Annotated in this window: 80 protein-coding genes and 4 pseudogenes; 50 read left to right on the top strand and 34 right to left on the bottom strand. The window is 67.6% G+C overall.

Annotated features, from left to right (window positions below):
- Together FPV16_RS12455 and FPV16_RS12450 are read left to right on the top strand one after the other, a co-directional pair.
- Positions 1-469: pseudogene (locus FPV16_RS12455) on the top strand (glycosyl transferase); the annotation flags it as partial.
- Between the two features lie 43 nt (positions 470-512).
- Positions 513-1,580 carry a hypothetical protein gene (locus FPV16_RS12450; protein ID WP_227438490.1) on the top strand — a complete coding sequence of 356 codons (1,068 nt, stop codon included), beginning with the start codon at positions 513-515 and terminating at the stop codon, positions 1,578-1,580.
- Between the two features lie 10 nt (positions 1,581-1,590).
- Here FPV16_RS12450 and FPV16_RS12445 read toward each other — a convergent pair whose 3' ends face one another.
- On the bottom strand, positions 1,591-1,797 hold the full coding sequence (locus tag FPV16_RS12445; RefSeq protein ID WP_018043129.1) for a hypothetical protein: 207 nt from the start codon (positions 1,795-1,797) through the stop codon (positions 1,591-1,593).
- Positions 1,798-2,035: 238 nt separating this feature from the next.
- Between FPV16_RS12445 and FPV16_RS12440 the strand changes: the two genes are divergently transcribed.
- The 6 genes from FPV16_RS12440 (at position 2,036) to FPV16_RS12415 (ending at position 11,087) form a co-directional block, all read left to right on the top strand.
- Positions 2,036-2,284 carry a hypothetical protein gene (locus tag FPV16_RS12440; protein ID WP_026175816.1) on the top strand — a complete coding sequence of 83 codons (249 nt, stop codon included), beginning with the start codon at positions 2,036-2,038 and terminating at the stop codon, positions 2,282-2,284.
- Positions 2,285-2,594: 310 nt separating this feature from the next.
- Positions 2,595-3,398, top strand: a complete 804-nt coding sequence (locus FPV16_RS12435) for a Crp/Fnr family transcriptional regulator (protein ID WP_227438489.1) — start codon at positions 2,595-2,597, stop codon at positions 3,396-3,398.
- A gap of 265 nt (positions 3,399-3,663) precedes the next feature.
- Complete coding sequence (locus tag FPV16_RS12430) at positions 3,664-5,571, top strand: PAS domain S-box protein (RefSeq protein ID WP_227438488.1); 1,908 nt, start codon at positions 3,664-3,666, stop codon at positions 5,569-5,571.
- A gap of 286 nt (positions 5,572-5,857) precedes the next feature.
- The gene (gene uvrA, locus FPV16_RS12425) at positions 5,858-8,848 is read left to right on the top strand and encodes an excinuclease ABC subunit UvrA (RefSeq protein ID WP_227438487.1); all 2,991 of its coding nucleotides are present in this window, start codon (positions 5,858-5,860) and stop codon (positions 8,846-8,848) included.
- A gap of 495 nt (positions 8,849-9,343) precedes the next feature.
- Positions 9,344-10,297: a transporter gene (locus FPV16_RS12420; protein ID WP_227438486.1), complete on the top strand. Its 954-nt coding sequence runs from the start codon at positions 9,344-9,346 to the stop codon at positions 10,295-10,297.
- Between the two features lie 217 nt (positions 10,298-10,514).
- Positions 10,515-11,087: a fasciclin domain-containing protein gene (locus tag FPV16_RS12415; protein WP_227438485.1), complete on the top strand. Its 573-nt coding sequence runs from the start codon at positions 10,515-10,517 to the stop codon at positions 11,085-11,087.
- A 133-nt stretch (positions 11,088-11,220) separates the two neighbouring features.
- Here FPV16_RS12415 and hflX read toward each other — a convergent pair whose 3' ends face one another.
- Entirely contained in the window at positions 11,221-12,630 is a 1,410-nt protein-coding gene (gene hflX / locus FPV16_RS12410) for a GTPase HflX (RefSeq protein ID WP_227438484.1), read from the bottom strand.
- Between the two features lie 403 nt (positions 12,631-13,033).
- On the opposite strand from hflX, the gene FPV16_RS12405 reads away from it, so the two are divergent.
- Positions 13,034-13,618 (top strand): hypothetical protein, encoded by a 585-nt coding sequence (locus tag FPV16_RS12405; protein WP_227438483.1) that lies wholly within the window; start codon positions 13,034-13,036, stop codon positions 13,616-13,618.
- An 88-nt stretch (positions 13,619-13,706) separates the two neighbouring features.
- Here FPV16_RS12405 and hfq read toward each other — a convergent pair whose 3' ends face one another.
- The 3 genes from hfq to FPV16_RS12390 form a co-directional block, all read right to left on the bottom strand.
- Positions 13,707-13,961 carry an RNA chaperone Hfq gene (hfq, locus tag FPV16_RS12400; RefSeq protein ID WP_003600267.1) on the bottom strand — a complete coding sequence of 85 codons (255 nt, stop codon included), beginning with the start codon at positions 13,959-13,961 and terminating at the stop codon, positions 13,707-13,709.
- A gap of 149 nt (positions 13,962-14,110) precedes the next feature.
- Positions 14,111-15,481 carry a sigma-54-dependent transcriptional regulator gene (locus FPV16_RS12395; RefSeq protein WP_227438482.1) on the bottom strand — a complete coding sequence of 457 codons (1,371 nt, stop codon included), beginning with the start codon at positions 15,479-15,481 and terminating at the stop codon, positions 14,111-14,113.
- Positions 15,478-17,799 (bottom strand): sensor histidine kinase NtrY-like, encoded by a 2,322-nt coding sequence (locus tag FPV16_RS12390; RefSeq protein ID WP_227438481.1) that lies wholly within the window; start codon positions 17,797-17,799, stop codon positions 15,478-15,480. Before FPV16_RS12390 ends, FPV16_RS12395 begins: the two co-directional genes overlap by 4 nt.
- A gap of 216 nt (positions 17,800-18,015) precedes the next feature.
- On the opposite strand from FPV16_RS12390, the gene FPV16_RS12385 reads away from it, so the two are divergent.
- From FPV16_RS12385 to FPV16_RS12360, 6 genes and pseudogenes are all read left to right on the top strand, one after another.
- Positions 18,016-19,614 carry a gamma-glutamyltransferase family protein gene (locus tag FPV16_RS12385; RefSeq protein WP_227438480.1) on the top strand — a complete coding sequence of 533 codons (1,599 nt, stop codon included), beginning with the start codon at positions 18,016-18,018 and terminating at the stop codon, positions 19,612-19,614.
- 52 nt (positions 19,615-19,666) lie between these two features.
- On the top strand, positions 19,667-20,542 hold the full coding sequence (locus FPV16_RS12380; RefSeq protein WP_227438479.1) for a class I SAM-dependent methyltransferase: 876 nt from the start codon (positions 19,667-19,669) through the stop codon (positions 20,540-20,542).
- 62 nt (positions 20,543-20,604) lie between these two features.
- Positions 20,605-21,879: an oxalate/formate MFS antiporter gene (gene oxlT / locus FPV16_RS12375; protein WP_227438478.1), complete on the top strand. Its 1,275-nt coding sequence runs from the start codon at positions 20,605-20,607 to the stop codon at positions 21,877-21,879.
- A gap of 381 nt (positions 21,880-22,260) precedes the next feature.
- Positions 22,261-24,471, top strand: a complete 2,211-nt coding sequence (locus FPV16_RS12370) for a TonB-dependent siderophore receptor (RefSeq protein WP_227438477.1) — start codon at positions 22,261-22,263, stop codon at positions 24,469-24,471.
- Positions 24,472-24,514: 43 nt separating this feature from the next.
- Positions 24,515-25,456, top strand: a complete 942-nt coding sequence (locus FPV16_RS12365; RefSeq protein ID WP_319802239.1) for an alpha/beta hydrolase — start codon at positions 24,515-24,517, stop codon at positions 25,454-25,456.
- Between the two features lie 6 nt (positions 25,457-25,462).
- A pseudogene (locus FPV16_RS12360) lies at positions 25,463-25,599 on the top strand (oxalate/formate MFS antiporter); the annotation flags it as partial.
- Between the two features lie 110 nt (positions 25,600-25,709).
- Here FPV16_RS12360 and FPV16_RS12355 read toward each other — a convergent pair.
- The 5 genes from FPV16_RS12355 to dusB all read right to left on the bottom strand — a co-directional run bounded on the left by FPV16_RS12355 (position 25,710) and on the right by dusB (position 31,941).
- On the bottom strand, positions 25,710-27,593 hold the full coding sequence (locus FPV16_RS12355) for a diguanylate cyclase (protein WP_227438476.1): 1,884 nt from the start codon (positions 27,591-27,593) through the stop codon (positions 25,710-25,712).
- Positions 27,594-27,677: 84 nt separating this feature from the next.
- Positions 27,678-28,289, bottom strand: coding sequence for a DUF6886 family protein (locus FPV16_RS12350; protein WP_227438475.1), 612 nt, complete (start codon positions 28,287-28,289; stop codon positions 27,678-27,680).
- Positions 28,286-29,749, bottom strand: coding sequence for a nitrogen regulation protein NR(I) (ntrC, locus tag FPV16_RS12345; RefSeq protein WP_227438474.1), 1,464 nt, complete (start codon positions 29,747-29,749; stop codon positions 28,286-28,288). Before ntrC ends, FPV16_RS12350 begins: the two co-directional genes overlap by 4 nt.
- 9 nt (positions 29,750-29,758) lie before the next feature.
- On the bottom strand, positions 29,759-30,898 hold the full coding sequence (locus tag FPV16_RS12340; protein WP_227438473.1) for a two-component system sensor histidine kinase NtrB: 1,140 nt from the start codon (positions 30,896-30,898) through the stop codon (positions 29,759-29,761).
- The gene (gene dusB, locus FPV16_RS12335) at positions 30,895-31,941 is read right to left on the bottom strand and encodes a tRNA dihydrouridine synthase DusB (protein WP_227438472.1); all 1,047 of its coding nucleotides are present in this window, start codon (positions 31,939-31,941) and stop codon (positions 30,895-30,897) included. Before dusB ends, FPV16_RS12340 begins: the two co-directional genes overlap by 4 nt.
- A gap of 134 nt (positions 31,942-32,075) precedes the next feature.
- On the opposite strand from dusB, the gene FPV16_RS12330 reads away from it, so the two are divergent.
- Entirely contained in the window at positions 32,076-33,365 is a 1,290-nt protein-coding gene (locus FPV16_RS12330) for a bifunctional 2-C-methyl-D-erythritol 4-phosphate cytidylyltransferase/2-C-methyl-D-erythritol 2,4-cyclodiphosphate synthase (protein WP_227438471.1), read from the top strand.
- Positions 33,362-33,871 carry a CinA family protein gene (locus FPV16_RS12325; RefSeq protein ID WP_227438470.1) on the top strand — a complete coding sequence of 170 codons (510 nt, stop codon included), beginning with the start codon at positions 33,362-33,364 and terminating at the stop codon, positions 33,869-33,871. Before FPV16_RS12330 ends, FPV16_RS12325 begins: the two co-directional genes overlap by 4 nt.
- Positions 33,872-34,073: 202 nt before the next feature.
- Here the strand turns inward: FPV16_RS12325 and FPV16_RS12320 are convergent, their stop codons facing one another.
- From FPV16_RS12320 to FPV16_RS12305, 4 genes are all read right to left on the bottom strand, one after another.
- Complete coding sequence (locus FPV16_RS12320) at positions 34,074-34,334, bottom strand: PepSY domain-containing protein (RefSeq protein WP_227438469.1); 261 nt, start codon at positions 34,332-34,334, stop codon at positions 34,074-34,076.
- A gap of 91 nt (positions 34,335-34,425) precedes the next feature.
- Positions 34,426-34,881 (bottom strand): type II toxin-antitoxin system RatA family toxin, encoded by a 456-nt coding sequence (locus FPV16_RS12315; protein WP_227438468.1) that lies wholly within the window; start codon positions 34,879-34,881, stop codon positions 34,426-34,428.
- 6 nt (positions 34,882-34,887) lie between these two features.
- Positions 34,888-35,856 carry a lipoyl synthase gene (gene lipA / locus FPV16_RS12310; RefSeq protein WP_227438467.1) on the bottom strand — a complete coding sequence of 323 codons (969 nt, stop codon included), beginning with the start codon at positions 35,854-35,856 and terminating at the stop codon, positions 34,888-34,890.
- 104 nt (positions 35,857-35,960) lie between these two features.
- Complete coding sequence (locus FPV16_RS12305; RefSeq protein WP_018043105.1) at positions 35,961-36,251, bottom strand: GlsB/YeaQ/YmgE family stress response membrane protein; 291 nt, start codon at positions 36,249-36,251, stop codon at positions 35,961-35,963.
- 401 nt (positions 36,252-36,652) lie between these two features.
- Here FPV16_RS12305 and FPV16_RS12300 point away from each other — a divergent pair, with 401 nt between their 5' ends.
- The 4 genes from FPV16_RS12300 to FPV16_RS12285 all read left to right on the top strand — a co-directional run bounded on the left by FPV16_RS12300 (position 36,653) and on the right by FPV16_RS12285 (position 42,434).
- Positions 36,653-37,867 (top strand): SDR family oxidoreductase, encoded by a 1,215-nt coding sequence (locus FPV16_RS12300; protein ID WP_227438466.1) that lies wholly within the window; start codon positions 36,653-36,655, stop codon positions 37,865-37,867.
- A gap of 169 nt (positions 37,868-38,036) precedes the next feature.
- Positions 38,037-39,176 (top strand): GSCFA domain-containing protein, encoded by a 1,140-nt coding sequence (locus FPV16_RS12295; protein WP_227438465.1) that lies wholly within the window; start codon positions 38,037-38,039, stop codon positions 39,174-39,176.
- A gap of 177 nt (positions 39,177-39,353) precedes the next feature.
- Positions 39,354-40,700: a PQQ-dependent sugar dehydrogenase gene (locus FPV16_RS12290; RefSeq protein WP_227438464.1), complete on the top strand. Its 1,347-nt coding sequence runs from the start codon at positions 39,354-39,356 to the stop codon at positions 40,698-40,700.
- Positions 40,701-40,958: 258 nt separating this feature from the next.
- Positions 40,959-42,434, top strand: a complete 1,476-nt coding sequence (locus FPV16_RS12285) for a glycosyltransferase family 61 protein (protein ID WP_227438463.1) — start codon at positions 40,959-40,961, stop codon at positions 42,432-42,434.
- 111 nt (positions 42,435-42,545) lie between these two features.
- Here the strand turns inward: FPV16_RS12285 and FPV16_RS12280 are convergent, their stop codons facing one another.
- The 9 genes from FPV16_RS12280 to FPV16_RS12240 form a co-directional block, all read right to left on the bottom strand.
- Complete coding sequence (locus FPV16_RS12280) at positions 42,546-43,184, bottom strand: L,D-transpeptidase (protein ID WP_227438462.1); 639 nt, start codon at positions 43,182-43,184, stop codon at positions 42,546-42,548.
- 79 nt (positions 43,185-43,263) lie between these two features.
- Positions 43,264-43,497 carry a hypothetical protein gene (locus FPV16_RS12275; protein ID WP_227438461.1) on the bottom strand — a complete coding sequence of 78 codons (234 nt, stop codon included), beginning with the start codon at positions 43,495-43,497 and terminating at the stop codon, positions 43,264-43,266.
- Between the two features lie 212 nt (positions 43,498-43,709).
- Complete coding sequence (gene lpdA, locus FPV16_RS12270) at positions 43,710-45,149, bottom strand: dihydrolipoyl dehydrogenase (RefSeq protein ID WP_227438460.1); 1,440 nt, start codon at positions 45,147-45,149, stop codon at positions 43,710-43,712.
- 77 nt (positions 45,150-45,226) lie between these two features.
- Positions 45,227-45,799: a hypothetical protein gene (locus FPV16_RS12265; protein ID WP_227438459.1), complete on the bottom strand. Its 573-nt coding sequence runs from the start codon at positions 45,797-45,799 to the stop codon at positions 45,227-45,229.
- Positions 45,796-47,235: a pyruvate dehydrogenase complex dihydrolipoamide acetyltransferase gene (locus FPV16_RS12260; protein WP_227438458.1), complete on the bottom strand. Its 1,440-nt coding sequence runs from the start codon at positions 47,233-47,235 to the stop codon at positions 45,796-45,798. The genes FPV16_RS12265 and FPV16_RS12260 overlap by 4 nt, the downstream gene beginning before the upstream one ends.
- Before the next feature lie 44 nt (positions 47,236-47,279).
- Positions 47,280-47,570, bottom strand: coding sequence for a DUF5076 domain-containing protein (locus tag FPV16_RS12255; RefSeq protein ID WP_227438457.1), 291 nt, complete (start codon positions 47,568-47,570; stop codon positions 47,280-47,282).
- Positions 47,571-47,762: 192 nt separating this feature from the next.
- The gene (locus FPV16_RS12250) at positions 47,763-49,208 is read right to left on the bottom strand and encodes a pyruvate dehydrogenase complex E1 component subunit beta (protein WP_227438456.1); all 1,446 of its coding nucleotides are present in this window, start codon (positions 49,206-49,208) and stop codon (positions 47,763-47,765) included.
- Positions 49,209-49,344: 136 nt separating this feature from the next.
- Positions 49,345-50,430, bottom strand: a complete 1,086-nt coding sequence (pdhA, locus tag FPV16_RS12245) for a pyruvate dehydrogenase (acetyl-transferring) E1 component subunit alpha (RefSeq protein ID WP_227438455.1) — start codon at positions 50,428-50,430, stop codon at positions 49,345-49,347.
- A 134-nt stretch (positions 50,431-50,564) separates the two neighbouring features.
- The gene (locus tag FPV16_RS12240; RefSeq protein ID WP_027173998.1) at positions 50,565-50,876 is read right to left on the bottom strand and encodes an FtsB family cell division protein; all 312 of its coding nucleotides are present in this window, start codon (positions 50,874-50,876) and stop codon (positions 50,565-50,567) included.
- A 69-nt stretch (positions 50,877-50,945) separates the two neighbouring features.
- Here FPV16_RS12240 and FPV16_RS12235 point away from each other — a divergent pair, with 69 nt between their 5' ends.
- Together FPV16_RS12235 and mntR are read left to right on the top strand one after the other, a co-directional pair.
- Positions 50,946-51,881, top strand: a complete 936-nt coding sequence (locus FPV16_RS12235) for a LysR family transcriptional regulator (RefSeq protein WP_227438454.1) — start codon at positions 50,946-50,948, stop codon at positions 51,879-51,881.
- Between the two features lie 66 nt (positions 51,882-51,947).
- Entirely contained in the window at positions 51,948-52,400 is a 453-nt protein-coding gene (gene mntR / locus FPV16_RS12230; RefSeq protein ID WP_026175811.1) for a manganese-binding transcriptional regulator MntR, read from the top strand.
- A gap of 120 nt (positions 52,401-52,520) precedes the next feature.
- On the opposite strand, the gene FPV16_RS12225 is transcribed toward mntR, so the two are convergent.
- The 4 genes from FPV16_RS12225 to FPV16_RS12210 all read right to left on the bottom strand — a co-directional run bounded on the left by FPV16_RS12225 (position 52,521) and on the right by FPV16_RS12210 (position 56,357).
- Positions 52,521-53,120 carry a hypothetical protein gene (locus FPV16_RS12225; RefSeq protein ID WP_227438453.1) on the bottom strand — a complete coding sequence of 200 codons (600 nt, stop codon included), beginning with the start codon at positions 53,118-53,120 and terminating at the stop codon, positions 52,521-52,523.
- A gap of 122 nt (positions 53,121-53,242) precedes the next feature.
- A complete protein-coding gene (locus FPV16_RS12220; RefSeq protein ID WP_227438452.1) occupies positions 53,243-54,544 on the bottom strand; it encodes a type III PLP-dependent enzyme in 1,302 nt (433 codons plus the stop codon).
- Positions 54,537-56,033, bottom strand: coding sequence for an AMP-binding protein (locus FPV16_RS12215; protein ID WP_227438491.1), 1,497 nt, complete (start codon positions 56,031-56,033; stop codon positions 54,537-54,539). The genes FPV16_RS12220 and FPV16_RS12215 overlap by 8 nt, the downstream gene beginning before the upstream one ends.
- A gap of 54 nt (positions 56,034-56,087) precedes the next feature.
- Positions 56,088-56,357, bottom strand: coding sequence for an acyl carrier protein (locus tag FPV16_RS12210; protein WP_227438451.1), 270 nt, complete (start codon positions 56,355-56,357; stop codon positions 56,088-56,090).
- A gap of 275 nt (positions 56,358-56,632) precedes the next feature.
- Between FPV16_RS12210 and aqpZ the strand changes: the two genes are divergently transcribed.
- Positions 56,633-57,373 carry an aquaporin Z gene (aqpZ, locus tag FPV16_RS12205; RefSeq protein ID WP_227438450.1) on the top strand — a complete coding sequence of 247 codons (741 nt, stop codon included), beginning with the start codon at positions 56,633-56,635 and terminating at the stop codon, positions 57,371-57,373.
- Between the two features lie 183 nt (positions 57,374-57,556).
- On the opposite strand, the gene FPV16_RS12200 is transcribed toward aqpZ, so the two are convergent.
- Positions 57,557-58,402, bottom strand: a complete 846-nt coding sequence (locus tag FPV16_RS12200; protein ID WP_227438449.1) for an urease accessory protein UreD — start codon at positions 58,400-58,402, stop codon at positions 57,557-57,559.
- Positions 58,403-58,445: 43 nt separating this feature from the next.
- Positions 58,446-59,294 carry a 3-mercaptopyruvate sulfurtransferase gene (gene sseA / locus FPV16_RS12195; protein ID WP_227438448.1) on the bottom strand — a complete coding sequence of 283 codons (849 nt, stop codon included), beginning with the start codon at positions 59,292-59,294 and terminating at the stop codon, positions 58,446-58,448.
- Between the two features lie 152 nt (positions 59,295-59,446).
- On the opposite strand from sseA, the gene FPV16_RS12190 reads away from it, so the two are divergent.
- The 6 genes from FPV16_RS12190 to yciA all read left to right on the top strand — a co-directional run bounded on the left by FPV16_RS12190 (position 59,447) and on the right by yciA (position 63,247).
- A complete protein-coding gene (locus FPV16_RS12190; RefSeq protein WP_027174009.1) occupies positions 59,447-59,689 on the top strand; it encodes a hypothetical protein in 243 nt (80 codons plus the stop codon).
- Between the two features lie 2 nt (positions 59,690-59,691).
- The gene (locus FPV16_RS12185) at positions 59,692-60,045 is read left to right on the top strand and encodes a hypothetical protein (RefSeq protein ID WP_227438447.1); all 354 of its coding nucleotides are present in this window, start codon (positions 59,692-59,694) and stop codon (positions 60,043-60,045) included.
- Positions 60,046-60,335: 290 nt separating this feature from the next.
- Positions 60,336-61,826, top strand: a complete 1,491-nt coding sequence (locus tag FPV16_RS12180; protein ID WP_227438446.1) for a DEAD/DEAH box helicase — start codon at positions 60,336-60,338, stop codon at positions 61,824-61,826.
- Positions 61,827-61,990: 164 nt separating this feature from the next.
- On the top strand, positions 61,991-62,176 hold the full coding sequence (locus FPV16_RS12175; protein ID WP_018043081.1) for a YegP family protein: 186 nt from the start codon (positions 61,991-61,993) through the stop codon (positions 62,174-62,176).
- A gap of 209 nt (positions 62,177-62,385) precedes the next feature.
- A complete protein-coding gene (locus tag FPV16_RS12170; protein WP_227438445.1) occupies positions 62,386-62,685 on the top strand; it encodes a hypothetical protein in 300 nt (99 codons plus the stop codon).
- A 151-nt stretch (positions 62,686-62,836) separates the two neighbouring features.
- The gene (gene yciA, locus FPV16_RS12165) at positions 62,837-63,247 is read left to right on the top strand and encodes an acyl-CoA thioester hydrolase YciA (protein ID WP_227438444.1); all 411 of its coding nucleotides are present in this window, start codon (positions 62,837-62,839) and stop codon (positions 63,245-63,247) included.
- Positions 63,248-63,371: 124 nt separating this feature from the next.
- On the opposite strand, the gene FPV16_RS12160 is transcribed toward yciA, so the two are convergent.
- Entirely contained in the window at positions 63,372-64,520 is a 1,149-nt protein-coding gene (locus FPV16_RS12160; protein WP_227438443.1) for a putative zinc-binding metallopeptidase, read from the bottom strand.
- Between the two features lie 372 nt (positions 64,521-64,892).
- On the opposite strand from FPV16_RS12160, the gene FPV16_RS12155 reads away from it, so the two are divergent.
- Genes FPV16_RS12155 through FPV16_RS12145 form a run of 3 tightly spaced genes read left to right on the top strand, consistent with a single transcriptional unit; the run spans position 64,893 to position 71,604 of the window.
- Positions 64,893-68,162 (top strand): DUF2126 domain-containing protein, encoded by a 3,270-nt coding sequence (locus tag FPV16_RS12155; protein WP_227438442.1) that lies wholly within the window; start codon positions 64,893-64,895, stop codon positions 68,160-68,162.
- Positions 68,159-70,690 carry a circularly permuted type 2 ATP-grasp protein gene (locus FPV16_RS12150; protein WP_227438441.1) on the top strand — a complete coding sequence of 844 codons (2,532 nt, stop codon included), beginning with the start codon at positions 68,159-68,161 and terminating at the stop codon, positions 70,688-70,690. The genes FPV16_RS12155 and FPV16_RS12150 overlap by 4 nt, the downstream gene beginning before the upstream one ends.
- Positions 70,687-71,604 carry a transglutaminase family protein gene (locus FPV16_RS12145; protein WP_227438440.1) on the top strand — a complete coding sequence of 306 codons (918 nt, stop codon included), beginning with the start codon at positions 70,687-70,689 and terminating at the stop codon, positions 71,602-71,604. The genes FPV16_RS12150 and FPV16_RS12145 overlap by 4 nt, the downstream gene beginning before the upstream one ends.
- 49 nt (positions 71,605-71,653) lie before the next feature.
- On the opposite strand, the gene nikR is transcribed toward FPV16_RS12145, so the two are convergent.
- Positions 71,654-72,172, bottom strand: a complete 519-nt coding sequence (gene nikR, locus FPV16_RS12140) for a nickel-responsive transcriptional regulator NikR (protein ID WP_227438439.1) — start codon at positions 72,170-72,172, stop codon at positions 71,654-71,656.
- Positions 72,173-72,274: 102 nt separating this feature from the next.
- On the opposite strand from nikR, the gene FPV16_RS12135 reads away from it, so the two are divergent.
- The 10 genes from FPV16_RS12135 to atzF all read left to right on the top strand — a co-directional run bounded on the left by FPV16_RS12135 (position 72,275) and on the right by atzF (position 85,973).
- The gene (locus FPV16_RS12135) at positions 72,275-73,291 is read left to right on the top strand and encodes an ABC transporter substrate-binding protein (protein WP_319802238.1); all 1,017 of its coding nucleotides are present in this window, start codon (positions 72,275-72,277) and stop codon (positions 73,289-73,291) included.
- A gap of 68 nt (positions 73,292-73,359) precedes the next feature.
- The gene (locus FPV16_RS12130; protein ID WP_227438437.1) at positions 73,360-74,421 is read left to right on the top strand and encodes an ABC transporter permease; all 1,062 of its coding nucleotides are present in this window, start codon (positions 73,360-73,362) and stop codon (positions 74,419-74,421) included.
- A complete protein-coding gene (locus FPV16_RS12125; RefSeq protein ID WP_227438436.1) occupies positions 74,418-75,359 on the top strand; it encodes an ABC transporter ATP-binding protein in 942 nt (313 codons plus the stop codon). Before FPV16_RS12130 ends, FPV16_RS12125 begins: the two co-directional genes overlap by 4 nt.
- A 499-nt stretch (positions 75,360-75,858) precedes the next feature.
- Positions 75,859-76,635 carry a creatininase family protein gene (locus FPV16_RS12120; RefSeq protein WP_227438435.1) on the top strand — a complete coding sequence of 259 codons (777 nt, stop codon included), beginning with the start codon at positions 75,859-75,861 and terminating at the stop codon, positions 76,633-76,635.
- Between the two features lie 17 nt (positions 76,636-76,652).
- Positions 76,653-78,026, top strand: coding sequence for a type III glutamate--ammonia ligase (glnT, locus tag FPV16_RS12115; RefSeq protein ID WP_227438434.1), 1,374 nt, complete (start codon positions 76,653-76,655; stop codon positions 78,024-78,026).
- 229 nt (positions 78,027-78,255) lie between these two features.
- A complete protein-coding gene (locus tag FPV16_RS12110; RefSeq protein ID WP_227438433.1) occupies positions 78,256-78,717 on the top strand; it encodes a cupin domain-containing protein in 462 nt (153 codons plus the stop codon).
- Between the two features lie 96 nt (positions 78,718-78,813).
- Entirely contained in the window at positions 78,814-79,623 is an 810-nt protein-coding gene (locus FPV16_RS12105) for an urea amidolyase associated protein UAAP1 (protein ID WP_227438432.1), read from the top strand.
- A 15-nt stretch (positions 79,624-79,638) separates the two neighbouring features.
- The gene (locus FPV16_RS12100) at positions 79,639-80,292 is read left to right on the top strand and encodes an urea amidolyase associated protein UAAP2 (RefSeq protein WP_227438431.1); all 654 of its coding nucleotides are present in this window, start codon (positions 79,639-79,641) and stop codon (positions 80,290-80,292) included.
- The gene (locus tag FPV16_RS12095) at positions 80,292-84,047 is read left to right on the top strand and encodes a 5-oxoprolinase/urea amidolyase family protein (protein ID WP_227438430.1); all 3,756 of its coding nucleotides are present in this window, start codon (positions 80,292-80,294) and stop codon (positions 84,045-84,047) included. The genes FPV16_RS12100 and FPV16_RS12095 overlap by 1 nt, the downstream gene beginning before the upstream one ends.
- A 126-nt stretch (positions 84,048-84,173) precedes the next feature.
- Complete coding sequence (gene atzF, locus FPV16_RS12090) at positions 84,174-85,973, top strand: allophanate hydrolase (RefSeq protein ID WP_227438429.1); 1,800 nt, start codon at positions 84,174-84,176, stop codon at positions 85,971-85,973.
- A 9-nt stretch (positions 85,974-85,982) separates the two neighbouring features.
- Here atzF and FPV16_RS12085 read toward each other — a convergent pair whose 3' ends face one another.
- On the bottom strand, positions 85,983-87,038 hold the full coding sequence (locus FPV16_RS12085; protein ID WP_227438428.1) for a GNAT family N-acetyltransferase: 1,056 nt from the start codon (positions 87,036-87,038) through the stop codon (positions 85,983-85,985).
- Positions 87,039-87,576: 538 nt separating this feature from the next.
- Here FPV16_RS12085 and FPV16_RS12080 point away from each other — a divergent pair.
- The 5 genes and pseudogenes from FPV16_RS12080 to terL all read left to right on the top strand — a co-directional run bounded on the left by FPV16_RS12080 (position 87,577) and on the right by terL (position 92,228).
- Positions 87,577-88,119 (top strand): sigma-70 family RNA polymerase sigma factor, encoded by a 543-nt coding sequence (locus FPV16_RS12080; protein ID WP_227438427.1) that lies wholly within the window; start codon positions 87,577-87,579, stop codon positions 88,117-88,119.
- A 695-nt stretch (positions 88,120-88,814) separates the two neighbouring features.
- Positions 88,815-89,093, top strand: a pseudogene (locus FPV16_RS26410) (hypothetical protein); the annotation flags it as partial.
- A gap of 15 nt (positions 89,094-89,108) precedes the next feature.
- Complete coding sequence (locus FPV16_RS12075) at positions 89,109-90,278, top strand: DNA modification methylase (protein ID WP_413629279.1); 1,170 nt, start codon at positions 89,109-89,111, stop codon at positions 90,276-90,278.
- Between the two features lie 10 nt (positions 90,279-90,288).
- Positions 90,289-90,786, top strand: coding sequence for a DUF5681 domain-containing protein (locus FPV16_RS12070; protein ID WP_227438425.1), 498 nt, complete (start codon positions 90,289-90,291; stop codon positions 90,784-90,786).
- Positions 90,783-92,228 carry a phage terminase large subunit gene (terL, locus tag FPV16_RS12065; protein WP_227438424.1) on the top strand — a complete coding sequence of 482 codons (1,446 nt, stop codon included), beginning with the start codon at positions 90,783-90,785 and terminating at the stop codon, positions 92,226-92,228. Before FPV16_RS12070 ends, terL begins: the two co-directional genes overlap by 4 nt.
- A 148-nt stretch (positions 92,229-92,376) precedes the next feature.
- On the opposite strand, the gene FPV16_RS12060 is transcribed toward terL, so the two are convergent.
- Positions 92,377-93,159: a hypothetical protein gene (locus FPV16_RS12060; RefSeq protein WP_227438423.1), complete on the bottom strand. Its 783-nt coding sequence runs from the start codon at positions 93,157-93,159 to the stop codon at positions 92,377-92,379.
- 2 nt (positions 93,160-93,161) lie between these two features.
- Positions 93,162-94,325 (bottom strand): hypothetical protein, encoded by a 1,164-nt coding sequence (locus FPV16_RS12055; protein ID WP_227438422.1) that lies wholly within the window; start codon positions 94,323-94,325, stop codon positions 93,162-93,164.
- 132 nt (positions 94,326-94,457) lie between these two features.
- Between FPV16_RS12055 and FPV16_RS12050 the strand changes: the two genes are divergently transcribed.
- Both FPV16_RS12050 and FPV16_RS12045 read left to right on the top strand, forming a co-directional pair.
- Positions 94,458-94,712 (top strand): helix-turn-helix domain-containing protein, encoded by a 255-nt coding sequence (locus FPV16_RS12050; RefSeq protein WP_227438421.1) that lies wholly within the window; start codon positions 94,458-94,460, stop codon positions 94,710-94,712.
- Between the two features lie 586 nt (positions 94,713-95,298).
- Positions 95,299-95,949, top strand: a pseudogene (locus FPV16_RS12045) (integrase core domain-containing protein); the annotation flags it as partial.
- Positions 95,950-96,071 lie beyond the last annotated feature (122 nt).

Here is a 96,071-nt window from a genome sequence, read left to right as displayed (position 1 = left end):
CTCCCCGGAGGCGAAACGCCTGCTCGCCGACCTGCCCATCGACCCCCGCAGCGGCGAGCGCGTCGCGGGCGGCGGCTTCCTCGAGCATTTCCGCCTGAGCGACGGCCGCGTGGCCGACACGCAGTACCGGTTGCTGCCGCGCGAGGTTCAGACCGCCATGCGGCCGGATGCCGAGGACGGCGACAATGGCGGCCTCGACGACGGCGCCGATGCGACGGGCGACCTGTACGGCAATCTCACCACCCGGCGCGGGGCCGAGCCGGACCTCCTCGATCCCTTCGGCGAGCGGCAGCCGCAGCCGCGCGGCCGCCGGGCGCAAGGGGGTGGCCAAGGGGATGGCTATGGCTACGAGGGGTCGCGGAGCCCGTCATGGCCCGGCACCCAGCGCTCGCCCTTCGGCGAGGACGAGCCCCTCCGCGCCCGCCGCCGCGATCCCGACTACCTGTTCGGCGACGACCCGCGCTACTGAAGGCGCGGATCCCCTCCCCCCATCAGCAAACCGAGGCCCCGACGTGAAGACGCAGCTTCCGGCGACACGTGTGCTTGCCCAGATTCTCAGCTTCCTGCCCGTCCTGGCGCTCGGCGTTCCCGCCTCCGCGCAGGAGGGGATGAAGGTCCAGGTGCCCGCCGACCGGATCAAGGAGGTGGCCGCCATCGAGCCGTCGGGCCTCGCCGCTCTCAAGCCCGGCACGATCCTGTTCACCGATCACCGGGACAATCCGGCCAACCCCGAGAGCGGCCTCACGCCCTATCTCGAATGGCGAAAGCTGCGCCCGGCCGAGCAGGCGGCTCTGGCGCCCTACCCCGCCTATGCCGAGCCCGATTATACGGTGACGCTCAACGGGGTGGCCAAGCAACGGCACGAGACCCTGAAGGTCTATGTGGCGCAGGGGCGGTTCGTGGTGGCCAAGCCTGCCGAAGCCCTCGACCTCTCGGCTTTTACCAATCTCGGCTTCGTCTCCAAGATGGACCCCGTCATCAAGCACAAGGCCCTGAGCCCCGCCGAGGTGACGCCGACCAAGGACCCGGCCGCCGCCTTCGCCCGCCGCCCGGACCGGGCCTGGTGCGAAGGTGCGGCCGCCTGCATCGAATCCCGCTATGATCTCGAGGGCAAGCTGCCCCTGGGCGTAAAACTCGCCAACAAGCTGGAGGACGGCGCCTCGAAGAAGGTCGCCGAGTTCGTCTCGTTCCAGAGCGAGTTGCGGACCCTGCCGGCGGCCGAGGCGGCCTCGCTCGCGGCGCTCACGCGGGTCGACACGCCGGTGGCCGGCGGCCTCGAACAGACGATCTTCTGGGTCAACCAGATCCTGCGCTTCGGCAAGTTCCTCGCCGTGTTCCAGCCGATGCCGAACGATCCCGGCAAGACGGTGGTGACCACCTACATGGCGCTGGCGATCAAGGCGGACGTCCTCGACCGCAAGCAGGAATATGCCCGCGTGCCGGTGCTGAAGAACCTGCTTCCGGCGCAGGTGCTGATGGGCAACTCGTCCTTCAACACCGGCACGTCGATCAGTGCCGGCCTGCCGACCTACGCCCGCAACCGCATGATCGCCTTCGCGGACGCCCTGGCGAAGAACTAAAGGAGGAGTTTCAGTTGCCGCGGCTGACGATGGAGGGCATCGACGGGGCGGTGTAGGCGCGGTTCACGTCGCGGCGGGTTTGGGTGCCGTTGGTGTCGTTGGAGCGGCGGTAATTCTCGGTGCTGAAGCTGTCCGAGAAGCCGCTGCGGTCGGCGCTGTTGCAGGCCCCGAGGGCGCAGAACAGGCCGGCGGCGACGAGGAAGGCGGTGGGACGCATCGGAGGTTCCTGATGTACTGGTCCTCATGGACCGATCGCCCCTGTCGTGGTGCCGGGGAGGTCGCCGCGTCAAGCACAAGGATAACGAAACGTCACGGCTTACCGGCAGAGTGATGTTCCCGCGCCACGAAAACGCTCACTACGCTTGACGACACTCGGGCATTGGAGGCGCAATCCTGCGGAATCGCCGCCCCTGGATCTGGTGCTCCGGCCCACCTTGGGCGACACATTGTCCGACATGAGCAACGTTGTCCCCTTCTCCCGCCCCCGCGCCGTTCCGGCGCCACAGATCAGCGACGTGGTTGCGGTCGCAGACGATCTGTTCGCCGCCCTGGAACTGCTTCAGGGCGTCACCCATCGCGCCGCCGCCATGGGCCGTCCCCGCAGGGAGATGGAACTCACCGTCCGCAACCTGCGCGAGGCCGTCAGTGCCGTGGAGCGGGCCCTCGATTGCATCGGCGAGGGCGACGAGGCCGGCCAGGGCTGAGCCCGGACCGCGCCGGAGCGTGACGCGTCCGGGTGCCTCCTTGCTCGCTTAGCAACAATGTGACGGAGGTCGTCTACGGGTGGGCGTGAGGCGCATCGGAACTCCCTCTCCTTTCAGGAGAGGGGACCCGCGCATCCCGCGAGATAGACGACGGCAAGATGTGTGAATGCCGTAGCACCCGTCGGGCGGGAGGCGCCCGGCGAATCCCGCCGGGACGAACATATTTCTCCTCGCCTTCGTCCACTTGTGGACAGACGCTCCAGTGATGATACGCTATGGCGCGAGACAGAAGGTGAACACAGCGTGTCCCATGCTCTCGTCGACTGAGTCCTTCCTCGAAGGCAATCTCCTGCTGAAGGCTCTGTCCCCGGAGGATCGGGGACTGCTCGCGCCCGATTTCGAGCGTGCCGACGTTCGGCGTGGCGAGACCCTGTTCACCGTCGGGGCCAAAGTCTCGTTCATCTCGTTTCCCTGCGAGCAGACGGTCATCAACCTGATCGTCTCCATGCGCGACGGACGGAGCGCGGAAACCGCCACGATCGGGCGGGAGGGCGCCGTGGGCGGCGTCGTCAGCCACGGCAGCCTCCCGGCCTTCAGCACGGCCCTGGTGCAGATCGGCGGGCCGGTCCTGAGGCTCGATGCGGCCAAGCTGCAGGACGCCAAGCTCCGCTCGACCACCCTGCGCAACCTCTTCACCCGCTACGCGGACTGCCTTCTGGGCCAGGTGCTGCAATCCGTGGCCTGCAACGCCCTCCACCCGATCGAGGAGCGCTGCCTGCGCTGGCTGCTGACGCTGCAGGACCGGATCGGCACGGAAACGCTTCCCGTCACCCACGAACTCCTGGCCAACATGCTGGGCGTCCAGCGCACCTATCTCACCCGGATCCTGCGGACGCTGCAGATCCAGGGGCTGATCGAGGTCGGGCGCGGCCGCATCACCATCCTCGACCGGGCCAAAATCCAGGAGGCGGCCTGCGAGTGCCATGGCGCCGTGGTGAGCCATTTCGAGACCGTGCTCGGGGCCGTCTACGATGCCGAGGGGCGGATGCTTTCCGTCGATCCTCCGACCCAGCCGCGCCAGGACGATCCCGTCCGTGCGGCGGAAGCCGTCTGAACCGGGGGCGGTCGCGCGTCGCGGGAATGGACGAGGCGTTCTCCTCCGACGGGAACTTGCCGGGCCCAGTCACCCATCTCATCGTCGTGCCGGAAAGCGTGGGGGCAACTTGCGAAATCTGACGGCGAGACTTGTTCACCGCAAGGTCTGACGGCATCTGATGGGACGACGACCGCCCGATCCAGATCCGCATCCGATGACCATTGCGAAAGCACCGTCACCCCGCCGGGGGAGCCGTCGCGATCCTTCGTCGCCAGTGCCGGCCATGGCCGTCGGCGCCGGCGACAGGCGGGACGACGTCGCTGCGAACACCGGCGGCGAAACGCCCTCCCGCGACCGGAACGCCACCGACGAGCGCTATCGGCTGGTGGCCAAGGCGACCAACGACGTCGTCTGGGACTGGGATCTGAGGCACGACACCATCGTGTGGAACGAAGCGCTCGAGACGTCCTATGGCTGGCCGCCCGACCATGTCGGTCCGGGCTCCGCCTGGTGGCTCGGCAACATCCATCCCGACGACCGGGCCGCGGTCTCCGCCGGCCTGAACGCCGTCTTCGAAGGGCACTCGGACCTGTGGAGCCATCAATACCGCTTCCTGAAGGGGGGCGGTGGCTACGCGGATGTGCTGGATCGCGGGTATCTCGTCCGCGACGCTTCGGGTGTGCCGCTGCGGATGGTCGGTGCGATGCTCGACATCACCGTGCGGAGCCAGCTGGAGGCACAGTTCCGCGCGGTGTTCGAGGGCGCGAATATCGGGATCGTCCAGTTCGATCCCCGCAGTGTCCTCGCACTGAGGGTCAACGCCAAACTCTGCGAGATCTGGGGTGCGCCGGAATCCGAGATCGTCGGGTGCTCCCTCGCCCAATGGACGCCCGCCGAGGATGCGGGCGAGCGCGAGGCCCTGCACCGGCGGCTGGCCACCGGCGAGACCCTGCAGGACCGCTTCGAAAAGCGCTACCGCAGGCGGGACGGGCGGCTCATATGGGCGAGGGTCAACCTGGTCTCGCAGACCCTGGGCGATGAAGTCCACGCCATGGCGATGATCGAGGACATCACCGAAGAGAGGCGCGCGGATGCACGCCGTGACGCGCTCCTCAGCCTGGGCGACCGCCTGCGCGAGCTGCGCTCGAATGCGGACGTCGTGGCGATGACGGCGGAGATCCTGGGCCGGACCCTGGCCACGACACGGGCCGGCTACGGCATGGTCGACCTGCCGGCCGGCCTGATGACCGTCGCGCATTCATGGTCGTCCGACGGACAGACCTTTCCGAGCCAGACCCTGCCGCTGGACGAGTATCCCGCCAGCATCGCCAGCCTGCGGCGCGGGGAGGTGCTCGCGGTGGCCGATCTCGCCTCCGCGCCCGAACTCGACACGGACGCGGCGCTCTACATCGCCCAAGGCGTCCAGGCGGTGATCTCCGTCCCCCTGCTCCAACGCGGCCGCCTCGTCGGCGTGCTCTACGCGACAGAGGCGTCGCCCCGCGCCTGGACCCAGAACGAGATCGATTTCGTCCGTGACGTGGCGGAGCGGGCCTGGAGCGGGCTGACCCGGATCGAGGCGGACGAGCAGCAGCGCATCCTCAACCGCGAACTCAGTCATCGCATGAAGAACACCCTGGCGATGGTTCAGGCGATCGCCTCGCAGAGCTTGCGCAACGTCACCGACATCGAGGCCGCCAAGCATGCGCTCGCCGCGCGCCTGATCGCCCTGGGCAAGGCCCACGACATCCTGCTGACCGGGCAGCGGGAGAGCGCGGAGATCGCGGCGGTGCTGACGAGCGCCCTGTCCCTGCATGACGACCAGCAGCCCGGCCGGTTCCACCTGTCGGGCCCCGACATCGTCATCGGCTCCAAGGCGGCTTTGTCTCTCGCCCTGATGATGCACGAACTCGCCACCAATGCCGCCAAGTACGGCGCCCTCTCCCGGCCGGACGGCCGCGTCTCCGTGGCGTGGAGCGTGGTCGCGGCGGACGAGGACGATACGGTTCACCTCACATGGTCCGAGCGCGGCGGCCCGCTTGTGCACCCCCCGACCCGCAGGGGCTTCGGCTCGCGCCTCATCGAGCGCGGCCTCGCCGGCGCGGTGGGCGGCGAGGTCTCCCTCGCCTACGAACCGGACGGCCTGGTCTGCCGGGTCATGGCGCCTCTGTCGGGGTTCCAGGGGAGCCATTAGCGGCGGAACACGTCCTGCCCGCATGGACCGTCCGCTCGCAAACGCTTCGCCGAGGCTTGGCCAGGGCCGGATTCCAGCGCCGATATTGTAGCTGTACGCTTTTTGTTCTAGCTGGGTGACGGATATGCGTGGCGTGCGTCTTGCCCGCCCGCCCCGTGCGCCCGACATGGCGACCGGTGGCGGGACGGTTGTCGTCGACCTCGCCGTATGACGTCTCGGAGACGATCTCCGCCGAGCGTCAACCCCGATTGCCCATTCCTGCAAGCCTTGCTGCCGAAGAGACCCAATGGCCAAAGCAAACGCCGCCGCCAAGAATCCAAGGGGTCCGAAGACCCGAGCCGCGCAGGCGCAGGAGGAGAGCGTCGAGGCGCGGATCGAGAAGCTGTTCGAGGGGAGCCCCGACCGTCGCGTCATCGCCGTGCGCGGCGCCCGCGAGCACAATCTCAAGAACATCGATCTCACGATCCCGCGCGACAAGCTCGTCGTCTTCACCGGCCTGTCGGGGTCGGGCAAGTCGTCGCTCGCCTTCGACACGATCTATGCGGAAGGCCAGCGCCGCTACGTCGAATCGCTGTCGGCCTATGCCCGCCAGTTCCTCGAGATGATGTCGAAGCCCGATGTCGATCAGATCGACGGGCTCTCCCCGGCCATCTCCATCGAGCAGAAGACGACGTCGAAGAACCCACGCTCCACCGTGGGGACGGTGACCGAGATCTACGATTACATGCGCCTGCTCTGGGCGCGGGTCGGCATCCCCTACTCGCCCGCCACCGGCCTGCCGATCGAGAGCCAGACGGTGAGCCAGATGGTCGACCGGGTGCTGGCCCTGCCGGAGAAGAGCCGGCTCTATTTGCTGGCGCCGGTCGTGCGCGGCCGCAAGGGCGAGTACCGCAAGGAGATCGCCGAGTTCCAGAAGAAGGGCTTCCAGCGCCTTCGGATCGACGGCGAGTATTACCCGATCGACGACGCGCCCAAGCTCGACAAGAAGCTCAAGCACGACATCGACGTGGTGGTGGACCGCCTCGTGGTCCGCGCCGACATCGCCGCGCGGCTGGCCGATTCCTTCGAGACCGCCCTCGAACTCGCCGACGGCATCGCCCTGATCGAGTTCGCCGACCCCGCCGAGGGCGAGACGATCACCTTCTCGTCGCGCTTCGCCTGCCCGGTCTCCGGCTTCACCATCGCCGAGATCGAGCCGCGCCTGTTCTCGTTCAACAACCCGTTCGGCGCCTGCCCGACCTGCGGCGGCATCGGCCACGAGATGCGGATCGATCCCGAACTGGTGATCTCCGACGCCAAGCTCAGCCTCAAGCGTGGCGCGGTCGGCCCCTGGGCGAAATCGACCTCGCCCTATTACGGCCAGACCCTCGATGCCCTGGCCAAGCATTACGGCTTCAAGACCAGCGTGCCCTGGTCGGACCTGCCCGAGACCGCGCACAAGGTGATCCTCTACGGCTCCGGCCGCGAGTCGATCCGGTTTGCCTATAACGACGGCATGCGCGCCTACGAGGTGAACAAGCCGTTCGAGGGCGTGATCCCGAACCTGGAGCGGCGCTACAAGGAGACCGAGAGCGATGCGTCCCGCGACGACATCGCCCGTTTCATGAGCGAGACACCGTGCGCCTCCTGCGGCGGCAAGCGCCTCAAGATCGAGGCCCTGGCGGTGAAGGTCGCCATGCAGGATATCGGCGACGTCACGGCGCTCTCCGTGCGCGAGGCGCACCGCTGGTTCTCCGAGCTGGCGGAGAAGCTGACGCCGAAGCAGAACGAGATCGCCTTCCGCATCTTGAAGGAGATCCGCGACCGGCTCACCTTCCTCGTCGATGTCGGCCTCGACTATCTCACCCTCGCGCGCGGCTCGGGCTCGCTCTCCGGCGGCGAGAGCCAGCGCATCCGCCTCGCCTCGCAGATCGGCTCCGGCCTCACGGGGGTGCTCTACGTCCTCGACGAGCCCTCGATCGGCCTGCACCAGCGCGACAACGAGCGCCTGCTCGGCACGCTGAAGCGCCTGCGCGACCTCGGCAATTCGGTGATCGTGGTGGAGCACGACGAGGACGCCATCCTCCAGGCCGATTACGTCGTCGATGTCGGTCCGGGGGCGGGCATCCATGGCGGCCGGATCATCGCCCAGGGCACGCCCGAGGAGGTGCTGAAGAACCCCGACTCCCTCACCGCCAAGTACCTCACCGGCGAGATGAGCGTGCGGGTGCCCACCGCCCGGCGGAAGGGACGGAAGGGCAAGCTCACCCTCGTTGGCGCGCGCGGCAACAACCTCAAGGACGTGAGCGTCGAGATCCCCCTCGGGACCTTCACCTGCGTCTCCGGCGTCTCGGGGGGCGGCAAGTCCACCCTCATCATCGACACGCTCTACAAGGCGGTGGCCAAATCCCTCAACGGCGCCATGGAGCACCCTGCTCCGTTCGAGCGGCTGGAGGGGCTGGAGAACCTCGACAAGGTCATCGACATCGACCAGTCACCCATCGGGCGCACGCCGCGTTCCAACCCGGCGACCTATACCGGCGCCTTCACCCCGATCCGCGACTGGTTCGCCGGCCTGCCGGAGGCCAAGGCGCGCGGCTACCAGGCCGGGCGCTTCTCGTTCAACGTGAAGGGTGGGCGCTGCGAGGCCTGCTCGGGCGACGGCGTCATCAAGATCGAGATGCACTTCCTGCCGGACGTCTACGTCACCTGCGACGTCTGCAAGGGCCGCCGCTACGATCGCGAGACCCTGGAGGTGAAGTACCGCAACCATTCCATCGCCGACGTCCTCGACATGACCGTCGAGGAGGCCGCCGACCTGTTCAAGGCGGTGCCCACCATCCGCGAGAAGATGGAGACCCTGGCGCGGGTCGGCCTCGGCTACGTCAAGGTCGGGCAGCAGGCCACCACCCTGTCGGGGGGCGAGGCGCAGCGGGTGAAGCTGTCGAAGGAGCTCTCCAAGCGGGCCACCGGCCGCACCCTCTACATTCTCGACGAGCCGACCACGGGCCTCCACTTCCACGACGTCGCCAAGCTCATGGAGGTGCTCCACGAACTGGTCGATCAGGGCAACACCGTCGTGGTGATCGAGCACAACCTCGAAGTCATCAAGACCGCCGACTGGGTCATCGACATGGGCCCCGAGGGCGGCGATGGAGGTGGAATCGTGGTGGCCGAGGGCACGCCGGAGCAGATCGCCAAGTCGAAGGCGAGCCATACCGGCCGGTTCCTGCGCGACGTACTGGCCCGCCGCCCCCTCGCCGAGGTCGCCGTCAAGGGCCGGGACGCGGCGGAATAGGCGTCCGCCCCGCTAAGGCCAAGCTTGATTCGGCGGTCTCGGGCAGCGAGGCCCTGCTGCGGCGCACAGACTCCGGACGGGCGGAGATCGCAACCCGCGGGCGATGCGCAAACTCCCGCCGCCGGTTGCGCAATCGTCCTGTCGCGCGGATCGATCGCAACGGTTTGACCTTTCAGCGTTATTTTGCCGGTGCGTTGCTCAATGCGGCGTCATGCCTCGCGCAATTCTGCTGAGAAAGTTAACAAAACCTTGCGCTGCACCGCGTCGAAATTGCGGCTTTTCCGCAACGGTGGGTTTGGAACTGCCTCGATCCGAAGCATTGGACTGTCAATCCGATCCGACCTGTAGAATAGTTCTCAGCGTTGAGACACGAATTCGGGCCGCAAGGGGGGCCCTACGCACTGGATGTCAGCAAGCCGCGAGAACGCGGCACTCGGCACGATGGTTCGTAGGTCTGCGCGGCGAATGCCTGAAATCCTTGGGAAGGACTAGACAATGACGAAGAACTGGCTGGCCACCGGCGCGCTCGCGCTGACCATGGGCATGAGCGCCACGGCTTCCTACGCCCAGACGACCACGATCCCCGGCGAGCAGGTCGGCCTCGCCACCGGCGCGCCGCTGCCCGAGGGCATCTACGCCCTGAACACGTTCGTTTACCAGTCGCGTGACAACTCGGCTCTCGATGTCGGGATCAACATCCCCGTCCTGGTCTGGTCGACCCCGCTGGTTCCGCTCGGCGGCCGCATCGAGCTCCTCGTAGCTCCCCCGACCGTGTTCACCTTCGGCAAGAGCGGCCCGTCCGGCCTGCGTGACACATCGATCAACGTCGGTACCTTCGTCGGCGGTATCTGGGCCTTCGACCTCGGCAACAACTTCGGCGTCAGCTTGCTCGGCGGTGTCTACTTGAATGAGCTGAACGGTGACCGTGGTGTCCTGCGCACCAACGCCGGCGCCCTCGCCAACACTGCCGTGCTGCCCCAGCTCTCGTCGAACACCTACCGCTTCGGCGTTGCCGCCAGCTACACCGGCGATGGTTACAATCTGACCGCCAACCTCACCGCCAACATCTACGATTCGCCGTCCTCCTTCGGTGGCGGCCGTGACTTCGGTACGATCTACTCCCTCTCCGACTCCCTCAACCTCGACCTGACCGCGACCAAGAAGTTCGGCAAGTTCGAGATCGGCGCCATCGCGTACGGCACCCTCAACTTCGACATCAGCGCCAAGGCCGGCAACATCATCAACGCAGCGGAAGGCGACCGTGGCCGGTTCCTGATGGGTGGCCTCGTCGGCTACGACTTCGGCTTCGCCACCGCGCAGGTCTACGTCGCCCGCACCGTCGCGACCACCAGCTTCGACAGCACCGAGATCTCCGGCCGCCTGATCGTTCCGCTGTACTCGCCGACCCCGGTCGCCGCTGTCGCTGCTCCGATCATCCGCAAGTACTGATCTCGAACTCAGTGGCGAGGGTTGACCTCGCCGCCGCCCAGATCACGAAAGCCCGTCCGACCGTCTGGTCGGGCGGGCTTTTGCTTTTGAGGAGACGCCCGCTTCCCGTCGTCATGTGGAAGCACGACTTTCCGCAGCGTTCCCGAAACTTTCCTCGCCCGGGCTCCGTAACGAGCGATGACCCCCGCGAAGGGGGATAGCTCAAGAGGAACGCTCCATGACCAACGCCCGTCGCCCCGTGGCCTCCACGTTCGCCGCCGTCGCCCTCGCCTTCACCGTCGGCGCCGCGTTCCCGATGGCCGCCCTTGCCAAGAACCCGACCGTCGGCGGCGCTCCGATGTACGCCTCGAAGAACATCGTCGAGAACGCCGTCAATTCGAAGGATCACACCACCCTTGTCGCCGCCGTGAAGGCCGCCGGCCTCGTCGACACCCTCGCCGGCCCCGGCCCGTTCACCGTCTTCGCGCCCACCAACGCCGCCTTCGCCAAGCTGCCGGCCGGCACCGTCGAGACCCTGGTGAAGCCCGAGAACAAGGCGACGCTCACGTCGATCCTGACCTATCACGTCGTCCCCGGCACCCTGACCGCCAAGGATCTCATGAAGATCGCCAAGGACGGCGGCGGCGAGGGCCAGATCAAGACCGTGCAGGGCACCCCGCTCGTGGTCCAGACCAAGGGCAAGGCCGTGTACCTCACCGACACCAAGGGCAACACCGCCAAGGTGACCATCGCCAACGTGATGCAGTCGAACGGCGTGATCCACGTCATCAACGGCGTTCTGCAGCCGTAAGACGTCTTTCTGGACCCGAAACTCTCACCCCGGCTCCCTTGGAGCCGGGGTTTTTTGTTGGGCTTCCGAAGACCCCCGCGGTCGCGGATGGACGATCGCCCTTCCGCTGCTCCACCGGGAGCCTTCTCCCTGATCAGTCCGCGCGGCTGAGTTTGCGCGCGCTGGCGAAGCGGTTGAGGAAGCGCGGCTCCTTTTCCGGCGCCACGCGGATGGCGAGGTGGATCGTGCCGGCCTCTTCGGCGCGGCGGTCGAGAACCTCGGCATTTTCGTAGAGCCAGTTGAGCGCCGCACCGTCCTCGGGGGCGAGGGTGACGGCGAAGGTGGAGCGCCGTTTGGCGATCCGTGCCTCGATCCGGCCCGACAGGGCCGCCAAGCCCTCACCCGTGAGAGCCGAGACCAGGATCGGCACGTCGCTGTCGCGGTCGTTGCGCCCCTGGGCGCTCAGGTTGAGGAGACGCGTCCGCTCCGAATCGTCGAGGAGGTCGGCCTTGTTCCAGACCTCGATGATTCGCTCGGCCGTGGTCTCGATCCCGAGTTCGCGCAGAACCTCGCCGACATCCTCCGCCTGCGCCTCCGAATCGACGTGGCTGACGTCGCGGACATGGAGCAGGATATCGGCCTCGATCACGTCCTCCAGGGTGGCACGGAAGGCGGCGATGAGGGCCGTGGGCAGTTCCGAGATGAAGCCCACCGTGTCCGAGAGGATCACCGTCTCGCCATGCGGCAGCTTCGTCGCGCGCGCGGTCGGGTCGAGGGTTGCGAACAGCATGTCCTTGGCCATCACCTCGGCCTTGGTGAGGGCGTTGAACAGCGTCGACTTGCCGGCATTGGTGTAGCCGACGAGGGCCACGATCGGATACGGCACCCGCGCCCGGCTTTCCCGGTGCAGGCCGCGCGTCCGGGTGACGCTGTCGAGCTCCCGCTCGATCTTCGTCATCCGCTCCTGGATCATCCGGCGATCGGCCTCGATCTGGGTCTCGCCGGGGCCGCCGAGGAAGCCGAAGCCGCCGCGCTGGCGTTCGAGGTGGGTCCAGGACCGAACGAGGCGGCTCCTCTGATAGGCGAGATGGGCGTGCTCGACCTGCAGCGTGCCCTCGCGCGTCGAGGCACGGCGGCCGAAGATTTCGAGGATGAGGCCGGTGCGGTCGATGACCTTGCAGCCGAAGGCCTTCTCGAGGTTGCGCTGCTGCACGGGCGAGAGGGCGCAATCCATCACCACGAGGCCGATCTCCTCGGCCTTGATCCGCCCGGCGAGCTCCTCGACGCGGCCCTTGCCGAGATAGGTCGAGGGGCGGATGCGCGAGACCGGCGCGATGATCGCCTCGGTGACGTCCAGCTCGATGGCCACGGCGAGACCCGCCGCCTCGTCGATCCGCGCCTCGCTGGAGCGCGTCGGCTCCTGCGTCTGGCCGCCCAGCCTCGGAAGAGAGCCACGGGTGAGATACGGCCCTACGACGAGCGTATGGGTGGCGGCCGCAATGTCTCCCTCGGGGGCGGCCATCGCCTGCAGCCGTGCCTCGCCGGGAAGCATAGGTTCGCTCATGAAGTCCTCTTACCAATCGGGCCGAGTGTCTCCCACGAAACTCGCGCTGGGCGGTCGTGCTCCGAGTGAGAACCGACCGTGACCGGGAGTCGTGCGAAGCACTCTCAGTGTCGTCTCACAAAACCCCTGCTGCGCCCCCGTGTCCTGAGGAGAGGCGTTCAGTGATCGGCGCTTCGTGAATCATAATCATATGGGTGAGCCGAGGCCCGATTGACAGTGCCGGGAGGGGCGCCGGGACGTCGGCTCGTGGTCGATTGGACCTCACAGCTGGCGTGATCCAAGCCTGTGGGCAAATGTCGAGGCGATATCAAGTATAATGAACCGATTAATCGGATTGTAAGTGCTAACGCCATTTATTGCCCGGGCCTGAGGCAGGCCTGTCAATATTACCGAAGGTTAGCATATGAAAACTATTTCTGTCCTGGCGGCCGTAGCGTTTTCGCTCCTCGGCGCCGCAGCACAGGCTCAGCCTGCTCCGGATGCGAAGTCCGATACCAAGATCGCCATGCCGGCCGCGAACTGGCTGTTCGTCCAGGCCGCCGATTCCGTGACGTTCGAGGGCAACACTCTGACGCTCAAGGGCGTCGCGGCGCAGACCCTGATGTTCACCGACCGGCCCGAGCGCATGACCGGCGATGCGGCCACGGCGAAGTTCGTCGACTACTGGACGTCCGGAAAGAGCGACTTCCAGAAGGACCCGCCGAACGCGACGCTGTCGGTGGACGTCAATGGCGAGGCACAGCTCTCCGTCGTCGAACTCACCGATCCGAAGCTCAGCGGCGACACCCTTACCTACACCGTCAAGGTTCTCGGCGATAAGCCGCCCGTTTCCGGCAAGGCCGTGAGCCTGTTCATCGACTGGTGGTACGGACCCGGCTGGGGCCCGCGTCATTTCTGGCATCCCGGCCCGTGGGGTGCCTATGGCGGCGGCGCCTGCTGGCGCGGTCCGTATGGCGGCCTGCATTGTCGTCCGGCCTGGGGCTGGTAAGCCCGCCCTGCGCCTGAGCCCATCGTAAGTTGCGAGCCCGGTTCGACGAAGGTCGAGCCGGGCTTTTCCGTATCGCCGTGCGGGGAGGTCAGGCCTTCTCGGGCGCCGTCTCGTCCGGCTCGAACAATTGAACCGGGTGACCGGGCATGATTGTCGAGATGGCATGCTTGTAGACGAGCTGAGAATGCCCGTCCCGTCGCAGGAGGACGCAAAAGTTGTCGAACCAAGTCACGACGCCCTGAAGCTTGACGCCGTTGACGAGGAAGATCGTGAGCGGGATCTTGTTCTTGCGGACATGATTGAGAAACGTGTCCTGCAGGTTCTGAGCGCGTTCGCCCGCCATTTTTTATTAATCCTTCTTAGAAACCTGCCGCCCGCCGTGACTGGCGGGTTCTTGTTGGTTCGCATGCGAAGCAGACCGGACGGACCGGGCACTCCCGACTATTACACGTTCAATGCCACTCACATGCAAGAGGAAGGTCGCCCGGCTCCTCAAGGACCGATGCCGAGGGACTTCAACTTGCGGTGCAGGGCGGAGCGTTCCATGCCGATGAACTCGGCGGTCCGCGATATGTTTCCGGAAAATCGTGCGATCTGCGCGATCAAGTACTCGCGCTCGAAGATTTCCCGCGCCTCGCGCAGGGCCAGACTCATCAGCTTCTCGCCCCCCGCGCCGTTCGGCGTCGTCGGAACCAGGGCGCCGATCTCGGTGGGCAGCATCTCCGAGGTCACCTCCTGCTCCGGGTCGGCATGGGTGAGGATCATCAGCCGCTCGACGTTGTTGCGCAACTGGCGGATGTTGCCCGGCCAGTCGTGCGATTGCAGCACCGCCATGGCGTCCTCGGCGATGCGCCGGCGGGCGAGGCCGGTGGCGGCCGAGATCTGCTCCATGAAGAAGTTGATGAGCTCGGGCACGTCCTCGCGCCGCTCGGACAGGGACGGCACCCGGATCGGCACCACCGAGAGGCGGTGGAACAGGTCCTCGCGGAAGCGGCCGGCGGCGATCTCCTCGGCGAGGTCGCGCGAGGAGGAGGAGATGATGCGCACGTCCACATGGACGCGGGTGGTGCCGCCGACGCGCTGGAAGTTCTGGTCCACCAGGACCCGCAGGATGCGGTTCTGGGTCTCGCGCGGCATGTCGGCGATCTCGTCGATATAGAGGGAGCCGCCATGGGCCTCCTCCAGGGCGCCGACCCGGCGGACGCGGCCCTCGCCGGCCTCGACACCGAACAGTTCCGCTTCCATGGTCTCGGGCGTGATCATCGCCGCGTTGATGACGACGAAGGGACCGCTGGCGCGGGACGACGAGCCGTGAAGGGTCCTGGCCGAGAGTTCCTTGCCGGAACCCGGCGCGCCGAGGATCATCACGCGCGCATTGGTGGGCGCGACCCGCTCCACCGTCTGGCGCAGCTGGTTGACCGCCACGGATCCGCCGACGAGGCGGCTCGCCTGGCCGGAACGCGCCTTGAGGTCGCGCACCTCGCGCTTGAGGCGGGAGGCTTCGAGGGCGCGCTCGGCCACCAGGACCAGACGATCGGCCTTGAACGGCTTCTCGATGAAGTCGTAGGCGCCCGCCTTGATGGCGGCCACCGCCGTCTCGATGTTGCCGTGGCCCGAGATCATCACCACCGGCAGGTCGGGATGTCCGAGCTTGATCTGGTCGAGCACCTGCAAGCCGTCGAGGCGCGAGCCCTGCAGCCAGATGTCGAGGAAGACGAGGTGGGGGCGGCGCGACTCGATCGCCGCCAACGCCTCGTCGGAGCCTCCGGCCGTCCGGGTCCGGTGGCCTTCGTCGTCGAGGATGCCGGCGACGAGGTCGCGGATGTCGGCCTCATCGTCGACGATCAGAATATCGGCGCTCATGACGTCATCTCCGCGATTGGGGGTGCCGTCGGTGCGGCAACCTTCTCAGCCTGCGCGGAGGGTTTCCCCTCCGGCGTCTTCTCCCGGGTGTCGAGCGGAACGCGCATCCGCACGCGTCCGCCCCTGCCCACGGGATTGTCCTTCAGTTCGATGCCGCCGCCATGCTCTTCGAGCACCTTGCTGACGATGGCGAGCCCGAGGCCGGTACCGCCCTCGCGGGTGGTCATATAGGGTTCCAGCAGCCGCTGGCGCCCCTCCACGGGAAAGCCCTTGCCGTTGTCGGTGATCTCGATCACCGCGAACCCCTCCTCGACGAGGAGATTGAGATCGACCCGGCCCTTGCCGAGTTCGGCTTCGGGCACGGCGGAGACGGCCTCCACCGCGTTCTTGAGGATGTTGGTGATCGCCTGCGACAGGAGCCGGATGTCGAAGGCGGCGTGCAGGCGATCCTCCCCGGCCTCGGTGAAGGCGAAATCCATGTCCGGATGCGCCACCCGCATCATGAACAGGTTCTGCTTGGCGATTTCGCTCAGATCGTTCCGGGCGATGGCGGGCTTGGGCATCCGCGCGAAGGACGAGAACTCGTCGACCATGCGCTTGATCTCGTCCACCTGGCGGATGATCGTCGCCGTGCACTGGTCGAACACGTCCTTGTCCGCGACGATGACCTTCCCGTATTTGCGCCGGATGCGCTCGGCCGAGAGCTGGATCGGGGTCAGCGGATTCTTGATCTCGTGGGCGATGCGGCGGGCGACATCCGCCCAGGCCGAGGTGCGCTGGGCCGTGACGAGGTCGGTGATGTCGTCCAGCGTCACAACGAAGCCCCGTGCGCCCCCTTGCGCCTGCTCGCTGGTGACGCGCACGGTGACCGTGCGCTCGCGCCCGTCGCGGGTCAGCTGGATCTGCTGCTGGAGCGCGCGCAGACGCCCCTCGCCGCCCTCGGGGAGGATGGCCTGGAGCTCGGGTACGGCCTGGATCAGCGGCTTGCCGATGATGGCATCCGCCTTGAGCCCGAGCGTGCGCTCGATGGAGGGGTTGGCGATGGTGACGAGGCCCGCCGCGTCGACGCCGATGACGCCGGGGGACACTCCGGCGAGGACTGCTTCGGTGAACCGGCGGCGCCGGTCGATGAGTTCGCTCGCGGCCGTCAGCCCGTCATGCTGGCGGCGCAGCTCCTGCGTCATCTTGTTGAAGCTCTCGCCGAGATGGGCGAGGTCGCCGTCGCTCTTCCGTGCCGGAACCTGGGCGTAGAAATTGCCCGAGGCGACCTGGTCGGCCGCGTTGATGAGCCGGCGGATCGGCGCCACGAACCGGTTGGCGAAGTTGAGGCCGAACCACACCGCCGAGAGCAGGGCGATGAGGGCGATCAGCACGAAGATCGAGGCGAAGCTGATCTGGATCGAGCGCTTGAGGGAATCGTAGGTGAGATACTCCGCCGCCGCCGCCCGCGAGACGCCGGGGAAGTCGACGGCGAGCTGGCTCACCTCGCGCTGCACCAGCAGCACGGCCCCGTCATAGGCCGGCATCTGCAGCAGGGCCGCGAAGATCCGGCCCTCGCTCGGCCGCAGGCAGATCGTCTCATTGGATTTGGCCGCTTCCTCGAAGGCCGCGGCGGAGGGCAGCCGGCGCTCCTTCAGGATGTCGATCTTGGCCCGGGCCACGACTTCGTTGGGCCCCCGCATGATCTCGGCGACGGGCAGGCCGAGGGCGGTCGCCCGTGCGGTCAGGAAGTTCTCGAACCATTGCCGGTTCACGTCGAAATTCGGCCGTGCGCGCGTGAGGTCGTCGGTGAGGATGCGGATCTCGCGGGCGAGCGACTGGCACTGGTTCTCCTGGTAGGCGTCGGCCACCTCGACGGATTTCAGCACCACGTCGCGGACACGGTCGGTGAAGCCCAGCGAGAGCCCGCGATCGATCGTCACCGCCGCCACGACGGCCAGCAGCACGGTGGGCAGGATCGCGATGAGGCTGAACAGGCCGACGATGCGGGTATGCAGGCGCGCCACCGCCGCATTGGCCCGGCGCGCATGCAGGAAGACCCGCGCCTCCCAGGCGATGATGACGAACAGGCTGAGGACCAGGAAGACGTTGATGCCGAGCAGGGTCAGGCCGATCGTCGGCGTCGGCGTCACCCGGATCACGCCGGCGAGGATCAGGAAGGTCGCGATGGCCGAGACCAGGGCCGTGGTGACCACGAGCGCACCGATCCAGCCGGGGCCGCGCGGCGCCGCCCGGATGGGATGCGGTTCGGCCTCGCCCTGCGGTGAGACGTCGTCTCCCGAGGCGGCCGAATGTCTGGAACGTCGAAGCCACGCCATGGCTGATGCGTCGCCACAACAGTGTGGCGAAATTAATACGAATCGGGCCGCGGGATCGGTAGAAACCACGCACGCGGCACGCCCCGCAACGGTGCCTCACGCCGTGAAACCGATGGCACCGCAGCATTCTGCGACCGTTTCTTGCTTGGACATCTCTCGGTCGACCGGCCGAGAAAATACATTATTCTTCACGCCTCCCCTCACACCGAGTTCGCAATGCCCGAGACGCCCGTCTATTCCTCCGCCGCCGTTGCCGCGCCTCACCATCTGGCCGCCACCGCCGGGCAGACCGTGCTGGCGCAAGAGGGCAACGCCATCGAGGCCATGGCGGCCATGGCGGCCACCATCGCCGTGGTCTATCCGCATATGAACGGCATCGGCGGCGACGGATTCTGGCTCGTGCGCGAGCCGGGCGGCCGGGTGCGCGGCATCGAGGCCTGCGGCCCGGCCGGGTCCCTCGCCACGGTCGCTCGCTATCGCAGCCAGGGCCATGAGACGATCCCCTCGCGCGGGCCGGATGCGGCGCTCACCGTGGCCGGCGCCATCGGCGGCTGGCGTCTCGCCCTCGACCTCGCCAGGGCGCTGGGCGGCCGGCTCCCCCTCGACACCCTCCTGGCCGACGCGATCCGCCATGCGCGCCAGGGCTGCGCCGTCTCCCCCTCCGAAGCCCGCTACGTGCCGAAGGAGATCGACACGCTCCACGACCAGCCGGGTTTCGCCGAGACCTTCCTCGACGGGGGCAAGCCCTTCGCCGCCGGCGCCACGCGGCGCCTGCCGGCTCTGGCCGACACCCTCGAACAGCTGGCCCATGCCGGGCTCGACGATTTCTACCGGGGCGATCTCGGCCGCGAGATCGCCGCCGATCTCGACCGCCTCGGTTCGCCGGTGACGCGGGCCGACCTCGAAGCCTATGCGCCGCGAGAGCGCGCGGCCCTGTCCCTGCGCCGGCGCGACGCGGTGCTCTACAACTTCCCGCCGCCCACTCAGGGCCTCGCCGCGCTCATCATCCTCGGCATCTTCGACCGGCTGAAGGTGTCGCGGCCGGAGAGCACGGCGCAGTATCACGGGCTGATCGAGGCGACGAAGCGCGCCTTCGCCATCCGCGACCGCACGGTCACCGATTACGACCGGCTGAGCGTCGATCCGGCGAGTTTCCTCACCCCGGAGCGCCTCGACCGCGAGGCGGCCCGGATCGACATGCGCCGCGCCGCCTCCGTGCCCCTCCGGGGGCCGGGCGACGGCGATACCGTCTGGATGGGCGCCATCGACAAGGACGGTCTGGCCGTCTCCTACATTCAGTCGATCTACTGGGAATACGGGTCGGGGATCGTCCTGCCGAAGACCGGCATCCACTGGCAGAACCGCGGCACCTCGTTCTCGCTGGAAAAGGGCGCGGTGAACCCCCTGGAGCCGGGGCGCCGGCCGTTCCACACCCTGATCCCCGGATTGGCCGCCTTCGACGACGGCCGCGTGATGTCCTACGGCAGCATGGGCGGCGACGGGCAACCGCAATTCCAGGCCCAGATTTTTTCGCGGTATGCCGATTACGGCATGAGCCCGGCCGAGGCCGTCGACGCGCCGCGCCTGCTCTACGGGCGCACATGGGGTGCCGAATCCCTGAGCGTGAAGGTGGAGGACCGGTTCGATCCGGCCTGCATCGCCGAGCTGCGCTCCATGGGCCACGAGATCGAGGAACTCGGCGGCGCCTACATCGATTCCCTGGGCCATGCCGGCATGTTGGTCCGCCATCCCGGCAACGGGCGGATCGAGGCGGTCCACGATCCGCGCTCGGATGGAGGCTCGGCCGGCCTGTGAGATCGGTCCCCGCCGGGGATCGCACGATCGAGACCCAGCGACCGGAAGGTTCATGATGGCGGATGGCGCGATCACCCAGCGCGAATACTGGAACGGCGAGGTCGGGGCGCGCTGGGCCCGCAACCAGCGCAGGATCGACGCGGTGTTCGCGCCCCTCACCGCTGCGTTGTTCGAGGCGGCGCGCCTTCGGGTCGATGGCTCGGCGCTGGATATCGGCTGCGGCGCCGGTGACTGCGCCATCATCGCCGCGCGCCGGCTCGGCCCAAGGGGGCGTGTGGTTGCGGCCGACCTCTCGGCCCCCCTGCTTGACGTGGCGCGCGAACGGGCCGGGATCGAGGCTCCCGCCCTGGCGCCGATCGCGTTCATCGAGGCGGACGCCCAGACCCACGATTTCGGCGATGCCGCCTTCGAGCAGGCGATCTCCCGCTTCGGGGTGATGTTCTTCGAGGATTCCGGCGCCGCCTTCGCCAATATCCGCAAGGCCCTGGTCCCCGGTGGCAGCCTGACGTTCCTGTGTTGGCGGCGGATCGAGGACAATCCCTGGATCACCGTGCCGAGGAACCTCGTCCTGCCCCTCGTGCCGGAACCCGAACCCGGCCCGGTCGACGCGCCGGGGCCGTTCCGCTTCGCCGAGGCGGAGACCCTCGGCGCGGTGCTGGCGCAAGCCGGCTTCCTCGACATCACCCTCGAGGCGATCGACCGGCCCCTCACCCTGGCGAGGTCCGGCGACGGCACCGCCCGAGATGCGGCGGAGGCCGCCGCGGATTTCGCCACCGAGCTCGGTCCGGTCTCCCGGCTCCTGCGCGATCAGCCCGCCTCGGTCCGTGCGGACGCCCTCACGCGGGTGAGCGACGACTTCGCCAAACGAGCCGTCTCCGGCGCCGTGACCCTGGATGCCGGCTGCTGGCTGGTTTCCGCGCGGCGCTGACGGCGGGTCCACGCGGTCTGGTATACACTTTGCGTCTCCGTGCCTGCAGCATGGAGTGCATAATGGATACGAATCTTTCCCGGCAGCGCTGGATCCAGCTCGGCCTCGGCCTTGTCGCCATGATGGCGATCTCGAGCCCGCAATACGTCTGGACGCTGTTCACCAAGCCGCTGATCGCGACGACGGGCTCGAGCCTGCCGCAGCTGCAATGGACCTTCACGATCCTGATCGTGCTGCAGACCTTCTTCTCGCCGGTCCAGGGCTACCTGATCGACCGGTTCAGCCCCAAGCTGATGATCGCGCTGGGCGCCATCCTCTCGGGCCTCGGCTGGGTGCTCGCCGCCCGCGTCGACACGCTCTGGGGCGTCTATGCCACCTATGGCCTGTTCTGCGGTCTCGGCACCGGCATCGTCTATGTCGGCATCGTCGGCCTGATGGTGAAGTGGTTTCCCGATCGCCGGGGCTTTGCCGTGGGCGTGGTCGCCGCCGGCTACGGCATGGGCGCGATGCTCAGTACCTTCCCGATCAGCGACATGCTCACCGCCTCGGGCTACCGGCACACGCTGACGGTGTTCGGCATCATCCTCGGTGCCGTCGGCGCACTGGCCGCCCTCGGCCTCAGGGCGCCCCGCGCCGACGAGGTCCTGCCGGCCCCGGCCCGCAACCTCTCGACCTGCGTCCACGACACGGCCCCGAAGGAGATGCTGAAGACGCCGCTGTTCTGGCTGATGTTCGCGATGATGACGATGATGTCCACCGGCGGCCTGATGGTGGTGGCGAACTTCGCCTCCTTCGCCCGCGACTTCGGTGTGGCCGACGCGATCATCTTCGGCTTCGTGGCGCTTCCCTTCGCGCTGACCTTCGACCGGATCACCAACGGCCTCACCCGGCCGTTCTTCGGCTGGGTCTCGGACAAGATCGGCCGCGAGAACACGATGGGCATCGCGTTTGCCGCCGAGGCGGCGGCCATCGCCCTGCTCCTCGTCTTCCGCGAGAATCCGTATGCCTTCGCCCTGCTCTCCGGCGTCGTGTTCTTCGCCTGGGGCGAGATTTTCTCGCTGTTCCCCTCGATCCTTACCGACACGTTCGGCACCAAGCACGCCACCACCAATTACGGTTTCCTCTACATGGCGCAGGGCATCGGCTCGCTCTTCGGCGGCCCGATCGCGGCCTGGATCTACCTCGTCCAGGGCTCCTGGCTCCCGGTCTTCGCGATCATCATCACCCTCGACGTGCTGACCGCGATCCTCGCCTACTTCGTCCTCAAGCCCATGCGCCGGACTTGGCTCGGCCTCGGCGACGAGCGCGCCATGACGGCCAAGCCCGCCATGGCCTGACCCTCCCGGTCGGGTCGAACTTTTACGCGCGGACGGGGAAACCCGTCCGCGTTTTGCTGCGAGGTAGCGTTCGCGAGGGAGGCTCGATGCCGGGCGGTATTCGTGTGCTGGGTTTCCCTTTGATCGAACCAGGCCGTAGCAGTCGGTTGACCCGCCGCCCGGTACGGACATTCAATTTGAAATGAAGCGGCGTCATCGAAGGGTTGCTGCAAGTTGTCGTGCTAGCGTTCTTGCCATGCCGATCACGTCTCAGCTTAGAATTGCTTCAGATTTGAAGAGCTCTAAGTGTGTGATTTACAACACGTTTTAGACTTGCTTCTTAATCCCTCAGCGGCAATGAGCCTTGTACTGCGCCGTTGGAGGCGCCTTGCAGCGTGCGCCATGTCATACCGGTTATCCTTCCTCCTCCTCGCTACGACAGCCCTCGTCGGAACTGCGACAGCGCAGGAAGCCAGCGTGCAACTCGATCAGCTTTCGGTCGAAGGCACGGCCCCCGCCCCTGCGGGAGGGGGTAGCAACCTCAATGGCGGAGATGGCGGCACGGCGGCGACCAGCGGAGGTGGGGGTGGCCCTTCCGGGATCACCGGCTACACGGCGCGGATCGCCACGGCGGCCACGAAGACCAACACCCCCCTGATCGAGACACCGCAATCGGTCTCGGTGGTGACACGCGAGCAGCTCAACGATCGCAACGTCCAGAGCTTCGCCGACACGGTCGCCTACGTCCCCGGCGCCTCGACCGCCCGATCGGGCTTCGATCCGCGCTTCGACCAGATCTTCATCCGCGGCTTCGATGTGCTGACCAACCAGGGCATCTACCGCGACGGGCTCCGCGTGATCGGCAGCGGCTTCGCCTACCCGAAGACCGAGCCCTACGGCCTGGAGGCGGTCACCATCCTCCGCGGTCCGGCCTCCGGCCTCTACGGCCTCGGCTCGCCCGGTGGCATCCTCGACGCGACGAGCAAGCGTCCCGTCTTCGTACCCTTCGGCGAGGTGCAGTTCCAGGCCGGCAGCTTCGACCGCTACCAGGGTGCCTTCGACGTCGGCGGCCCGCTGGAGGGGTCCGGTGGCACCATGGCCTATCGCCTCACCGGCTTGCGGCGGGAGGCCGGGACCTTCGTCGGACTCGGCACGAACGACGACCAGCTCAACATCGCCCCGGCCTTCACCTGGAAGCCGTCGGCCGACACGACGTTCACGTTTCTCAGTGAATTCCAGGTCACCAACACCCCGGCGACGACGTTTTACTATAACGACCCGGGCTTCCGAGCGACCAACTACTACATGGGCGATCCGCGCTTTGCCGGCCTCGATCAGACGCAGTACCGCGTCGGCTACGCCTTCGAGCACAAGTTCACGCCGGACCTGATCTTCCGTCAGAACTTCCGCCATTACGGCCTGTTCCAGAGCGCGAAGTACGTCGACATCTCGTCGATCAACGCGGAGCGCACGGTCGGGACGCGCGACAACGGATACCTCCGCGGTGGTCTCGTGCAGCAGACGCTGGACAACCAGTTGGAGACGCACTTCGTCACCGGTCCCGTCGCACACACCGCGGTGGCGGGCGTCGACTACGCGCGCTACAGCCTGACCAGCCGCTTCGGAGGCTATTTCGGCGACAACGTCGCGGTCCCGGACCTGAACCTCGTCACGCGAAACTACGGTCAGCAGTTCATCGCGACGCCGCTGCTGGGGCCCGCCTCGCGCCAGACCCAGGATCAGATCGGTGTCTACCTGCAGGATCAGGCCAAGTTCGGCAACTTCATCCTGACCGTGAACGGACGCCACGATTCGGTCTTCCAGGACAATTACGCGACGCCCGACAGCGCGGTGTCACGCCAGGACAACACCGCCTTCACCGGCCGCGTCGGCCTCGGCTACGTCCTCGCGCCCGGCCTCGTCCCCTATGCGAGCTACGCCACCACCTTCACGCCGCAGGTGGGCTTGGATGCTGGCGGCAACGCGTTCAAGCCCGCGACAGGCGATCAGATCGAGGCGGGGGTGAAGTACCTGATCCCCGGCACCAACATCCAGGCGGCATTCGCCGGCTTCGACATCGTCCAGTCGAGCATCCTGCGGACCGACCCGAACAACATCGCGTTCCAGTCCGCCACCGGCGCCGTGCGCTCCACCGGCTTCGAGGCCGAGGCGACGGCGAACCTCGCGCCGGGCACGAATCTGACGATCGCCTACACGCATGTCGACCTTCGCTTCGTGAACCAGACCGCCGGCACCGTCGATCCGCTCGAAGGGAACCGCGTCTCGGGCATCCCCGGCGACACCTACGCCTCGTTCCTGACCTATGCCTTCCCGCCGTCCTCGCCGCTTCGCGGCCTTCAGATCGGTGGCGGTATCCGCTACATCGGTACGAGCTACGCGGACGACCAGAACACGGCCCGCAACCCCACCGTGACGCTGTTCGACGCGCTGGTCGCCTACGACTTCGCCGCGATCGATCCGCGGTACAAGGGCTTCCGTGCACAGCTCAACGGCTACAACCTCTTCGATCGGAACTACCAGACGTGTTCGTTCGGCTTCTGCAATCGAAACCAGCCGGCAACCGTGATCGGCAGCCTGATCTACCGGTGGTAGCCGAAAAGCGGCCGACGGCGGCAGCTGTCACGGGCCGGGTCCGATGAGGCCGCTCGTCTCGCGGCGAGCCTTCGCGGGCGTCTCGATGGCAGCCGGGCTGATGCTGTGCGAGCGCTCCGTCGCCGCTTCGGACGAACCGGCTCGGCTCGCGGGCGCGGTCAGCTTCGATCTCGGTGGTGGCGGAGAACGGGCGCCGTGGCGGATCACGCTCTACGTCCCGCCCGGCGAGGCGCCGGTCGCCGGCTGGCCCGTCTTGTACCTCCTCGACGGCAACGCGGTGACGGCCACGGCGATCGATATCGAGCGCGTGCAGGCACGGTACCCGGATGCCACCGGGATCGCTTCCCGGTTCGTGGTCGTCGGGATCGGCTACCCCGGGGATGAGGCCTATGACGGCCTGCGTCGCTCCTGGGATTACACGCCGCCGCCGGGCCGGTCCTACCCGCCGTACACGCCCGGCGGACCAACGCTTCGGACCGGCGGCGCCGACGAGTTCCTCCACTTCGTCACGAGGGAACTCCGGCCCGCGATCGAGCGGCGCTGCCCGGTCGACACCACACGGCAGGCTCTCTTCGGACATTCCTTCGGCGGCCTGTTCGTCCTCTACGCGCTCGCCGGCATGCCGACGGCGTTCTCACACTGGATCGCAGCGAGCCCGTCCATCTACTGGGAGGATCTCGTCCTGCTGAAGAGCATCGACCGGCTTGAGAACGGACCGCCCGTTCGCGCTCGCGTGCTTCTTCTGGCGGGGGCCTACGAAGGGGAACTGGCACCGTTCCAGCGCGATGCGCCGGACCGCGACGCGCGCCTCGGCCGATTGTCATCGGCACGAATGGTCGAGCTTGCCCGCGCGATGGCGGAGCGGCTCGATCAGATCCCGGGATTGGCGAGCCAGTTCCGGTTGATCCCCGAACGGACGCACATGACCGTCCTGCCCGATGCCGTGAACGATGCCGTTCGCTTCTTCATGCAGACATCTCGATAGGCGCGGTTCGCCCGGGGCGAGATCGTCTCGCTGTTCCCCTCGATCCTCACCGACACGTCGGCACCAAGTACGCCATCACCCATTACGGCTTCCTCCCCATGGCGCAGGGCATCGGCTCGCTCTTCGGCGGACCGATCGCGGCCAGTCTCTCATCGACCCTGAGCAGGCCCCGGGACGATCCGCGTTCAGGCCGCTAAGCGGGACGGAGAGCACCGACCGAGCTGGGTGGAGACCTCGCCGAGTGCCGTAGAAGTTATTCGGCCGCGACGCGAAGGTGCCCCTGTGAGCTCGCCGGCGCTTCACGTTCGGCACGCCAGCCGGATTGTACCGGAGCGATTGCGACTTGGTTTCTGCCGCCGTGTTTGGCGCGATAGAGTGCCGTGTCGGCTGCCTTGACGAGGTCGGCGCTGTTGCTCGACGTGCTCGGCAGAGAGGACACGCCCAGCGATGCGGAGACCTTCGCACCATGGAGCCCGGACAGAGCCTCTATTCGTTCCCGGATGTGTTCTGCCTTGAGCGCTGCATCCTCGAGGCTGCAATCGGGGAGAAACACGATCATTTCCTCGCCACCGTAGCGACAGGCGACATCGGTCTCCCGGAGCGCTCCGACGATCGCTGCCGCCGCTTCCCTCAAAACCGCGTCACCTGTCGCATGGCCGTGCTCGTCATTGAGGCGCTTGAAATGGTCGAGGTCGATCATGATCACCGAGACCTTCCGCCCCTCGCGCTCGGCGATGCGGACATAACGGTCGAGACTGTCCTCCATGTAGCGTCGGTTGTAGAGGCCCGTCAGCGGATCGCGGAGCGCCTGGTTGCGCAGCTTCTCGCGCAGCGCGATGTTGGACAGGGCGAGCGACATCGCATCCCCGAGCGCCGAACTCAGCGGCAGGATGTCAGCGAGGCGTTCCTCCGCGCCCGAACCCTGCGCAAAGATCTGAAGAAGGCCGAGATTCTCGCCCCGCGCGACCATCGGGATTTCGAGGGCGGCGAGACCCGAGGCATGATGCTCACAGCAGAGGGCTCTGGAGCCGCTGCGGTTGAAGTGCGGCTTGCCGCGCTTCATGGCCCAGCACTGGTTGATCGCGATCACCTCCGGCGGGCGCGATCCATTATCGCATGCCCAAGAGGTCGAGAGGACGAGGCGGTCCCGTGAATTGTTGAAGACATAGAGCGCGCCGCTGAACCCGCCGATCAGTTCGCCGGCGGTGGCTCGGAGGACCGCGTTCGCGTCGTGATGATCGGCAGCGCTCTGGAGCATGTCCGTCATCTCGAACAGATGGCCGATCTGTGTTCTGGACGCGTCCATTTCCGTGATGGCCGTCGCCCGGGCCTGAGCATCGCGCGCACTGGATCGGAATGCGAAGATCATCACTCCGGCAATCAGAATCTGCGAGAGCAACACGATGCTTTTGCCGATTTCGATGCGCGTCTCATGATCGGCGAAGTGCGAGTTCCAGTCCGCCAGGAAGGCATCGAACGCGCGACGCATCGTGCCGATCAGAGCTGCACTCCTGCGTTCCCTGAGCAGGGCCTGAGCCGCCTCCAGCTTTCCGGCGCGGACGAGTTCGAGCGCATCCGTCCAGATGGCTTCGAGCGACTTGATGTTGGCGTCGGCAGAAGCGCTGGTCCCGTCGGGCATCCTGAGGAAGGGATCGAGGCGAGCGAGATACGTATCGCGACGACTATGGAGCGCTTCGAAGGCGCGGCTGTACTCGTTGTATTCGCTGTCCCGGTCGCCGAGGGCTCTGTTGAGGACGTAGGCTTCCGCGTCCATGAGAGCTTCCTGGGCGATGCGCATCTGCCGCCCGCCCTCGCGCAGGTCGATGAGAGCCTGCTGGTGCCGGTTGGTGTAGAAGAAGCCCGAGAGCACGATCGTGATCATGACCACGACGAGACCGACCTGAGCGGCAAGGCGATGCCGGACGTTGCCGCGCCGGGTGCTTGCCGTCGCAACACCCGCTTCGCGCTCACTCAGTGCCATTGCCGGTCCTAGGATATCGGAACCGACACGGATCGGCACGCAGGAGACAGAAAGGCACCAACCTTCTGTCTCCGCGTGAAAGAAGATGGCTAAGAAATTGGTTTCTCGGCAGCTGCGTTTCGGGGGACGGTCCGGGGTTTGCTCTCGCTCAGCCATGGCGCAGCGTCCCCTTCGCGGCGAAAGGGTCGTGTCCGGGGGGCGACCCATTCCGAATGCGCTCCTCGAGACCCGCCCCTCCCCTTACCGCACAGAATCATCCGCAAGCGGCCTCGGCGGTCCGCCTTCCGGCGTCACCCAGTCCTGCGCGTTCCTGAGGCGGATGCCGCTGGCGTGCAAAGTGGAGCGCCAGATCGGCGCGAGCGGCGTGAGGCGCGGCAGGGTGCGGAGTTCGACGCCCTGCGCCACCATCGCGCCGGGCAGGTCCCGGATCGTGTCGTGCCCGGCGGGGACGACCGGGCTTTTCGAAACCCAGGTGCCGGGCTCTCCCGTGGGTTCGAAGGTCTCGGGCGGCATCCGGTAGCGGTGGATCGCGGCGGTCGCGATCCGCTCCGCCCAGGCCTCCTCCACATAGGCCACGGCGCGGCCGGTGACGTCGCCGAACCACGTGCGCCGGTCCTCCGGCGAGGTCCGTTCGGTGGGCCAGATCACGATCCGGGGGCAGTCGCGCGGAAACAGGTAGAGCAGGCTGTGCGCGTCATCGATCGCCCAGACCAGGGGGCCGTTCAGCCAGGCCCCCGCCGGTCCGCGATCCACGCCGACGCGGACGGGGCGCGGCGTGAACACCCGGATGGCCGGGTCCTCGCTGAAATGGAACAGGTCCCCCGCTGCGCCGGAGGCGTCGCGCGGGCTCACCGCGCGTTGCGGAAGACCTGGAGGTCGAGGTCCCGCACCTTCTTGCGCAGGGTGTTGCGGTTGACGCCGAGCAGTTCCGCCGCCCGGATCTGGTTGCCGCGGGTGGCAGCCAGAGCCGCGCCGATGAGCGGGCCTTCGATCTCGCGTAAGATGCGGTGGTAGAGGCCGGGCGGGGGCAGCGTGTCGCGATAGCCGCTGAAATACTCGGCGAGATGCCGTTCCACCGCCGCCGACAGGGTCTCGTTCTCCGCCGCGCCGGCCTTGCGCGCACCGGACCCGTTGCCCTGCGGCTGCGCCAGGGGCAGCGTATCGAGCTCGGCCTCGATCACCGGGCCGGTGATCGTCTCCTGCGGGTAGAGGGCCGCCAGGCGACGGACGAGGTTTTCCAGTTCGCGGACGTTGCCGGGCCAGCGGTAGCGCTTGAGCCGGTCCATCGCCTCGCCGTCGAGCTGCTTGCGGCTCAGCCCCTCCTTCTCCACCAGGATGAAGAAGTGGCGGATCAGGTCGGGCACGTCCTCCGAGCGCTCGCGGAGCGCGGGCAGGCGCAGCGGCACGACGTTGAGCCGGAAGAACAGGTCCTCGCGAAAGATGCCCTGCTGGATCGAGACGCGCAGGTCCTTGTTGGTGGCCGCGATGATGCGGACATTGGTCTTGATCGGCACCCGGCCGCCCACCGTGGTGTACTCGCCCTGCTGCAGCACGCGCAGGAGACGGGTCTGGGCCTCCATCGGCATGTCGCCGATCTCGTCGAGGAAGAGCGTGCCGCCCTCGGCCTGCTCGAACCGGCCGGCCGAGCGCGAGAGCGCGCCGGTGAAGGCGCCCTTCTCATGGCCGAACAGCTCGGATTCGATGAGGTCGCGCGGGATCGCCGCCATGTTCACCGGCACGAAGGGGCCGGAGCGGCGACGGCCGTAATCGTGCAGCGCGCGCGCCACCAGCTCCTTGCCGGTGCCCGACTCGCCGGTGATCATCACCGTGAGGTCGGTGGGCATGAGGCGGGCCAGCGCCCGGTAGATCTCCTGCATGGCCGGCGAACGGCCGACGAGCGGGATATCCTCGTTGCCGGGATCGGCGCCGGGGGCGGGCGTCCCGCGCGGCCGCGACAGCGCGCGGCCGACGATGGCGATCAGCTCCTTCAGGTCGAAGGGCTTGGGCAGGTATTCGTAGGCGCCGCGCTCGGAGGCGCGGATCGCGGTCATGAACGTGTTCTGCGCGCTCATGACGATGATCGGCAGTTCCGGCCGGACGCGCTTGATGCGCGGCAGCAGGTCGAACACGTTCTCGTCCGGCATCATCACGTCGGTAATGACGAGGTCGCCCTCCCCTTGCGCGACCCAGCGCCAGAGGGTGGCGCAGTTGCCGGTGGAGCGGACCTCGTAGCCGGCCCGCGACAGGGCCTGGTTGAGGACGGTGCGGATGGCGGCGTCGTCGTCCGCGACGATGATGTGGCCGTTGGGCATGACGCGACTCTATTGCTCCGCGGCCGACTCGCGCCCGTCACGGGCGCTCGACATGGGAAGGAGGAGACGGAAGGTGGTGCGGCGCGGCACCGGATCGCATTCGACGATGCCGCCGTGATCGCCGATGATCTTGGCCGCCAGTGCAAGTCCGAGGCCGGACCCCTGCGCCTTCGTGGTGACGAAGGGGTCGAACAGGTCGGGCAGGAGCTCGGCCGAGACCCCCGGCCCGTTGTCCCGCACCGCCACTTCGATGGGCAGGCTCACCCGTTCCCGCGTGCCGGGCACCTGCATCTTCAGCCCCGTGCGGAAGGCGGTGGAGAGGGTGATCTCGCCGTCCACCGCATCGGCGCCGATGGCCTCGGCGGCGTTCTTGACGAGGTTGAGGATGACCTGGATCAGCTGGTCGCGGTTGCCCAGGACCGGGGGCAGCGACGGGTCGTAGGTCTCGACGAAGCGGATGTGCCGGGCAAAGCCCGACTGGGCCGAACGCTTCACCTGGTCGAGCACCCCGTGCACGTTGACCGGTCCGCGCTCCACCGGGCGCTCGTCGCCGAACAGCTCCATCCGCTCGACGATGCGGACGATCCGGTCGGATTCGTCGCAGATCAGCCGGGTGAGCAGGCGGTCGTCCTCGGTGCCCGATTGTTCGAGGAGCTGCGCCGCCCCGCGGATGCCCGCGAGCGGGTTCTTGATCTCGTGCGCCAGCATGGCGCCGAGCGCGATCATCGAGCGGGCGGCGCCGCGATGGGTGAGCTGCCGGTTCATCTTGTCGGCAATGGTGCGCTCCTGGAGCATCATCACCACGGAATCCTCCTCGTCGCCGAGGGGGGTCGCGAAAACGTCGACGTTGCGTTCCAGGCCGGAGCGCGGCTGGACCAGTTCGACGCCGTATTCGCTGACGCTCGCCCGGCGACGGCGCACTTCGGCCACGAGGGCGCTGATCGGGGACGAGAACGGGATGATGTCGCGCAGGTGCCGGCGCTGCATCAACCGGGCGGAATGGTCGAAGAACGTCTCCGCCGCGTGGTTCACATGGAGGATGCGGTCATCGGCGCCGATGGTGATCACCGGCAGCGGCAGGGCGTTGATCACCGCTTCGCTCGTGGGCGGCGCGATGGACCGCGTGCCGTGTTGCTTGTCCGCGCTCACGCTGCCTCCTCGGTGACGAATGGTATGCGCGGGTGCCGCATCGCCCGTGAGAGAAGGTCGGCTGCGACGGCCGGATCGGTGGTGGTGAGAAGCCGCGTCCTATCGTCGGGGCCGAGGGCGCCGGATCCGTCCACATAGGCCGCCAGGTGCTTGCGCGCGTGGCGCACGCCCATGGCGGGGCCGTAGAGCGCGAGGAGCCCCTGGTAATGCTCAAGGGCGAGGGCGGCCTTCTCCTCGGCGCCGAGGGAACGCGGCGCAAGGCCGGCGAGACCGGCGGCGATCTCGCCCACCAGCCAGGGACGGCCGAGAGCCGCGCGGCCGATCATCAGCCCTGCGGCGCCCGAGGCGGCGAGGCAGGCCCGCGAACCGGCGAGATCGACGACGTCGCCATTGGCGATGACCGGGATCGAGACCGCGTCCACCACGGCGCGGATGGCGGCCCAATCGGCCTGGCCCTTGTAGAATTGCTGCCGGGTGCGGCCATGCACGGTGACCGCCGCGAGGCCGAGTCCTTCCGCGCGCCGGGCGAGATCGGGGGCATTCAGGCTCGCATGGTCCCAGCCGAGGCGCATCTTGACGGTGACCGGGATCGCCACCGCCGCGCGGACCGCCGCGAGGATGCGCGTGGCCCCCTCGATGTCGCGCATCAGCGCGGAGCCCGCCTCGCCGCCGGTGACGGTCTTGGCCGGGCAGCCCATATTGATGTCGATGACATCGGCGCCATTCGCCTCGGCCAGCCGTGCGGCCTCCGCCATCGATTCGGGCACGCAGCCGGCGAGCTGGACCACGTGGGGATCGACCCCGCCGCCCTCGGCCCGCAGGCGCGCTTCTTCCGCGCCACGGGCGAATTCCGCCGCCGCCACCATTTCCGAGACGACGGCGCTTGCACCCAGACGCCGCGCGATGCGACGCATGTGCAGGTCAGTGACGCCCGACAGGGGGGCGAGCAGGACCGGCACCGAAGCCGCGGCGCCTGCCTCCTCGCCGACCTGCCCCTGGCCATCGCCCAAGCGCAGAACGCTCAAATAATCATCAGCTTTCATTGTGCCCAACAAATAGACAATCGCCGGGGCGACGCAAGCGCCTTGCGCGATTTGATTTCAGGCTATGCCCCGCTTAAACGACACACCACCCCAGCTATTCACGCCACCTCGAACCTAAGCGGGAGCACTTTTTCATGTCCGGCACCGCCTGGAACGCCGCGGTGGTCGTCGCAGCCGGCCGCGGGATCCGCATCGGCGGTGACGTTCCCAAGCAATATCGCAGCGTCGGCGGACGCGCGGTCCTCACCCGGACCCTCGCCGCACTGGCGGCCCATCCCGACCTGACGCTGATTCAGCCCGTGATCGCCGCGGATGCGGCCTCGTTCTACCACGCCTGCGTCGCGGAACTCGACCCCGTTCTGCGAGCCAAGCTCGCGGCCCCCGTCGAGGGCGGTGCCACGCGCCAGCAATCCGTCCGGGCCGGTCTCGAAGCCTTGGAAGCTACGTCGGCGGCAACGGGCAAGCCCAGTCTCGTCCTGGTTCACGATGCCGCCCGTCCGCATGTGGACACCGCCTTGATCGACCGCGCCCTCGTCGCCGGCCGGGATTACGGCGCGGCGGTACCCGGCATCGCCGTCACCGATACGATCAAGCTGGTCGAGGATACCGGGGCGGGGATCGGCCGGGTGCGCGAGACCCCTGCCCGCGAATCCCTGCGTGCCGTCCAGACCCCCCAGGCCTTCGCCTTCGCGCGCCTCCTCGCCGCCCATCGCAAGGCGGCGGAGGCGGAGATCCACGGCTTCACCGATGACGGGGCCTTGGCCGAATGGGCCGGGCTCGACGTGGTGGTGTTCGAGGGCGACCCGCGCAACCGCAAGATCACCCAGCCCTCGGACCTGATCGAGGCCGACCGCGGCTTTTCCGGCAACGATGCCCTGCTCTCCGAACCAGAGACCGATTCCATGACGACCTACGTGACCCGCCTCGGGACCGGCTTCGACGTTCACGCCTTCACCGAGGGCGACCATGTCTGGCTCGGCGGCGTGAAGATCCCCGCCGATCGCGGCGTGCTGGCCCATTCCGACGGTGACGTGGCGTTGCACGCCCTCACCGACGCCCTCCTCGGGGCGATCGCGGACGGCGACATCGGCACGCATTTCCCGCCGAGCGACGAGCAATGGCGCGGCGCCTCGTCCGACCGCTTCCTGGCCCATGCGGTGAAGCTCGTCCGCGACCGGGGCGGCCGGATCGACCATCTCGACATCACCGTCCTGGCCGAGGCCCCGCGCATCGGCGCCCACCGCGAGGCCATCCGCGCCCGCATCGCCGAGATCTGCGGCGTGCCGCTGAGTTCGGTCTCGATCAAGGCGACGACCACCGAGAAGCTCGGCTTCGTCGGCCGCGCCGAAGGGCTCGCGGCCCAGGCGGCGGCGACGATCCGCCTGCCCGAGGCGGACGACCTGTCCGGGACCGACGCCGCGTGATCGACGACCCGGCGCTCCTCGCCCGCGCCGAGGCGCTGGTGGCGGCCTATGCCGCTGCCGGGCTTCGCGCGGCCTGCGCCGAATCCTGCACCGGCGGCCTCGTCGCCGGGCTGCTCACGTCGGTGCCCGGCTCTTCGGCGGTGGTCGAGCGCGGCTTCGTCACCTATTCCAACGCGGCCAAATCCGAGATGCTCGGCGTGCCCGCCGATCTCATCGCGACCCATGGGGCGGTGAGCAAATCCGTGGCCCGCGCCATGGCGGACGGGGCGCTCGCCCATTCGAACGCGGATGTGGCGGTCTCGATCACCGGCATCGCGGGGCCGGGCGGCGGCAGCGAGGCGAAGCCCGTGGGCCTCGTCCATTTCGGCCTCGCCCGCCGGGGCGCCGCGACCCGGCATATCGAGCGCCGCTACGGCGATCTCGGCCGCACCGAAATCCGCCGCCTCGCCGTGGCGGAGGCGCTGGACCTGTTCGGCAGGGCCGTGGAGCCGGTCGAGGGGGACTGAGCGCCTTTTTTAAGTGTTTTTCCAGGGCTCTACCTCATCCTGAGGTGCCCGCGTCAGCGGGCCTCGAAGGAGGCCTCCAGACACCAAAGCGATTCCTGGAAGCCTCCTTCGAGGCCGCTCCGCGGCGCCTCAGGATGAGGTGGTCGGCTGGGATGGCGACTTTGGTCTCACCCTCCGCTGAGACATCCGATCAGACTGGCGTTCACTCGGCGACTTCGCCGAGGATCGCGCCCGTCTTCGGATCGGCATCGAACTTCATCTTCTGGCCGTTCTTGATGCCCTCGCCGTCCCAATGGCCGTCATCGGCCTCGAGCTTCGTGATCTCGGTGTAGCCCTCGGCCATCAGTGCCTTCCTGACCTGATCGATCGGCAGCCAGTCGGGGCCGGGCTGGTCCGCCACGGCGAAGCCGGAGAGGCCTGCATTCAAGGCGAGGGCGAGGACGAGAATCGGGATCGGTCTCACGGGGGTGTTCTCCGGTGGCGTTGCGCCCCGGTATTTAGGGCTCCGGGCGGCATCCGTCCGCCTGTCCCGTCGAAGAACGGGCTCCGACGCGTCACGCGGCACCGTAGACCCGGTCCGCCCTGCTCTCGAACGCGTCGGTGAATTTGCGGAAGGCGCGGTCGAACATCGTGCCCATGAGCAGGCCGAGGGTGCGGCTCTTGAACTCGTAGGTGATGAAGAAATCGACGTCGCAGCCGCCGGGCGACCTGTCCTTGAAACCCCAGCGGTTCTCGAGGTGCCGGAACGGGCCGTCGATGTATTCGGCGACGATTTTCAGGTTCTGCGGGTCGAGGGTGACGCGGGTGGTGAAGCGCTCGCGGATCGCCTTGTAGCCCACCCCCATCTCGGCCACGAGGATCTCGGTGCCGTCCGGGCCGGGCTGGCGGCGCAGGACACGCAGGGATTCGCAGAGCGGCAGGAATTCGGGATAGCGTTCCACGTCGGCCGCGAGGTCGTACATCTGCTGCGGCGAGTGGCGCACCGCGCGGTTGATCCGGAAGGAAGGCATCGGCCCTCAGGCGTTAGCAGGCGCGAGCCGAGCGAGCCGGGCGGCCTTCAATCGTGAAAAATCCTCGCCCGCATGGTGCGAGGAGCGGGTCAGGGGCGTCGCCGAGACGAGGAGGAAACCCTTGGAATAGGCGGTGGTTTCAAGGGTCTTGAATTCGTCGGGCGGGACGAAGCGCTTCACCTCGTGGTGCTTCTTCGTCGGCTGCAGGTACTGGCCGATGGTGAGGAAGTCCACATCCGCCGAGCGCAGGTCGTCCATGAGCTGGACGATCTCGTTCCGCTCCTCGCCGAGACCGACCATGATGCCGGATTTGGTGAAAATGGTGGGGTCGAGCTCCTTCACCCGCTGAAGCAGGCGCACCGAATGGAAGTAGCGCGCGCCGGGGCGGACGGTGAGGTAGTTGCCCGGCACCGTCTCCATGTTGTGGTTGAACACGTCGGGGCGCGCCTCCACCACCAGTTCCAGCGCGCCGTCCTTGCGCAGGAAATCGGGCGTGAGCACCTCGATCGTCGTGGCGGGGCTGCGCTCGCGGATGGCGCGGATGGTGCGGAAGAAATGCATGGCCCCGCCATCGGCGAGGTCGTCCCGGTCCACCGAGGTGATGACTACGTGGTGCAGGCCGAGCTTGGCCACGGAATCGGCGATCTTGGCCGGCTCGTCCCCGTCGAGGGCGTTGGGCAGGCCGGTGCGCACGTTGCAGAAGGCGCAGGCCCGCGTGCAGGTGTCGCCCATGATCATGAAGGTGGCGTGCTTCTTCTCCCAGCACTCGCCGATATTGGGGCAGCCGGCCTCCTCGCAGACGGTGACGAGGCCGTGCTCCTTCACGATGGCGCGGGTGGCGTTCCAGCTGGGCGAACCCGGTGCCTTCACCCGGATCCAGTCGGGCTTGCGCTGGATCGGGTTGTCGGGGCGATGCGCCTTTTCCGGGTGCCGGGGGCGCTGGTCGTTTCGCAGGAGGTCGAGGACGACGGCCATGGCATACCGGGCAAGCTGCGCCGGCAATGGGCCGGCGCTCGGATCGAAACGTAATGACTCGGCTCCCGCATCGCAAACGATCGGGAAACGATCCGCCGAACCTGTCAGTAGCTCATGCCGCGCCCGCGGATGGCCCTGTAGATGGTGATGATGATCACCGCCCCGGCCGTGGCCGAGAGCAGGTTGCGCCAGAAGCCATAGACCGGGATGTGGAGCTTGGCGGCGAGATAGTTGCCGAGAAGACCGCCGAGGATGCCCATCGCGATGTTGGCGAAGAGGCCCATATTCGCCGAGGTGAATTGTTCCGCGAGCCAGCCCGCCAGGGCGCCGATGACGATCGCCATGAACAATCCCACGCCCGGTTGCCCCAGCGCACCGTAGACTTCTCCGTTCATACCCGTCGCTCCCTCAGAAGGATCGGGGCGTGCCGGTCGCCCCGCTACGGATCCTACCTGTGATGCTCTCCCCCGCGACGCAAGTCGCGGCGGCTCGGGGCAGGACGAGGTTTCCCGCGCCGATCGGCCCGTGGCGGTGGGGACTGCCGATCCTCCGACAGGTTCGGCGCGGACCGAGGGGCATAGGTTGCGTCAGCACCAAGCATGGCACCCGATGGATGGAAGAAGGGTATTAGATATTCATGATTAATATTAACTATATTTCTAGCGATGCCTGCATATACCCGTAAAATTCTACGTATTGATTTCAGTCGACTTGTCAGTATCTCGTTAACGATATCTTAACTATCGCCAGGTGGCCGCGACGTCATTCCCGATGGGCGGACCTTGGAGCGAGTGCCGTGAGTCGAATTCTTCTGACGGGTGCGACGGGGCTCATCGGCGGTGCCGTCCTGCACCGTGCCCTGGTGGCGAAGACGGATACGGAATGGGTCTGCCTGGTGCGGGCCTCGGACGAGGAGGCCGGGCGTCAGCGCATCGCGGCGCGTCTCGGCCGCTTCACCAGCGCCCTGAACGCCCAGCGTCTCGCGCAACGCGTGGAGATCGTGGCGGGGGATTTCACCTCGGCCGACCGGATCGCCGATCCGCGCCTCGATTCGGTGACGCAGGTCCTGCATCTGGCCGCCGATACGTCGTGGTGGGCGCAGGAAAAGGTCCACCGGACCAACCATGACGGCACCCTGGCCCTGGCCCGGCGCGCGGCGCGGATGGTGCGGCTCGACCGGTTCCTCCATGTGAGCACGGCGATGATCTGCGGCGGCAACCCGCCCGCGATGGTGGACGAGACGCGCTACCCCGACGCGGAGGCCACGCATCTCGTACCCTACAGCGCCTCGAAGGCCGCGGCCGAGACGTCGCTGGCAGCCTGTTTCGCCGACCTGCCCCTCATCGTGGCGCGCCCCTCCATCGTGCTCGGCCACTCGACGCTGGGCGCCCGGCCGGGAGCGAGCATCCTCTGGGTGATCCGCGCCTGCGACCGGCTGCGGCTCGTCGCCGGCGACCGCGACGGAACCGTCGACATCGTCCCCATCGACTGGGTGGCCGACACCCTGGTGGAGATGCTGGCGAGGCCCGCCCTCGCCCACAGAATCTATCACCTCTCCGCCGGCAGGGTGAGCCGCACCCGCTGGAGCGACCTCGGACGCACCCTCGACCGCGTCGACCCGGCCGACGGCCCGCGCCATTACGACGAATTCTCCGCCCGCGACCGGGCGACCCTGCACGCACGCTTCACCGAGGTCTTCGGCATGGACGAGGCGATCAAGGTGGCGATGTTTCGGGCGCTGCAGGCTTATTACCGGTTCTGCGAACTCGACGTGACCTTCGACAATACGCGCCTCCTGGCGGAGGGCTTTCCCCCTCCCCCCGCGCTGTCGCAGTATATCGGCCGCTGCATCGAGACCTCCGGCGAGATCATCGACCAGTTTCGCGAGGATTTCGGGCAGTTCGCGGTCGGGTCTGCGCCGCGGCGCGAGGCGGCCCGCCCGGCGCCCTCGCTGCCCGAGACGATGCCGGCGCGGGAGATCAACACGCGACCGCGCTCCCAACGTGGCTGATCGATATCCTCGTGACGAGCCCGTGAGGGTCGGCCCGGCCCGGCGCGCGTCCGGGTCGCGCTGTCTCGTGGCGGACGCGCGCGGTGAAGACGGTGTTCCGAAGGCGTGGAAGGTGCCATGACCGGCGGTGACGCGGAACGTCTCCGACGCAGAGGGAGCACTCCAGCCAATGACCATGATCGAGTTCGTCCAGGACGGTGTTCTTAAAAAAACCTCCGGCAGCTACTTCCGCGGCGAGAATCCCAGCTTCTATCCAACCGACTCATCGCTGCAGCGCGACGACGCCGTGGCGGAGTATCTCGTCAAGGGCCTGATGCCCGAGCGGCCGTTCATCGACAAATCGGCGTCGATCGTCGCCTTCGGCTCCTGCTTTGCTTCGCACGTGGCGGATTACCTCCATGAGGCCGGCTACAACGTCACGAACAAGAAGCGCAGCAAGGCCTATGTGACGCATATGGGCGATGGGATGGTGCATACCCATGCGATCCGGCAGCAATTCGAATGGGCCTGGCTCGATCGCGTGCCGAGGCAGGCGCTCTGGCACGGCTACAAGGCGGAAGATTTCGGCTACGACGAGAGTGCCCGGCTCGAGACGAAGCAATTGTTCGATGAGGCCGATGTCTTCATCATCACCTTTGGCTTGAGCGAGATCTGGTACGACGACGTCACCAAGGAGGTCTTCTGGCGGGCGCCGCCGCGGGAGGTCTTCGATCGCGAAAGACACAAGTTTCGTGTCAGCGAATTCGGAGAAAGTCTCGACAACATTCGAGCCATCTACGCGCTCATTCGGCGGTTCCGGCCTTCGGCGACGATCATCTTCACCCTGTCGCCGGTGGCTTTGATGGCGACGTTCCGTCCCCTCGCCTGCGAAGCCGCGAACTCCGTCTCCAAAGCGATCCTGCGCGCCGCGATCGACCAGCATTATCGCGAGACGAAGCCGGAGGACGACAAGCTGTTCTATTTTCCAAGCTACGAGATCGTCACGACCAATTTTCTCAATCCGTTTCGGTCGGATCGGCGTCACGTCTGCCTGCAGGTGGTCGATCTCAATATGACGATCTTCGAGAACTACTTCTGCCTGAACGACTTCCCGCAGGATTTCGTCGGTGAGGCCTTCCGCGCGGCCCTTCGCGAAGACAAGGTCATTGCCGGCGGCGACCGGACCTGGGACGAGATCGACGAGGCCAGGATCGATGCCATCAAGGAGCGGCGCCGAGCCCTGAGGGTCGAGCTGAGGGCAGCCGAAGCCGAACGGCGACGGGCCGAACGGATTCAGGAACGTCAGGCCGCACGACGCAAATCTCCATAGCCATTGCATGGCGAGCCGGGGCAGGTCGGGTCGACGTTTCGTCACCCCTCGGGGTAATCGCTCGAACAGGCACCCCCTGGCGTTCGCTCCCTTCTCCCTTTGACGTAGCCAATGGGCTGGCCGGCCATTAACCTGAGCGGAGGCGTCCGGCTCGGGCGCGGATCCAGGGTCACGACCATGCGGAATCGATCGAAGCTCGGCCTTGCGGCTCTGGCGGTGGTGCTTCTGGGCGGAGCGGCGTTCCTCCGCTTCGTCGTCTACCCTGAGAAGGCCAGTCTCGACGCCTCGGCTGGGATAGGATCCAACCCCACCCTCCCCGCGCCGAACCCGACGCTGATGCCCACCGTGAACATCGCCCGCGTCGCCCGCTGGGAGAACGGCGCTAAGCCGAAGGCGGCGGCGGGGCTGCAGGTCGCGGCCTATGCGGACGGGTTCGAGCATCCGCGCTGGATGTACCTCCTGCCCAACGGCGACGTGCTGGTGGCGGAGGCGAACAAGCCCAAGACCGACGACCCCTCCACCGGCATCGCCGATTGGGTGGCCGACAAGGTGAAGAGCATGGCCGGCGCCGGGGTGCCGAGCCCGGACCGGATCATTCTCCTGCGCGACACAAATGGCGACGGGATCGCCGAGGAGCGCCACGTCTTCCTCACCGGCCTGCATTCGCCCTTCGGCATGGCGCTGGTTGGCGGCGACCTCTACGTCGCCAATGCCGATGCCCTGGTGAAGGTGCCCTATGCAAAGGACCAGACCACGATCGCCGCGAAGCCGGTGAAGGTCGTGGACCTGCCGTCCGGCATCAACCACCATTGGACCAAGAACGTCATCGCGAGCCCGGACGGCACCAGGCTCTTCGTCACCGTGGGCTCGAACAGCAATGTCGGTGAGAACGGCCTCGACAAGGAGACGGGCCGCGCCGCGATCTGGGAATACACCCTCGCCACGAAGCAGATGCGCGAATTCGCCACCGGCCTGCGCAACCCCAACGGCCTCGCCTTCGAGCCCACCGGCGGTGCCCTCTGGACGGCGGTCAACGAGCGCGACGAAATCGGCAGTGACCTCGTGCCCGATTACGTCACCTCGGTGAAGGAGGGCGGCTTCTATGGCTGGCCCTACAGCTACTGGGGCAAGCGCGTGGACGAGCGGGTCCAGCCGCAGAAGCCCGACCTCGTCGCCAAGGCCATCGCGCCGGACTACGCGGTCGGCACCCACACCGCGTCGCTCGGCATCGCCTTCTCCAACGGCTCGACCCTTCCGGCGGCGTGGACAGGCGGTCTTTTCGTGGCCCAGCACGGCTCATGGAACCGCCGCCCGAAGAGCGGCTACAAGGTGATCTACGTCCCCTTCAAGGACGGCAAACCCGCCGGTCAGCCGGTGGACGCCTTGACCGGCTTCCTCGATGCCGACGAGAGGGCGCAGGGGCGGCCCGTCGGCGTGATCCTGGACAAGACCGGGGCGCTGCTGGTGTCGGACGATGTGGGGAAGGTGATCTGGCGGGTGAGCGGTTCGGCCGGGACACAATAATCGAACGCCAATCTCCGGGTCGACTGGTTCAGTCTCTGCGGAAGCGGACGCCAATCGTCTCATGGCCACCGTTTTTCGAGCTGGATATCTCGCAATACGAGCAATCACCTACGGCAGATCGTGCGAGGTTTTCCTGGGCGGTCGATCGTACGAACTTGCGCCGGCGGGTAAAAGTCGGAAGAGATTCGCCGGGGGCGCGGTCTCGGTGCGGTGCCGGACCGGGTTTCCCCGGTCCGATGTGCCCCTGTCGGTAAAAGCATGACCAAGCCCAAAGACAAGGCCGTGGTCCGATCTGCCCGGGAAACCCTCAGGCTGTGTCGCGACGATGTCGAGCAGGGGCGCTGGCACGACGTCGTCGCTCGAACACACGACCCCGCCCTGACCCTGTCCCTGCCGCAACTCCTCATCTACCGCTTGGACGGTGCTCTCGCCACCGGACAGGACGACGTCGTCGATGATGTCGCTCGCCACGTCTCATCGCTGACGGGCAGAGAGGCCGTTGCGTATGCCGTCATCCGCGAACTGGTCGCGAACCGCAAAACTGGTCTGGCGGGACGGATCCTGCTCGATAACGACTTCCTGCACGCCGATCATCGCCTCTTGGACGCGGCCGACAGCATCATCAGAAACACGCTGGACGAGGATCTGCAGGCTGCCTTGGGCGACCTGATGAAGACTGTCAGTCGTGGCGGATCGGACATGAAGCCGATGCCCACGGAGTTCCGGTTCGCTCCCCAGCCCCCGATCGATCAGCCGGGCAGCGTGAAGGTTCAACGATCGTCCGCGACCGCCCCTCATCATGTCATCGCCTTACGGCGGGAGGCCCGGTCGTTCCGACAGGTGATCGTCGCTCAGGTCCAGCCGGAGGTTCTGGAACTCCGCGACGTGTTCACGAGCGCGATCGGTCAGGTCTGGACCGAGGACGGCCGGATCCTCCGGCAGCGGAAATCACCGATCCCGTGGGTCGAACGATCTGCCGTCCCTCAGATCGGCATCGCCATGTCGTCCAATCGGCCCTCGGCCGGAATCTATCACTGGCTGGTCGATCACCTTCCCCGCCTGGCCTTCCTCGGCGACAGCGGGCTGATCGCGGACGACACGTTCAAGGTTCTGTTGAACGGCGCCAATCCCGGCTTCGAGCAGACCTCGCTCGAGATAATCGGTCTCGGTGCGTCGACCCATCGCGTCGACCGACCGGTCTTCGTCGAACGCCTTCTCGTTCCGGTCGTGCGTTTCGAGGGGATGGCCGGATGGCGGCATCTCGACAGCGTCTTCGCGGTGATGGCCGAGCGGGCGATCGCGATGGCGCGCGCTCACGGTGTGACGCTTCCGGAGCGGGTCTACATCACCCGACGGGACGCGAAGCGTCGCCCGCTCACCAACGAGGCCGAGGTCGAGCGGGAGATGCAGGCCCACGGATTCGAGATCGCCGAATTCTCCACCCTCCCGCTCTGGCACCAGATCGCCATCGCCCACCAGGCGTCGGTCATCGCCTCGCCGCACGGTGCGGGCCTCGCCCATCTCATTTTCTCTCGCCCGAAAACTCGGGTCATCGAGATTCTTCCCATCAAGGACGGGGCCTACAAACTACGCTTCAACTATGCGCGCCTCTGCCTCACAAAGGGGCACGATTACGTCGCCTGGATGGAGCCCCAGCCGGTCAAGATCGATGCCTGGACGGTGGACCTGCCCGCCTTCGGACCGTTTCTGGCCCGGACGATGCGGGTAGCGTGACGGCGGCCTGCCGCAGAGACAACGGCCCGTCCAAAACGAGCACTTCCCGATGGTCTTGCGTGACTTCGGCCACGAGAGTTCCGTGATCCCGTCTCGCCACCTGCGTGATCCTTACTGTTCCTCATCATAAACGACCACCGGCGTAGAGCCGTATCGCGTGTCGAACGGATCGCGATAGGTTCGACTCACCGAAACGCCATAGCTTTCCTCCTCCCACGCTCTGTCTCGCGCGCTTTGGCCGACGATCCCGCGCGCACGGTATCCACGTGGTTCGACCTGTCCCGTTCGAGGCCGGCGCAGGGCGGCGACGGGCGCAGCGAGGCCGCCCTCCACGGTGATGCGCGTCCCGCCCATCCCCTGCTGCTTCACCAGGGCGAACAGCGTCGCGGCATTGCGTGGTGAGAGGCGGACACAGCCATGCGAGGCCGGGCGGCCGAGATGGCGGGTCTGGTTGGTGGCGTGGATGGCGTGGCCGGCCTGGGTGAAGAAGATCGCGTGCGGCATCGGCGCGTTGTCCCATTCGCGGGACCGATACGTCCTCTCCATCCGGAACGGCCGGTAGGCGCCGTTCGGCGTGTCGTAGCGGGCGAGCCCCGTGGAGACCGGCCAGACATGCCGGGTTGCGCCGTCCACCGCGACGCTCATGCGCTGCGCATCCTTGTCGATGGTCACGCGCATCTCGGCCGAAGCGGAATGCAGGGGCGCCGCCAGGGCGAGGCCCAGCAGGGCAGTGGCGAGACGGCGGCGCATGATCGTCCTTGTTGTGATGCGAGGGTACATGCCCTGGAACGGTCGCGCTTCAAGCGATGTGGTCTGCTTAGACCTCGTCTCAGCCCCGCATGGCGGCGCGGACATAGCCTCGCGAGATCAGGCGGCTGGTCTCGCGGGCGCGGCGCTCGGCCTGCATCAGGTCGGACAGGGCGTCGGTGATGGCGCAACGGAGCGCGATCTCCGCATCCCCCGCCGTGCTGGTGAGATAGGCCTGGGCGATCTCCTCCACCGGGCAGTGAACGCCCGGCGCCGCCTCACCCTCGTTTCTGATCTTGGTCAGCGTCTTCGGCATGGCCCGTCTCCGACTCGCGTTGAGAACGAAGACAGAACACGCCGGGAGGGTTAACGGATCCTTAACGGGGTCGCGAGAAGGCTGTGGACATCCACGCGATGGGAGTTCGCGCTCGTACCGGACGACGAGGACGAGACCTCATCGTCGTCTGCCCGCGCGACCGCGCGGCGGCGGGGGCCGCCGAACGCGCCGAGGACGACCGTCGCTCGGGATCAGCTGTGGATCACCTTGCCGTAGGCGTCGAGCACGCTCTCGTGCATCATCTCGCTCAGGGTCGGATGCGGGAAGACCGTGTGCATCAGGTCTTCTTCCGTCGTCTCCAGGTTCATGGCGACGACGTAGCCCTGGATCAGCTCGGTGACTTCCGCCCCCACCATGTGGGCGCCGAGCAGCTGGCCGGTCTTGGCGTCGAACACCGTCTTCACCAGGCCGTCCGGCTCGCCGAGCGCGATGGCCTTGCCGTTGCCGGCGAAGGGGAAGCGGCCGACCTTCACGGAGAAACCCTGCTCCTTGGCCTTGGCCTCGGTGAGGCCGACGCTGGCGATCTGCGGCTGGCAATAGGTGCAGCCGGGGATCTTGGCCTTGTCCATGGCGTGGGTGTGCAGCCCCTTGATCGTCTCGACGCAGAGCACGCCCTCGTGCTCGGCCTTGTGGGCGAGCATCGGCGGTCCGGCGACGTCGCCGATGGCGTAGACGCCAGGCACGTTGGTGCGACCGAGGCCGTCGGTGACGACGATGCCGCGCTCGATGCCGATGCCGAGCTTTTCGAGGCCGAGATTCTCGATGTTGCCGACGACGCCCACCGCCGAGATCAGCTTCTCCGCCGTCAACTGCTGGCTCTTGCCGTCCGTGGTCTCGATGGTGGCGGTGACGGAATCGGCCGCCTTCTCCACCTTCGTCACCTTGGCGCCGGTGAGAATCTTGATGCCCTGCTTCTCGAAGCGCTTGCGGGCGAGGCCGGCGATCTCGGCATCCTCCACCGGCAGGATCTGCGGCAGCAATTCGATCACCGTCACCTCGGCCCCCATGGTGCGGTAGAACGAGGCGAACTCGATGCCGATGGCGCCCGAGCCCATCACGAGCAGGCTTTTCGGCATCGTCTCCGGCACCATGGCCTCGTAATAGGTCCAGATTTGCTTCTTGTCCGGCTCGATGCCGGGGATCGCGCGGGGACGGGCGCCGGTGGCGACGATGATGTGCTTGGCCGAATAGGAGCCGGCGGCGAGCGCCCCCTTCGGCGCAGGCGCGCGGCTCGTCTCCTTCACCGTGACCGTGCCGGGCTCGTTGCCCTTGGCTGCGGCCTCAATGGTGGCCTCGCCCCAGATCACGTCGACCTTGTTCTTCTTCAGAAGCATGCCGACGCCGCCGTTGAGCCGGGTCGAGACCCCGCGCGAGCGCTTGACGATGGCGGCGGTGTCGAATCCGACCTTCTCGGCCGAGAGGCCGTAATCCGAGGCGTGCTGCATGTAATGGTAGATCTCGGCGGAGCGCAGCAGCGCCTTCGTCGGGATGCAGCCCCAGTTCAGGCAGATGCCGCCGAGATGCTCGCGGTCCACCACCGCGGTCTTGAACCCGAGCTGCGCCGCCCGGATCGCGGCGACGTAGCCCCCGGGGCCGGCGCCGATGACGAGGATGTCGTAGGTGTTGGACATGGCGGGCGCGCTCCTACTTCCCTCTGTCCCTGCGAGGAGGGTCGGGGATGGGGTTAGTCTCGCTGCGGTCGGGATCCCTAGCTCCGGGGACCAACGCGCTTGCGAAGGTCGGCCAGAGAGACCTTCTCACGAGGTAAGACGAACGGTACTTGAGTCCTGCCGGCTAACCCAAAGATGTCGCCGCTTTCACTTTCGAATGTCGCAAACGCGAGAGTGTCTGAAGAAATACATTCCACCCCGCCGCGCTGGCGCGACCACGCATTAACAGTTCTCGGACCGTAGTCGAAGCAGAGGCTGGTCTCGCTCACTGGCTTGCCGGCGTAGGGACGGAAGCCTCCTGTTTCCTTGAAGCTCCATTTGCCTTCAAGAACCACGGGGTTGCCGGGAAACCAAAGATAAACGGAGCCGTTGGGGGCGATGTAGGTGATCTGCGAGCCGAACTGAAAAGCCTTGACGTTCCTCGTCATGCCGACGAATGCGGCCTTTGCCTCATCGACGCTCATCCGCTTTCGCTCCGGACGGAGTCCGGCATCTTCTCTAGCGGAGAGAACCTTCGCCTCGTTCGCCGCCCGATCTTCGCCCGAGACGCAGGCAGTAAGTCCGAGACCGACGAGCAAGGCCGAGATGAGCTGGAATGTCGGCCGGATCACACCAGCATCCCCATCGGATGCTCGATCAGGCTCTTGAAGGCCGAGATTAGTTCGGCGCCAAGCGCCCCGTCGAGGACGCGGTGGTCGCAGGAGAGGGTGGCGGTCATCACCTGGACCACCGCCGGGGCGCCGTCCTTCACCACCACGCGCTTCTCGCCGGCGCCCACCGCCAGGATCGAGGATTGCGGCGGATTGATCACCGCCGTGAAGTGCTTGATGCCGAACATGCCGAGATTCGAGACCGAGGTGACGCCGCCCTGGTACTCCTCCGGCTTCAGCTTTTTGGCCCGCGCCCGGCCGGCGAAATCCTTCATCTCGTTCGAGATGGTGGAGAGCGTCTTCTGGTCGGCCTTGCGGATCACCGGGGTGAACAGCCCGCCGTCGATGGCGACGGCCACGCCGACCTCTGCATTGTTGAAGCGCAGGATCCGGTCCTCGGCCCAGACCGCGTTGGCGGCCGGCACCCGCATCAGCGCGAGGCCCATGGCCTTGATGACGAAGTCGTTCACCGAGAGCTTGAACAGCGGCTTGCCGTCCTTGGTGGTGCCGGCGCTCTTGTTGAGCTGTTCGCGCAGGGCCATCAGCGCGTCGAGCTCGCAATCGACGGTGAGGTAGAAGTGCGGCGCCACCTGCATCGCCTCGGTGAGGCGCTTGGCGATGGTCTTGCGCATGCCGTCGAGGGGAACCTCCTCGAACGTGCCCTTCTGGTAGAAGCCGCGCACCTGATCGGTGGTGAGGCCCTGGGCGGCGGCCTTCGGTGCGGGTGTTGCGGGAGCCGGAGCGGCCGCCGGTGCGGAGGCGGGGGCCGCCGCCTTCGGTGCGCCGGCCTTGGCCGAGCCGCTGGCGATGGCGGCGCGGACGTCGCGCTCGATCACGCGGCCATGCGGACCGGATCCGGAGACGGCGGAGAGGTCGATGCCTTCGAGCTTGGCGATGCGGCGCGCCAGGGGCGAGGCGACGATGCGGCCGCCCTGCCCGGCCTGGGGTGCGGCCGCACCATCCGGCTGGGCACCGTCCGGCGCCTCGTTCACCCGCGCGTAGGATTTGTGGCCGTCGCCGGGGGTGGTGTTCAGGGCGGGCGTGTCGCTCTTCGGAGGCTCGGCCTTGGGAGCGTCAGCCTTGGGAGCGTCGGCTTTCGGGGCCTCCGCCTTCGCGCCGCCATCGCCCGCGGCCCCGACGGTCTTCGGGTCCTCGCCCTCGGAGGCGATGATGGCGATGAGGTCGTTCACCGGCACGTCGGCGGTGCCCTCGGCCACGATGATCTTGGCCAGGATACCCTCGTCGATGGCCTCGACCTCCATCGTCGCCTTGTCGGTCTCGATCTCGGCGAGGACGTCGCCGGATTTGACCGCGTCGCCCTCCTTCTTCAGCCATTTGGCAAGGTTGCCCTTCTCCATCGTCGGCGACAGGGCGGGCATCAGGACGTTGATGGGCATCGGTGTGAATCCTGATCGTCAGCGGATGGGCGTGGGCGGGGCGGTCAGTTCAGGGTGCCGCCGGGCGGCATGTCCGGGTCGAAGCTTTCGGAGTCGAGGCCGGCGCGGATGCGCTCGAGCGCCTCCTCCTCCGACATCTCGGTCTCCAGCGCGTAGACCCGCGCGGCCTGGCGAGCGAGGTCGATGAGAAGGCGGCCCCAGGTATAGGGATCGTCGAAGGAGCGGCGCAGGGCCACGCTCACCGCGCCGTCCACGACGCTGGCGCGCACGACTTCGATGCCGCCATTGTTCAGGGCGTCGGGGGGAGCGGAGAGTTCCTGGAACTTGTCGGTCATGGTGCTCAACTCCTCCGAGCCCGTACTCCGATCCGAGACCTCATCCCGAGGTGCCGGAGCGGAGCGGAGGCCTCGAAGGAGCCCTCCCGTTCGAACTGCTGAAACTGGAGCCCTCCTTCGAGGCCCGCGGGCGCGGGCACCTCAGGATGAGGCCCTGGCTAGGACGATGGTCGGTCCGCGATCGCCACCGGCTCACCGATAGCAGACCGCCTTCACCGCCTGGATCACCTCGGCGACGTTCGGCAGGGCCAGTTTCTCGAGATTGGCGGCGTAGGGCATCGGCACGTCCTTGCCGGTGACCCGCAGGACGGGGGCGTCGAGGAAGTCGAAGGCATCGGCCATCAGGCGGGCGATGATCTCGGCGCCGATGCCCGATTGCGGGAAGCCCTCTTCCACCGTGACGCAACGGCCGGTCTTCTTCACCGATTCCACGATCGTGTCGGTATCCATCGGACGGAGCGTGCGCAGGTCGATGACCTCCGCCTCGATGCCCTCTTCGGCGAGCGCCTGCGCCGCCTTCAGCGCGTAGGTCATGCCGATGGAGAAGGAGACGATGGTCACGTCCTTGCCGGTGCGGTGGATGCGCGCCTTGCCGATGGGGAGCACAAAATCGTCGAGCTTCGGCACCGGGAAGGTCTGGCCGTAGAGGATCTCGTTCTCGAGGAAGATCACCGGGTTCGGGTCGCGGATCGCGGCCTTGAGCAGGCCCTTAGCGTCGGAGGCCGTGTAGGGGGCGATGACCTTGAGGCCGGGTACGTTGGAGTACCAGGCCGAGTAATCGTGGCTGTGCTGGGCGCCGACGCGGGCGGCGGCACCGTTGGGGCCGCGGAACACGATGGGACAGCCGAGCTGGCCGCCGGACATGTAGAGGGTCTTGGCCGCCGAGTTGATGATGTGGTCGATCGCCTGCATGGCGAAGTTGAAGGTCATGAATTCGACGATGGGGCGCAGGCCGGTGAAAGCGGCGCCGGCCGCGATGCCGGCAAAGCCGTGCTCGGTGATCGGCGTGTCGACCACGCGGCGGGCGCCGAATTCCTGCAGCAGCCCCTGCGTCACCTTGTAGGCGCCCTGGTACTCGGCGACTTCCTCGCCCATCACGAAGACGGAATCCTCGCGGCGCATCTCCTCGGCCATGGCGTCGCGGAGCGACTCGCGCACGGTCATGGTCACCATCTCGGTGCCGGCGGGGAACTCGTCCATCACCGGCGCGGGCGACTTGTTGGTGATCACGGCCGGAGCCGCCGGCGCGTTCGCCTTGTCGTCGCCGGACTTCGCCGTGGCGGCCGGTGCCGAGGCCTGGCCCTCGGCCTGCATCGTCGGGGTGGGGGCCGATTGCGACGGGGCCGAAGCGTCCGGCTTCGAACCGCCACCCGCCGCCGCCGCGGCCACGTCCTCGCCCTCACCGGCGATGATGGCGATCGGCGTGTTGACCTTCACGCCCTCTGTGCCTTCCTCGATGAGGATCTTGGCGAGGATGCCCTCGTCGATGGCCTCGACCTCCATCGTCGCCTTGTCGGTCTCGATCTCGGCGAGGACATCGCCGGATTTGACCGGGTCGCCCTCCTTCTTGAGCCACTTGGCGAGCTTGCCTTCCTCCATCGTCGGAGACAGCGCGGGCATGAGGATGTCGGTCGCCATGAGGTTTCTGATCCGTAGGTTGGCGGGCGGCCTTCTGGAGAGGAAGCGGCGGCTTCTCGGTCCCTCGCTGCGGCTCTCCCCGTGCCGTCATGGCACGGGAGATGTCCCGGATGGGGGGAGCGTCGCGAGGTCGGCCTTAAGCGCGGGCTTCCAGCAGGATGTCGGTCCAGAGTTCGGACGGATCCGGCTCGGGATCGTGCGTGGCGAACTCGGCCGCGTCGTTGACGGTCTCGCGGACCTTGGCGTCGGTGGCCTTGAGGTCGGCTTCCGGCACACCGTGCATCTCGATCAGGCGCTTGCGCACCATCTCGATCGGGTCGTGCTCGTCGCGCATCTTGGAGACTTCGTCCTTGGTCCGGTATTTCGCCGGATCGGACATCGAGTGGCCGCGATAGCGGTAGGTCTGCATCTCGAGGATGTAGGGGCCCTGGCCGGAGCGGGCATGCTCTACCGCGCGGCTCGCCGCCTCGCGGACGGTGCGGACGTCCATGCCGTCCACCTGCTCGCCGGGGATGCCGAAGGAGACGCCGCGCTTGGAGAAGTCGGTCTGCGCCGAGGCGCGGGCCACCGACGTGCCCATGGCGTAGCGATTGTTCTCGATCACGTAGACCACGGGCAGCTTCCACAGCTGAGCCATGTTGAAGCTCTCGTAGACCTGGCCCTGGTTGGCCGCGCCGTCACCCATATAGGTCAGGCTAACCTTGCCGTTCTGCTTGTAGGCGTCAGCGAAACCGAGGCCGGTTCCAAGCGAGACCTGCGCGCCGACGATGCCGTGGCCGCCGAAGAACTGCTTTTCCTTGGAGAACATGTGCATCGAGCCGCCCTTGCCGCGGGAATACCCGCCGCGCCGGCCGGTCAGCTCGGCCATCACGCCCTTCGGGTCCATGCCGCAGGCGAGCATGTGGCCGTGGTCGCGGTATCCGGTGATGGTCTGGTCGCCCTCGACCGAGGCCATCTGCATGCCGATGACGACCGCTTCCTGGCCGATATAGAGGTGGCAGAATCCGCCGATCAGGCCCATGCCGTAGAGCTGGCCCGCCTTCTCCTCGAAACGCCGGATCAGCAGCATTTCGTGATAGGCGTGGAGGTCTTCCTCCCGGGTGAACTGGGGCGTGTTCGGTGCGGGAGCATGCGCCGGGGCGTCACCGCCCCCCGTCCCCACCTGAGCCGAACCTTTGGCCGAATCGGCTTTCGCCTGACCCGCTTCGTTGGCGGCATCCATCGGCTTTCCTCCCGTGAACGGCTTTTCTGGAACCGTTTCTAGGACAGGGTTTTGCGGAAAGCGAGGCCGTCCCGTCGACAGATCGGCCGAGTTGTCAGGCAGAATGCGGCGGGAAAAACGCGATCACGGCACGATCAGGGATTGATGATCACGACATCGTTCGCGTGGACGCGGCCGAGGACGATGCGGGCACGTTCTTCCAGGAGATCCCGGTCGATCTGCTCGCTGCGCAGGAGCGCCACCCGGTGCTCCCAGATCGCCCGGTCGGCCTTGGCGGCCGTGAGCTCCTGCTTCAGACCGTAGGCCTGGATCTTGAGCGCGCGCTTGGCCTCCAAGCCGCGATTGCCGCTCTCGGCCTGATGCACGAAATAGCCGACCACGAGCGCGGACACGGCGTAGAGGCCGAGCGGCATGAGAACGGAACGGACGCGACGACGGACCACCATGTCCGGACCATCGCGCCACAGGGTTAAGGATGTGTTGCCGATGCCGCTCTCTTTTGTCAGGCCCGCCCGATGATGCGGTTCGACCTCGTCGATCTCGGCCTGTTCCGCCACGTGGCGGAGGCGGGGTCGATCACGCACGGGGCGGCCCGGGCCAATCTCGCGCTCGCCGCCGCGTCGAGCCGGATCCGGGCGATGGAGGTCTCCCTCGGGGCGGCCCTCCTCAGCCGGAGCCGCCAGGGTGTCGTCCTGACGCCGGCCGGGCGTGCGCTCCTCGCCCATGCCCGCACCCTGCTCGAGGGCGTCGACCGGATGCAGGGGGATCTCGCATCCTATGCCGGCGGCGCGATCGGCCAGATCAAGGTCCTGTCGAACACCCACGCGTTGACCGAATTCCTGCCGGAAGCCCTGAGCGCGTACCTCGCCCTCCATACCGGCGTCAGCGTCGATATCGTCGAGCGGACCTCGGACGAGATCGTCGGTCTCGTGGCGGAAGGGGGCGCCGATCTCGGCATCGTCTCCGGCACGGTGGATACGGGCACCCTGGAGACCCATCCGTTCCGCCAGGACAGGTTCGTGGCGGTGCTGCCCTCCGGCCATCCCTTGGGAGCACGGGACGGCGTGCCCTTCGCCGAGGTCCTGGATTACGATCTCGTCGGCCTCGACAGGGCGAGCGCCATCACCCGCTTCCTCGCCGACAAGGCCATGCGCACGGGGCGGCCGCCCATGCGGCTGCGGGTCCAGCTGCGCGGCTTCGATGCGGTGTGCCGGCTGGTGGAATGCGGCGTCGGCCTCGGAATCGTCCCCGAGACCACCGCCCGGCGCGCCGCGCGCTCCATGGGCCTCGACATCGTCCCGCTCCTCGACCCCTGGGCGGCGCGGGACCTCACCATCTGCCTGCGGTCCCTCGACGGGCTGCCGGTTTTCGCGCGGGAGTTCGTCGCCCATCTGCGCGAGGGGGCGAACCGGCCCGGTTTAGGGCTCCCCTCCGGCGCCCGCCTTGGCTAAACACGGGCTCGGGGCACCGGATGGTCCGTGTCCGTCACACCGGTGAAGCAAGGGTTGCCCGGCACCATGCAGGATTCCTCGCGATCCATGCCCGACGCGCCGCTGGTCGATCCGGACGTCCATGTGGAGAGCTTCCGGCAGGCGCGCGAGGCGCGCCGCCTCGAACTCGTGGAAGACTATGTCGAACTGATCGCCGACCTCATCGGCGACGGCGGCGAGGCGCGGCAGGTGGATATCGCCGCGCGCCTGGGCGTCGCCCAGCCCACCGTCGCCAAGATGCTGAAGCGCCTCGCCGAAGACGGCCTCGTGCAGCAGCGCCCCTATCGCGGCGTGTTCCTCACCGAGAGCGGGCGCATGCTCGCGGTCCAGAGCCGCGAGCGCCATCGCATCGTCGAGCACTTCCTCTGTGCCCTCGGTGTCAGCGCCGAGACCGCGCGGCGCGATGCGGAGGGGATCGAGCATCACGTCAGCGCCGAGACCCTCGAGGCGTTTCGCGACTTCACCGAGCGCAAGGGCTGAGGCTCGCCCTCCCGGTGGCATCGTCGCGCGCTGACCGCGCGCGAAGGGGCCGAGGATGTGGTCGTCCTCGCGCGTCATCGCCTATCCAGAGGATACGAGATCCCGTGTCGGAACGAAGCTTTACGGTTTTCGCGCCGAGACATGCCGCGTCGAGCGGCTCGACGGCAGCGGCGAGGTCGGCTCGCGTTCGCGCGACGAGGGGCGGGCGAGCTTGCCGACCTCACCCCATCCGCCCAATCCGATTCCCTTCGCGGGGGCCTGGGATGCCTGGATGACGCCATCCGCAACGGTGAGATGGCCGGTGGCGACGCCGCGTATCATCTCGGGGGCGTATTGCCGGGCCGCGATCCCGTCGAGGGACATGCCTTTGCTGCCGGGCGCCAGCAGCGTGCCGAGGGCGCCCTCCGGCGGGCCGCCGGCAAGGCGCATGACGCCTCCGCCGGTATCGAGGACGGCCGCCGCCGCCTCGATCTCGCCGAAGGCCAGAAGCTTGCCGGCGCGGGTGATGCGCACCTCGTAGCCATATCCCTCCTGGTCTCGATACAGGCGGGTCAGGCCGAGCTGAAGCGATTCGCAGATCATCTGGACGTGGTCGCGCGCGTAATCGTCGCTCGTCATGACGGTCGAGAACACGTCCGGTCCCGTCTGCGTGCTGGCGACAATGTGCTTCAGAAACTCGAGCTTGGTCGATTTCTGCCTGACGGCGAGACCGCGTCTCAATCGGTCACCTCCCGCATCGCGTCCGAACGCCGTGGAATCTAGCGCCGGGAGGGTTTCCGTTCCGTTGCGGAACTCGGTCGCCCTGGAGCGATCGCGTGGTCCGGGGAGAGTTTGCCCCGTCGTCAGTCCGCCGGCCGCCGCGCCGTGCCGATCTCGCGCACCCTGCCCTCATCCACCAGGAGTTCCGCCGGTCGCGGATGGCTGAGAAAGCCGATCGGGCTCGCCGTCAGCCCATAGGCGCCCGATTGCAGGACGGCCACGAGGTCGCCCGCCGCGAGGTCCGGCAGCGGGGTCGCGCGGGCGAGCATGTCGAGGGGGGTGCAGAGCGGGCCGACCACGGCACAGGGCGAGCGCGGGCCGCCGCGATCCACCACGCTCGTCACGGGGTAATCGCGTTTGACCACCTGCCCGAGATTGCCCGAGGCCGCGAGATGGTGGTGCATGCCGCCATCGGTGATGACGAAGCGGCTGCCCCGCGAAACTTTCACCGCCCTCACCCGCGCTACGTAGAGGCCCGCCGGCCCGGCGAGAAACCGTCCGGGTTCGAGCACGATCCGCGCCTCCCTGAGGCGGGGATCGGATTCCACACGGGCGATGAGCGCCGGCATTCCGTCGCGAAGGGCGCCGAGGTCGAGAGCGGTGTCGCTGGAAAAATAGGGGATGCCGAGGCCGCCGCCGAGGTCGATCGTCTCCAGCGGACGCCCGATCCGCCCGGCCACCCGCTCCGCCAGGGACAGGCCGTAGGCCCATTGCGACAGCAGGGTCGCGGCGACGAGCCCTTGCGTCCCGGCAAAGAGGTGGATGCCGGCCAGATGCAGGCGCGGTTCGGCCTCCACCGCATCGACGATGGCATCGAGCTCCTCCTCGTCGAAGCCGAAGGGCGAGGGCTTGCCGCCCATCCGCATGGCCCCGCCCTGCGCGTCGGGCCCCGGATTGATCCGGATCGCCACCCGCTGGACGGTGCCGTGGCGCTCCGCCGCCTCGGCGACGCGGCCCATCTCCTCGCTGTTCTCCAGGTGGATCTCGCCGATCCCGCCGGCGACGGTGGCCTCGATGTCAACGTCGCTCTTGCCCGGCCCGGCGAACAGGATGCGGCGCGGATCGACACCGGCCGCCCAGGAGGCGGCGAATTCCGCACCGGACGCGATCTCCGCCCCCGCCCCCTCGTCGCGGAAGACGCGGATGATTGCGGGGGCCGGGTTGGCCTTGACCGAATAATCCACCACCGCAAAGCCGGCGACCGCCCGCGCGAGGTCGCGATAGGCGCGGCGGAACAGGTCGGCATCGTAGACGAAGAACGGCGTGCCGTAGGTCTCGGCGAGGCTGCGAAGATCGAGGCCGCCCACATGGAGCACGCCGTCGCATCGCGAAAAACTCGCGGCCACGAGGCGGTCCGCGAGGCTGTCGCCGATCGTATCAGACATAGCTCGTCCGTTCCGCCACGAGGCGCTTGTAATCGACCTTGCCGTTGGGCGTCGTCGGCAGGGCCGGGACGGTCTCGACGGCGCGCGGAACCATGTGCGGGGGCAGCGTCCGCCGTACGGCCTGCAGAACCTCCTCCGGCGCGGGGCTGCTTCCGGCCGGCACGGCGACGGCGTGGATGCGCTGCCCGAGGCCGGCATCGGCCAGACCGATCACCGCCACCGCCCGGAACGCGCCGGTCTCCATCAGCGCCTCCTCCACCTCGGTGGGGCTCACGCGGAAGCCGGCGCTCTTGATCATCGCATCCTCGCGGCCGAGGAAGCGGAAATAGCCGTCCCCGTCCTCGACCACGAGGTCGCCGGAGCGGCAGACGCGGGTGCTGTCCTGCGGGAAACGCGGGTCCGGCACCAGGATGCGGGCCGTATCCTCCGGCCGGTTCCAGTAGCCGAGGGACACGGTGGGACCGCGATGGTGGAGGATGCCCGGCTCGCCGGGACGGGTCCGCCGCCCGTCGGCGGTCACGGCGAAGATCTCGGTCTCGGGGATGGCGCGGCCCATGGAGCCCGGCCGCGCGTCGATCTCGCCCGGCGGCAGGTAGGTGGAGCGGAAGGCCTCGGTGAGGCCGTACATCAGCACGATGTCGGTGTGCGGCAGGGCCCGGCCCAGGCGCGCCACGGTCTCCTGCGGCACCGCGCCGCCCGAATTGGTGAGGATGCGCAGGCTCGCGAGATCCGCCTTGCCGAGCCTCGGCGCCGCGCGGGTCAGCAGGGTCCAGAGGGTCGGGACACCGGCCAGAACCGTGATCCGATGATGTTCGATGGCCCGCACCACCTCGTCGCCGAAGCGGAATTCCAGCAGGACGAGGCAGGCGCCCTGCTCGATACTCGTGAGGAGCTGGTTGAGGCCGTAATCGAACGAGAATGGCAGGACCGAGAGGATGCGGTCGTCGGGCCCGATCGCCAGGTAGCCGCGCACGATCCGGGTGCCGGCCAGGAGATTGGCGTGGCTCAGCATCACGCCCTTCGGCAGCCCGGTGGAGCCGGACGTGTAGAGGATCGCCGCGAGGCCGGGCGGCGGAGCGGTGACGATGTCGGGGGCGAGGCGGACGATCAGCGGGGATCGGGGCGGGTTCGGCGCGGCAAGATCGAGGGCGGCGAGCTGGATGGCGTCGCTGATGAGAAACCGTGCCTCGCAATCGTCGAGGATATGACGGACCTGGCGCGGGCGCAGGCTCGGATGGACCGGCACGACAACCGCCCCGACCCGGTTGATGGCGAAGATCGCCACGCATTCGGCGATGGATTTCGGGAGCAGGATCGCGATCCGGTCGCCGGGTTCGGCGCCGTCCTCGCGCAGCCTCCGAGCCAGCCGCTCGACCTCGGCGCGCATCCCGCCATAGCTCAGCCGTTCGTCGCCGGAGACGAGAGCGATCCGCTCGGACGCGCAGGCCGGTCCGTCGAGGAGATCGTGCAGCAGGGCGGGCGCCGGCATGGTGCTAAGCAGGTTCAGCAAAAATGGTCACCGGTTTTGCGTCCTCGAAGCTGCTCAGGGCTGCGCCCGGACCCGCTTGGCCTCGACGAAGGCGGCCAGGGCGTCGACGCTCTCGAAATGCGCGAGTTCGAAGGCGTCCTCCTCGATCTCGAAGCCGAACCGGTCGCCGAGCTCCATCATCAGGTCGAGCACGCCGATGGAATCGAGGGCATCGCTGGTGACGAGGGAGGTCGATCCGGTCACCGCACCTGGCGCGAGGCCGGGATTGCGGCCGGCGATGAAGGCGAGGATCGCCTCGCGCGCGGCGGCATGTGTCTCGACCACGTTCCGGTCCCCCCATCGGCCGTCCCGTCGGCCGTCGCCGCCCATAGCGATGTCGGCCGGGCAAGTCCATGAGCCGCTCCCCGGCGCGGCCTTACGGCGGGAAGCAACCGGGACAATAACGGCGGCGCCGATCCGCCGGCCCGACCGGATACGCCCAATGAGCGATTGCCAGCGGTCGAAGCGAAATCTAGGTTCCGTGCGTCACGACCAAGGATAAAGCTGATTCTCGTGGTCTGAATACATGAGAATTCCTCCTGCGTCCGAGCGGGGCTGCCATGACACATGATACGATCCGGCGATCGACGGCCGAATTTTTCGGAACGTTCTGGCTCACCTTCGGAGGTTGCGGCGCGGCCATCGTCTCCGCATCCTACCCCGCCCTCGGCATCGGCTTTCTCGGCGTGGCCCTCGCCTTCGGGCTCACGGTGCTGACGATGGCCTATGCGGTGGGGCATATCTCGGGCGGCCATTTCAATCCGGCCGTCACCCTCGGCCTGTGGTCGGCCGGACGCTGCGCCGACCATCACGTGATCCCCTACATCGTGGCGCAGGTCGTCGGAGCGGTGTTCGGCGCGGGCGTGCTCTACCTCATCGCCTCCGGCAAGGCCGGATGGGTGCCGGGCGGTTTCGCCTCGAACGGCTACGGCGACCTCAGCCCCGGCCAATACGGATTGCTCTCCTGCTTCCTGGTGGAAGCCCTCGCGACCTTCTTCTTCCTGTTCATCATCATCGGAACGACCTCGAAGGGCGCGGCGACCGGGTTCGCCGGCATTCCCATCGGCTTCGCCCTGGTCCTGATCCACATGATCTCGATTCCGATCACCAACACCTCCGTCAACCCGGCCCGCAGCAGCGGCCCAGCCCTGTTCGCCGGCGCCGAGGCGATGGGGCAGCTCTGGCTGTTCTGGCTGGCGCCGATCCTCGGTGCGGTCATGGCGGGCGCCATGGCGCGCTGGCTCTACGAGCCGGACACGCTGATCGAGACCACGATCGTGGAGAAGCGGTCCGCAGCGTGAGGTTCGACGGGGCGAGCGATCGGGTTGCCGGGGTCGAAATTCGCCTTCTCCCACCCGACCCCCTCATCCTGAGGTGCCCACGTCAGCGGGCCTCGAACGAGGCCTCCAGAACCCCGAGCGCGAACGGGAAGCCTCCACTCCACCGCGGCACGTCAGGGGCACGGTCTGGACGCCTGCTTCCCTTCAACTCTGCCAGACCCGCGGCATCGGCATGCCCCGGTAGGCCACGAGGAGGCGGGCCGCCGTGGCCCGCAGGGCATCGGGGGCGGCGCTCAGGAATCGGGCAACGAGGTGCCCGTTCCAAGCACTGGCGGCGACGTCGACCTCCGGTGACGCGAGCGTGTCCACATGGCTGCGGAATTCCTCCAGCCGCGCCTCGGCATCGGGCGAGACGTCGAGGAGGGTCGCCATGGCCCGGGCGCCGCCGCCGAGGGTGGTCCGCTCCAGCAGGGCGGTGATCGGACCGTCGAAGGCGAGGGAGTCGGCATAGGCCAGGCGCCCGCCCCGGCGGATGCGCCACGCATCCCGGAACAGACCGGAATCCAGGCGCTCGTGGCGGGCGGTGCGCCCGAAGACCACTGCCTCGAAAGCGAGCAGCCGCGCATCCGGGGCGAGATCGGCCTCGAACCGCCGCTCCAGCCGCGCCCGGTCGAACAGGATGGTCTCCTGCGGCAGCCAGTCGAGGCGTGCCCCCTCGGCGAGCACCGCCCTGGTGCCCACATGGCTCGATGGGCCGTCGGATTTGTAGATCTTCTCGGCGGCGGTGGTGGTGAGGACGAGGTGGGCGCCCGCGCCGACCTCCGCCTCGACCCGGAACCCGTCGCCGCAGGCGATGCCGCCCGCCGTGTTGAGGAGGACCGCCTCGCAGGCCCCCGCGGCGTGGCGCGGAAGCCGCAGGCGCAGCGGCCCGGCCTCGGACAGGTCGGCCACATGCGTGCCGATTCCGTGGCGGACGACGCGCACGCGGACGCGCCCGTCGGAGCGCTGCCGCGCCGGCGCCGGATCGGGGGACGGGACGGCAATACTCAATAGGTCCTGGGTCACGCGCGTGCGGGCTCGGCCGCTCGCCGCCTCAGGCCGGCCCGGTGGCGACGGGCCGGGCGGGGTCGACGCCCCATTCGGACCAGGAGCCGTCATAGAGCGCGCGGGGGGGATGGCCGAGGGTCTCGAGGGCCAGGGCGACGATGGCCGCCGTCACCCCCGATCCGCAGGTGGTGACCACGGGCCTCTCCGGATCGACGCCGGCATCGGCGAAGACTTTTCGCAGGGCATCCGCGTCCTTTAGTCGGCCGTCGGCCTGGAGCGCGGAATAATGGACGTTGCGCGCGCCCGGCATGTGGCCGGGGCGCACGCCGGGGCGCGGCTCGGCCTCCTCGCCGCGGAAACGCGGGGCGGAGCGGGCATCGACCACTTGTGCCGAACCGGTCTCCAGGGCACGGGCGACGTCGTCGGCATCGGCCACGGCGCCGTGGTCGAGGCGCGCGGAGAAATGGCGCCGGTCGCGGCGGGGGCCGTCGCCATCCTCGGTGGGAAAACCGGCGGCGAGCCAGGCCGGAAAACCGCCTTCCAGGATCTGCACGTCGCGCACGCCGAAGGTGCGCAGCATCCACCAGACGCGGGGCGCCGAGAACAGGCCCATCCCGTCATAGACGACGATGTGCATGCCGTCGCCGATGCCGAGTTCGCGCATGCGCGAGGCGAAGACCTCCGGCCGCGGCAGCATGTGCGGCAGGGGCGAGGTCTCGTCGCTCATGGCATCGATGTCGAAGCGGATCGCGCCGGGGATATGGGCGGCCTGGTATTCGGCTGCGGCATCGCGCCCCTGGGCGGGCAGGTACCACGACGCATCGAGCACGATGATGCCGGGTGCGCCGAGACGCTCCTTGAGCCAGTCGGTCGTGACGAAATGCGAAGGCGCCATGTCTGCTCTGTCCGATGAGGGAGGTCGACGCCACTCAACCACATCCGCCCCCGGCTTGCCCAGACGCCAGCTTGCACACGCGCTGCGTTGAGGCGAAAGCTCCCCCGAATGACCAGCCATCCCCACAGACCTGACCCCGAGGCGGCCCGATCGTGACTCCGCGCGAGACGTTCCACATCGAGATCCTCGGCTCCGACGACGAGGGCGAGGACCGCGTGCGCCAGCGCCTGTCGATCCGCGCCAGCGGGGCGGAGAGCGCCACCGAGCGCGCGCTCCTCCTGTTCGCGCGGGCACGGGCGCCGCAGCGCTCGGGCGGACCGGCCGAGGCGGTGCGCGTCATCGACGGGGCCGGGACGGAGGTGTTCCACCGGACCCGCTTCGACGAGACCGCCTGACCATGCGCCTCCTCGCGGCCCTCGGACTCATGGCGCTGTTCGCCGGCCTGTTCGTGCGCAGCTACACCGTGCCCCCGGCCCCCGACCGGCGGGGCGGCACCACCCTGGCCCTGGCCTATCCCGACCGCGCCCTGTTCGGCAGCCCGCGCGGCGATTGCGTCGACACGCCCGCGGACGAGGTGGTCATCGCCTGCCTGATCGGCTCCGTATCCCGGTTCCGGGCCGAGACGATGGCCCTCGTCCAGCTCCCCTTCTGCGGCACCTGCTACGGCCTGTCCCAGAGCCTCGCCGCTCTAGGCCGCGACGAGAAAGCGGTCCAGGCCAAGCTCGACCAGATGGCGCGATACGGCTGGTAACCCCCGCGCCCGGCGAATGGCTCGGCCACCACGTTGACTTCGCAGGCGCGAAAGCGCATATCGCAGTTGCAGCGTCAGCGACCGTGACAGGTTCGCTTGAGAGGGCTGCGTGACGGATCGCCGATTGCGCGTCAGCGCGGCCCAAGCGACCTGAGCCCCTCTCTTCAACGTGCATGCACCCGGATCGCCCCATCACGCGGGCGGCCTCCAGCTCAACGGACCAGCCCCTTCGACAAGACGGCCATCGTTTCGGTGGCGTCCGGCCGGTCCCGCTGCCTGAAAGTCTACCCTTGACCCAATTCACCGATTTCGGCCTCGCAGAGCCCGTGCTGCGCGCCCTGGATGAGGCCGGCTATAAGACCCCGACCCCGATCCAGGCCCAGGCCCTGCGCCCGGCCATGGAAGGCCGCGACCTCTGCGGCATCGCCCAGACCGGCACCGGCAAGACCGCGGCCTTCGCGCTGCCGATCCTGCACCGCCTCGCCCAGAACCCGCGCAAGGCCATCCGCCGCGGCTGCCGCGTGCTGGTGCTCTCGCCCACCCGCGAGCTCGCCAACCAGATCGCCGAGAGCTTTTCCGATTACGGAAAATACCTGTCGTTCACCAACACCGTGGTGTTCGGCGGCGTCACCATCTCCCGCCAGGAGAAGGCACTCGCCAACGGCGTCGACATCCTCGTCGCCACGCCGGGCCGCCTCATGGACCTCATCGAGCGCCGCTCGCTGACCCTCGAGGCCGTCGAGATCCTCGTCCTCGACGAGGCTGACCAGATGCTCGATCTCGGCTTCATCCACGCCCTCAAGCGCATCGTGAAGATGCTGCCGAAGGAGCGCCAGAGCCTGTTCTTCTCGGCCACCATGCCGAAGAACATCGCCGGCCTCGCCGACCAGTACCTGCGCGATCCCGTCCAGGTCGCCGTCACGCCGGTGGCGACCACCGCTGAGCGCGTCACCCAGGAAGTCATCTTCGCCCATACCGGTGCGAAGCAGGCCCTGCTCAACCACATCCTGCGCGATCCGAAGATCGAACGCGTGCTCGTCTTCACGCGGACCAAGCACGGCGCCGACCGCGTCGTGCGCGGCCTGGAGAAGGTCGGGATCAACGCCTCGGCCATCCACGGCAACAAGTCCCAGCCGCAGCGTGAGCGCGCTCTCGCCGCGTTCAAGGACGGGTCCTGCCGGGTGCTGGTCGCCACCGACATCGCCGCCCGCGGCATCGATGTCGAGGCGGTGAGCCACGTCATCAACTACGACCTGCCCAACGTGCCCGAGAGCTACGTCCACCGCATCGGCCGCACCGCGCGCGCCGGGGCGAACGGCCTCGCCATCTCGTTCTGCAACGACGAGGAGAAGGCCTACCTGCGGGATATCGAGCGCACCACGCGCCAGAAGATCCCCGTCGGCGCCTTCCCCGAGGGCTTCAACCCGCCGACCCGCCAGGAGGCCGCCGAGGCCGCCCAGGCCGAGGAGCGCCGTCCGGCGCCCCAGGGCCAGCGTCCCGGCCAGCGCCAGGGCCAGCGTCCCGGCGGCGGTCGTCCCGGCGCCGGTGCCCGTCCGGGCGGCGGTCGCGGTGGCCAGCCCGCCGGGCAGGCCCGTTCGGGTCGTCCCCAGGAGGGCCGCGGCGATCGTCCGTCGGAAGGACAGGGCCGTGGCCCCCGTCCGGACCAGCGCGGCGACAACCGCGCTCCGCGCCAGGGCGAGCGCCCGCGCAGCGGCGGCGGCGGCAATGCCGGCGGCGAAGGCCGTGCCATCGGCTGGCTCGATCGCTTCCCGCGTTCCTGATCTCACCCAAGCTCTACCGGTCGGGTTCGCCCGGCCTGACGCCGCCCCGGATCGTCCGGGGCGGCGTTGTCGTGTCCGGGCCCGCCGCCGGGACGGGCATTGCCGACGGACGATCCCGCGCCATCTGACGCTATGGCGGTGATCGCCGCGAGGGAGGCGTGGGCATGCGTTTTGAACTCTATCGGGATTCGGGTGGCGAGTGGCGCTGGCGCCTCCGCGTCACGAACGGCAACGTCATCGCCGATTCGGCCGAGGGCTATGCCCGCCGGGAAGATTGCGAGCACGGCATCACCCTGGTGAAGGGCTCGGCCGAGGCCAGCGTGGTCGACATGACGCTGAAGATCGCCTGACCCGTCCACGCGGCCCCGCTTTCGCCCAGACCTTCGGCAGAATGGCCGTCCTCTCGAAGGCCGTTTCCGGGACGGCTAACCGTTAAGCGTGCCGGCAGAGGGCATGAAACGGTTTGCCGATTCCGTGCGTTCGGGTGACGGCCAAGCATGCATTCCCGCGCATGCCGTCGTATCATCACCATCGTTCGATCATCCGAGGAGTCATGAACGTGTTGAGGAAACTCCTTCTGGCCGCATTGCTGGCCCTGGGCTTCGCGGCCCTGGCGCCCCAGGGCGCGTCGGCCGCACCCATCGGCCCGGTTTCCGCCCTTCAAAGCGAGGCCGCACCGGCCGTCGTCGAGAAGGCGCAGTACTACTACCGCCGGCCGTATTACCGTCGCCCGTTCTACGGTCGCCCCTATTACGCCCGTCCCTACTATCGCCGTCCGTACTTCGCGCCGCGCCCGTTCTACCGCCGTCCGTATTACGGCCCGCGCCGGTTCTACGGCCCGCGTCGCTTCTACTACTGAGCCGATAGCGCCGATCTCTGCCGAGGCCCGGATGACCCGAGAGGGACATCCGGGCCTTTTCCTTGACCTGACACCACCTGTCGGCCGATGCAGGAGGCCAAGCCGCGCCTCGGACGAATGAAGGCCGGCGGCGATCAGGGTGGAGACCGCAATGGGCGAGACCAGCGATCCGCGTGGGGACCTCACGGTGCGCACCATCGCGATGCCGGCCGACACCAATGCCAACGGCGACATCTTCGGCGGCTGGGTGATGTCGCAGATGGACCAGGCCGGGGGCATCGCCGGCGTCGACCAGGCGCAGGGCCGCGTGGTCACGGTGGCGGTCGATGCGATGACCTTCATCCGCCCGGTGCGGGTGGGCGACGTGCTCTGCGTCTATACCCGGGTGGAGAGCGTCGGCCGCACCTCCATGAAGATCCAGGTCGAGGCCTGGGCGCGGCGCTTCCGCACCAAGCTGCGCGAGAAGGTGACCGAGGCGACCTTCACCTTCGTCGCCATCGACGACGACGGACGCCCGCGCCGGCTTCCCAAGCCGGAGCCGGAAACATCGCAGGAGCCGTGAGGCCCGGCTCAATCAGCCGACGGTGAGGAGACCTCATCGTCGGCTGCCCGCGCGACCGCGCGGCGGCGGGCGTCCGCCGAACGCGCCGATCCCGGCCATCGGTCGGGACCGGCGCCGCCTGATATCAGTCGTTCGGAGGGGCCACGCGCTGGCGCAGGCCGGTGATGACGGCTTTCAGGACGTCGGAATCGAGCTGGTGGCCCGTGGCCGAACGGACGGCGTCGACCCGGTCGTGGACGAAGGCGAGCTTGGCGATGACGGCCGGGGTCAGCTTGAAGGGATAGAGCGCGGGCTGCCCCATGCTCCGGCTGAGGGAGTTCACCGCATAGGTCAGCGGCAGCCAGACCGAAACCAGCCGGTCGAGATCGGGGGATTGGTACGGATCGAAATCGATCACCACGGGCTCCGGCGCGCTGCTGCGCAGGCGCGGCCGCAGATGGAGCTCGAAGGCGCTCGCCGTCTCCACCGTGTCGACGATGTGGAGGTAATGCGCCCAGGTCTCGGCAAAATCCTCCCACGGATGGCTGGTGGCGTAGGCGCTGACGTAGGATTCCTGCCAGTCCGGCGGCGCGCCCTGGCCGTAGTAGCGCTGCAGGGCCAGGCCGTAGCTGGCGCGCTCGTCGCCGAACAGGTCGCGGAACGCCCAGATGCTCGGGTCGTAGCGGACCAGGACGTTCCAGAAATAATGCCCGATCTCGTGGCGGAAATGCCCGAGCAGGGTGCGGTAATACTCGCCGAACAGCATCCGACGGCGCTCGCGCTCGACGTCGTCGGCCTCGGCGATGTTGAGGGTGATGAGACCGCTGCGATGCCCAGTGAGGACGGGCGGGCCGACGCTGTAGCTCTCGGCCGGATCGACCAGAAAATCGAAGGCGAGGCCCGTGGCCGGGTTCTCCTCCCGCGTCATCAGGGGCAGGTCCAGGCGCAGGAGCGAGTAGAACAACCGGTGCTTGGCCGCCTCGATCTGGCGCCAGCGGGTGAGGTTCCAGTCGAGGGTCAGGTCCGGGACCACGCGGTTGTGCCGGCAGGAGGTACAGTAGCGGTCCGGGCTGTCCTCCGGCACCAGCCAGTTGCAGGCCTGGAAATCGGCATTCGCGCAGAAGCGGTACTTGCGGGCCGGGTCGGCATAGGCATGCCAGACCGAACCGAAGGGTTCGAGGGCCGACATCTCATGCGACTGGCAGACATAGCCGAGCCGCCGCTGGCAGCTGTCGCATTCCGTGCTCTCGAAGCTCACAGGCTGGTCGCAGGCCTGGCACTGGAAGACCTTCATCGGGCCGCCTTGCCCGCCGGACGGTCGCCGGTGCGGGCGCGCGGGACCGCGTCGTGGCGCCCTCCCGCGCCACGATGCACGGAATTTGCTTCACGCCCGGCGACGGGCCGCATCGCCACGCCGTATGTCTGAACTGCCAGGGCCAAGATCCTCACGCGATGAACGTCTTCGCCTTCCACCACCCGGTCGGGCAACGTCGCTGTAGACTAGCACCGAATTCGACTGCCGTCGGCGCTGTTCCCGGCCTATGGTCATTCGGCCTCAAAACGCCGATGACAGCCGGGATGCGCTTCGGCGATGCGCTCCGGCTTCCCGCCGCCGGCGCGCGTTCATCGCGCGCCCGGCACCACGTCTGAACCAGCGGGAGTCCCCGTGTCCATCAAAGCCGCCCTCCACCACGTCACCCACTACAAATACGATCGGCCGATCCAGCTCGGACCACAGGTGATCCGCCTGCGCCCGGCGCCGCATACGCGCTCGACCGTACCGGCCTATTCCCTGAAGATCCTGCCGGAGAACCATTTCATCAACTGGCAGCAGGACCCGAACGGGAACTGGCTCGCCCGGCTGGTCTTCCCCGAGCGGACCACCGAATTGAAGATCGAGGTCGATCTCGTCGCCGAGATGGCGGTGATCAATCCGTTCGACTTCTTCGTAGAGGACTACGCCCAGACCCGCCCCTTCGCCTACGAGAGCGACCTGACGGCGGAGCTGAAGCCCTATCTCGTCACCGACGACGCCACGGGACCGGAGATCGACGCGCTGCTCGAGCGGCTGCCGGAGCAGCCCAACACCGTGCTCTTCCTCGTCGCCCTCAATGCCATGATCGCCTCCGAGGTGACCTACGGCGTCCGCATGGAGCCGGGCGTCCAGACGCCGGCCGAGACGCTGACCCTGAAGAGCGGTTCCTGCCGCGACTCCGCCTGGCTCCTCGTCCAGGTGCTGCGCCGCATCGGTCTCGCCGCGCGCTTCGTCTCCGGCTACCTGATCCAGCTCATTCCCGACACGACGGCGGTGGACGGCCCGGCCGGCACCTCCACCGACTTCACCGACCTGCACGCCTGGGCCGAGGTCTACCTGCCGGGCGCCGGCTGGATCGGCCTCGACGCCACCTCCGGCCTCCTCTGCGGCGAGGGCCATATCCCCCTGGCCGCCACGCCGCACTACCAGTCCGCCGCGCCGATCTCCGGCCTCGCCGAACCCGCCGAAGTGGAGTTCGGCTTCGAGATGACGGTGACCCGCGTGGCCGAGGCGCCGCGCATCACCAAGCCGTTCTCGGAGGAGGTCTGGGCCAAGATGGATGCGCTGGGCGAGCGGATCGACGTCGATCTCGCCGAGCAGGACGTGCGCCTGACCATGGGCGGCGAGCCGACCTTCGTCTCCATCGACGATTTCGAATCGGCCGAGTGGAACGCCGCCGCCGTAGGGCCGACGAAGCGCGGCCTCGCCGACAAGCTGATCCGGCGCCTGCGCACCCGCTTCGGACCGGGCGGCATGCTGCATTACGGCCAGGGCAAGTGGTATCCGGGCGAGAGCCTGCCGCGCTGGGCCTTCGCCCTGTACTGGCGCCGGGACGGCAAGCCGATCTGGAGCAATCCCGACCTCGTCGCCACGGAGGACGGCCCGCGTGACGCCACTTCCAGCAAGGCGAAGGCGCTGATCGACGGCGTCGCCAAGCGCCTCGGCCTCGAGACCTACGTGTTCCCCGCCTTCGAGGACCCGATCTATTGGGAGGAGAAGCGGGAGGAGCTGCCGGTCAACGTCACCACCTCGGACGCCAAGTTCCCGAACCCGGAGACCAACGCCCGCATCGCGCGGGTGTTCGACCGCGGCCTCGGCGAGGCCGCCGGCTATGCCCTCCCCCTGGCGAGCCTGCCGCTCGGCAAGGACGATCCCGACGACCGCCGCTGGATCTCGGAAGCCTGGCAGTTCCGCCGCAGCCACGCCTTCCTGACGCCGGGCGATTCACCGGTGGGCTATCGCCTCCCCTTAAGCTCGCTGCCCTTCGTGCCGCCGGAGCACTACCCCTATTACCAGCCCCAGGATCCGCTGGAGGACCGGGGCGCGCTCCCCGAAGGCCATCCCGGCACCAAGACCGAGAACGGATCGGGCGTCACCGGCGCCGCCGTGCGCACGGCGCTCGCCGTCGAGCCGCGGGACGGGGTGCTGCGGGTGTTCATGCCGCCGCTGCAGCGGGTGGACGAGTATCTCGAACTCATCGGCCATCTCGAGGTCGTCGCCGCCGAGCTGAAGCAGCCCCTGCATATCGAGGGCTACGAGCCGCCGTTCGATCCGCGCCTCAACGTCATCAAGGTCACCCCCGATCCCGGCGTGATCGAGGTCAACGTGCATCCCGCCACCTCCTGGCGCGAGGCCGTGACCATCACGAGCGAGCTCTACGAGGATGCCCGCCAGATCCGTCTGGGTGCGCAGAAGTTCATGACCGACGGCCGCCATACCGGCACCGGCGGCGGCAACCACGTGGTGCTGGGCGGCGCGACGCCCAACGATTCGCCGTTCCTGCGCCGGCCGGACCTGCTGAAGAGCCTCGTGCTCTACTGGCAGCGCCACCCCTCGCTCTCCTACCTGTTCGCCGGCCTCTATATCGGCCCGACGAGCCAGGCCCCGCGCATGGACGAGGCCCGGCACGACGGGCTCTACGAACTCGAGATCGCCCTCGCGCAGGTGCCCAAACCCGACGAGCCCAACATCCCGCGCTGGCTGGTGGACCGGATCTTCCGCAACATCCTCGTGGACGTCACCGGCAACACCCACCGCTCCGAGATCTGCATCGACAAGCTCTACTCGCCGGACGGCCCCACCGGCCGCCTCGGCCTCTTGGAGTTCCGCTCCTTCGAGATGCCTCCGGACCCGCGCATGAGTCTGGCCCAGCAACTCCTGCTGCGGGCCATCGTCGCCTGGGCCTGGCGCGAACCGCAGGAGGGCGGCTGTGTCCGTTGGGGCACGGGCCTGCATGATCGCTTCATGCTGCCCCACTTCCTCTGGACGGATTTCCTCGGCGTGCTGGAAGACCTCCGGCAAGCCGGTTACGACTTCGACTCGGCGGCGTTCCAGGCGCAGTACGAGTTCCGCTTCCCGGTCTTCGGAACGGTGGAGCAGGGCGGCGTCAAGCTGGAACTGCGGCAGGCATTGGAGCCCTGGCACGTGCTGGGCGAAGAGGGGTCGATCGGTGGAACGGTGCGGTACGTGGACAGCTCGGTGGAGCGTCTGCAGGTCAAGGTCGAGGGCTTCGTCCCCGGCCGCCACATCATCAGCTGCAACGGCCGGCGCCTTCCGATGACGAGCACCGGCACGGTGGGCGAAGCGGTGGCGGGCCTGCGCTTCAAGGCGTGGCAGCCGGCCTCCTCGATGCATCCGACGATCCCCGCGCATTCGCCCCTCACCATCGACATCCTCGATGCGTGGAGCGGACGCTCGATCGGCGGCTGCCGCTACCATGTCAGCCATCCCGGCGGGCGCAACTACGAGACCTTCCCGGTGAACACCTACGAGGCCGAGGGGCGCCGTCTCGCGCGCTTCCAGGCCCACGGCCACACCCCCGGCAAGATCGAGATGCCGGCCGAGGAGATCAGCCGCGAGTTCCCGCTCACCCTCGATCTCAGAACGCCAGCACCCAGATGAGCCACGTGGCCGAGGCGCAAGCCGGAGGATCGGCGTCGCATGTCGCGCGCTGGACCTCGGACTACCGACCCCGGCCCGGAATTCCGGACGAGTTTGCGGGGCCCGACGGGCCTCGCGAAGGGGCTTGTGAAGGCGCTTGGCCACGCCTGCTCGACCGCCTCGGCGCCCTGAGCGGAGCCGAGATCACCGCCCGCTTCGCCTCGGCCGAGCGGCACATCCGCGATACCGGCATCTCGTATCGGATCTACGGCGACCAGCGCGAGCATGCCTGGCCGTTGAGTTCCCTGCCCCTGGTGATCGAGGGGGCCGAATGGCGCGCCCTCAGCGCCGGCATCGTCCAGCGCGCCGGGCTGATGGAATCCATCGTCTCCGACATCTACGGGCCCGGCCGGATGGTCTCGGAAGGGGTGCTGCCGGCGGCCCTTGTGGCGGGAGCGCCGGAATTCCTGCGCCCGCTCTCGGGGGTGACGCCCCCCGGCGGGCGCTGGCTCAAGCTCTATGCCGCCGATATCGGCCGCGGGCCGGACGGGCGCTGGCGCGTGCTCGCCGACAGGACCCAGGCTCCTTCCGGTCCCGGCTACGCGCTGGAGAACCGGATGGTGCTGACCCGCGCCTTCCCGGACCTCTATGCCGACCTCCATGTCGAACGCCTCGCCCCGTTCTTCCAGGCGTTTCGCGACGGGCTGGTCACGGGCGCGCAGCGCAGCGACCCGCGTATCGGCCTGCTCACCTCCGGTCCCTTGAGCTCGACCTATGTGGAGCAGGCGGCGCTGGCGCGCTATCTCGGCCTGCTCTTGGTGGAGGGCGACGACCTCGTGATGCAGGACGGGGTCCTGCACGTGCGCACCGTCTCCGGCCTCAAGCGCATCGACGCCCTGTGGCGGCGCATCGATTCCGACTATCTCGACCCGCTCGAACTCAACCCGGCCTCGCGCCTCGGCGTGTCGGGGGTGCTGGAGGCCCTGCGCGACGGCAGCCTCGTCGTCGGCAACATGCCGGGTTCCGGCATCCTGGAATCGGGGGCGCTCGGCGCCTACCTGCCGCGCATCGCGCGCTACTTCCTCGGCACCGATCTCAGCCTTCAGGGGCCGAAGAGCTGGTGGTGCGGCGACCCTGAATCCCTCGCCCATGTCCGCGACAACCTCGAACACCTGAACCTGCGGCCCGTGGCGACCCCGACCAAGGGCATGGGGCGCGACGCGATCCTCGGGCCGCACGCCATCGGCGCCGAGCGCGAGCGCGTGGTGGCCGCCCTGCGCGACCGTCCGTTCGACTACGTGGCGCAGGAGCCCGCTCCCCTTTCCACCATGCCGGGCTGGGAGCGCGGCCCCGCCGGGATGCGCCTCGTGCCCCGCCCCTTCGTGCTGCGCGTCTTCGCGGCGGCGACGCCCGACGGCTGGCGGGTGATGCCCGGCGGCTTCTGCCGCATCTCCGAGCGGCCCGACGTGAACCCGATCGAGATGCGGGCCGGGATCAAGTCGGCGGATGTGTGGGTGCTCTCGGACGGCCCGGTGGAGCCCGTCTCGCTGATGCATCCGGGCGCGCCGCGCGTGCGCCGCATCGCGGGCCACCTGCCGTCGCGAGCGGCCGACAACCTGTTCTGGTTCGGCCGCTACGTGGAACGGGCGGAGGCGGTAATCCGCCTCGTCATCGCCCATCTCGGCAGCGTCGGGAACGCGGTGATCGCCGACATGGCCGGCACCGAGAGCGCCCCCACCGCCCTGCGCATCCGCGCCCTGCTGGACGAATGGGGCGCCATCGAAGCGCCCGACCTGCCGACGGCCAAACTCGCCCAGGAGGCCCTGAGCGGGCGCGCGACCTACGGCTCGGCCCTGTCGCACAGCCTGTCCGCGCGCCACAACGCGGCCTCCCTGCGCGAGCGGCTGTCGAGCGAGGCCTGGCGCGCGCTGGCCGACCTCAGGGACCTCCTCGACCTCGACGAGGCCAGGGAACTGGCCGAGGCCGAACTCCTCGGGCTGGCGGAGCGGGCGCTCGGCCACATCGCCGCCCTGGCGGGGCTGGCGCAGGAGAACATGAACCGCACGGCGGGCTGGCACTTCGTCGATCTCGGCCGCCGGATCGAGCGGGCGATCAACACCTGCTCCTTCGCCGCCCGTTTCGCGGGGGACGAGGCGACCGCCGAGGATCTCGGCGTCATGCTGTCCCTCTGCGACTCGCACGTCTCCTTCGGCGCGCGCTACATGCAGGGCGTGGCCATCGACCCGGTGCGCGACATGGTGCTCCTCGATCCGTTCAATCCGCGCTCCGTCGCCTTCCAGATCGAGGCGATCTGCCGGCATCTCGCCGACCTGCCGGCGCTGCGCGTCGACGGCCTGCCCGAGTCGCACCGGCGCCTCGCCCAGAAGCTCGCCGCCGAATTCACCACCGCCGAGGCGTCGGAACTCGACGGCGCGGCCCTGGCCCGCCTCGAGAACACCTTCGAGGGCCTCGCCGACGCGATCGTCACCCGCTACTTCCCCAACGGACCGCATGCCATGCGGCCGGAAAAGCTGGTGGGGCTCGCGTGATCTATACGCTGCGCCACCTCACCACCTACCGCTACGGCAAGCCCGTCCGCTACGCCCGCTGCGCCCTCAGGCTGCAGCCGCGCGACGGGGAGGGGCAGAACGTCCTGTCGAGCGAACTGACCATCTCGCCGACGCCGCGGACCCGCACCGTGCGGCGCGACTATTTCGGCCTCGACGTGGTGACGTTCCTGATCGACACGCCGCATAGCGAGTTGCGGGTGGAAGCTCTCTCGCGGGTGGAGGTGAAGCGCCCGCCGCTGCCGGAGCCGGAATCTGGCATGCCCTGGGAGACGGTGCGCGACACGGCGATCTCCGGCCGCTCGATGGCGCCCGACGCCCCCGTGCATTTCGTGTTCCCGAGCGTCAGGGTTCCCCTCGATCCGGACGTGACCGACTATGCCCGTATGAGCTTCACCCCCGGCCGGAGCGCTTATGGCGGAGCCGTCGACCTGATGCGGCGCATGCGCACCGACTTCACCTTCGACGCCAAGGCGACCACCGTCCATACGCCGCTCGCTGAGGCCTTCGCCCTCAGGGCGGGGGTATGCCAGGATTTCGCGCATATCATGATCGCGGGCCTGCGCGGCCTCGGCCTGCCGGCCGCCTATGTCAGCGGCTACATCCGCACCATCCCGCCCGCCGGCCGTCCACGCCTGAGGGGCGCCGATGCCAGCCATGCCTGGGTCTCGGTCTGGTGCGGGGATGGCTGGATCGGCCTCGATCCCACCAACAACATCGGCGCCTGCGACGACCACATCGTGGTGGCGCGGGGCCGCGACTACACCGACGTCTCCCCCATCGACGGCATCGTCTCCTCCTCCGGCCCGCAGAAGCTCAAGGTCGAGGTGGACGTGATCCCCGACGGCGAGGCCATGCCGGAAGCGGCGGGCGAACCGGAGGCCGAAACGGCCTGAGTCCGGGCGGAGGTGACGGAGCGCAGCGGAGGCCTCCGTCGAGGCGGCCTCAGCCGCCGCCCTCCCCCTGGAACGGATGGATCGGCGGGATCAGGGCGGCGGCGAGTTCCAGCCGGCCGGAGATGACGCCGCGCTCGGTGATCATCGTGTCGGCGATGGTCTGCAGCGTCGCCGCCGGCCCCTGGACCAGGACCACTTCCAGGGTCTGGTTGTTCATCAGGTGGACGTGGAGCGAGGAGATCACCTCGGCGATGTAGCGCCGCTGCAGGTCGGCCAGACGCTGCTGCACGCCCGGCGCGAGGTGGTCGTAGAACAGCGTGATCGTGCCCACCATCACCCGGTCGCCGACCTTGTGCCGGTGCTCCACGAGCGAGCGGTGGAGGATCGTCGCCACCGCCTGGGAGCGGCTGGCGAAGCCCCGCTCCCCCACCATGGTGTCGAGCTCGCAAAGCAGGTCCTCGGACAGCGACAGGCTGATCCGGCTCACCGGCCTGCGCCGTCCTCCGGCGCCCTCCTCCGGGACCGCCCCGTCATCGGCACCCACCTCGGTCTCGTCGCCACCGGCCATCGGGCCTCTCCTCAATGCCGGGCCGAACCTGGCACGTCTCTTGTATGGGTGAACCGCAATCGGTATTACGATTTCCAGCGATCGTACTACGCGGTTCGGAGAATGCAGATGCACCTTTCCACGATCCTGACCGCCGGACGCAAGGCCATCACGGGCTGCGCCCTCGCCCTCGGCCTCCTCACGGCCTCCGCCTCCATCCCCGTGGCCCATGCCGCCGAGCCCCTGCGCATCGGCTACAGCGACTGGCCCGGCTGGGTCGCCTGGCAGGTCGCCATCGAGAAGGGCTGGCTGAAGGAGGCCGGGATCGACGCCAAGTTCGAGTGGTTCGACTACTCGGCCTCCATGGACGCGTTCTCCGCCGGCAAGCTCGACGCCGTCACCTGCACCAACGGCGATGCCCTGGTGATGGGCGGCAACGGCGCCAAAAACGTCATGATCATGCTCACTGATTATTCCAACGGCAACGACATGATCGTCGGCAAGCCGGGCGTGAAGGCCCTGGCCGATCTCAAGGGCAAGAAGGTCGGCCTCGAAGTCGGCCTCGTGGAGCACCTGCTCCTCATCAACGGTCTCACCAAACTCGGCCTCAAGGAGACCGACGTCACCCTGGTCAACGCCAAGACCAACGAGACCCCGCAGGTCCTGGCATCGGGCGACGTCTCGGCCATCGGCGCCTGGCAGCCCGTCGCCGGGCAGGCGATGAAGGGCGCGGCCGGCGCCAAGCCGCTCTACACCTCCGCCGATGAGCCGGGCCTGATCTACGACGTGGTCGCGGTCTCGCCGGCCAGCCTCTCGGGCCGGCGCGCCGAGTGGATCAAGTTCGTCGGCGTCTGGGACAAGGTCGTCGCCTACATCCAGGACCCGAAGACGCAACCCGACGCGGTGGCGATCATGGCGGCCAAGGTCGGCATCGACGCGCCCACCTTCACCCGCTTCCTCAAGGGCACCAAGCTCCTCACCCTCGCCGAGGGCGCCAAGGTGATGACGGATGCCGACGGGTTCGGCTCCCTCTACGGCTCCAGCCGCTACGCCGACGCCTTCAACGTCAAGTACGAGGTCTACAAGACCGCCCAGGACGTGAAGAGCTACATCGACCCCGCGCTGACCGACGGCAAATGAGCGCGGAGATGCGCCAGGGCGTGGAGCGCACTTCCCCTCCCCCTTGTGGGGAGGGGACAGAGGTGGGGGTGGCTCCGCCAGCCTCGGCCGCGGTGGGTCGCCCAACCACCCCCACCTCCAACTCCTCCCCACAAGGGGGAGGAGGGGCCCGCGTCTCGTCTCCCATCTCCCCTCGTCGCCGCTCCTGGGTCGGCGTCGCCCGGCCGCTCTCGCCGCGCCGCCGGACGACGCTCGCCATCCTGTCGTTCCTGATCCCGCTCCTCGCCTGGGCGGCGGTCTCCTACGTGCCGTTCCTGTGGCATCCCCTGGTGGAGGTGACCGAGCCCGGCGACATCGCCTGGATGGAGCCGGGGATGCGTGTGCCGAAGGCCGCCTTCGCCGAGGAGGTCGCCTCGGCCAAGACCGCCGGCACCGCCGAACCGGCGGGCCGGCCTGCCAACCCGGTCTACCTCCCCGCCCCGCACGAGGTCGCCACCGCGTTCTGGACCTCGCTGACGGCCCAGCCGACCCAGCGCGACGCCATCCGCCTGCCCCTGAGCCTGTGGCATTCGATCCAGATCATCGCCTTCGGCTTCGTGCTGTCGTCGCTCGTCGGCGTGCCGCTGGGAATCCTCTGCGGGGCGCAGCCGACTTTGGCGCGCCTCACCGAGCCGGTCATCGAGTTCGTGCGCTACATGCCGGCGCCCGCCTTCGGGGCGCTGATGGTGGCGATCCTCGGCATCTATGACGGGCCGAAGATCGCGATCATCGTCATCGGCACCTTCTTCCAGCAGGTGCTGGTCATCGCCAACACCACAAGGCGGATCGAGCCGCTGCTGATCGAGGCGGCGCTGACGCTCGGCGCGCGCAATCTCCGCCTCATCCGCCGGGTGATCGTGCCGGCGATGCTGCCGCAGCTCTACCGCGACCAGCGCATCCTGCTCGGCTGGGCCTGGACCTACCTCATCGTCGCCGAACTCATCGGCACCTCGTCGGGCATCACCTTCTTCATCACGCAGCAAGCCCGCTACCAGCATTTCGACAACGTCTACGCCGCGATCCTCATCATCGGCCTCGTCGGCTCGATCACGGATCTCGCCCTCGCCTGGCTCGGCCGCCGGCTGTTCCCCTACGACAGGAGCGAAGCGTGAACTCGGTCTCTCCCGTCGTCTCTCCCGTCGTCCTGCCGATCGAGGCCTGCGATTACCGCACCCAATGCGAGCCGGTCCGCGCCCGGTTCGACAAGCTGAAGGGCCGCGAGGTCGCCCTCCGGGTCGAAAAGCTGACGAAGACGTTTCGCAAGCCGGATGGCGGCACCACGGTGGCCTTGAAGGACATCGACCTCGTCACCCACCGGCGTGAGTTCCTCTGCGTCGTCGGGCCGTCGGGCTGCGGCAAGTCCACCTTCGTGCGCATCCTCGCCGGGCTCGAGACCTCGACCTCGGGCGTGGTCAGCGTCGAGGGCGTGCCGGTTTCCGGGCCGGGGGCCGACCGGGGCATGGTGTTCCAGGGCTACACCCTGTTCCCCTGGCTCAGCGTCCTGCGCAACGTCGCCTTCGGCCTCGAGGAGAACGGCACGCCGCGTCGGGAAGCGGAGCGCGAAGCCCGGCAATGGCTGGCGCTCATCGGCCTCGAAGCCTTCGCCGACAGCTACCCGCATCAGCTCTCCGGCGGCATGAAGCAGCGCGTCGCCATCGCCCGAGCGCTGGCCACGCGGCCGCGCATCCTGCTCATGGACGAGCCGTTCTCGGCCCTCGACACCCAGTCGCGCGCCCGGATGCAGGCCTATCTCATCGAGATCTGGAAGAAGATCGACATCACCATCGTCTTCATCACCCACGACCTCGACGAGGCGGTGCATCTGGCCGACCGCATCCTCGTGCTCAGCGCCCATCCGGGCGAGGTCGCCGAGCTCATCGAGGTGCCGGTGCCGCGTCCGCGCAGCCACAACCAGGCGCTCACCCCCGAATTCCGCGCCACCCGCACCCGCCTCGACGCGCTGATCCACCCGCCGAAGGACGAGGCCGAGGAATCCGTGGCGCCGGATGTGGTGACGCGGATGACGTCTGCCGGGGACGAGGTGGAATGAAAGCCATATCTTACACGACCGGCTCCGGCCTGCCTCATGGCGATCGCCGGCATGCCGACGTTCACGCATCCGGGGCGCTTGGGCACAGCCCTCCCCCCTCTGCGGGGGAGGGTGGTCGCGGAGCGACCGGGAGAGGGGGCGACCTTTCCGGAGATGGCGCTCCCCTCATCCGACCCGCTTCGCGGGCCACCTTCTCTCGCAAAGGGGAGAAGGAGTCGTCTCACCTCGACCTCGCTGCCGCCGCAAATGCGGCCGAGCGCATCCCCCTCTCCCCGCTCGCGGGGAGAGGGCTTCCTGCCCCCTTGCCGGGGCAGGAAGCGAGGCGGCAGCCGACGGTGAGGGGGCGGTTCCGGATGAGCCTCATCCGCCGAGACCCCCTCACCCTCGCTTCGGCTTCGCCTGCGCTACCCGCAGGCACGACGGGGTGCCTGCGGGCCTCTCCCCGCCCGGCGGGGAGAGGGGGCCGCGATCGCTTCGTCGACCTGCGGGCATCTCTGTCATGACCTCCCCCTCCCCCCTCCTCTGGGCGAACCGCACCTGGGACGAGATCCCCGGCGACCTCGCCGCCGTCGCGCAGGCCGCCATCCTGCCCGTAGGGGCCACCGAGCAGCACGGGCCGCATCTCGGCACCGGCATGGATTTCGTCCTCGCCGAGGCCCTGACCCATGCCGTCTCGGCGCGGACCCGCGTCCCGGTGCTCCCCACCCTGCCCTATGGCTGTTCCCTCGGGCATAGCCGGCGCTGGCCCGGGACGATCACCCTCGATCCCGTGATGATGACGCGGCTCGTGGCGCAGATCGGCACCTCGGCCTACCATTCGGGTGTGCGGCGGCTGTTCATCGTCAACGCCCACGTCACCAATGCCGCGCCCCTGCGCTGCGCCCTGGAGATGCTGCGCGCCGCCCATGACGACCTGATGGTCGCCCTGGTGAACTCCGCGACGGTGAGCGAGCGCGTCCGCGCCGCGCATTTCGCCGATGCTGACGACTGGCACGCCAACGCCGCCGAGACCGCGCTGATGCTGGCGACGGCGCCCGACCTCGTGCGCCCGGACCGCATCGCCGATGCGGACGATCCCGACCGGACGGAGGGACTGGTCTTCTCCCATCCGGTCAACCGCACCAGCCAGAATGGCGTCACCGGGCGTCCCTCGCAGGCGAGCCGCGACGAGGGCGAGCGCCTGTTCGCCTGGATGGTCGAGGATTTGTCCGCCCTCGTCCTGCGCGGCCTCTCCGAGACCCCGCCCCTCCCCCATTCCTTCTCCGTTTCCGCTTAAAACCAAGGAGCCGCCCGATGGCGCATGCCACCGAAATCGATCCCGCCATCGCCACGCTGCAGGACGACCTGCGCGCCAAGGGCGTGAAATACGTCATCGGCGCCTATGTCGACATCCACGGCGCGCAGAAGGCCAAGGTGGTGCCCGTCGACCACCTGCCGCAGATGGCGGCCGGGTCCGAGCGCTATACCGGCTATGCCCTCGACGGGCTCGGCCAGGCCCCGAACGAGGACGAGCTCGCCTCGGTGCCGGACTTCTCGCAGCTGATCCAGCTGCCGTGGGAATCGAAACTGGCCTGGTGCCCGGCCGACCTGACCTTCCAGGGCCAGCCCTACCCGCTCTCCACCCGCGTCGCCCTGAAGACCGTGCTGAAGGATGCCGAGGCCATGGGCTTCGGCTTCAACCTCGGCATCGAATGCGAGATCTTCTTGCTCAAGCAGGAGGCGGACGGCTCGCTCCACACGCCGATCCCCGACGATAAGCTGGTGAAGCCCTGCTACGACGTGCGCGGTTTCGTCGACAACTTCACCTGGCTCGACAAGGTCGCCACCACGATCAACGATCTCGGCTGGGACCTGTACTCCTTCGACCACGAGGATGCGTGCGGCCAGTTCGAGTTCGACTTCAACTATGCCGACGCTCTGACCATGTGCGACCGGCTCACCTTCTTCCGCATGATGGCCAAGCATTATGCCAAGGAAGAAGGCCTCATTGCCACGATGATGCCCAAGCCCTTTGCAGATCGCACCGGTAATGGCGCGCATTTCAACATGTCCCTCTCCGACAAGGAGACGGGCAAGAACGCCTTCGCCTGCGATCCATCGGCCGACCCGCGCGGCCTCGGCCTCACCGAGACCGGCTACCACTTCATCGGCGGCGTGCTGAAGCACGGGCGGGCGCTCTGCGCCGCCTTCGCGCCGACGGTGAACAGCTACAAGCGCCTCGTGCGCCAGGGCTCCATGGCCGGCTTCTCCTGGGCGCCGGTGTTCAATTCCTACGGCTCGAACAACCGCACCAATTCGGTGCGCGTGCCGGCCGGCGGCGGGCGCTGCGAGAGCCGCAACGCCGACGGCGCGGTGAACCCCTACCTCGCCGCCGCCCTCGTCCTGGCGGCGGGTCTGGAGGGCGTGCGCGAGCGCATCGATCCGGGAGCCCCCAACGAGGACAACCTCTACGATCTCACCGACGCGCAGCGCGCCGAGCGCGGTATCGAGTTCCTGCCCCAGACCCTCGCCGAGGCGGTGGACGCCTTCGCCGCCGACCCGCTGGTGGAGAAGACCCTGGGCAAGGCGCTGCGCGACGAGTTCATCCGCTACAAGCGCGCCGAGTGGGAGGAGTATCACCTCACGGTGAGCGCCTGGGAGATCGAGCGCTACAGCCATCTTTTCTAGGCAGGCTGAATAAAGGTGTCGCCGGTTTTGCATCGTGCAGCCTGCGACACGTCATAGGCCCGAGCGCGAGGAAGCATTGGCGTGTCGATGCGAACCTCGCGTGTCGTTAACCCTCACTCGAAGCAGATCTTCAACACACTCATGCTTCTCTCGTGCGATAAAGATTGGTATTCGCAAGGACGGTCGAGATTCGGCCGGCCGCGGATGCGGTTGCGGGGGAGATGGTTCGGTGGAGATTGCGCGACTGCTTCATACGTTCGGCGGTCCGATGCTCGCCCTGTTCGGCGGAATCGGTGCGCGTTCGATGGGGACGCTCGTGACCGGCATGGGAGGCGGCGTCCGGACCGTGGATTTCGCCGGGTCGCCCCGCCCCTGCAAGCCCTACCGGCCGGAGCCGGAACGGATCGTCTCGGGCGATCCGGCCCAGACGGTGAGCTTCGCCTACCAGAGCGACGACGGTCTCTTCTCGGCCGGAACCTGGACCTGCCAGCCGGGCAAGTGGCACATCGACTTCGCGCAGAACGAGTTCGTGCACATCCTCGAAGGGGTGGTGGTGGTCACGGACGGGGACGGGCTCGCCAAGACCTACCGGGCGGGGGACGCCTTCGTCTCCCCCGCCGGTTTCTCCGGCACCTGGGACGTCAGGGAGCCGGTGCGCAAGTACTTCACCCTCGGTGGTCCGCCGGGTTAAGCAGCACCGCTAACGACGCATGCCCGCCGGGACGACCCGGCCGCGCCAGGGCTGTTTTTCCGGGACGACCCGGAGAACAGCCTTGAGGAGACGGGCATGACCGACACAGCCAGCATCATCGCCGAGAATCGGCAGCGCTACGAGGAACTGAAGGCCCAGGGCCAGGGGCATGCTCCCCGCGCCCTGCCGCCGCCCTCCGCGCGGGGCCTGCCCCTCGACGCGGCGGCGATCCTCCACGTCGAGACCATCCCCGGCGGCTGGTACCGCACCTTCGAGCTCAATGCCGGCGAGGCCCTGCGGATCGGCCTCGACCATGGCCCGTCCAGCGTCGCCCTCGTTGCCTGGAACGCCGCCGAGACCTCGGAGCGCCTGAACTACGCCGACACCGTGAAGGTGCAATGGACCGCCGCGCTCCAGCGCGGCCGGGTGCTGTTCTCCGACATGGGCCGGGTGATGCTCTCGCTCATCGAGGATTCCTGCGGTGCGCACGACGCGCTGGTGGGCGGCTCCAACGCCGAATCCAACGCCGTGCGCTATCCAGGCGGCCCCTATCGCAACACCCGCGACAACCTCGTCCTCGCCGCCCTCAAGGCCGGGCTCGACCGCCGCGACATCCCCGCCTGCGTCACGCTGTTCGCCCCCGTCTCCGTGGGCGCGGAGGGGCGCTTCGCCTGGAACGAAGCCGGGCGCCGCGCCGGCGACTTCGTCGATCTGCGCGCCGAGCTCGACCTCCTCGTCACCCTCTCGAACTGCCCGCACCCCCTCGACCCGAACCCGGATTATGCGCCCAACCCCGTGGTGGTCACCCGCTTCCGGGCGCCTGTCCCGGCGGCGGACGATCTCTGCCGCACCGCCACGATCGAGGCCGTGCGCGGCTTCGAGAACAACGCCGCCATCGGCTTCTGACGGGAGGGACGCATCATGACCAACGACACCCCGCTTCTCCTCAACGAGGTCGTGCTCGAGGAGGTCGTGCCGGCCCAGGCGCCCTGGTCCGGCCTCGTGCGCAAGGGCCAGACCCTGCGAATCACCGATAGCGACGGCTGCCAGGCGGTGGACACCCTGTTCTACCGCGCCGGCGACATGGGCGAGCGCTATTCCTCGCAGGACACCCTGCGCGTCCAGGGCTCGGCCTATGTGACGACGGGCACGCGCCTCGTCTCCAACGAGGGCCGGGTGATGGCGACGGTGACCGCCGATTCCTGCGGCCGGCACGACACCTCGGCGGGCGCCTGCTCCTGCGAGGCCAACACCGTGCGGTTCGGCCACGCCACCCGGTATCTCCATGCCTGCCGCGAGAACTTCGCCCTGGAGGTCGCCAAATACGGCCTCTCGAAGCGCGACATCCCGCCCAACATCAACTTCTTCATGAACGTGCCGATTGAGCAGAACGGCGAGCTCGCCATCGTCGACGGCGTCTCCTCGCCGGGCGACTACGTCGAGGTCACGGCGGAGATGGACGTGATCTGCGTGATCTCGAACTGCCCACAGATCAACAACCCCTGCAACGGCTTCAACCCGACGCCGATCCACGTCTCGATCCGGGACAAAGCCTCCATTGGGAATCTGCGCTGATGTTCGGCAAGATCCTCATCGCCAATCGCGGCGAGATCGCCCGGCGGATCGCCCGCACCTGTCGGCGCATGGGCGTCGCGTCCGTGGCCGTCTACTCGGATGCCGACCGGTTCACCCGTGGCGTGCTGGAGGCGGACGAGGCCGTCCGCCTCGGCCCCGCACCGGCCGCCGAGAGCTACCTGAACGTCGAGGCCGTGATCGCCGCCTGCAAGGCGACCGGGGCGCAGGCCGTCCATCCCGGCTACGGCTTCCTGTCGGAGAACGTCGCCTTCGCCGAGCGTCTCGCCGCGGAGGGCATCGTCTTCATCGGTCCGAAACCCGAGCACCTGCGCGCCTTCGGCCTCAAGCACACGGCGCGCGACCTCGCGCGGGCGAGCGGCGTGCCCCTCCTGCCCGGCACCGGCCTGCTGCCGGATCTGGACGCCGCCATCGCGGCGGCCGAGACCATCGGCTACCCGGTGATGCTCAAGAGCACGGCGGGCGGCGGCGGCATCGGCATGCGCCTCTGCGCCTCGGCCCACGAGCTGCGCGAGCACTATACCAGCGTCGAGCGCACGGCCCGCGCCAGCTTCGGCGATGCCCGCGTCTATCTCGAACGCTTCGTCGGCGAGGCGCGCCACGTGGAGGTGCAGATCTTCGGCGACGGTGCCGGCCGCGTCGTGGCGCTCGGCGAGCGCGACTGCTCGCTCCAGCGCCGCAACCAGAAGGTCATCGAGGAGACCCCCGCGCCGGGCCTGTCCGATGCGGTACGCGCACGCCTCCACGCGGCCTCGGTGGCGCTCGGACAAAGCGTCGCCTACGCCTCGGCGGGGACGGTGGAATACATCTATGATCCCGTCCGCGAGGATTTCTCCTTCCTCGAGGTGAACACCCGGCTCCAGGTCGAGCACCCGGTCACCGAGGCGGTGTTCGGCATCGACCTCGTGGAATGGATGATCCGCCAGGCGGCCGGCGAGGACGTGATCGGCACGGCCGGTCCTCTGGTCCCGCAGGGGGCGGCGATGGAGGCGCGGCTCTATGCCGAGATCCCGCACGCCAACTTCGCCCCGAGCGCCGGCCTCCTCACCGAAGTGCGGTTCCCCGCCGAGGCCCGCATCGACGGCTGGATCGAGACCGGCACCGAGGTCACCACGAATTACGACCCGATGCTCGCCAAGATCATCGTGACGGGCCAAGACCGCCCGGCGGCGCTCGCCGCTTTGCGCAAGGCCCTCGACGACAGCGCGGTCTCCGGGATCGAGACCAATCTCGATTATCTGCGCGCCATCGCCGGTTCCGAGCTCTTCGCCTCGGGCCGGGTCGCCACCACGGCGTTGCGCGACTTCCCCTATGCGCCGCGCAGCATCGAGGTGCTGGTCCCCGGCGCGCAATCGAGCCTGCAGGAACTGCCCGGCCGCATCGGCCTGTGGCATGTGGGCGTGCCGCCGAGCGGGCCGATGGATGCGCGCTCGTTCCGCGACGCCAACGCCCTCGTCGGCAACCCGACTGAGACCTGCGCCCTCGAACTCACCATGTCCGGGCCGACCCTGCGCTTCCACGCCGCCGCGACGGTGGCGCTCGCCGGCGCTTCGATGACCGCGCGAGTCGACGGGGTCGAGCAGCCCCATGGCCGCGCCTTTTCGGTCGAAGCCGGACAGACCTTGAGCATCGGTGCGATCGCCGGCCCCGGCCAGCGCAGCTACCTCGCTTTGCGCGGCGGCTTTGCCGCCCCCGTTATCCTCGGCTCGCGGGCGACCTTCGCGCTCGGCGCCTTCGGCGGCCACGCCACCGGCGTCCTGAAGGCCGGCGACGTCCTCCATCTCGGCGATGTCCCGGCCGTCGAGCCTGCGTCGCCCGATCCCGCGCCGCTGACCCATGCCTGGGAGATCGGCGTGGTCTACGGGCCGCACGGCGCGCCGGACTTCTTCCGGGACGCGGACATTTCGGATCTGTTCTCAGCCTCTTACGAGGTTCACTTCAACTCGGCCCGCACCGGCGTGCGCCTCGTCGGCCCGACCCCGCTCTGGGCGCGCAGCGACGGCGGCGAGGCCGGGCTCCACCCGTCGAACCTCCACGACAACGCCTACGCCGTCGGCTCCATCGACTTCACCGGCGACATGCCGATTCTGCTGGGGCCGGACGGCCCGAGTCTCGGCGGATTCGTCTGCCCGGCGGTGATCGCCCGCGACGAGCAGTGGAAGATGGGCCAGCTGCGGCCGGGGGATACGGTGCGGTTCACGGCGGTGGAGCGGGCGGGGGACCGCCCTCCGGTCCCTCCCCCCTCTGCGGGCTACGATGTTCACACATCTGGCGGGCAGCACGGGTCCCCTCTCCTGGAAGGAGAGGGACAGGGTGAGGTGTGCGACCTTTCCGGAGAGGGACCACACCTCACCCCAGCCCTCTCCTTCCAGGAGAGGGACCCCGTCGCGCCTCATGTCGAACCCCCTCGGATAGAGGAACAACCGTCGAGCGGACCTGTGAATCCAGCAGCCTCCCCCGCAGAGGGGGGAGGGAGAAGGGCGGCCGGCTCCCCCATCCTCGCCACCGACTCCTCCGGCCCCGTGCCGGTGGTCTACCGCCGCCAGGGCGATGACAATCTCCTCGTCGAGTACGGCCCGATGGCCCTCGATATCGGCATCCGCCTGCGCGTCCACCTCCTGGCCGAGGCGGTGGCCGAGGCGAAGCTCCCTGGCCTGATCGACCTGACGCCGGGCATCCGCTCGCTCCAGATCCACTACGACGGCACCACGCTGCCGCGTTCCCGCCTCCTCGGGCAGCTGCGCGAGATCGAGGCCGTCCTGCCCGCCGTCGAGGACGTCACGGTGCCGAGCCGCGTCGTCCACCTGCCCCTGTCCTGGAACGACCCCCAGGCCGAACTCGCCATGCGCAAGTATCAGGAGCTGGTCCGCCCCAACGCGCCCTGGTGCCCCTCGAACATCGAGTTCATCCGCCGCATCAACGGCTTGGAGTCGGACGCTGATGTGAAACGCATCATCTTCGATGCGAGCTACCTCGTGATGGGGCTGGGCGACGTCTATCTCGGCGCGCCGGTGGCGACGCCGGTGGACCCGCGCCACCGCCTCGTCACCACCAAGTACAACCCCGCCCGCACCTGGACGCCGGAGAACGCGGTGGGCATCGGCGGCGCCTATATGTGCATCTACGGCATGGAGGGGCCGGGCGGGTACCAGCTCTTCGGCCGCACCATCCAGATCTGGAACACCTGGCGGATGACGAAGGAATTCGTCCCCGGCCATCCGTGGCTGCTGCGCCCGTTCGACCGCATCCGCTTCTTCCCCGTGAGCCACGACGAGCTGATGGAGGCCCGCGCCGCCTTCCCGCACGGGGCCTACCCGCTGACCATCGAGGAGGGCACGTTCTCCTATGCCGAGCATCGGGCCGAGCTCGCCCGCAACGCCGTCGAGATCACGGCCGCGAAGCTGCGCCAGCAGACCGCCTTCGAGGCCGAGCGGCAGCGCTGGCAGGATGAGGGGCTCGACAGTTTCGTCGCCGATGAGGGCGCGCCCGTGGGCGAAGAGGATGCGGTGCCGGCCGGCCATGTGGGCGTGCCGACCACCGTGCCGGGCAACGTCTGGAAGGTGCTGGTCGAGACCGGACAGAGCCTCGCGGCCGGTGAGACGGTGGCGATCCTCGAATCGATGAAGATGGAGATCGCCGTTTCCGCCCCGGTGGCGGGAATCGTGCGTGAGGTCCGGGTGAAGCCGGGCCGCACCCTGCGCGGCGGCGATCTCGTCGCCATCCTCGAAGAGACCTGAGCAGGTTCGCGTTGGCAAGCCAACGCGAACCTGGCTTAAGTTTTTGAAATGACGCAGGTTTTGTTTCGCAAAACCGGTCACCACTTTTGCGAAACCTGCTGAGAGCGGGTGAGAGAGCCGACCGACATGCTGCCGACCATCCTCGACCTGTCGACCCTGCGCGACCTCTACGAGTCGGGCCGTGCCACCCCCGTGTCCGTCGCCGAAGCCGTCGCCGACCGGATGGAGGCGTCCACGGACCCCGCCATCTTCATCACCGCCCTCGACCGGGACGCCCTGGTCGGCGCGGCGCGGGAGCTGATGGCGCGCCACCCCGAGCCGAACTCCCTGCCGCTCTGGGGCGTGCCCTTCGCGGTGAAGGACAATATCGACGTCGCCGGCCTGCCGACGACGGCGGCCTGCCCGGCCTTCGCCTACGATGCGAAGGCGGATGCCGAGGTGGTGGCGCGCCTGAAGGCGGCGGGTGCGTTTTGCACCGGCAAGACCAATCTCGACCAGTTCGCCACCGGCCTCAACGGCACCCGCTCGCCCTATGGCGCGCCGCGCAGCGTGTTCAGTGCCGCCCATGTCTCGGGCGGGTCGAGTTCCGGCTCGGCCGTCGCCGTGGCGGCGGGGCTCGCGAGCTTTTCGCTCGGCACCGACACCGCCGGTTCCGGCCGCGTGCCGGCGATGTTCAATAACCTGGTGGGCATCAAGCCGACGCCGGGCCTGTTCAGCACGACGGGCCTCGTCCCCGCCTGCCGCAGCCTCGACTGCATCAGCATCTTTGCGGCGACCGTGGGCGACGGTCTCGCGATCCGCCGCATCGCGGAGGGGGTCGACGCCGCCGATCCGTTCTCGCGGCGGGCGGTGCCGCATCCCCTCCCCGCGACAAGCCTGCGCTTCGGCGTCCTGGCGCGTCAGGACCGCGAATTCTACGGTGATGCCGAGCGCGAGGCCCTCTACGACGCGGCCATCGCCCGCCTCGAAGCCCTCGGGGCCGTGGCGGTGCCGTTCGATTACGCGCCGTTCCGCGAGATCGCGACCCTGCTCTATAACGGGCCGTGGGTCGCCGAGCGGTTGGCCGCCATCGCGGCGTTCTTCGCCGGCCATGCCGACGACCTCGACCCGAGCGTGAGGAGCATCGTCGAGTCCGCCAAGGGCTACAGCGCCGTCGACGCGTTCGAGGGCCGCTACGCGTTCGAGGCCCTGCGGCGGCGCACCGAGGCGACCTGGGCGGAGGTCGACATCCTGCTCCTGCCGACCTCCCCCACCACCTACACGGTGGAGGAGATGCTGGCCGACCCGATCCGCCTCAACAGCCATTTCGGCCATTACACCAACTTCGCCAACCTCCTCGGCCTCGCCGCGATCGCGGTGCCGGGCGGCTTCGGCACCGATGGATTGCCCGGCGGCGTCACGCTCGTCGGCCCCGGCTTCAGCGACGAGGCTTTGGGCCCCTGGGCCGACGCGCTCCACCGCGCGGCCGCGAGCGGAATGGGGATCGCGCGCGACGCGACCCTGCCCGAAGCGAGCCGGGTCGCAGGGCACGAGGCGGACGAGATCGCCATCGCGGTGGTGGGCGCCCATCTCTCGGGCCTGCCGCTCAACCATCAGCTTATCGATCTTGGCGGCAGGCGGGTGCGGACGGCGCGGACCTCGGGGGCGTACCGCCTCTACGCCCTGCCCGGCACCCAGCCGGCCAAGCCTGGTCTAATCCACGAGCCGGGCTTTGCCGGCGGCGGGTTGGAGGTCGAGATCTGGGCCCTGCCCCCGGCGGGTTTCGGCTGCTTCACCGCCGCGATCCCCGCCCCCCTCGGCATCGGCAAGCTCACCCTGGAGGATGGTTCAACCGTCTCCGGGTTCCTGTGCGAAGCCCATGCGGTGGCGGGCGCCGAGGACATCACAATCCATGGCGGCTGGCGCGCCTATCTCGCCTCCCGCTGAAGTACCCCGTCAGCTCGCCGGCGAAGCGGGCATGCCCCCCGCCGGCGACCACAGCCGCTCGCAGAAGAAGCGCTCGCGCAGGAGCATCACCAGGGCCGCGCGCTTGTGCGGGAAATCGAAGGTCTTGATCCGCGCGAAGCCCGACCGCTCCAGGTTGCGCAATTGCTGGACATGGTCGGCCTTGGGCTCGCCGACGATCCGCTCCGTGCGCGGGTCGTCGAGGAAGAGCGCATGCATGAGCGAGGGCAGCCAGGCCGAGATGTATGCCTTGCCGCGAAACCGGCTCTCGCCGATCAGGACATGCCAGCCGCGATCGTAATCCTGCACGTCGTAGAACGGGGCGAGGCGGTTCTCCTTGGCCCAGTAGATCTCGAAATAGCCGAACGCCTCTCCGCCGATCGTTCCGATCAGCGGGATCATGTGCGGGTCGGCAACGAGGCCGGCGAGATAGGCTTCGTGCTTGTCGCGCTCGCCCGCCTCGCCCCAGGCGGCATCGACCACGGGATCGTTGAACCAGCGATGCAGGGTATCGACGTCGTCGATCGTGGCGGCGCGGAACGCCACGGCCTGCCCGAGCCAGGGAATGAAGCGGGAATAGATCACGCCCTGGGGTTTCGGCGGCCGTTGCGGATGGCGCTTGCCGCCGCTCATCACCGGCCGCGCCGGAAAGTCGCGCGCTGCGAGGCTGGCGAGCCAGGGTTCGGGGCGCTGCCACAGCATCGTCGGATCGAGGCCGAGGCTGTCCCCCTCCCGCAAGGCGAGCCCGCGTTCCATCAGGGGATCGGCGAGGCCGGCGAAGCTTGCGGGGTCGAGCCCGATCCGCTCGGCCTCGGGATGGGTCGCCGAGACCATCTCGAACGCCGCCGAGACGCTGGTGAGGACATCTCGCGGGTCGGGCTTCACCGGTTCCTCGATGGAGAGGTGCGGGCTGGTCCCTCCCTGGAGGCGCAGGCGGAGACCGACCCGGCCCTCCGCCACGACGCTGAGCCGGTCGCCGTCGCGATAGACATCGAGGGGACGGCCCGTCGCCTCGCCGCATCGAAAGGGTGCTGTCGTCCGGAGCATCGCGTCTCGTCGTTGGCTGGAACCGGCATCCGCGACCGGGACGCCCTTTTGGGAGAAGACGACCGGCAGCGTGATAAATTTAGTGGTGCTCGAAAAACTCCCGGCGATCGCACGCCGCCCGGCCGAACGATCCGGCGTCGATCGCCCCGCGGCCTCACCACAACCGGCCTATCTAACGCCGAACGGGTAAGATAGTCTGGATACAACCGATCACGATCCGAAGATGTTGCCGGCCATGCAAAGGATGACTCGCGGCCATGCAAAGCCGCGATTCGGCCGGGTATGATGTCTTGCGGCAGCATAAGTCCTTCGTAACGAGCCTAAATCGCCACCAAATCGTCATTCTCGACTACCGCCGCTGAGTTTAGAAGACTTCTAATTCAAATATTTTCTGACCATTACGCCCTTGTAAGTCTGTGAAATTTCCCTCTTTAGCCTCGGTATCCGAGTTGGGGGGTGGCACTTGCCCGGCGATGTGGCGCGGCGGGGTGGTTTCGCCCGGTTTCGTCCTGGCCTGCACATCCGAAGAAGGTCGTCCATGGGACAACGTCATACGCACGAGACGCGCAGCGACATCGACGCTCCGCTGCTGGCCGCTCTCATCGCCGAACAATCGAGCCTCGTGGCCTACGCGACGCAGATCCTGCACGATCGCGCCGCAGCCGAGGATGTGGTGCAGGAGGTGGTGCTCAAGCTCTGCGAGGAGCCGGCCGCTGACCTGCGTCGGGGGCGCCGCATCGAGGCGCCGCAGCCGTATCTGCGGCGGATGGTGCGGAACGCCGCCATCGACTGGGCGCGCCGCACCCTCCGCGAGCGCTGCCGCTTCGTGCCGGACGATCAGGCCGAGGCCGTGCCCGCCCCCTGCACCTGCCCGCAGGACCACCTCGAACAATGCCAAGCCCTGAAGGCCGTCCTGGCCGCGCTGGAGACGACGTCGGAGCGGACCCGCCGGGTCTTCCTCGCCCACAGGATCGACGGCGTTCCGCAGACCGTCCTCGCCCGTGAGAACGGCGTCTCCCCGACGCTGGTGAATTTCATGATTCGGGACGGCACGGCCCTGTGCCGATCCGCGGCGTCCTGAGCCGGTTTCGCACCGGTACGGACCACCGCCATCCCGCATGGGACGCCTGGAGGGATAAAGGGGGTCGGATGGCGCTCGAAACGCCGTCCGATGGCGCTCGAAACCACCGTCTCATGGCGGTGGCAAGGACGGGCCGCGCGGTCGTCGAGGCGACGGCGCGATCCTCACAAGATCGTTGTTCACCAGGGGCTTGAAAGAAACCTGGTGGTGGACGCAGTCGAGTGCGAACCCGTCTCTACCTGTTCGACCTGTTTTTGCCCTGTAGATCAGGATTGGATAGCGCGAAGCGTAAGCTCACTGCCAAAATTTACGAGGTCTTACATTGAGTTGGACGGGAGACAGTCCTCTATGTCGCCAAGCATAAAGCAGGGACGGAACAGGCGTGACCAGCATTAAAAGCACGTGGAGAACAGGATCAAGCCGTTTGTCGCTGCCAAACGTTGACGATGGTGTTGGCCCCGATTGGTTAACCTCATGCTTGATCTTGTGCCCATTTATTTTTTCTTGACATCTATGTCGGCGTCACTTACGTCTTGGCGCTCAGGGTGTTGGTGCGTACTGGCATCCGGCAGTCGATCTCTCGAACGGTTTTGCCGCCGAGGGCAAGGCAGATCATCCTCGAACGTTCCAGCCGCGCTCTGTCGCGAGCGTTGGCTTTTGAGGACACCTGCGCGCCCTTATTTATCGAGGCTGTCATGACTGCTACGATACCTTCTTTCACACCACGTGTGCGCATCCGTAGCATGGCTGCTACTCCTCTTGTTTCGAACGTCGCTCCATCTAAGACTGGTCGAGACGGGTCAATCATTGCGATTACTATACAGCCCCTCGCTGCACTGTCTCCTGTTTTGCGCCAGCTTCGCCGCCGCGGTCGAGGCCAGGTCGAGCGGCTCGCGGCGAATATCGCTCGCTTCGGCTGCGTTGTACCCTTGCTGGTGACGGGTACCGGCGAGATCATCGATGGCCACGGGATCTTGGATGCCTGCCGTATGCTGGGCCGCGAGACCGTGCCCACGATCGTGATCGATCACCTCTCCGCTGTCGAAGTGCGGGCATTGCGCTTGTCGCTGAACAAGCTTGCCGAGCAAAGCACTTGGGATCCCATCGCACTAGCAGCTGAGTTTGCCGATCTTTTGGCGGTGGATCCCGACCTGATCGCGTTTACCGGCTTCAGCATGCCTGAGATTGATCTCGCCCTTGCGGCCCGCGATCCGGAAACCGACGATCTCGATGGAATGAATGCCGAATCGATAAGCGGACCGCGGGTGTCGCGCATTGGCGACCTCTGGCATTTCTCAGCGGGTCACAAACTTCTCTGTGCCAACTCCCGTGAGAGCACGGGCTACGCCACGCTCCTTGGACGGGATCGGGTACAGATGGTGTTCACCGACCCACCCTACGGCTGCGCGATTCAGGGGCATGTCAGCCGCAGCCACCGGGAGTTCGTCGAGGGCTCGGGGATGAGCGAGGATGAGGCGATGACCTTCTTCGAAGGCTTCCTCTCGCCCATGCTCGCCTATCTACAGGATGGTGCCATTGTGGATTTGTGTATCGACTGGCGTGGCATGCATCCCCTGGTGTCGGCCGCACGTCGTGTTGGGCTTGTTCAGCAGAACCTCTGCGTCTGGGACAAAGGCTCGGGTGGCATGGGCTCGCTCTATCGCCATCAGGCCGAGTACATCCTGATCATGAAGTGCGGTAAGGCGGCCCACATCAACAACGTCGAGCTTGGGCGACACGGGCGCAACCGCACGACGGTCTGGCAGGCGCCGGGCTTGGCGCAATTTGGGCGAGTTCGAAAAGAAGCGCTCGGGATGCATCCCACGGTCAAGCCGATCGGATTGGTCGCAGACGCCCTCCTCGATACCTCCCACCCTGGTGGTATCGTTCTCGACCCATTTTGTGGCTCGGGCACGACCTTGCTCGCTGCTCACCGAACACGCCGGCTCGGGCTCGGCATCGAGCTGGACCCAGCCTACGTCGACGTGGCAGTGCGCCGGATGGAGGCGGCGACCGGGGCCCCGGCCCGCCACGTTGGGACCGGCCTGACCTTTGACGAGATAGCCGCGATGAGGGTTCGCGAGCGTTCGGATTCGCAGGTTCCTTCGCAGACGGAAGCCGCGGATCGAGCTTGCCGCTCTGCTGTGGCGCTGGCGTAAGGTAGCGGCTATGGCACGCACACGCCTGGACACGCGGGGCGGTACAGGCCGCTCCCACTCGCAAGGTGCGCTCGATCGCGCCGAGGCCTTCGGAGGGATCGATGATCTTGCGATGGCGGATCAGACAAGTCGGCGGACTACGGGCGGCCGTTTCGTCAAGGGCGTCTCTGGCAATTCAAAGGGACGCCCATCCAAGCCGAAACCTGCGCCTGACGCGCTCCTCGGTAAAATCCTAGACGAAGAGGTGCAAAACAACGCGCCGGGTCAGCCGGCTCGCATCAGCATTCGTGAAGCCCTCCTGCGCTCATTGTGCGTGCGTGGATTCAAGGACCCGCGCATTGCGCTAAGCGTTCTCAAACTCGACGCACTGATCCGCGAAACGTCGAAGGGCGACCCGGCAGTCGAGATCGGTGCCTTGCTGGCTGAGGAGGAAAATACCCTCGAGGCGTATCTCGCGCGCGAGATACGCCGAGCGCGTCGGACGCAGGACGGGGAGAGCGCGCCATGAGCGATCGCGCTGTCCTTCTGCGGGCGCTGCTGCGCCGCGACCTGCCCGCTTTCGTTGAGCGCGTGTTTGCCACGCTTGAGCCCGGCACGGCCTTTGCCCCGAACTGGCACTACGAGACAATCTGCTGGTCCTTGTCGCGCGTCATGCGCGGCGAGGTCCGTCGATTGATCATCAATGTGCCTCCGCGCTCGGGCAAGTCGCTCATGGCCTCGGTCGCTTGGCCATTGTTCCTCCTCGGCCACGATCCCACGCGCCGCCTCATCTGCATCTCGCATACTGAGGACCTTGCACGGAAATTCAGCGTCGACCGGCGTACGGTCGCCCAGAGTACGTGGTATCGTGACCTCTTCCCCACGATGCAGCTTGCCGGCCCGCGTCCGCGCGATCTCGAACTGAGAACAACGCAATACGGCTCGACCTTCGCCGCGGGTGTCGGCGGGGCGGTGCTGGGGCGTGGTGCCGATATCGTCATCATCGACGATCCGATTAAGGCACTCGACGCGCTCTCACAGGCCGAGCGACGGCGCGTGACGGAGTTCTACGACAACACATTGCTGACCCGTCTGAACGACAAACAGCGGGGCGCGGTGGTCATCGTCATGCAGCGACTGCATCAGGACGACCTTGTTGGACATGTGCTCGGTCGAGATGAATGGGAGGTGGTTTCGCTGCCCGCGATCGCCGCGGAAGCAAGCGAGCACGCACTCTCGGATACACCGGGGGACATTTACCGCCGCGAGGCGGGAGAGCTACTGCACGCGGCACGCGAGCCCAGGGAGGTGCTGGAAGCGGTGCGGCGCGCGCAAGGCTCGCTGACTTTCCAGGCTCAATACCTCCAGGATCCGGTTCCGCCCGGCGGAAATGTCATCAAACGCGCCTGGCTGCGTTTCTACTCAGATGCCGAGCAGCCAGAAGATTTCGACCAAGTGGTGGTTTCATGGGACACCGCGTCTACACTTGGAGAAGCCAGCGACTTCAGCGTCGGCACGGTCTGGGGGGCGGTAGGGCTGGACTACTACCTTCTCGATGTGGTGCGCGAGCGCCTTGAGGTTCCAGAGCTGCGCCGCGGCATCGTACGGCTCTCCGAGCACTGGCAGGCTCACACGACCCTCATCGAGAACACCGAACTAGGCCGTGCCGTGGCCCAGGACCTTGATCGACGCGGACTGCTGCGCCCAAGCTTGCATCGCCCGCGCTACGACAAGGAGGCTCGGCTTCTGGCTCAGTCAGCACGCTTCGAAGCGGGGCAGGTTCACCTGCCCGCTGACGCGCCCTGGTTGGCAGAATACATGTCCGAGATCCTCGCTTTCCCGAATGGGCGACACGACGATCAAGTCGATTCCACAAGCCAGGCGCTGAACTACCTGACCGCGCGCACGCCCGTGAGCCGGCCCCTTGTTCGGCGCAACCCTGTGCGCCGCGAGACCGTATTGCGGCGGTGAAACTTGATTTTTTTAAGTGTGTAGGGCGTGAGCTGAGATTGTACGAAGGGCATGCTTCGCAGCCGAACTACAGCCTCGCATCCAGCGGTACTTTTTCCAAAGATGGCGTCTTATTAGACTGAGCCAAGGGTGATGTTACGGAATTTGCTCAGCGCCGGCCAATGTAGCGGCCCGAAGCGTCGAGCTTCATGGCGCGATCGAATGGGTCGACCTGGAGTGAGCCGAACTGCTGCTCGAGATAGCATCTGAAGGCGTAGTCTTTCGTACTGGGCACTCTCTGCACAGGGCCGCCCGACCGGCGTCCGGTCTCTTCATAGAACTGCGCGCGCTGTGCTTTTGTCCTGAGGTTTGCACCAATCCGATCGAGAAGTGTGTTGAAACCCTCGAACTGCTTGAACCTGTCCTCCGAGGTGGCGCTCAGCACGAGCGCACGCTGATCGGTTTCGCCGTAGTTGTGTCCGAGCACATCCATGAACCGGGTCACTCCCGATATCGAGGCAGGATCAATCCGCTCAGCGTCGCCTGCGTCGTCGCTCAGTAGGGACGAAGCGATCGCCCGAGACGTAAACCACCGGCCTTCCTTGTGCTCCTGGACCATGCGTCGACACAAATCGGGGGCTGACTGCAGCGCCGTGTCCCGCTCCCGCGAGGCGCGTGCGAGGGCTTGCGCGCGTGACTTCTCATCAAGCTGTTGTCGCTCTGCCTGCATGCTCTGCAAGACGGTGATGTCCTCATCAATTTCCGCGTAGCTCTCGCCCATCGACAGACGGCAGCGCATTTCGCGCGGCGACATCACCCCGTTCGGCCCCTTCTCCTCCCGTTCGTAGGCAGGACAGGCCTCCTCAATCACACGTCGCCGTGCGCTATCGATCGCATACTCACTTGGTATGAATGCAAAGAGCGCAGTCGTTGCGACCAGCAAGGAGCGCATGGTCAGGACTCCGCCTTTTGAGCGCCGCTGCGCAGCGTATCGACAAACCAGTCCATCGCGGCGAGGAATGCCTCGACCGAGGTCGGCGTGAGACCAGCAAGAGGGATCGTCTTACGCTTCGAAACCGCGTCGGGCGGCAGACGTATACCAGGGACTGCATTCAGTCGGTCAAGGAGTTCCTGCCGGAGCGGTAGAGCATCGAAGACCGGTTTGCCGAGCATGTACTCGAAGTAAACCGCCATAGTCCCGTCGGTGAAGATCCTGAGCGCCGGGATAACCGAGCCGTCTACCTCGAATACCGCCCCGAGTGCGCCAAAATTTGGACTGGTGTTGAAAGCAATGCGGTCAGCCTTTCGATGCATCCAGTGTACAATCGAGCCGACAGTCGCCGATACTGCTTCGTCACCGCGCGCGACGATCTCCGCCATGACCGTTGCCTCGTCCCAGGCGCGCTTTGGCAGCACGGAGCGGCTTGGACTGCTCTTGCGATCCTTCGTGGCTTCAGACCGGCCCAGAACGATCGGCACCAGAGTCTTCAGCCCCTGCCCTTCGTATTGGCGAAGTTCGACCGCAAGCACCTCGGCCGGCTGCATCTGTCGGTTGAGGAATTCCACCACGCGTCGCAGCTCGGATGGGATCTTGTCGGCTACAAACAGGAGCCGAACTCGCCCAGCCTGTAGGTTGATTCGCACCCCGTCCCAGAAGGTCTCTGCTTCAACATCTGGGCCGATCAGATCCTTGAGGGTCTCGACTGGGTTGCGGCCCTCCGCTTCGCATCGCGCCCCGAAATGCGCCCTGAGGGTGTCGAGGGGCCAGTGCAAGACCGCGTTCGCGGCGTAGTCGAGCATTTGTCCAACGACCTCGCGGCGGATCCGGGTATCGGTGCCGCGTTTGACTTCGACCAGCGTTGGGATTCCATCCTGGTCGAGGAAGAGGTGATCGAGCGACCAACGGTCCGACCCGCCCTCCTCCGCCGCAATACCCTTCTCACGGGCCACCAGCATGAAGCGACGTGGCACCTCGGTATCGATCTGGTCGCCCGCAAGTAGCTCGGGAAAGGATGCTAACAGGCGCTGGAAGTCGTTTTCGGTGGCAAAGCTTGCTGCCTGCATAGCGACAAGCGTGTGCTCGTCTCGGAGCACGAAGACCCCTGTTCCGATGTTCATCGATCGATCCTGTGGTCGGGCGGTGTCGCCTGAGGCAGGTGTCGCTCTGCTAAGGCCTGTAGTCCAGAGAAATATCCCGAAATGGGATTATCCTAAAACCGTTAGATCCCCGCTGCGCTTCGGAACGAGTGCATGCGCAAGACTCTTCGCACGACAGAGCACACACACTTGGTCGCGCTGCTTAGGCAAGAGCGCCAACGCGTCGGCCTGACGCAGCAGGAGGTTGCTCAGCGGCTCGGGGCACCGCAATCGTTCGTCGCAAAGTACGAAGTTGGCGAGCGGCGACTCGATCTCGTGGAGTTCATCGCCATTGCACAGGCCGTCGATGCAGAGCCTCGCGAGTTGTTCGACCGGTTGCTCGGGAAGTTCGCCACGGAAATACCGTGAAACCGAATGAGTTCCTCGCTGCGGATCACGAGATCCCGGATCGAATAATTCTGCATAGGTGGCGGATGAAGCCGCTTTTTCCCTATTCGTCTGATCTCGTCATTGCCAAAATGGTCGAGTTGCAGCTTAGCAACGTCCACCTCCGCATCTCTTACGCAGAACTTCTGAGCTCGAAGAACGGATTGATCCCGCCACCCACGGTTCTGCTCCTCTGCTTTAGGAAGATAAGCTAGACAACACGTACGGGAAAAAGCATTTAGTTCGTATTGTTCAGAAACAGGCCTCACGGCATACTGACGCATCGCCCCGACGCGTATCTAAATACACAGAGGAAGCGCGGGCGGCCCGGCCTCATCAACGCTCGAACGATCATCCTTTCATCAAGTGCTCTGGCCCACCACCGCCGACCTTGCGAACTAGGCTACACAAGGCCACTGGTCTCCCTGCCGCCCGAGTGACCACATCTCACACTTCCTGTAAAATCGGGGTCGTGTCCCGTGGCGTGGTGTAGCTCTTTGAGGGCCACCACGATCACCGGCCTGGGCCAGGAGGATCAATCTGCCAGGGTCGGAAGGCTGACGAAAGGATCATCGCCGATTGGAGCGATGCTTTCGAGCGTCGCAAGGTTGCCGAAGCAATCCGGTCCATCGAGGTAACCGAGGTTACGTATTATCGCTGGCGCTCTGAGTACGGCGGCCTGAAGGGTGACCAGGTCAAACGGCTGAAGTCCCTGGAGACGGAGAACCAACGGCTTCGTCGGGCGATCTCCGACCTGACCTTGGAGAAGCTCATCCTCAAGGAGGCCGCATCGGGAATCCGGGTCGCTCGTAAGCTCAAGGCGCTGGACGTGATCGACGTGCTCTCGGACCTGTTCAGTCTTCGCGGGGTGCCCGGTCACATCCGCTCGGACAACGGGCCGGAGTTCATCGCCAAGGCTGTTCAGGACTGGATCGCGGCGGTTGGATCATTGACCGCCTACATCGAGCCGGGCAGTCCATGGGAGAACGGGTACTGCGAGAGCTTCAACGCGAAGCTCCGCGACGAACTCCTCAACGGCGAGGTGTTCTACACCCTCAAGGAAGCCAGTGTCGTCATCGAGCAGTGGCGGAAAGACTACAATACTATCCGACCGCACTCGTCGCTGGGCTACCAGCCACCTGCACCGGAGGTCGTTATCTGGCCAACGGAACCAAGTAGCTCAGCGCCGCTCGCTCACCCCGCCATCGTCACGCGACCTGACCCTGACCCAGCAAAGTGGTCCGCGCTGAGCGCAAGTTTTTCGGGCATCCTGAACCCTGAAGGAGGGTGGATGCCATGCCTCGCAAACGCTTCACGAATGAACAGATCGCCTTTGCCCTG

Source organism: Methylobacterium sp. W2 (assembly GCF_020662345.1).
Taxonomy (GTDB): Bacteria; Pseudomonadota; Alphaproteobacteria; order Rhizobiales; family Beijerinckiaceae; genus Methylobacterium.
This window is presented reverse-complemented; position numbering and strand designations above follow the sequence as displayed.

What these genes read in the sequence shown, in the direction of transcription:
- FPV16_RS12085 (WP_227438428.1), bottom strand. Translation starts at nt 87,038, where the DNA reads ATGCTCCGGACGACAGCACCCTTTCGATGCGGCGAGGCGACGGGCCGT.
- FPV16_RS12420 (WP_227438486.1), top strand. Translation starts at nt 9,344, where the DNA reads ATGACGAAGAACTGGCTGGCCACCGGCGCGCTCGCGCTGACCATGGGC.
- dusB (WP_227438472.1), bottom strand. Translation starts at nt 31,941, where the DNA reads ATGAAAGCTGATGATTATTTGAGCGTTCTGCGCTTGGGCGATGGCCAG.
- FPV16_RS12240 (WP_027173998.1), bottom strand. Translation starts at nt 50,876, where the DNA reads ATGGTGGTCCGTCGTCGCGTCCGTTCCGTTCTCATGCCGCTCGGCCTC.
- FPV16_RS12280 (WP_227438462.1), bottom strand. Translation starts at nt 43,184, where the DNA reads ATGCGCCGCCGTCTCGCCACTGCCCTGCTGGGCCTCGCCCTGGCGGCG.
- FPV16_RS12120 (WP_227438435.1), top strand. Translation starts at nt 75,859, where the DNA reads ATGACCTCCCCCTCCCCCCTCCTCTGGGCGAACCGCACCTGGGACGAG.
- FPV16_RS12385 (WP_227438480.1), top strand. Translation starts at nt 18,016, where the DNA reads ATGCCCGAGACGCCCGTCTATTCCTCCGCCGCCGTTGCCGCGCCTCAC.
- lipA (WP_227438467.1), bottom strand. Translation starts at nt 35,856, where the DNA reads ATGGCCGTCGTCCTCGACCTCCTGCGAAACGACCAGCGCCCCCGGCAC.
- mntR (WP_026175811.1), top strand. Translation starts at nt 51,948, where the DNA reads ATGCAGGATTCCTCGCGATCCATGCCCGACGCGCCGCTGGTCGATCCG.
- uvrA (WP_227438487.1), top strand. Translation starts at nt 5,858, where the DNA reads ATGGCCAAAGCAAACGCCGCCGCCAAGAATCCAAGGGGTCCGAAGACC.
- FPV16_RS12435 (WP_227438489.1), top strand. Translation starts at nt 2,595, where the DNA reads ATGCTCTCGTCGACTGAGTCCTTCCTCGAAGGCAATCTCCTGCTGAAG.
- pdhA (WP_227438455.1), bottom strand. Translation starts at nt 50,430, where the DNA reads ATGGATGCCGCCAACGAAGCGGGTCAGGCGAAAGCCGATTCGGCCAAA.
- ntrC (WP_227438474.1), bottom strand. Translation starts at nt 29,749, where the DNA reads ATGCCCAACGGCCACATCATCGTCGCGGACGACGACGCCGCCATCCGC.
- aqpZ (WP_227438450.1), top strand. Translation starts at nt 56,633, where the DNA reads ATGACACATGATACGATCCGGCGATCGACGGCCGAATTTTTCGGAACG.
- FPV16_RS12290 (WP_227438464.1), top strand. Translation starts at nt 39,354, where the DNA reads ATGCGGAATCGATCGAAGCTCGGCCTTGCGGCTCTGGCGGTGGTGCTT.
- FPV16_RS12220 (WP_227438452.1), bottom strand. Translation starts at nt 54,544, where the DNA reads ATGTCTGATACGATCGGCGACAGCCTCGCGGACCGCCTCGTGGCCGCG.
- sseA (WP_227438448.1), bottom strand. Translation starts at nt 59,294, where the DNA reads ATGGCGCCTTCGCATTTCGTCACGACCGACTGGCTCAAGGAGCGTCTC.
- FPV16_RS12160 (WP_227438443.1), bottom strand. Translation starts at nt 64,520, where the DNA reads ATGAAGGTCTTCCAGTGCCAGGCCTGCGACCAGCCTGTGAGCTTCGAG.
- FPV16_RS12135 (WP_319802238.1), top strand. Translation starts at nt 72,275, where the DNA reads ATGCAGATGCACCTTTCCACGATCCTGACCGCCGGACGCAAGGCCATC.
- FPV16_RS12380 (WP_227438479.1), top strand. Translation starts at nt 19,667, where the DNA reads ATGATGGCGGATGGCGCGATCACCCAGCGCGAATACTGGAACGGCGAG.
- FPV16_RS12355 (WP_227438476.1), bottom strand. Translation starts at nt 27,593, where the DNA reads ATGGCTGAGCGAGAGCAAACCCCGGACCGTCCCCCGAAACGCAGCTGC.
- FPV16_RS12390 (WP_227438481.1), bottom strand. Translation starts at nt 17,799, where the DNA reads ATGGCGTGGCTTCGACGTTCCAGACATTCGGCCGCCTCGGGAGACGAC.
- FPV16_RS12235 (WP_227438454.1), top strand. Translation starts at nt 50,946, where the DNA reads ATGATGCGGTTCGACCTCGTCGATCTCGGCCTGTTCCGCCACGTGGCG.
- FPV16_RS12075 (WP_413629279.1), top strand. Translation starts at nt 89,109, where the DNA reads ATGCTGGGCCGCGAGACCGTGCCCACGATCGTGATCGATCACCTCTCC.
- FPV16_RS12260 (WP_227438458.1), bottom strand. Translation starts at nt 47,235, where the DNA reads ATGCCCATCAACGTCCTGATGCCCGCCCTGTCGCCGACGATGGAGAAG.
- FPV16_RS12330 (WP_227438471.1), top strand. Translation starts at nt 32,076, where the DNA reads ATGTCCGGCACCGCCTGGAACGCCGCGGTGGTCGTCGCAGCCGGCCGC.
- FPV16_RS12100 (WP_227438431.1), top strand. Translation starts at nt 79,639, where the DNA reads ATGACCAACGACACCCCGCTTCTCCTCAACGAGGTCGTGCTCGAGGAG.
- FPV16_RS12415 (WP_227438485.1), top strand. Translation starts at nt 10,515, where the DNA reads ATGACCAACGCCCGTCGCCCCGTGGCCTCCACGTTCGCCGCCGTCGCC.
- nikR (WP_227438439.1), bottom strand. Translation starts at nt 72,172, where the DNA reads ATGGCCGGTGGCGACGAGACCGAGGTGGGTGCCGATGACGGGGCGGTC.
- FPV16_RS12285 (WP_227438463.1), top strand. Translation starts at nt 40,959, where the DNA reads ATGACCAAGCCCAAAGACAAGGCCGTGGTCCGATCTGCCCGGGAAACC.
- FPV16_RS12050 (WP_227438421.1), top strand. Translation starts at nt 94,458, where the DNA reads ATGCGCAAGACTCTTCGCACGACAGAGCACACACACTTGGTCGCGCTG.
- FPV16_RS12440 (WP_026175816.1), top strand. Translation starts at nt 2,036, where the DNA reads ATGAGCAACGTTGTCCCCTTCTCCCGCCCCCGCGCCGTTCCGGCGCCA.
- atzF (WP_227438429.1), top strand. Translation starts at nt 84,174, where the DNA reads ATGCTGCCGACCATCCTCGACCTGTCGACCCTGCGCGACCTCTACGAG.
- FPV16_RS12060 (WP_227438423.1), bottom strand. Translation starts at nt 93,159, where the DNA reads ATGCGCTCCTTGCTGGTCGCAACGACTGCGCTCTTTGCATTCATACCA.
- FPV16_RS12095 (WP_227438430.1), top strand. Translation starts at nt 80,292, where the DNA reads ATGTTCGGCAAGATCCTCATCGCCAATCGCGGCGAGATCGCCCGGCGG.
- FPV16_RS12105 (WP_227438432.1), top strand. Translation starts at nt 78,814, where the DNA reads ATGACCGACACAGCCAGCATCATCGCCGAGAATCGGCAGCGCTACGAG.
- FPV16_RS12405 (WP_227438483.1), top strand. Translation starts at nt 13,034, where the DNA reads ATGAAAACTATTTCTGTCCTGGCGGCCGTAGCGTTTTCGCTCCTCGGC.
- FPV16_RS12275 (WP_227438461.1), bottom strand. Translation starts at nt 43,497, where the DNA reads ATGCCGAAGACGCTGACCAAGATCAGAAACGAGGGTGAGGCGGCGCCG.
- FPV16_RS12215 (WP_227438491.1), bottom strand. Translation starts at nt 56,033, where the DNA reads ATGCCGGCGCCCGCCCTGCTGCACGATCTCCTCGACGGACCGGCCTGC.
- FPV16_RS12370 (WP_227438477.1), top strand. Translation starts at nt 22,261, where the DNA reads ATGTCATACCGGTTATCCTTCCTCCTCCTCGCTACGACAGCCCTCGTC.
- FPV16_RS12250 (WP_227438456.1), bottom strand. Translation starts at nt 49,208, where the DNA reads ATGGCGACCGACATCCTCATGCCCGCGCTGTCTCCGACGATGGAGGAA.
- yciA (WP_227438444.1), top strand. Translation starts at nt 62,837, where the DNA reads ATGGGCGAGACCAGCGATCCGCGTGGGGACCTCACGGTGCGCACCATC.
- FPV16_RS12305 (WP_018043105.1), bottom strand. Translation starts at nt 36,251, where the DNA reads ATGAACGGAGAAGTCTACGGTGCGCTGGGGCAACCGGGCGTGGGATTG.
- hflX (WP_227438484.1), bottom strand. Translation starts at nt 12,630, where the DNA reads ATGAGCGAACCTATGCTTCCCGGCGAGGCACGGCTGCAGGCGATGGCC.
- glnT (WP_227438434.1), top strand. Translation starts at nt 76,653, where the DNA reads ATGGCGCATGCCACCGAAATCGATCCCGCCATCGCCACGCTGCAGGAC.
- FPV16_RS12150 (WP_227438441.1), top strand. Translation starts at nt 68,159, where the DNA reads ATGAGCCACGTGGCCGAGGCGCAAGCCGGAGGATCGGCGTCGCATGTC.
- oxlT (WP_227438478.1), top strand. Translation starts at nt 20,605, where the DNA reads ATGGATACGAATCTTTCCCGGCAGCGCTGGATCCAGCTCGGCCTCGGC.
- FPV16_RS12185 (WP_227438447.1), top strand. Translation starts at nt 59,692, where the DNA reads ATGCGCCTCCTCGCGGCCCTCGGACTCATGGCGCTGTTCGCCGGCCTG.
- FPV16_RS12445 (WP_018043129.1), bottom strand. Translation starts at nt 1,797, where the DNA reads ATGCGTCCCACCGCCTTCCTCGTCGCCGCCGGCCTGTTCTGCGCCCTC.
- FPV16_RS12255 (WP_227438457.1), bottom strand. Translation starts at nt 47,570, where the DNA reads ATGACCGACAAGTTCCAGGAACTCTCCGCTCCCCCCGACGCCCTGAAC.
- FPV16_RS12315 (WP_227438468.1), bottom strand. Translation starts at nt 34,881, where the DNA reads ATGCCTTCCTTCCGGATCAACCGCGCGGTGCGCCACTCGCCGCAGCAG.
- hfq (WP_003600267.1), bottom strand. Translation starts at nt 13,961, where the DNA reads ATGGCGGGCGAACGCGCTCAGAACCTGCAGGACACGTTTCTCAATCAT.
- FPV16_RS12070 (WP_227438425.1), top strand. Translation starts at nt 90,289, where the DNA reads ATGGCACGCACACGCCTGGACACGCGGGGCGGTACAGGCCGCTCCCAC.
- FPV16_RS12080 (WP_227438427.1), top strand. Translation starts at nt 87,577, where the DNA reads ATGGGACAACGTCATACGCACGAGACGCGCAGCGACATCGACGCTCCG.
- FPV16_RS12365 (WP_319802239.1), top strand. Translation starts at nt 24,515, where the DNA reads ATGAGGCCGCTCGTCTCGCGGCGAGCCTTCGCGGGCGTCTCGATGGCA.
- FPV16_RS12055 (WP_227438422.1), bottom strand. Translation starts at nt 94,325, where the DNA reads ATGAACATCGGAACAGGGGTCTTCGTGCTCCGAGACGAGCACACGCTT.
- FPV16_RS12295 (WP_227438465.1), top strand. Translation starts at nt 38,037, where the DNA reads ATGACCATGATCGAGTTCGTCCAGGACGGTGTTCTTAAAAAAACCTCC.
- FPV16_RS12175 (WP_018043081.1), top strand. Translation starts at nt 61,991, where the DNA reads ATGCGTTTTGAACTCTATCGGGATTCGGGTGGCGAGTGGCGCTGGCGC.
- FPV16_RS12395 (WP_227438482.1), bottom strand. Translation starts at nt 15,481, where the DNA reads ATGAGCGCCGATATTCTGATCGTCGACGATGAGGCCGACATCCGCGAC.
- terL (WP_227438424.1), top strand. Translation starts at nt 90,783, where the DNA reads ATGAGCGATCGCGCTGTCCTTCTGCGGGCGCTGCTGCGCCGCGACCTG.
- lpdA (WP_227438460.1), bottom strand. Translation starts at nt 45,149, where the DNA reads ATGTCCAACACCTACGACATCCTCGTCATCGGCGCCGGCCCCGGGGGC.
- FPV16_RS12430 (WP_227438488.1), top strand. Translation starts at nt 3,664, where the DNA reads ATGGCCGTCGGCGCCGGCGACAGGCGGGACGACGTCGCTGCGAACACC.